The 113,724-nt window shown below is 59.6% G+C and carries 99 protein-coding genes, 2 pseudogenes and 1 riboswitch (2 of these 102 running past the window's edge); of the genes and pseudogenes, 51 read left to right on the forward strand and 50 right to left on the reverse strand.

The window, feature by feature from the left end; all coding sequences use genetic code 11:
- The 3 genes from mdcH to madM all read left to right on the forward strand — a co-directional run.
- Positions 1-519: the 3' portion of a malonate decarboxylase subunit epsilon gene (gene mdcH / locus AACY08_RS12480; RefSeq protein ID WP_339469698.1), read on the forward strand. Its footprint begins 381 nt before the window's first position; 519 of the gene's 900 nt are visible here — the last part of the coding sequence; its start codon lies off the left edge, out of view; the stop codon is at positions 517-519.
- Between the two features lie 67 nt (positions 520-586).
- A complete protein-coding gene (gene madL, locus AACY08_RS12485) occupies positions 587-979 on the forward strand; it encodes a malonate transporter subunit MadL (protein ID WP_339438194.1) in 393 nt (130 codons plus the stop codon).
- A gap of 5 nt (positions 980-984) precedes the next feature.
- Positions 985-1,749, forward strand: coding sequence for a malonate transporter subunit MadM (gene madM / locus AACY08_RS12490; protein ID WP_049713463.1), 765 nt, complete (start codon positions 985-987; stop codon positions 1,747-1,749).
- Here the strand turns inward: madM and AACY08_RS12495 are convergent.
- Positions 1,727-2,659, reverse strand: a complete 933-nt coding sequence (locus AACY08_RS12495) for a LysR family transcriptional regulator (RefSeq protein ID WP_049711133.1) — start codon at positions 2,657-2,659, stop codon at positions 1,727-1,729. The genes madM and AACY08_RS12495 overlap by 23 nt on opposite strands.
- Positions 2,660-2,804: 145 nt before the next feature.
- Between AACY08_RS12495 and trhA the strand changes: the two genes are divergently transcribed.
- Positions 2,805-3,422, forward strand: coding sequence for a PAQR family membrane homeostasis protein TrhA (gene trhA / locus AACY08_RS12500; protein WP_339469699.1), 618 nt, complete (start codon positions 2,805-2,807; stop codon positions 3,420-3,422).
- A 42-nt stretch (positions 3,423-3,464) separates the two neighbouring features.
- On the opposite strand, the gene AACY08_RS12505 is transcribed toward trhA, so the two are convergent.
- Entirely contained in the window at positions 3,465-4,367 is a 903-nt protein-coding gene (locus tag AACY08_RS12505; protein WP_339469701.1) for a LysR family transcriptional regulator, read from the reverse strand.
- Positions 4,368-4,475: 108 nt separating this feature from the next.
- On the opposite strand from AACY08_RS12505, the gene AACY08_RS12510 reads away from it, so the two are divergent.
- Both AACY08_RS12510 and AACY08_RS12515 read left to right on the forward strand, forming a co-directional pair.
- Positions 4,476-5,699: a D-amino acid dehydrogenase gene (locus AACY08_RS12510; protein WP_339469702.1), complete on the forward strand. Its 1,224-nt coding sequence runs from the start codon at positions 4,476-4,478 to the stop codon at positions 5,697-5,699.
- A gap of 34 nt (positions 5,700-5,733) precedes the next feature.
- Complete coding sequence (locus AACY08_RS12515) at positions 5,734-6,636, forward strand: transporter substrate-binding domain-containing protein (RefSeq protein WP_339469703.1); 903 nt, start codon at positions 5,734-5,736, stop codon at positions 6,634-6,636.
- A gap of 75 nt (positions 6,637-6,711) precedes the next feature.
- Here the strand turns inward: AACY08_RS12515 and AACY08_RS12520 are convergent, their stop codons facing one another.
- Together AACY08_RS12520 and AACY08_RS12525 are read right to left on the reverse strand one after the other, a co-directional pair.
- The gene (locus AACY08_RS12520; protein ID WP_339438190.1) at positions 6,712-7,431 is read right to left on the reverse strand and encodes a 16S rRNA (uracil(1498)-N(3))-methyltransferase; all 720 of its coding nucleotides are present in this window, start codon (positions 7,429-7,431) and stop codon (positions 6,712-6,714) included.
- Between the two features lie 30 nt (positions 7,432-7,461).
- The gene (locus AACY08_RS12525) at positions 7,462-8,868 is read right to left on the reverse strand and encodes an adenosylmethionine--8-amino-7-oxononanoate transaminase (RefSeq protein WP_339469704.1); all 1,407 of its coding nucleotides are present in this window, start codon (positions 8,866-8,868) and stop codon (positions 7,462-7,464) included.
- Between the two features lie 272 nt (positions 8,869-9,140).
- On the opposite strand from AACY08_RS12525, the gene AACY08_RS12530 reads away from it, so the two are divergent.
- Both AACY08_RS12530 and AACY08_RS12535 read left to right on the forward strand, forming a co-directional pair.
- Positions 9,141-9,692 carry a cytochrome b gene (locus AACY08_RS12530; protein WP_339415291.1) on the forward strand — a complete coding sequence of 184 codons (552 nt, stop codon included), beginning with the start codon at positions 9,141-9,143 and terminating at the stop codon, positions 9,690-9,692.
- Between the two features lie 32 nt (positions 9,693-9,724).
- Positions 9,725-10,303 (forward strand): YceI family protein, encoded by a 579-nt coding sequence (locus tag AACY08_RS12535; RefSeq protein WP_049711142.1) that lies wholly within the window; start codon positions 9,725-9,727, stop codon positions 10,301-10,303.
- 212 nt (positions 10,304-10,515) lie between these two features.
- Here the strand turns inward: AACY08_RS12535 and AACY08_RS12540 are convergent, their stop codons facing one another.
- From AACY08_RS12540 to ahcY, 5 genes are all read right to left on the reverse strand, one after another.
- Positions 10,516-12,414 carry a DEAD/DEAH box helicase gene (locus AACY08_RS12540; protein WP_339415292.1) on the reverse strand — a complete coding sequence of 633 codons (1,899 nt, stop codon included), beginning with the start codon at positions 12,412-12,414 and terminating at the stop codon, positions 10,516-10,518.
- A gap of 221 nt (positions 12,415-12,635) precedes the next feature.
- Positions 12,636-13,427, reverse strand: a complete 792-nt coding sequence (locus AACY08_RS12545; RefSeq protein ID WP_339427659.1) for a substrate-binding periplasmic protein — start codon at positions 13,425-13,427, stop codon at positions 12,636-12,638.
- Positions 13,428-13,490: 63 nt separating this feature from the next.
- Positions 13,491-14,573 (reverse strand): hypothetical protein, encoded by a 1,083-nt coding sequence (locus tag AACY08_RS12550; protein WP_339469705.1) that lies wholly within the window; start codon positions 14,571-14,573, stop codon positions 13,491-13,493.
- 82 nt (positions 14,574-14,655) lie between these two features.
- Positions 14,656-15,501 (reverse strand): methylenetetrahydrofolate reductase [NAD(P)H], encoded by an 846-nt coding sequence (gene metF, locus AACY08_RS12555; protein WP_339469706.1) that lies wholly within the window; start codon positions 15,499-15,501, stop codon positions 14,656-14,658.
- 169 nt (positions 15,502-15,670) lie between these two features.
- Positions 15,671-17,080 carry an adenosylhomocysteinase gene (gene ahcY / locus AACY08_RS12560; RefSeq protein WP_339469707.1) on the reverse strand — a complete coding sequence of 470 codons (1,410 nt, stop codon included), beginning with the start codon at positions 17,078-17,080 and terminating at the stop codon, positions 15,671-15,673.
- 21 nt (positions 17,081-17,101) lie between these two features.
- Positions 17,102-17,208, reverse strand: a riboswitch (S-adenosyl-L-homocysteine riboswitch).
- Positions 17,209-17,415: 207 nt separating this feature from the next.
- On the opposite strand from ahcY, the gene AACY08_RS12565 reads away from it, so the two are divergent.
- The 3 genes from AACY08_RS12565 to AACY08_RS12575 all read left to right on the forward strand — a co-directional run bounded on the left by AACY08_RS12565 (position 17,416) and on the right by AACY08_RS12575 (position 20,810).
- The gene (locus AACY08_RS12565; protein WP_339469708.1) at positions 17,416-17,820 is read left to right on the forward strand and encodes an acyl-CoA thioesterase; all 405 of its coding nucleotides are present in this window, start codon (positions 17,416-17,418) and stop codon (positions 17,818-17,820) included.
- A 99-nt stretch (positions 17,821-17,919) separates the two neighbouring features.
- On the forward strand, positions 17,920-19,851 hold the full coding sequence (locus AACY08_RS12570; RefSeq protein ID WP_339469709.1) for a patatin-like phospholipase family protein: 1,932 nt from the start codon (positions 17,920-17,922) through the stop codon (positions 19,849-19,851).
- A 71-nt stretch (positions 19,852-19,922) separates the two neighbouring features.
- Positions 19,923-20,810 (forward strand): formate/nitrite transporter family protein, encoded by an 888-nt coding sequence (locus AACY08_RS12575; RefSeq protein WP_339469710.1) that lies wholly within the window; start codon positions 19,923-19,925, stop codon positions 20,808-20,810.
- Here AACY08_RS12575 and AACY08_RS12580 read toward each other — a convergent pair.
- The gene (locus tag AACY08_RS12580) at positions 20,804-22,063 is read right to left on the reverse strand and encodes a cation:proton antiporter (protein WP_339469711.1); all 1,260 of its coding nucleotides are present in this window, start codon (positions 22,061-22,063) and stop codon (positions 20,804-20,806) included. The two genes, AACY08_RS12575 and AACY08_RS12580, sit on opposite strands and share 7 nt — an antisense overlap.
- A 192-nt stretch (positions 22,064-22,255) precedes the next feature.
- On the opposite strand from AACY08_RS12580, the gene AACY08_RS12585 reads away from it, so the two are divergent.
- Positions 22,256-22,642, forward strand: coding sequence for an MAPEG family protein (locus AACY08_RS12585; protein WP_339469712.1), 387 nt, complete (start codon positions 22,256-22,258; stop codon positions 22,640-22,642).
- A gap of 60 nt (positions 22,643-22,702) precedes the next feature.
- On the opposite strand, the gene mltA is transcribed toward AACY08_RS12585, so the two are convergent.
- Complete coding sequence (gene mltA / locus AACY08_RS12590; RefSeq protein WP_339469713.1) at positions 22,703-23,887, reverse strand: murein transglycosylase A; 1,185 nt, start codon at positions 23,885-23,887, stop codon at positions 22,703-22,705.
- Between the two features lie 129 nt (positions 23,888-24,016).
- Here mltA and AACY08_RS12595 point away from each other — a divergent pair, with 129 nt between their 5' ends.
- The gene (locus AACY08_RS12595) at positions 24,017-24,466 is read left to right on the forward strand and encodes a c-type cytochrome (RefSeq protein WP_028618262.1); all 450 of its coding nucleotides are present in this window, start codon (positions 24,017-24,019) and stop codon (positions 24,464-24,466) included.
- A gap of 6 nt (positions 24,467-24,472) precedes the next feature.
- On the opposite strand, the gene AACY08_RS12600 is transcribed toward AACY08_RS12595, so the two are convergent.
- The 5 genes from AACY08_RS12600 to AACY08_RS12620 all read right to left on the reverse strand — a co-directional run bounded on the left by AACY08_RS12600 (position 24,473) and on the right by AACY08_RS12620 (position 29,445).
- Complete coding sequence (locus tag AACY08_RS12600; RefSeq protein ID WP_339469714.1) at positions 24,473-24,868, reverse strand: DUF1090 domain-containing protein; 396 nt, start codon at positions 24,866-24,868, stop codon at positions 24,473-24,475.
- Positions 24,869-24,907: 39 nt separating this feature from the next.
- Positions 24,908-26,572: an NAD-dependent DNA ligase LigB gene (gene ligB / locus AACY08_RS12605; protein WP_339469715.1), complete on the reverse strand. Its 1,665-nt coding sequence runs from the start codon at positions 26,570-26,572 to the stop codon at positions 24,908-24,910.
- Positions 26,573-26,667: 95 nt separating this feature from the next.
- Complete coding sequence (locus tag AACY08_RS12610; RefSeq protein ID WP_049711156.1) at positions 26,668-27,018, reverse strand: DUF1090 family protein; 351 nt, start codon at positions 27,016-27,018, stop codon at positions 26,668-26,670.
- Between the two features lie 222 nt (positions 27,019-27,240).
- Positions 27,241-28,431: a methionine adenosyltransferase gene (gene metK, locus AACY08_RS12615; RefSeq protein WP_049711157.1), complete on the reverse strand. Its 1,191-nt coding sequence runs from the start codon at positions 28,429-28,431 to the stop codon at positions 27,241-27,243.
- Between the two features lie 18 nt (positions 28,432-28,449).
- Positions 28,450-29,445, reverse strand: coding sequence for an ArsR/SmtB family transcription factor (locus AACY08_RS12620; protein ID WP_339415305.1), 996 nt, complete (start codon positions 29,443-29,445; stop codon positions 28,450-28,452).
- 259 nt (positions 29,446-29,704) lie between these two features.
- Here AACY08_RS12620 and tkt point away from each other — a divergent pair, with 259 nt between their 5' ends.
- The 7 genes and pseudogenes from tkt to ltrA all read left to right on the forward strand — a co-directional run bounded on the left by tkt (position 29,705) and on the right by ltrA (position 37,938).
- Positions 29,705-31,702 (forward strand): transketolase, encoded by a 1,998-nt coding sequence (gene tkt / locus AACY08_RS12625; RefSeq protein ID WP_339436136.1) that lies wholly within the window; start codon positions 29,705-29,707, stop codon positions 31,700-31,702.
- Between the two features lie 140 nt (positions 31,703-31,842).
- Entirely contained in the window at positions 31,843-32,898 is a 1,056-nt protein-coding gene (gene epd / locus AACY08_RS12630) for an erythrose-4-phosphate dehydrogenase (protein ID WP_339469716.1), read from the forward strand.
- A 17-nt stretch (positions 32,899-32,915) separates the two neighbouring features.
- On the forward strand, positions 32,916-34,079 hold the full coding sequence (locus AACY08_RS12635; protein WP_339415308.1) for a phosphoglycerate kinase: 1,164 nt from the start codon (positions 32,916-32,918) through the stop codon (positions 34,077-34,079).
- Between the two features lie 29 nt (positions 34,080-34,108).
- A complete protein-coding gene (locus tag AACY08_RS12640) occupies positions 34,109-34,336 on the forward strand; it encodes a hypothetical protein (protein ID WP_339436135.1) in 228 nt (75 codons plus the stop codon).
- A 47-nt stretch (positions 34,337-34,383) separates the two neighbouring features.
- On the forward strand, positions 34,384-34,716 hold the full coding sequence (locus tag AACY08_RS12645) for an MliC family protein (RefSeq protein WP_339469717.1): 333 nt from the start codon (positions 34,384-34,386) through the stop codon (positions 34,714-34,716).
- Positions 34,717-34,967: 251 nt separating this feature from the next.
- The gene (gene fba, locus AACY08_RS12650; protein ID WP_076953202.1) at positions 34,968-36,032 is read left to right on the forward strand and encodes a class II fructose-bisphosphate aldolase; all 1,065 of its coding nucleotides are present in this window, start codon (positions 34,968-34,970) and stop codon (positions 36,030-36,032) included.
- A gap of 482 nt (positions 36,033-36,514) precedes the next feature.
- A pseudogene (ltrA, locus tag AACY08_RS12655) lies at positions 36,515-37,938 on the forward strand (group II intron reverse transcriptase/maturase).
- A gap of 152 nt (positions 37,939-38,090) precedes the next feature.
- On the opposite strand, the gene AACY08_RS12660 reads toward ltrA, so the two are convergent.
- From AACY08_RS12660 to AACY08_RS12670, 3 genes are read right to left on the reverse strand one after another with little or no spacing between them, the layout of a single operon-like run.
- Complete coding sequence (locus AACY08_RS12660) at positions 38,091-39,308, reverse strand: MFS transporter (RefSeq protein ID WP_339469718.1); 1,218 nt, start codon at positions 39,306-39,308, stop codon at positions 38,091-38,093.
- Complete coding sequence (locus AACY08_RS12665) at positions 39,292-40,893, reverse strand: carbamoyltransferase C-terminal domain-containing protein (protein WP_339469719.1); 1,602 nt, start codon at positions 40,891-40,893, stop codon at positions 39,292-39,294. The genes AACY08_RS12660 and AACY08_RS12665 overlap by 17 nt, the downstream gene beginning before the upstream one ends.
- A gap of 14 nt (positions 40,894-40,907) precedes the next feature.
- Entirely contained in the window at positions 40,908-41,939 is a 1,032-nt protein-coding gene (locus AACY08_RS12670) for a SagB family peptide dehydrogenase (protein WP_339469720.1), read from the reverse strand.
- Positions 41,940-42,608: 669 nt separating this feature from the next.
- Between AACY08_RS12670 and AACY08_RS12675 the strand changes: the two are divergent.
- Positions 42,609-42,731: pseudogene (locus AACY08_RS12675) on the forward strand (fructose-1,6-bisphosphate aldolase); the annotation flags it as partial.
- A gap of 56 nt (positions 42,732-42,787) precedes the next feature.
- Here the strand turns inward: AACY08_RS12675 and AACY08_RS12680 are convergent.
- Positions 42,788-43,078: a fructose-bisphosphate aldolase gene (locus AACY08_RS12680; protein ID WP_339469832.1), complete on the reverse strand. Its 291-nt coding sequence runs from the start codon at positions 43,076-43,078 to the stop codon at positions 42,788-42,790.
- A 100-nt stretch (positions 43,079-43,178) separates the two neighbouring features.
- Positions 43,179-43,844 (reverse strand): polysaccharide lyase family 7 protein, encoded by a 666-nt coding sequence (locus AACY08_RS12685; RefSeq protein ID WP_339469721.1) that lies wholly within the window; start codon positions 43,842-43,844, stop codon positions 43,179-43,181.
- Positions 43,845-44,154: 310 nt separating this feature from the next.
- Between AACY08_RS12685 and AACY08_RS12690 the strand changes: the two genes are divergently transcribed.
- Genes AACY08_RS12690 through AACY08_RS12700 form a run of 3 tightly spaced genes read left to right on the forward strand, consistent with a single transcriptional unit; the run spans position 44,155 to position 47,119 of the window.
- Positions 44,155-46,260 carry a putative bifunctional diguanylate cyclase/phosphodiesterase gene (locus AACY08_RS12690; protein WP_339469722.1) on the forward strand — a complete coding sequence of 702 codons (2,106 nt, stop codon included), beginning with the start codon at positions 44,155-44,157 and terminating at the stop codon, positions 46,258-46,260.
- A 42-nt stretch (positions 46,261-46,302) separates the two neighbouring features.
- Positions 46,303-46,803, forward strand: a complete 501-nt coding sequence (locus tag AACY08_RS12695) for a M48 metallopeptidase family protein (RefSeq protein WP_339469723.1) — start codon at positions 46,303-46,305, stop codon at positions 46,801-46,803.
- A gap of 19 nt (positions 46,804-46,822) precedes the next feature.
- Entirely contained in the window at positions 46,823-47,119 is a 297-nt protein-coding gene (locus AACY08_RS12700) for a winged helix-turn-helix domain-containing protein (RefSeq protein WP_339469724.1), read from the forward strand.
- Positions 47,120-47,230: 111 nt separating this feature from the next.
- Here the strand turns inward: AACY08_RS12700 and AACY08_RS12705 are convergent, their stop codons facing one another.
- The gene (locus tag AACY08_RS12705) at positions 47,231-47,683 is read right to left on the reverse strand and encodes a GNAT family N-acetyltransferase (RefSeq protein WP_339415314.1); all 453 of its coding nucleotides are present in this window, start codon (positions 47,681-47,683) and stop codon (positions 47,231-47,233) included.
- A 200-nt stretch (positions 47,684-47,883) separates the two neighbouring features.
- Between AACY08_RS12705 and AACY08_RS12710 the strand changes: the two genes are divergently transcribed.
- On the forward strand, positions 47,884-48,621 hold the full coding sequence (locus tag AACY08_RS12710; protein WP_339469725.1) for a substrate-binding periplasmic protein: 738 nt from the start codon (positions 47,884-47,886) through the stop codon (positions 48,619-48,621).
- A 42-nt stretch (positions 48,622-48,663) separates the two neighbouring features.
- Here the strand turns inward: AACY08_RS12710 and yccS are convergent, their stop codons facing one another.
- The 10 genes from yccS to betI form a co-directional block, all read right to left on the reverse strand.
- Positions 48,664-50,847: a YccS family putative transporter gene (gene yccS, locus AACY08_RS12715; RefSeq protein ID WP_339469726.1), complete on the reverse strand. Its 2,184-nt coding sequence runs from the start codon at positions 50,845-50,847 to the stop codon at positions 48,664-48,666.
- A gap of 123 nt (positions 50,848-50,970) precedes the next feature.
- On the reverse strand, positions 50,971-52,149 hold the full coding sequence (locus AACY08_RS12720; RefSeq protein ID WP_339415317.1) for an NAD(P)/FAD-dependent oxidoreductase: 1,179 nt from the start codon (positions 52,147-52,149) through the stop codon (positions 50,971-50,973).
- A gap of 96 nt (positions 52,150-52,245) precedes the next feature.
- The gene (gene dbpA / locus AACY08_RS12725; protein ID WP_231982804.1) at positions 52,246-53,583 is read right to left on the reverse strand and encodes an ATP-dependent RNA helicase DbpA; all 1,338 of its coding nucleotides are present in this window, start codon (positions 53,581-53,583) and stop codon (positions 52,246-52,248) included.
- 198 nt (positions 53,584-53,781) lie between these two features.
- Positions 53,782-55,209, reverse strand: coding sequence for a multidrug transporter subunit MdtD (gene mdtD / locus AACY08_RS12730; protein WP_339469727.1), 1,428 nt, complete (start codon positions 55,207-55,209; stop codon positions 53,782-53,784).
- Positions 55,210-55,244: 35 nt separating this feature from the next.
- Positions 55,245-56,093, reverse strand: a complete 849-nt coding sequence (locus AACY08_RS12735; protein ID WP_339469728.1) for an alpha/beta fold hydrolase — start codon at positions 56,091-56,093, stop codon at positions 55,245-55,247.
- Positions 56,094-56,316: 223 nt separating this feature from the next.
- On the reverse strand, positions 56,317-57,633 hold the full coding sequence (locus AACY08_RS12740; RefSeq protein WP_339469729.1) for a TldD/PmbA family protein: 1,317 nt from the start codon (positions 57,631-57,633) through the stop codon (positions 56,317-56,319).
- Entirely contained in the window at positions 57,633-59,075 is a 1,443-nt protein-coding gene (locus AACY08_RS12745) for a TldD/PmbA family protein (protein ID WP_339469730.1), read from the reverse strand. Before AACY08_RS12745 ends, AACY08_RS12740 begins: the two co-directional genes overlap by 1 nt.
- Before the next feature lie 175 nt (positions 59,076-59,250).
- On the reverse strand, positions 59,251-60,954 hold the full coding sequence (betA, locus tag AACY08_RS12750; protein ID WP_339469731.1) for a choline dehydrogenase: 1,704 nt from the start codon (positions 60,952-60,954) through the stop codon (positions 59,251-59,253).
- Positions 60,955-61,082: 128 nt separating this feature from the next.
- Positions 61,083-62,555 carry a betaine-aldehyde dehydrogenase gene (betB, locus tag AACY08_RS12755; RefSeq protein ID WP_339415323.1) on the reverse strand — a complete coding sequence of 491 codons (1,473 nt, stop codon included), beginning with the start codon at positions 62,553-62,555 and terminating at the stop codon, positions 61,083-61,085.
- A 110-nt stretch (positions 62,556-62,665) separates the two neighbouring features.
- Entirely contained in the window at positions 62,666-63,259 is a 594-nt protein-coding gene (gene betI / locus AACY08_RS12760; RefSeq protein WP_065871878.1) for a transcriptional regulator BetI, read from the reverse strand.
- Positions 63,260-63,647: 388 nt separating this feature from the next.
- Between betI and AACY08_RS12765 the strand changes: the two genes are divergently transcribed.
- Positions 63,648-65,582, forward strand: coding sequence for a BCCT family transporter (locus AACY08_RS12765; RefSeq protein ID WP_339469833.1), 1,935 nt, complete (start codon positions 63,648-63,650; stop codon positions 65,580-65,582).
- Positions 65,583-65,655: 73 nt separating this feature from the next.
- On the opposite strand, the gene choV is transcribed toward AACY08_RS12765, so the two are convergent.
- From choV to AACY08_RS12780, 3 genes are all read right to left on the reverse strand, one after another.
- Positions 65,656-66,834 (reverse strand): choline ABC transporter ATP-binding protein, encoded by a 1,179-nt coding sequence (gene choV, locus AACY08_RS12770; protein ID WP_339469732.1) that lies wholly within the window; start codon positions 66,832-66,834, stop codon positions 65,656-65,658.
- Positions 66,831-67,676, reverse strand: a complete 846-nt coding sequence (gene choW / locus AACY08_RS12775) for a choline ABC transporter permease subunit (RefSeq protein ID WP_339469733.1) — start codon at positions 67,674-67,676, stop codon at positions 66,831-66,833. Before choW ends, choV begins: the two co-directional genes overlap by 4 nt.
- A 70-nt stretch (positions 67,677-67,746) precedes the next feature.
- Positions 67,747-68,694 carry a choline ABC transporter substrate-binding protein gene (locus tag AACY08_RS12780; RefSeq protein ID WP_339469734.1) on the reverse strand — a complete coding sequence of 316 codons (948 nt, stop codon included), beginning with the start codon at positions 68,692-68,694 and terminating at the stop codon, positions 67,747-67,749.
- Positions 68,695-69,109: 415 nt separating this feature from the next.
- Between AACY08_RS12780 and AACY08_RS12785 the strand changes: the two genes are divergently transcribed.
- Positions 69,110-70,486, forward strand: a complete 1,377-nt coding sequence (locus AACY08_RS12785) for an L-serine ammonia-lyase (RefSeq protein WP_339436132.1) — start codon at positions 69,110-69,112, stop codon at positions 70,484-70,486.
- 504 nt (positions 70,487-70,990) lie between these two features.
- Positions 70,991-72,094: a GlxA family transcriptional regulator gene (locus AACY08_RS12790; RefSeq protein ID WP_339469735.1), complete on the forward strand. Its 1,104-nt coding sequence runs from the start codon at positions 70,991-70,993 to the stop codon at positions 72,092-72,094.
- Between the two features lie 95 nt (positions 72,095-72,189).
- Here AACY08_RS12790 and AACY08_RS12795 read toward each other — a convergent pair whose 3' ends face one another.
- The 5 genes from AACY08_RS12795 to AACY08_RS12815 form a co-directional block, all read right to left on the reverse strand.
- Positions 72,190-72,453, reverse strand: coding sequence for a hypothetical protein (locus AACY08_RS12795; RefSeq protein ID WP_065871872.1), 264 nt, complete (start codon positions 72,451-72,453; stop codon positions 72,190-72,192).
- 256 nt (positions 72,454-72,709) lie between these two features.
- On the reverse strand, positions 72,710-73,186 hold the full coding sequence (locus AACY08_RS12800; RefSeq protein ID WP_339469736.1) for a thioesterase family protein: 477 nt from the start codon (positions 73,184-73,186) through the stop codon (positions 72,710-72,712).
- A 39-nt stretch (positions 73,187-73,225) separates the two neighbouring features.
- A complete protein-coding gene (locus AACY08_RS12805; protein WP_339469737.1) occupies positions 73,226-74,191 on the reverse strand; it encodes an L-carnitine dehydrogenase in 966 nt (321 codons plus the stop codon).
- Positions 74,192-74,333: 142 nt separating this feature from the next.
- The gene (locus AACY08_RS12810) at positions 74,334-75,221 is read right to left on the reverse strand and encodes a 3-keto-5-aminohexanoate cleavage protein (protein ID WP_339469738.1); all 888 of its coding nucleotides are present in this window, start codon (positions 75,219-75,221) and stop codon (positions 74,334-74,336) included.
- 73 nt (positions 75,222-75,294) lie between these two features.
- Positions 75,295-76,239 (reverse strand): choline ABC transporter substrate-binding protein, encoded by a 945-nt coding sequence (locus tag AACY08_RS12815; RefSeq protein ID WP_339469739.1) that lies wholly within the window; start codon positions 76,237-76,239, stop codon positions 75,295-75,297.
- A 208-nt stretch (positions 76,240-76,447) separates the two neighbouring features.
- Here AACY08_RS12815 and AACY08_RS12820 point away from each other — a divergent pair, with 208 nt between their 5' ends.
- On the forward strand, positions 76,448-77,392 hold the full coding sequence (locus AACY08_RS12820; RefSeq protein WP_339415334.1) for a GlxA family transcriptional regulator: 945 nt from the start codon (positions 76,448-76,450) through the stop codon (positions 77,390-77,392).
- A gap of 68 nt (positions 77,393-77,460) precedes the next feature.
- Complete coding sequence (locus AACY08_RS12825; RefSeq protein WP_339415335.1) at positions 77,461-78,639, forward strand: hypothetical protein; 1,179 nt, start codon at positions 77,461-77,463, stop codon at positions 78,637-78,639.
- Positions 78,640-78,701: 62 nt separating this feature from the next.
- Here the strand turns inward: AACY08_RS12825 and AACY08_RS12830 are convergent, their stop codons facing one another.
- A complete protein-coding gene (locus tag AACY08_RS12830; protein ID WP_339415336.1) occupies positions 78,702-79,118 on the reverse strand; it encodes a DUF3010 family protein in 417 nt (138 codons plus the stop codon).
- A gap of 41 nt (positions 79,119-79,159) precedes the next feature.
- Positions 79,160-79,561, reverse strand: a complete 402-nt coding sequence (locus AACY08_RS12835; RefSeq protein WP_339469740.1) for a lysozyme inhibitor LprI family protein — start codon at positions 79,559-79,561, stop codon at positions 79,160-79,162.
- 219 nt (positions 79,562-79,780) lie between these two features.
- On the opposite strand from AACY08_RS12835, the gene AACY08_RS12840 reads away from it, so the two are divergent.
- The 6 genes from AACY08_RS12840 to etfB all read left to right on the forward strand — a co-directional run bounded on the left by AACY08_RS12840 (position 79,781) and on the right by etfB (position 87,468).
- Positions 79,781-80,758 carry a dipeptidase gene (locus AACY08_RS12840; protein WP_015886257.1) on the forward strand — a complete coding sequence of 326 codons (978 nt, stop codon included), beginning with the start codon at positions 79,781-79,783 and terminating at the stop codon, positions 80,756-80,758.
- Between the two features lie 55 nt (positions 80,759-80,813).
- Complete coding sequence (locus tag AACY08_RS12845; protein WP_128874052.1) at positions 80,814-81,344, forward strand: DUF5943 domain-containing protein; 531 nt, start codon at positions 80,814-80,816, stop codon at positions 81,342-81,344.
- A gap of 15 nt (positions 81,345-81,359) precedes the next feature.
- Positions 81,360-83,420, forward strand: coding sequence for a dimethylglycine demethylation protein DgcA (dgcA, locus tag AACY08_RS12850; protein WP_339415338.1), 2,061 nt, complete (start codon positions 81,360-81,362; stop codon positions 83,418-83,420).
- Between the two features lie 103 nt (positions 83,421-83,523).
- Positions 83,524-85,467: a dimethylglycine demethylation protein DgcB gene (dgcB, locus tag AACY08_RS12855; protein WP_339469742.1), complete on the forward strand. Its 1,944-nt coding sequence runs from the start codon at positions 83,524-83,526 to the stop codon at positions 85,465-85,467.
- Positions 85,467-86,687 carry an electron transfer flavoprotein subunit alpha gene (etfA, locus tag AACY08_RS12860; protein WP_339469743.1) on the forward strand — a complete coding sequence of 407 codons (1,221 nt, stop codon included), beginning with the start codon at positions 85,467-85,469 and terminating at the stop codon, positions 86,685-86,687. Before dgcB ends, etfA begins: the two co-directional genes overlap by 1 nt.
- A 10-nt stretch (positions 86,688-86,697) precedes the next feature.
- Positions 86,698-87,468: an electron transfer flavoprotein subunit beta gene (gene etfB / locus AACY08_RS12865; RefSeq protein WP_339469745.1), complete on the forward strand. Its 771-nt coding sequence runs from the start codon at positions 86,698-86,700 to the stop codon at positions 87,466-87,468.
- Between the two features lie 824 nt (positions 87,469-88,292).
- Here the strand turns inward: etfB and gbcA are convergent.
- A complete protein-coding gene (gene gbcA / locus AACY08_RS12870; RefSeq protein ID WP_339415342.1) occupies positions 88,293-89,588 on the reverse strand; it encodes a glycine-betaine demethylase subunit GbcA in 1,296 nt (431 codons plus the stop codon).
- A 282-nt stretch (positions 89,589-89,870) separates the two neighbouring features.
- Here gbcA and gbcB point away from each other — a divergent pair, with 282 nt between their 5' ends.
- Positions 89,871-90,971 carry a glycine-betaine demethylase subunit GbcB gene (gene gbcB, locus AACY08_RS12875; RefSeq protein ID WP_339415343.1) on the forward strand — a complete coding sequence of 367 codons (1,101 nt, stop codon included), beginning with the start codon at positions 89,871-89,873 and terminating at the stop codon, positions 90,969-90,971.
- A 3-nt stretch (positions 90,972-90,974) separates the two neighbouring features.
- Here the strand turns inward: gbcB and AACY08_RS12880 are convergent, their stop codons facing one another.
- Positions 90,975-91,790, reverse strand: coding sequence for a nitrilase-related carbon-nitrogen hydrolase (locus AACY08_RS12880; protein WP_339469747.1), 816 nt, complete (start codon positions 91,788-91,790; stop codon positions 90,975-90,977).
- On the reverse strand, positions 91,787-93,226 hold the full coding sequence (locus AACY08_RS12885) for a purine-cytosine permease family protein (RefSeq protein ID WP_339469834.1): 1,440 nt from the start codon (positions 93,224-93,226) through the stop codon (positions 91,787-91,789). Before AACY08_RS12885 ends, AACY08_RS12880 begins: the two co-directional genes overlap by 4 nt.
- A gap of 284 nt (positions 93,227-93,510) precedes the next feature.
- On the opposite strand from AACY08_RS12885, the gene AACY08_RS12890 reads away from it, so the two are divergent.
- Positions 93,511-95,328: a flavin monoamine oxidase family protein gene (locus tag AACY08_RS12890; RefSeq protein ID WP_339469748.1), complete on the forward strand. Its 1,818-nt coding sequence runs from the start codon at positions 93,511-93,513 to the stop codon at positions 95,326-95,328.
- 58 nt (positions 95,329-95,386) lie between these two features.
- On the opposite strand, the gene AACY08_RS12895 is transcribed toward AACY08_RS12890, so the two are convergent.
- Positions 95,387-95,584 carry a hypothetical protein gene (locus AACY08_RS12895; RefSeq protein WP_339469749.1) on the reverse strand — a complete coding sequence of 66 codons (198 nt, stop codon included), beginning with the start codon at positions 95,582-95,584 and terminating at the stop codon, positions 95,387-95,389.
- A 175-nt stretch (positions 95,585-95,759) separates the two neighbouring features.
- Positions 95,760-96,800 (reverse strand): threonine aldolase family protein, encoded by a 1,041-nt coding sequence (locus AACY08_RS12900; protein WP_339469750.1) that lies wholly within the window; start codon positions 96,798-96,800, stop codon positions 95,760-95,762.
- Between the two features lie 90 nt (positions 96,801-96,890).
- On the opposite strand from AACY08_RS12900, the gene AACY08_RS12905 reads away from it, so the two are divergent.
- From AACY08_RS12905 to fdhA, 8 genes are all read left to right on the forward strand, one after another.
- Entirely contained in the window at positions 96,891-97,619 is a 729-nt protein-coding gene (locus AACY08_RS12905; RefSeq protein WP_339469752.1) for a TraX family protein, read from the forward strand.
- A 265-nt stretch (positions 97,620-97,884) separates the two neighbouring features.
- Positions 97,885-99,138 carry a serine hydroxymethyltransferase gene (gene glyA, locus AACY08_RS12910; RefSeq protein ID WP_065871850.1) on the forward strand — a complete coding sequence of 418 codons (1,254 nt, stop codon included), beginning with the start codon at positions 97,885-97,887 and terminating at the stop codon, positions 99,136-99,138.
- A gap of 22 nt (positions 99,139-99,160) precedes the next feature.
- The gene (locus tag AACY08_RS12915; protein ID WP_339415350.1) at positions 99,161-100,411 is read left to right on the forward strand and encodes a sarcosine oxidase subunit beta; all 1,251 of its coding nucleotides are present in this window, start codon (positions 99,161-99,163) and stop codon (positions 100,409-100,411) included.
- A 15-nt stretch (positions 100,412-100,426) separates the two neighbouring features.
- Positions 100,427-100,729: a sarcosine oxidase subunit delta gene (locus AACY08_RS12920; protein ID WP_065880153.1), complete on the forward strand. Its 303-nt coding sequence runs from the start codon at positions 100,427-100,429 to the stop codon at positions 100,727-100,729.
- Entirely contained in the window at positions 100,726-103,743 is a 3,018-nt protein-coding gene (locus tag AACY08_RS12925; protein WP_339469753.1) for a sarcosine oxidase subunit alpha, read from the forward strand. The genes AACY08_RS12920 and AACY08_RS12925 overlap by 4 nt, the downstream gene beginning before the upstream one ends.
- Before the next feature lie 125 nt (positions 103,744-103,868).
- Positions 103,869-104,501, forward strand: a complete 633-nt coding sequence (locus AACY08_RS12930) for a sarcosine oxidase subunit gamma (protein WP_339469754.1) — start codon at positions 103,869-103,871, stop codon at positions 104,499-104,501.
- A gap of 10 nt (positions 104,502-104,511) precedes the next feature.
- The gene (purU, locus tag AACY08_RS12935) at positions 104,512-105,369 is read left to right on the forward strand and encodes a formyltetrahydrofolate deformylase (RefSeq protein WP_339469755.1); all 858 of its coding nucleotides are present in this window, start codon (positions 104,512-104,514) and stop codon (positions 105,367-105,369) included.
- Positions 105,370-105,503: 134 nt separating this feature from the next.
- Complete coding sequence (fdhA, locus tag AACY08_RS12940) at positions 105,504-106,703, forward strand: formaldehyde dehydrogenase, glutathione-independent (RefSeq protein WP_339469756.1); 1,200 nt, start codon at positions 105,504-105,506, stop codon at positions 106,701-106,703.
- 126 nt (positions 106,704-106,829) lie between these two features.
- On the opposite strand, the gene AACY08_RS12945 is transcribed toward fdhA, so the two are convergent.
- On the reverse strand, positions 106,830-107,288 hold the full coding sequence (locus AACY08_RS12945) for an anti-sigma factor domain-containing protein (RefSeq protein ID WP_339415355.1): 459 nt from the start codon (positions 107,286-107,288) through the stop codon (positions 106,830-106,832).
- Between the two features lie 137 nt (positions 107,289-107,425).
- On the opposite strand from AACY08_RS12945, the gene AACY08_RS12950 reads away from it, so the two are divergent.
- Entirely contained in the window at positions 107,426-107,998 is a 573-nt protein-coding gene (locus AACY08_RS12950; protein WP_339469757.1) for a DUF2780 domain-containing protein, read from the forward strand.
- Here AACY08_RS12950 and AACY08_RS12955 read toward each other — a convergent pair.
- Entirely contained in the window at positions 107,995-108,882 is an 888-nt protein-coding gene (locus AACY08_RS12955) for an acyltransferase (RefSeq protein WP_339469758.1), read from the reverse strand. The genes AACY08_RS12950 and AACY08_RS12955 overlap by 4 nt on opposite strands.
- A gap of 173 nt (positions 108,883-109,055) precedes the next feature.
- Here AACY08_RS12955 and rloA2 point away from each other — a divergent pair, with 173 nt between their 5' ends.
- From rloA2 to creD, 4 genes are read left to right on the forward strand one after another with little or no spacing between them, the layout of a single operon-like run.
- Positions 109,056-109,556, forward strand: a complete 501-nt coding sequence (gene rloA2 / locus AACY08_RS12960) for a retropepsin-like aspartic peptidase RloA2 (protein WP_339469759.1) — start codon at positions 109,056-109,058, stop codon at positions 109,554-109,556.
- A gap of 9 nt (positions 109,557-109,565) precedes the next feature.
- Complete coding sequence (gene creB / locus AACY08_RS12965) at positions 109,566-110,234, forward strand: two-component system response regulator CreB (protein WP_339415359.1); 669 nt, start codon at positions 109,566-109,568, stop codon at positions 110,232-110,234.
- Positions 110,234-111,673: a two-component system sensor histidine kinase CreC gene (gene creC, locus AACY08_RS12970; RefSeq protein ID WP_339469760.1), complete on the forward strand. Its 1,440-nt coding sequence runs from the start codon at positions 110,234-110,236 to the stop codon at positions 111,671-111,673. The genes creB and creC overlap by 1 nt, the downstream gene beginning before the upstream one ends.
- 51 nt (positions 111,674-111,724) lie before the next feature.
- Entirely contained in the window at positions 111,725-113,098 is a 1,374-nt protein-coding gene (gene creD / locus AACY08_RS12975) for a cell envelope integrity protein CreD (protein WP_339469761.1), read from the forward strand.
- Positions 113,099-113,272: 174 nt separating this feature from the next.
- Here creD and AACY08_RS12980 read toward each other — a convergent pair whose 3' ends face one another.
- Positions 113,273-113,724: the 3' portion of a glutathione S-transferase gene (locus tag AACY08_RS12980; RefSeq protein WP_339469762.1), read on the reverse strand. It continues 178 nt past the right edge of the window; 452 of the gene's 630 nt are visible here — the last part of the coding sequence; its start codon lies off the right edge, out of view — the gene reads right to left on this strand; the stop codon is at positions 113,273-113,275.

Below are 113,724 nucleotides of genomic sequence, written 5' to 3' on the forward strand. Positions count from 1 at the left end.
GTCGACCATCTGTTGGCCGATATCCACAGCCCCGAAACCCCGGTGTACCTGGCCAATATCAACGCCGACAACCAAACCGTGATCGCTGGGAGCGACGACGCCATGAAGCAGGTCGCCAGCCGCATTAAAGGCAACGGCATCGCCAAACGCCTGGCCGTCAGTGTGCCGTCGCATTGCGCGTTGCTGGAGCAACCGGCCCGGGTACTGGCCGAGGCATTCGTTACGCTCAAGGCGCCACGCATCACCTACCTGAGCAGCACCCGCGCGCGGCCTATCCACAACCCGGAACAGCTACGCGATGACCTGGCCTTCAATATGTGCCGCGTCGTCGACTGGCGCGGCACCGTGCAAAGCGCCTATGAGCGCGGCGTACGCCTGCAGATCGAACTGCCCCCGGGCGCCGTGCTCACCGGCTTGTCGCGCCGCGTGTTTGAACAAGGCACGGTGATCGCCTATGAAGGCGCCCGCCTGGATACCTTGCAAGCCTTGCTGCAAGAGGAGGAACGCCGCCACCGATAAAGCACCACCCAAGGCTGTCGAAGCACAAAAACAACAATTTCGATCGAGCACTTTGAGGACAACAACAATGATTATTTACGGTGTGGCGTTTTTGGCGCTCTGTACGTTGGCCGGCCTGTTCGTCGGTGAACTGCTGGGCAAATGGATGGGCATTCCGGCCAACGTCGGCGGGGTGGGTATCGCCATGTTGCTGTTGATCGGGCTGGGCAGTTACCTCGCCAAGCGCGGCTTGTTTACCGGTAAATCGGAGCAGGGCGTGAGCTTCTGGGCGGCCATTTATATCCCGATCGTGGTGGCCATGGCTGCCCAGCAAAACGTCTACGGTGCAATCAGTGGCGGCCCAATGGCGATTCTGGCTGGGACATTCGCGGTGGTGCTGGGCTTTGCCCTGGTGCCAGTGCTGATGCGTATCGGCAACCGTGAGCCAAGCGCGGTTGTCCCCACCAAAGAAGCCGGGTGATTGCCATGTACGAATCGATGATGAAAGTGATCACTGGCTACGGCCTGATCAGTGGCTTTGCGGTAATCGGGCTGACCATGTGGGTCTCTTACTGGATCTCCGACACCTTCACCAAAGGCCGCCTGCACGGCTCGGCCATCGCTATTTTGTTGGGGCTGGTGCTGTCTTACGTGGGCGGTGCGTTTACCGGTGGCTCCAAGGGGGTGGTGGATATTCCGTTGTTGTCGGGTATTGGCCTGCTGGGCGGGGCGATGCTGCGCGACTTTGCCATTGTTGCCACGGCGTTTGGCGTGAGTGTCGATGAGCTGAAACGGGCAGGATACGTCGGGGTATTGGCGTTGTTCGTGGGCGTGGGATCATCGTTCATCGCGGGCGTCGGGGTGGCCATGGCGTTTGGCTACACCGATGCCGTGAGCCTGACCACCATCGGCGCCGGCGCCGTGACGTACATTGTCGGCCCGGTGACCGGTGCGGCGATTGGCGCCAGTTCCGAAGTGATGGCGCTGTCGATTGCCGCCGGGTTGATCAAGGCCATTCTGGTGATGGTGATGACGCCGTTCGTTGCCCCGCTTATCGGCCTGAATAATCCGCGCAGCGCGGTGATTTTCGGCGGGCTCATGGGCACCTCCAGTGGTGTGGCTGGCGGCTTGGCGGCAACCGACCCGAAACTGGTGCCTTACGGTTGCCTGACCGCGGCGTTTTATACCGCGTTGGGCTGTTTGTTGGGGCCTTCGCTGTTGTTTCTGATCATGCGCGGGTTGGTGGGTTAGCGCCCCGATTGGCATACATCCGACACTCCGCCAACAGCGCGAGCAAGTTAGGGTCGCGCTCCTTGGCCTTCAAGAACACCACGCCAATCTGCTGCTGCAACCGATACCGTGGTTGCAGCGGTATCAGCTTCACGCGGTTCTCATACACCGCCGCAATCCGCCCCGGCAGCAGCGCATAACCCACCCCTGAACTGACCATGCTCAGCAGCGTAAAGATGTCATTCACTTGCATCGCCACCTTTGGCTCGAACCCCGCCTGCTTGAACACCCGGTTGCCGTCCTGATGGGTGGCAAAGCCCTGGGTGAGGGTGATGAACGTGGCGTCGCGTACGTCGGCCAGGTCAATTTCCTGCTCGCGGTCGAACGGTGATTCGGCGGGAGTGGCGAGGAAAATGTCGTCGGTAAACAGCGCGATCTGTTCGCAGTCGGGGTCGTTGGCGTGCTCATCCAGGGAGATGAGGATCGCGTCCACCTCCATGTTCTTGAGCTTGTAGAGCAGGTCGAAGTTGGAGCCCAGGATCAGGTCGATGTTGAGTTCGCTGCGACGGATTTTCAGGCCCATGATCAGCTGTGGCACGGTCTTCACCGTGAGCGAATACAGCGAGCCGAGCTTGAAGCGTTCGGCGGAGAAACCAGCGGCCTCGCGGGTCAGGCGTACACTGTCGACCACATCGGCCACCAGTTTCTGTGCACGCTCTTCCAGTACGTAGGCGCTTTCCAGCGGGGTGAGGTTGCGCCCTTCGTGTTTGAACAGCGGGCAGCGCAGCGCATTTTCCAGGGAGTGGATGGCGCGGTGCACGCTGACGTTACTGGTTTGCAGCTCGGCGGCGGCGCGGGCCAGGTTGCCGGTGCGCATGAACGCCAGGAAGATTTCGAGCTTTTTGAGGGTGAATTCTTCGTCGATCAGCATGGCCGTGGGCTCTTGTTCGAATGCCGACAATTGTGCCCGCAAAACCGCCCGGCGTCGCCGGAACGTCATAAGCCGCTTGCACTCTGATGCGCAAGGCTGGACGCTTGCCTGCCAGTCGTTAACGCTTACGGGAGGGCAGTGACAGATGTACCACGGGGAACGATTCAACGCCTGGAGCCATTTGCTCGGTGCAGTCGCGGCGTTTGTAGGCGCAGTGTGGATGTTGGTGGTGGCGAGCCTGGATGGCAGCCCCTGGAAGATCGTCAGCGTGGCAATTTATGGTTTTACGCTGCTGGTGTTGTACAGCGCGTCCACCGTGTATCACAGCGTGCAGGGCCGCCGTAAAGAAATCATGCAGAAGGTTGATCACTTTTCGATCTACCTGTTGATCGCCGGCAGTTACACGCCGTTTTGTCTGGTGACCTTGAGAGGGCCGTGGGGCTGGACGTTGTTCGGCATCGTGTGGGGGCTGGCGGTGATCGGCATCCTGCAAGAGATCAAGCCGCGCTCCGAGGCGCGCGTCCTGTCGATCGTGATTTATGCGGTGATGGGCTGGATCGTGCTGGTGGCGGTCAAGCCGCTGATCGCCGCGCTGGGCACGGCAGGGTTTACCTGGCTGGCGGCGGGTGGGGTGCTGTACACCGTCGGCATCATATTTTTTGCCTTGGAGGACCGCCTGCGGCACTCCCATGGGATCTGGCATTTGTTTGTGATTGGCGGCAGCCTGCTGCACTTTGTGGCGATCATGCATTACGTGCTCTAACAGACAACACATTTGATCCTCGTTGTTTTGAAAATCCGATTTTCACAGCCGTTCCAGCAGCTCTCGGGCGCGGTGGCCGAAAATCTCCAGCAGATTAGCCAGCATATGCGGCGGCGGTTCATCGGCGCGGGTCAGGGCGTACAGCGTGATCGGCAGCGGCGGAGTGAGCGTGCGGATGCAGGTGGTGGCGGTCGAAGCACCGAGCGCGGTGAAGGGGTCGATCACCGTGAGGCCGGCGCCGGATTCCACCATCGCACGGGCCAACGAGTAGGTTTGTACGGAGATCGTCACTCTTGGCGGCGGGTCGACGTTTTCCAGGTAGCTGTCGAGTTTTGCCGCCAGCGGGTCGGCGCTGGAAAGACCTATCAGCGGCGTGCCCGCCAGATCAGCCAGGGGCAGCGGGCTGCTCAGCTCGGCATCAGACCAATAGCCTTTGGACGCCAAGGCCACCAACACCCCGTTGGCCAGCACTTGCGTGGTCAGCCCTGGATGGCCAGAGAAGTTGAGCGTCAGCGCCAAGTCAATCTCACGCATCAGCAGCTTCTGCACCAGCTCGCGGCTGTGGTCGCTGGACAACTCGCAGGCCATGTCCGGGTAGTCGCGTTTCCACTCCAGGATTGCTGGCGGCAGCAGTGACAGGGCCAGCGCCGGGATCGCGCCGATGCGCACACTCTGGCCCGGTTCACGGCGCAAACTCTTGGCCAGGCGCCGTACGCCTTGCAGGCTTTCGGTGACTTTCTCCACTTCGCTTTCCAGCGCCAGGGCTTCCGGCGTGGGCTGCAACTTGCCGCGCACGCGCAGAAACAGCGGGAAGCCCAGTTGTAATTCGGCGTGCTGCAACACCTTGGTCACCGCCGGTTGTGACACATGCAGCAGTTGCGCGGCGGCGCTGACGGAGCCGGTCTGGCGGATGGCCTGGAAGATTTCGATATGACGCAGGCGCATGGCAGGTCCATAACCTTTGTTTATAGGTGACCCATCTTTATTCATTGTCGGTGGCCTGTCACCTGCCCCTAGGCTTGAGGCCTCTTGATTAAACGGCGGGCGGCGGGAATGGTGCACATTATTGGGGGTGGGGTGATTGGTCTGGCCAGTGCGTATGCGCTGGTGCGCGCGGGCCACGAGGTGACGGTGATCGACGCGCGCGAGACCCTGGGCAGTGAAACCAGTTTTGCCAATGGCGGGCAATTGTCCTATCGCTACGTGGCGCCGCTGGCCGATGCCGGCGTGCCGCGTCAGGCCATCGGTTGGCTGTTGCGCGGTGACTCGCCGTTAACGCTGCGCCCACGCCTCGACCCTCAGCAATGGCGCTGGATGGCCGCGTTCCTCGGCGCCTGTCGTAGCTCGGTGAACAAACGCAATGCCGCCCACCTGCTGCGACTTGCCTCCCTGAGCCAGGACACGTTGCAGCAGTGGCGCGAGGATGATCACCTGGACGGCTTCCACTGGCGGCGCAACGGCAAACTGCTCACCTTCCGTAAACCCAACTCCTTTGCGCATGCCCGCAGCAAGGTCACCGATATCCTTCAGCAGCAGGTGCTGTCGGCCGCCGATTGCGCACGCCTGGAGCCGGCGCTGGCGGGCGGTGGTTTTGTCGGTGGCATCTACACGCCGAATGAGGAGGTGGCTGATTGTCATGCGTTCTGCCAGCGCTTGGCGGCGCGGCTTGAAGCGTCCGGCCGCTGCCGCTTTTTGCTGGGGCGCAAGGTCACTGGCATTCGCCACGCTGGCGGTGTGGTGCAGGCTATCGAACTGGGCTCAGAGGTGATGCCGGTCGAGCATCTGGTACTCGCGGCCGGGTATCGCAGCGCGGAGTTGGGTGTGCCGCTGCCGCTTTACCCGCTCAAGGGTTACAGCCTTAGTGTGCCGATTGGCGCGCAGCACCAGGCGCCGAAGGTGAGTATCACCGACTACGACCGCAAGATCGTCTATGCGCGCCTCGGCGAACAACTGCGGGTGGCGGCCATGGTGGATATCGTCGGCTTCGACGCCAGCCTTGAACCCAAGCGCCTGGCGCTGATGAAACGCCAGGCGCTGGAGACATTTCCTTTGGCGGGCGATTACGCCGATGCGGTGGAATGGGCTGGTATGCGCCCGGCCACCCCGACGGGCGTGCCGCTGATTGGGGCCAGTGTCTATCCCAACCTGTGGCTGAACCTGGGCCACGGTGCACTTGGCTTTACCCTGGCGTGCGGCAGCGGCCAGCTGCTGGCTGAGTTGATCGGGCAACACGCGCCTTCTATTGATATGCAGGGCCTTGCGCCCCAGGCTGCTTGAATGTTCACAACCCCAAGACCAACGGAGAATAACAATGAAAAAAATCCTGTTGACCGGCTGCACCCTGGCGCTTTTGCTGGGCGCACACGCCCATGCGAACCAAGCGCCGTTGGACGGCACGCTGGGCAAGATTGCTAACGCCAAGTCCATCACGTTGGGCTATCGCGATGCGTCGGTGCCGTTTTCCTACGTCGGGGATAACAGTGGCAAGCCCATGGGCTATTCGGTAGAGCTGGCAAACAAGATCGTCGAGCGCATTCAGCAGAAAACCGGAGTGGCGAAGCTTAATGTGAAGTACAACCTGGTGACTTCGCAGACCCGTGTCCCGCTGGTGCAGAATGGCACAGTCGACCTGGAGTGCGGTTCTACCGGGGTGACGGCCGAACGTCAGAAGCAGGTGGCGTTTTCCTACGGGTTTATCTACGTGAAGGGGCAATTGCTGACGGCCAAGGACAGTGGCATCCAAGGCTTTGCTGATCTTGCGGGCAAGAACGTGGTGACCACCGCGGGTACCACCAACGAGCGTTTCCTCAAAAGCTACAACGCCGACCACAAGGCCAATATGTTCGTGATCAGTGCCAAGGACCATGGCGAAGCCTTCAAGATGCTCGAGACCGGCCGTGCAGCGGCGTTCTATATGGATGACGCGTTGCTTTACGGCGAGCGCGCCAAGGCAAAGGACCCGCATAACTGGGTGGTGGTGGGGAAGGAGCAGTCGCGGGAAATCTACAGCTGCATGGTGCGCAAGGACGACCCGCAGTTTCTTGCGGTGGTTAACGAGACACTGGCTGATCTGTACCGAAGCGCAGAGATCAACGGGATTTACCAGCGCTGGTTTGAATCACCGATTCCGCCCAAGGGCTTGAACCTGGAATTCCCGATGACCAGTGAATTAAGGGCGATTATTGCCAAGCCGGTGAGTGACCCTGTGGAGTAAGGGGTAACCCGATCCAACGGTGGGCGCTGGTAAGCCAGCTCCCACCGTTTTGATTGGGTTTGCAACGGAAGAGGGTTAAAAGTCGCCCCACAGTTGTTGGGCGACGGCCAGAGCCACTACCGGCGCCGTTTCGGTGCGTAGCACCCGCGGGCCGAGGCGGGCGGCGTGGTAACCGGCGGCTTGCGCGGTTTCGACTTCCTGGTCGGTCAGCCCACCCTCAGGCCCGATCAAAAACGCCAGGCTTGATGGTTTGGCATGGCTGATCATCGGTTCAGCCACGGGGTGCAGCACCAGCTTCAAATCCGCCTCGGTCTGCTTCAACCAGTCCGCCAGCAACAGTGGCGGGTGAATCACCGGTACCGTCGAGCGCCCACATTGCTCGCAGGCGCTGATGGCCACCTGGCGCCAGTGCAGCAGGCGTTTGTCGGCGCGTTCATCCTTGAGGCGTACTTCGCAGCGGTCGCTGAAAATCGGCGTAATCGCGTTGACCCCCAGTTCGGTGGCTTTCTGAATCGCCCAATCCATGCGTTCGCCCCGGGACAGGCCCTGGCCCAGGTGGATATGCAGCGGTGATTCGGTCTGGCCAGCAAAGCGCTCCGTGAGTTGCACGGTGACACGTTTCTTACCGACTTCCAGCAAGCTGCCGAGGAACTCCTGGCCGGAGCCGTCGAACAGTTGCACAGCATCGCCTTCGCCCATGCGCAGCACGCGGCTGATGTAATGCGCCTGGGCTTCGGGTAATTCGTGGTCGCCGAGGCTCAGCGGGGTGTCGGTGAAAAAGCGGGACAGTCTCATTTCTGTTCTCTGGAAAAGTTGGTTAGGCAATCAACCTGGATCGCGGAAGCCCGGGTGGAAGTCTTTTGGCACAGCGACACTGACGTTGCTATTGGTGGCGATGTCGATCCCTTCACTGGCGACTTCAGCCAGGAAGTCGATCTGCTCCGGCGTAATCACATACGGCGGCAGGAAATACACCACGCTGCCTAATGGTCGCAACAGCGCGCCACGTTCCAGAGCGTGCTCGAACACCTTCAAGCCACGGCGCTCCTGCCACGGGTAGGCGGTCTTGGTGGCTTTGTCCTGGACCATCTCGATGGCCAGCACCATGCCGGTCTGACGCACTTCCGAAACGTGAGGGTGGTCCACCAGGTGCGCGGTGGCGGTCGCCATGCGCTGGGCCAGGACCTTGTTGTTTTCGATGACGTTGTCTTCTTCGAAAATATCCAACGTCGCCAGCGCCGCCGCGCACGCCAGCGGATTGCCGGTGTAGCTGTGGGAGTGCAGGAACGCGCGCAATGTCGGGTAGTCGTCGTAGAAGGCGTCGTACACGTCATCGGTGGTGACCACGGCGGCCAACGGCAGGTAACCGCCCGTGAGCGCTTTGGACAAACACAGGAAGTCCGGGCTGATACCGGCCTGCTCACAGGCGAACATCGTTCCGGTGCGGCCGAAGCCCACGGCGATTTCATCGTGGATCAGGTGCACGCCGTAGCGGTCGCAGGCTTCGCGCAGCAGCTTGAGGTACACCGGGTGGTACATGCGCATTCCGCCGGCGCCCTGGATCAGCGGTTCTATGATGACGGCGGCGACGGTGTCGTGGTTGTCCGCCAGGGTCTGTTCCATGGCCAGGAACATGTTGCGCGAGTGTTCTTCCCAGCTCATGCCCTCGGGGCGAAGGTAGCAATCCGGGCTGGGCACCTTGATGGTGTCGAGCAGGAGCGCCTTGTAGGTCTCAGTAAACAGCGGCACGTCGCCCACCGACATCGCGGCGATGGTTTCGCCGTGGTAGCTGTTGGTCAGGGTGACGAAACGCTTTTTGTCAGGCAGGCCACGGTTGAGCCAATAGTGGAAGCTCATTTTCAGCGCGACTTCGATACACGACGAACCATTGTCGGCGTAGAAGCAGCGTGTCAGGCCTTCAGGCGTCATCTGCACCAGGCGTTCGGACAACTCGATCACCGGCTGGTGGCTGAAACCGGCGAGGATCACGTGCTCCAACTGATCGACCTGGTCCTTGATGCGCTGGTTGATGCGCGGGTTGGCGTGGCCGAACACATTGACCCACCAGGAACTGACGGCATCCAGGTAGCGCTTGCCTTCGAAGTCTTCCAGCCACACCCCTTCACCGCGCTTGATCGGGATCAGCGGCAATTGCTGGTGGTCTTTCATCTGGGTGCAGGGATGCCACAGCACCGCAAGGTCGCGTTGCATCCACTGGTTGTTCAAGCCCATCGTTATCTCCTCGAAGCGGTCCTGCGGCGTGCGCAGGTAAAACAATCGCGCAAGCCTATGCAATGGGCGGCTGTGTCACAAGACATTACCTGTGAATGGGGTGTAAACGCAGGACGGTCTGTCACGTTTCTTCTGGATAGTCCTTAATCCATTGTTAATTTACTCTTCATACCCTCAAGATCGTATTTCTCGATATTTCAAAGCAGAATTTTCCGCTTTAATTCGATAGGTAAATCGCTAGTCTTGGGCGCAGCTACTACGGGATTAAGTACATGCAGTTACGCAATTCACCGGCCCGCTATGGCTGGGTCAGCATGGTTCTGCACTGGGGCGTGGCCTTGGTGGTATTCGGCCTGTTCGCTCTAGGCTTATGGATGGTCGGCCTCGACTACTACAGCGCCTGGCGCAAAGAGGCACCGGACCTGCACAAGAGCATTGGCATCACGCTGTTCGCCATCATGCTGGTGCGTATCGTCTGGCGCTTGGTCAGCCCGCCACCACCGCCCTTGACCAGTTACAGTCGCATGACCCGCATGGGGGCCGCGTTTGGCCACGCATTCCTGTATCTCGGGTTGTTTGCCGTGATGATCGCTGGTTACCTGATTTCCACCGCAGACGGTGTCGGTATCCCGGTGTTTGGCCTGTTTGAGATTCCTGCCGTGGTTTCCGGACTACCGGACCAGGCAGATAACGCAGGCTTGGTGCATCTGTACCTCGCTTGGGTGTTGGTGGTCTTCGCCGGTTTGCATGGCGTGGCTGCGTTGAAACACCACTTTATCGATCGTGATGTGACCCTCACGCGAATGCTGGGGCGCAAAGCCTGATGTTCAACCTCGACTCACAAGGAATAGAAAGCATGTTGAAAAAGACCCTCGCCGCTCTGGCAATCGGTACTGCCCTGCTGTCCGCAGGTCAGGTGATGGCTGCTGACTACAAGATCGATAAGGAAGGCCAGCACGCCTTCATCGACTGGAAAATCAGCCACCTGGGCTACAGCTACATTCACGGCACCTTCAAGGATTGGGACGGTACGTTCAGCTGGGATGCGGCTAAGCCAGAAGCCAGCAAAATCGCGGTCGACGTGAAAACCGCCAGCCTGTGGTCGAACCACGCAGAGCGTGACAAGCACATCGCCAGCAAAGACTTCCTGGACGTTGCCAAGTTCGCCGACGCCAAGTTCGTCTCCACCGCTGTTAAGTCCACCGGCGCGAAAACCGCTGACGTGACTGGCGACCTGACTTTCCACGGCGTGACCAAACCTGTGACCTTCAAGGCCACGTTCAACGGCGAAGGCAAGGACCCGTGGGGCGGCGAACGTGCTGGCTTCAACGCCACCACCACGCTGAACCTGAACGACTTCGGCATCAAAGGCCCAGGCCCGACTTCCCAGACGGCAGACCTGGAAATTTCGCTGGAAGGTGTTAAGCAAAAGTAATTTCTGCCCGTGCACAAAAAAACCGGATCTCAGGATCCGGTTTTTTTATGCCTGGAATGTCGTCAATAGCGGCAGATCAGTCACTTTAATGTTGGCTGGGATATCGCTATCGCAGGCAAGCCAGCTCCCACAGAAAAGCTCATTGAATGTTGCGAAGTCAAAAAAATGCCCCACATCAAGCGATGCGGGGCATTTTTATGAGGCGTCTAAAATCAGCGGTTGCGAGTCAGCAACGCTGGTTTTTCACCACGAGGGCGGCCTGGCAGTTGATCCAACTGCTCAGGTGTCGGGAAGCGATCCACTTTCGACTCCTTGTGGATGATCTTCGGCGCCGGGCCACCACGCGGGTTCTGCACGGCCGGTTCGGACGAGCGAGGCTGGTCGTCACGGGCTGGGCGGCGGTTGTTGCTACGCGAGTCTTCGCGACGGGCTTGACCGTCACGCGGTGCGCCATTTCGCGGGCCGCTGCGCTTGGCAGGTGGCGTGCCGGTGGTACCGCCGCTGCTGTTACGCGGGCCGTTCTGACGACCGCCCTGAGGCTGGCCGCCACGTGGCGCGCCCGAACCGGTGCCTGCACCTGCACCCGGAGCTTGCCCACCTGGGCGACGGCCACGACCTTGGGCGGGTTTTGCCTGAGGTACGTAGTCAGCGCGGTTACCGAAGTTATCGATATCGTCGTCAAGGAACTCGTCCGGGGCGCGATCAGCAGCGGCGCGTGGCGGCTGGCTCGGCTGGCGCTGTTCGCGGGCCGGGGTACCTTCACGGGGCTTTTGCTCGCGGGCTGGGCGCTCGCCACGGCCGTTGGTTGGCGCTTTTTCCTTGCCGCCTTTGTCTTTGCCCTTGTCGCGACGACCACCGCCACCGCCGCCGCCGTTCGGGCCATCGCCCTTCGGACCGCGTGGGTTGCGTGGGTTACGCACGTCTGGGCGCTCGCGCGCTTCAGGCTTCTCAGCTTCCACGGCGCTGGAATCGAAGCCCATCAGGTCGCCGTCGGCGATTTTCTGCTTGGTCATGCGTTCGATGCTTTTCAGCAGCTTTTCTTCGTCCGGTGCAACCAGGGAAATGGCTTCACCCGAACGACCGGCGCGGCCGGTACGGCCGATACGGTGCACGTAGTCTTCGTCGACGTTTGGCAGTTCGAAGTTGACCACGTGTGGCAACTGGTCGATATCCAGGCCGCGAGCGGCGATATCGGTGGCAACCAGGATGCGTACGCTACCGGCCTTGAAGTCGGCCAGGGCTTTGGTGCGCGCGTTCTGGCTCTTGTTGCCGTGGATGGCGACGGCGGTTAGGCCGTGCTTGTCCAGGTACTCGGCCAGACGGTTAGCGCCGTGCTTGGTTCGGGTGAACACCAGCACCTGTTCCCACGCGCCGGCGGTGATCAGGTGGGCGAGCAGCGAACGCTTGTGGCTGGCGGCCAGGCGGAATACGCGTTGCTCGATACGCTCGACCGTGGTGTTCGGCGGCGTGACTTCGATGCGCTCCGGGTTGTGCAGCAACTTGCCGGCCAGGGCGGTGATGTCCTGGGAGAACGTTGCCGAGAACAGCAGGTTCTGACGTTTGGCCGGCAGGCGGGCAAGGACCTTTTTCACGTCATGGACAAAGCCCATGTCGAGCATGCGGTCGGCTTCGTCCAGCACGAGGATTTCCACGTGGGACAAATCGACGCTGCCTTGGCCGCACAGGTCGAGCAAACGACCCGGGCACGCCACCAGCACGTCTACACCACGGGACATGGCCTGAACCTGTGGGTTCATGCCAACGCCGCCGAAGATGCAGGCACTGACGAACTTCAAGTCGCGGGCATACAGCTTGAAGCTGTCGTGCACTTGGGCGGCGAGTTCGCGGGTTGGGGTCAGGACCAGTACGCGCGGTTGGCGCGGGCCGTGACGCTGGGATTTGTCCGGGTGACCGTTGGGGAACAACCGCTCCAGAATCGGGAGGGCGAAACCGCCGGTTTTACCAGTACCTGTCTGAGCCGCAACCATCAGGTCGCGACCTTGCAACACGGCGGGAATGGCCCGCTGTTGCACCGGAGTAGGCTCGGTATAGCCCGCTGCCTCGATGGCGCGGACTAAAGCCTCGGAGAGACCGAGGGAAGCAAAGGACATGAGTAATCCTGTTTTAGTTAGGGCTTGGCCCAAAGGGATAATCTTGCCGGGCGTGAATGGCGCTTAGGGGAGCGCAATCCCGTCCGGTCCTGCTGCGTCTGGCGGGCACTCCATCGGCTCGCGCGGGCTGAAAGCTGCGCAGTAGCGGGGTTGGGTGCCTTTTTCAAGACCTCAGCGGCCGGGCGTAAGCCTGGCGGAAAGGCCGGAGTATAACAGAGCAATCACCGCGCGCTGCTTTCCTGCTGCTCAACGGTGCGTCCAGCCCCCGTAATCGCTTGGATTCCACCATATTTTGCGCTCAAGGCGGTGTAGGCTGGCTCTTGTTTGAAACGTTTAAGTTCTGCGGCGAAGCGTTGCACCAGCAGGTCCATGCCCGCGCCACGGCGCACGGCGAGGTACTGCTGCTGGCGACTGACCACTGCTGGCGCCTGGCTGACCTTGCCCTCCAGGTCCAGTGCCTTGATCACATGCTGACCCACCCGGCGATCGGTGATCAGCAGATCGATGCGCCCGAGCATCAATTTGCCGAAGTTGGCCTCATGACTGGGGGCAGCTTCGCGGTTGAACAGGGTCGAATCGCTGAATTCTGCGCCGTACAGGTAGCCCGGTGACGTGCCGACGGTAAGGCCGCGAAGCGCTTCGAGGCTTTGGGCGGGATGAGGGCGCTCATTGGCGTAGAACAGCACGAACTCCACCTCCGACAGCGGTTCGCTGGGGTAGAGCAGCAAGGCATCGCGCTCATGGCTGTGGAAAATGTCCAATGCGCCATCGGCCTGTCCCTGGTCGAGCATCGCCAGGCAGCGCTTCCAGGGCAGGAATTGCCATTGCACCTCGACCCCCAGGCGCTGGAACACGATGACTGTGGTTTCGTAGTCCAGCCCCTGCATGCTGCCGTGTTCCTCATACACGTAGGGTGCCCAGGGCTCGGTCACAATGCGCAATTTCTCGCCATAAGCGGCCAGGCTCAGGCAAGTAAAAAGGGCAGCGGTCGCAAGCTTCAAAATGATGCGCATGCCCTGAGATTACGACGCTCCTGCATTAAAGAGAAGCTCTGGCGCACGCATCTGCTAACGATGCTATTTGGCCTCTGAGGTCATCAGGTGTTCGTAGATGGCTGCGCGCCGCTCGCCAAGTATCAGGCGCACCAGGGGGTTGGCGAACCAGTGCTCCAGTTGGTGCGCGTCGACCGGGCATTTCTGGCGTTCTTCCTGATTCTGCCGGGCCTTGTCCCACCAAACCTTGCCACATGCCTGGTCGAATTCGTTTTCGTGCTCGTAGCAGCCGTAGAGAATCTCGCGGATAAATTGCTGCTTGCGCTTGGGCAGGGCCAGGGTGATCAGCTTGTACACCATGCGCTGAAGGCGCGGCGGGCGTGGCAGGTGGGCGGATACCTTGCGGGTATCGGCCAGTGCCACGGCGCTGGTGGGGGCGGCGGCGTGCTTGGCGACCCACGCCAGGACCTTGGCGCGGAACAGCTGTTTGCGGCTCCAGTAGTGGTGGATCAGGTCCGGGCACTGGCGTACGTTGACCTTGCGGTAGGCGGCAACCGACAGGCAGAACTCTTCCAGAGTGTAGGCTCCGTGGGCCATTGGGAACAGTTCGTCCATCAGCTCAATGGAATGATCCAGCAACGGCGCGTCTTGCCGGGTCAGGCCCATGACGCCGGAGTTGAGCAGCCACATATCGTCGTCAGCCACGCCTTTGTCGGCCAGGTAGTTGGCCAGGGCCTTGTACAGCACGCTTTCGCGGTTATCGCCGTACTTGGCCTGGAAGGCATTGCACAACAAGGTGCCGGGGGCGACGCGTTCGAACAGTGCCATGGGCGAGTCGTGGAAAAACGTGTCGGTGTCGATCAACAGCGCCTGTTCCGCCGTTTCCAGCACGTAGCGCAGCAGCACGTGCTTGGTTCGAAAATGGTAGCCGTGGGGCTCGCTCCACTGTTTGCGCGTGGCTTCGTCCAGTGCGTGGACCTGCACCGGCAAACCCACGTAGGGCGCCGGGTTGTCGCTGAACACCTGGATGTCCAGCGGCATGTCCTGGGCACCGCCCAAATGTGACAGCGCGCTGGCGATGCTGAATACGGCTTCCTGATGGTAGGTCTCGGCGCCGAATACCAGGTAAACCAACTGCGGGCGAGGTGTCGGGGACGCTGTATTCATTTACTGCGGGCTTCCATTCCAAGGATTTTTGAACAAAAAAGGCCCCCGTATGAACGAGGGCCTGGATGCTACTCAAACGACCTCAGCGCGGCAGCTTGAGGTTGTTCCAGATCGCAAGGCTCGGCTCAGCCTGGTTAAGGGTATAGAAGTGCAAGCCTGGCGCGCCACCTTGCAACAACTCTTCACACATATTGGTGATGACCTCTTCGCCGAACGCCTGGATGCTCTTGACGTCGTCGCCATAGGCTTCCAGTTGTTTGCGCACCCAGCGCGGAATCTCGGCACCGCAGGCGTCGGAGAAACGCGCCAGCTTGCTGTAGTTGGTGATCGGCATGATGCCCGGCACGATCGGGATGTTCACACCCATGGCCTGTACCCGCTCGACGAAGTAGAAGTAGCTGTCGGCGTTGAAGAAGTACTGGGTGATTGCGCTATTGGCACCGGCGTTCGCTTTACGGACGAAGTTTTGCAGATCGTCTTCGAAATTGCGTGCCTGCGGGTGCATCTCCGGGTAAGCCGCCACTTCGACATGGAAGTGATCGCCGGTTTCTTCACGAATGAAGCTCACCAGGTCATTGGCGTAGCGCAGCTCACCGCTGGCCATGCCCATGCCGGACGGCAGGTCGCCACGCAGGGCAACGATGCGCTTGATGCCGGCTGCCTTGTATTGAGTCAGCAGGCCGCGCAGGTCGCTCCTGCTGTCGCCCACGCACGACAAGTGCGGCGCGGCGGGAACTTTGACTTGGCTTTCCAGCTGCAACACGGTGTTGATCGTGCGATCACGGGTCGAGCCACCGGCGCCGTAGGTGCAGGAAAAGAAGTCGGGGTTGTAGCTGGCCAACTGCATAGCAGTCGCCATCAGTTTTTCATGCCCAGCATCGGTCTTGGTCGGGAAGAACTCGAAGCTGTAGCGACGGTCTTGGGACATGGAGGAGGTCTCCAGCTGCAAGTTGCAAGCTTCAAGCTGCAAGAGGGCGGCGCGCCTGTTCTTGTAGCATGAAGCTCACAGCCCACAACTGCTTAAAGAGCAAGGAAGTAGCAAGCCTTCACACAAACGCTTTTACTTGCCGCTTGTAGCTGAAAGCTTGCCGCTGCTGTCAGTACCTATAAGCGTGCGGCTTGAACGGACCTTCAACGGTCACGCCGATGTAATCGGCCTGGGTCTTGGTCAGTTGAGTCACCACGCCGCCGAAGCCGCGGACCATTTCCAGGGCCACTTCTTCGTCGAGTTTCTTCGGCAGTACTTCCACGGTCAGGCGCTCGGCTTTCTGGGCTGGCGACAGGTCGGCGTACTTCTGGCCGAACAGGAAGATCTGCGCCAGGACCTGGTTGGCGAACGAGCCGTCCATGATGCGGCTTGGGTGGCCGGTGGCGTTACCCAGGTTAACCAGACGGCCTTCGGCCAGCAGGATCAGGTAGTCATCGTTCTGCGGGTCGAAATCACCAGCGCCGGTACGGTGAACCTTGTGCACCTGCGGCTTCACTTCTTCCCATGCCCAGTTCTTGCGCATGAAAGCAGTGTCGATCTCGTTGTCGAAGTGACCGATGTTGCAGACAACGGCGCGCTTCTTAAGGGCTTTGAGCATGTTTGCGTCGCAAACATTCACGTTGCCGGTGGTGGTCACGATCAGGTCGATCTTGCCCAGCAGGGCGTTGTCGATGCTCGCTTCGGTGCCGTCATTGACGCCATCGATGAACGGCGAAACCACTTCGAAGCCGTCCATGCAGGCTTGCATGGCGCAGATCGGGTCAACTTCGGAGACTTTAACGATCATGCCTTCCTGGCGCAGGGACTGGGACGAGCCCTTGCCCACGTCACCGTAGCCGATCACCAGGGCTTGCTTACCCGACAGCAGGTGGTCAGTGCCGCGCTTGATGGCATCGTTCAGGCTGTGACGGCAGCCGTACTTGTTGTCGTTCTTGCTCTTGGTCACCGAGTCGTTGACGTTGATGGCCGGGATTTTCAGCTCGCCCTTGGCCAGCATGTCCAGCAGACGGTGTACGCCGGTGGTGGTTTCTTCGGTTACGCCGTGGACGCGGTCGAGGATCTGCGGGTACTTCTTGTGCAGCAGCTCGGTCAGGTCGCCGCCGTCGTCGAGGATCATGTTGGCATCCCAAGGCGCGCCATCTTTCAGGATGGTTTGCTCCAGGCACCACTCGTACTCTTCTTCGGTCTCGCCTTTCCAGGCGTAAACCGCGATACCGGCAGCAGCGATAGCGGCAGCGGCCTGGTCTTGAGTCGAGAAAATGTTGCAGGACGACCAACGCACTTCCGCACCCAGGGCAACCAGGGTTTCGATCAGCACGGCAGTCTGAATGGTCATGTGGATGCAGCCGAGGATCTTGGCGCCTTTGAGTGGCTGCTCAGCGGCGTACTTGCGACGCAGGCCCATCAGGGCAGGCATTTCGGATTCGGCGATAAAGGTTTCGCGACGGCCCCAGGCGGCGAGGGACATGTCGGCGACTTTGTAGTCGGTGAAATCTGCAGGCGTGTTGACAGCGCTCATGAAGAGCCTCCATTCGTAGTGTGCGAATGGGCGCCGTTGTGCGTTTAGTATCAGGCCGAATAAACCAGGCCTGACAACGCCCCATCCGAGCCTGACAGGTTGAACCTGCTGCAGCGCCCCTCGGACAGGTGGCGGGAGAACGGTGGTGGCCGCTCGAAATCGGTGACGATTATAGCTTTCTTTGTCTGGTGAGTGGCAAGGGGCAGCGACAAGCGACAAGCTACAAGCGGCAAGTAAAAGCGAATCGGCTTTTAACTTGCAGCTTGCAGCTTAAAACTCGAAGCTGGGGGCCATAACCCAATCGTCCAACCACCTCAACCTCGGAGCCCCCCCCCATGAACTTTCACACCCGCAAATGGGTAAAACCCGAAGACCTCAACCCCAACGGCACCCTGTTCGGCGGCAGCTTGCTGCGCTGGATCGACGAAGAAGCGGCGATCTACGCCATTGTGCAATTGGGCAATCAGCGCGTAGTGACCAAGTACATCTCCGAAATCAACTTCGTCAGTGCCTCGCGCCAGGGCGACATCATCGAGCTGGGCATCACCGCCACCGAGTTCGGTCGCACCTCCATCGCCCTGACCTGTGAAGTGCGCAACAAGATCACCCGCAAAAGCATCCTGACGGTCGAGAAAATGGTCTTCGTCAACCTCGGTGAAGATGGGCAGCCTGCACCTCACGGCCGCACCGAGATCAAGTACGTCAAGGATCAGTTTCAGGACGACAGCCTTCCCGAGTAACCACGCCGCGGTTTGATTTGCTTTACCAAATCATTCCGCATGGATCGTTGCGCAGCGCGCTCATCACTCAGGACCACACCCTGTAGAGAGAGCCCGTGGATGAAAGTGTTTAATTCGATTGCGCAGATTCATCCCTCATTGAGTGAGAAGGGTCATTTCCCGACCCATCAAGCTGAGAAGACGCCCCTGGTGGAGGGGGTTGGCGAGCGCAACCTGACGCTCCTGCGTGATAACCAGGGACGGGTGGAGGTGATTTTATCGGCACCGCCCGTCACGAGCTTGGTGCTCAGCGGTGGTGGGGCCAAGGGCATCGCTTTTTCGGGGGTGGTGCAGGCACTTGAGGGCGCCGGACAGCTGCAAGGTATCCAATCGACCTCCGGCTCATCTGCCGGTGCGATTTCAGCGGCGCTGATTGCCAGCGGAATGGGGGCTGCGGCGTTCGACAGGTTGTCGGACAGCATCAATTTGCCAAGCCTGTTGAACAGCAACGATGCCGCGACGGCCTGGATGCAAGAGGCCAGTACGACACTTGGCAAACTCACTGGCCGCTTGCCCGGCTCCGTCGGCGCGGTTTCTCAGTTGTTGATGACCTTGCTGCTGCGCTTGCAGACTGAAGCCTTGCCCCTGGAAGCATTGATCCGCAACGAGTCGCGCCAGTCGATTCTTGGCCACATCGCGCAAACCCCTCGGGAAACCCGGCCCGCCGAAGTCATCGACATTGCTGACAAACTGAGTGCCGGTGGCGCTCCCACGTTTGGTGATCTCGAGGTGTTGAGCCGGCATATTTCTGCGATCAAGCAACTCAATATCACGGGCACCGGCATGTTTGGCGGCCGCCCGCAGTTGGTGGTGTTCAATGCCAGTCTGACCCCGCATATGGACATTGCCAGCGCGGCGCATATTTCGGGTGCGCTGCCGGTGGTGTTCAAAAAACCGGTGGAGCAAGGTCATGGTTTTCAGGCGTCTGCTGAAACCACCGCGTTCAAAGACGGCGGCTTGCTGCTCAATACCCCGGCGCCAGGCGTGGTGGAAAGGTTATTTCCTGATAGCCCCTTGAACAAATCTGAATCGTTGATCGTCAAGTTCGAGGCTGGCATCACTGATGCGCCAGTGCGCAGTGGGAGTTTTTTCAGCCGTGGGGCCGACCGCATTACAGGCGTTGCGCATTCGGCCGCTGGCGCCTTTCAAGATAAAAAGCTCGAAGCGTTTGCCGATCAGATTGTGACATTGCCCCTCAAGACCGGAAAAGGTGACTTTCGTGGCCTGCTCACGGGCACGGTCAACTTCACTATGCTGGATGAGCAGAAGCAACACCTGCAGGCAAAGGCGCGTCAAGCGGTGGAGGCACATTTGGAGCGTCGCACCACGGCACTTGAGCATCACGCGTTCCATTCGCTGGATGAGGCAGTGCTGGCCATGGATGATGAAATGCTCGCCAGTGTGCAACCGACGCTGCACAAGGACCCGGCCGCTGCTGATGTCCTCATGTTTCGAAAGAGCGCGCAGCAGGTGTTGAAAACCCTGGATGATGCGATTGCCGAGGCCAATCAGTCACAGGGCGCGTTGGTGTTCACGCCGAAAATATCAACGGCATTGCGTAATCTGAATGCGCTCGCCACAAGGCCTGAGCAGATCGATTGGTTGGCGCGGCGCCTCAATGTTACAGGCCAGCGCAACTTCCAGCAGTTGCTGCAAGTGGCGGCCAGACAGATCGCAAGCGATGCAGTGCCGATGTCCAACGTCATCGGCGGCGCTGTCGCCGAGATGAAACTGCGTGACATAGCGATGAAGGCTGAGAACTTCACACGGGAAGTCATTTATCCCTCGTTGTTTCGGCTGGGCCAACCCGAGTCCAACGTGGAACTGTTGCACCGCGCAGCTCAAGACCTGGCGTGGGCGAACACGCCCGCCGAGTTCAACCGGGTGCTCGATACCCTCAGTGACAGCTACAAAGCGCGTAACAAACCCTGGGACAAGGCGGCCAGCTCGACCACTGTGGAGAGGGCAAAGGCCTGGCGTGTGCAGGTTTAGTTGCTTGGCCATTGAACAGCCACTGTGGCGGCGTGTCGTAGCTACAAGCACCCCTTGGACTCTGGATAATCATGGCCACTGACGAATCAGGTAAAACCCCTAATCTGTCGCAGGAAGAGCAACAGGACGTCGACAAAAACCAACCGCCCCGTGCGGCGGTGCTGCATGAAATCATCCGCACTCAGGGCGACCAGGAGCTGGAGCGCAATGTGGCTGCGTTGTGGTGGTCGGCGTTGGCTGCTGGCCTGACAATGGGCCTTTCATTGATGGCGATGGGGCTACTCAATTCGCGCCTGCCGGACGGCGAAGGATTCAAGGTTATTGCCAGCTTCGGCTACTGCGCGGGCTTCCTGGCGGTCATTTTGGCGCGCCAGCAACTGTTCACCGAAAACACGCTGACCGCCGTGCTGCCCGTGATGAGCAAGCCCACCCTCGGCAATGCGGGGCGCCTGTTACGGCTATGGACCGTGGTGCTGGTGGGCAACCTGTGTGGCACTTTGCTGGTGGCTTACGTGATGTTGCACCTGCCGATCTTTGACACCAAGACCGACATGGCCTTCCTCGACATTGGGCGCAAGGTCATGGAAAACGATGCCGGCCAGATGTTTGCCAAGGGCATCATCTCCGGCTGGATGATCGCCACCATGGTCTGGATGATCCCCTCCATGGAAAGCGCCAAGATGTTGATCATTATCCTGATCACCTATCTCATGGCGCTGGGGGACTTCACTCACATCGTCGTGGGTTCGGCAGAGGTCTCGTATCTGGTATTTGCAGGCGAGTTGCCGTGGAAGGATTTCTGGTTGGTGTTTGCCGGGCCGACCCTGGCCGGCAACATCATTGGTGGCAGCTTTATCTTTGCGCTGATCAGTCATGCGCAGATTCGCAGCGAAGGCAGCCTGCCGGACAAGAAAGCTGCGGACCCGAGGCATCCGCAGCAGATCAACAAGGATCAGTGAGCGTCAGGCGTAGCCTGGGGCTCGTCCCGGGTTACGCGCTTGACCAGCTTGCCGATGCTCAAACCCTGCAACAGGATTGATGACAGCACCACGATGTAGGTGATGCTCAGCAGGAGGTCGCGCTCCGGGCCCAGCGGCAAGGCCAATGTCAGTGCCACGGAAACTCCGCCGCGCAAACCACCCCAGGTGAGGATGCGGATGGTGCCGCGTGGCACCGTGCGCCAGCGCCGCAGCAACAGGATCGCCGGGGCCACGGTCAACAGGCGTGACAACAGAATTGCCACCGCCAGCAAGCTGGCAGCGAACACGTGCAGCCAGTTGAAGGGCAACAACAGCAGCTCCATGCCGATCAATGCGAAAAGCAGGGCGTTGAGCATGTCATCGAGCAATTCCCAGAAACCGTCGAGGTAGCGACGGGTCATGTCGTTCATCGCCAACTGGCGGCCCAGGTTGCCGATGATCAGGCCAGCTACCACCATCGCAATCGGAGCGGAGACGTGTAGCTCGGTGGCCATCGCCGAGCCGCCGATCACCAGGGCGAGGGTCAGCATTACCTCAATCTGGTGTTGCTCGATGCTCTTGATCATCAGGTACACCAGGTAGCCGATGAGGCCACCGAACATCGCGCCGCCAATGGCTTCATGGGCGAACAGCATGGCGGTGGCGCCCACGGTCGGCGTTTCGCCCAGCTGTGCGATGCCCAATAGCACGGTGAAGACCACCACTGCAGTGCCGTCGTTGAATAATGATTCGCCGACGATGGTGGTTTTCAACGGTTTTGAGGCATTGGCGGTACGCAACACACCAAGCACCGCAATTGGGTCGGTGGGCGAGATCAGCGCGCCGAACAGCAGGCAGTAGAGGAAACTGACGTGCCAGCCGAACAGGGCAAAAATGTAATACGCCAGGCTGCCGATCACCGCGGTGGCGATCAATACGCCAAAGGTCGCCAGCAGGCCGATGGGCCAGCGGTAACTGCGTAGGTCGTTCAGGTTGACGTGCAACGCACCGGCGAACAGCAAGAATGAGAGCATCCAGTTCATCAGCAAATCGCCAAAGTCGATCTGGCCGATCAACTGCTGGATGCGTTCTTCCAGTCCTGGGTAGCCGAGCAGGCTCAAGCCTTGCAAGAACAGTGAAAATATCAGCGCCGTGACCATCACGCCGATGGTGGGCGGTAGGCCGATAAAGCGGAAGTTCACATAGGTGAGTAGGGTGGTGAGGCAAATGAAGGCGGCGACAAGTTCAAGCATCCGGGGTCCTTGGAAGTTGAGGGGGAAACGTGGGTGAGGGGATGGACCGCCGCGACGGCGGGATGTTGCAAGCGCTGGGGTAAAAGGCCGTAGAACCTTTCCAGGCGCTACGGTTCATAGCGGTAGGGTGCGGCCAGATGTTTTTAGTGCTAAAACTCTAATCGCTGTTTAAAACTAAAAAAGGAATGAGTTATGACGGTCGCTTTCTGGTGTGTGTTGATCGCAATTTTTCTGCCTTACCTGTGTACCGGCGTGGCCAAGTTCAGCGGCGGAAAGTTTCGGCCGCGCCACAACCACGACCCGCGTGCATTCCTCGAGACGCTCGAGGGGGTTGCCAAGCGAGCCCACAGTGCACAACTCAACAGCTTTGAAGTCACCCCGGCATTTGCGGCGGCGGTCATTGTCGCGCACCTGGCCGGTACGGCTGAATTGGTGACCATTAACGTGCTGGCCGTGCTGTTTATCACCAGCCGCTTGTTGTACATCATTTGCTACCTGGCGGACTGGGCAATGCTGCGCTCGGTGGTGTGGGCGGTGGGCATGGCGTTGATTGCGAGCTTCTTCTTTGTCTCGATCTAACGTTTGACGCGAATCCTCCTGTGGGAGCGAGCAAATCCGCTCCCACATCTTCAGTGTCTGTCAGCTTCCGACAGGTGCATCCGGCACTTGCGGCAACGCTGCGCCCTTGGGCCACAGCATCCAGATCTGGCCTTGCTGTTTCATATTGCCCGCCAGTTCACCGGCTGCATCGCCGGTGCCCCAGAACAGGTCCGCGCGCACTTCACCGGTGATTGCACCGCCGGTGTCCTGTGCGGCCACGGGTCTCGTGATCGGCGAGCCATCCGGCTTGGTGGTCGACAGCCACAACAGACTGCCCAACGGAATCACCTTGCGATCCACTGCTACGCTGTAGCCAGGGGTCAACGGCACGTTCAAGGAGCCGCGCGGGCCTTCATTGCTATCGGGGCGGGCGCTGAAGAAAACATAGCTTGGGTTACTCGCCAGCAGTTCCGGAATACGCTGCGGATGCGCCTTGGCCCAGGCGCTGATGGCACCCATGGTCACGTCTTCTTTCTTCAGCTCGCCTTGCTCCACCAGCCAGCGACCGATCGGGCGGTAAGGGTAGCCATTCTGGTCGCCATAACCGACACGAAGTTGGCGTCCCCCCGCCAGTTGAATCCGGCCCGAGCCCTGGATCTGCAGGAATTGCAGGTCCATCGGGTCTGTCAGCCAGGCAATCGGTTTGGCGGTTGAACCCTGGCCGTTGATGGCGCTGGCATCGTCATAGGGCTTGAGTACGCGACCTTCCAGGCGACCGCGCAGGCGCTTGCCCTTGAGCTCGGGGTAGATGCTTTCCAGGTTGACGATGATCAGGTCGTCCGGCACGCCGTACACAGGCACGTTGGCTTTGGCGGTCTTGGTCAGGCTGCCGGGGTAGACCGGTTCGTAGTAGCCAGTGATCAAACCGTTCGGGGTGTTGTCGGCCGAGCGCAGGCCGAACACATCCAGGCGCTCTTTTAGAAACCCGCGCACTGCCACTGCGTTGCTCGGGACCGTGGCGGCTGCCGCACAGGTCGCGCCCCATACCGGGTCTGCCTTGAGGCGTTGGCAGGCGCTGCGCCAGGATTCAAAACCGGCCAGCAGGTCGCTGTCGGATACTGTCGGCAAGGCTTCCCACGGCGCACTGACATAGGTGGCGACGGCGTGAGGCTTGGAAGTTTCATCCTTGGCTGTTTCTTTGCCCGCGTCGCAGCCGGTCAGCAGCGCGATCATCGGTAGAGCCCACGCCAGGCGGCGGCTCCAGGGTTTCAAGCTGACATTCATACAAACAATTCCTTAAGCGATTGCCCGCGTCGCAGCGCTTTTGGGCAACCCTTATTAATAATAGGGCTATTGGTCTTTGCGGGCGGGGCGAGGATACTGGCCGCCGTCTCCCGCGACCTCGAAGCCACCATGACTTTTAAAAGACTGACCGTTGTACTGCTGGCCTGCCTGACACTGTCCGCCTGTGGCGGCGTTGATCCGAATTCGCCGCTGGGCCAGCGCAAGGCGATCTTCAAGCAGATGCTCAAGACCGGTGAAGACCTGGGCGGCATGTTGCGTGGGCGCATCCCGTTCGACGGCGCTAAGTTTGCCGAAGGTGCGGTCAAGCTGGATGCATTGTCCCATGAGCCGTGGAAGCATTTCCCGAGCGTGCGCGAAGAAGATCACACCAGCGCCAAGGACGATGTCTGGCAGAAACAGGCGCAATTCCAGCAATTGGCCCGCGACCTTGAGGCGGCCACCGGTGAATTGGTGACCGCCAGCCAAGTGCAGCCTTACAAGGCGAGCAACCTGGGGCCTGCTGTGCAAAAAGTTGAAGATGCCTGCAGCGCCTGCCATAAACAGTTCCGGGACCACTGATCGGTTTTACTGGTCTAGCTCCTCCACGGCATCCTGCAGTTCCTTGCGGGATTCGGCGAGCTTGTCCTTGCGTTTGTTGATCTTGTCCGCGTCGCCTTTTTTCATGGCCTTGTCCAGATCGGCCTGACGGCGGCTGACCTCATGCTTGGCGTCGAGCACCTTGTTTTCCCGCTCCTTTTTCAGGGATGCTTCGGTGCAGTTGGCGGTCACTTCGCTCAGGGCTTTTTCCAGGCCGGCTTGTTGCGCACTGTTGCCGTGGGCCTTGGCCTGTTCGATCTGGGTGCTGATGGCTTGGCGCTTGGCGGCGCACCCGGTGAGCTGCGGTGCTTCCTCCGCAGCCAGCAGCGGAGTAGTCATGAAGCTTGCGACGGTCAACAGGGCAAGCGGTGCTAGAAATTTCATGTGGGACTCCAAGGTCGCAATCTGGTGGCCGGCTGGGGTCTAAAACCCGTCGATGCCGGCCGCGCGTAATGTGTCTGCCAAGGCCTGTACTTGCGGGTCGCGGAAAAAGGCGCTCAATTGCGCTGCGCGGCCCGGGCCGATGCCGTCGATGGCCAGCCAGGCTTGGGTATCTCTGGCGACCAGCGTCTGCCAGTCGCCTTCCAGGTTGTTACGTGCCGCAGGCGGTACGCCCAAGGCTTTGAGCCATTGTGCGAAGGGCCGTTGCCGCGCGCTGTTAAGGCTTTTGAGGACTCGCGCACGGCTGCGATCACCGAAGCCATCAATGTTAGCAAGCTCTGCCGCATCCAGGGTCAACCAATCGAGAAAGCCTGCGATTAGACCGGCCTGGATTAATACGTTCCAGGTCTCGCGGCCGATGTGTGGCAAAGCGAGGCCCTCGTTGCCGCTCAGCCAGGTAAGGCGTGCCAGCAATTGTTCTTCACAACCGGGGTCCAGTTGCCAGCAGCTCAACGCGTGGAATTTTCCTGGGTTGGGCACTGGCAGCTCCGCCCTTGTGGTGTTGCGCAGAATGACCTCATCCAACCGAGGAATGACTTGGCCCGCCAGGCTGATGGAAACCTGGTCACCGGGGCGGATATCCAGCGCTTGCCAGCGCTTCAATGAGCCCGCGCTCACCCGGCTGACCTGCCGGTCATCCAATCGCACCGGTTCCAACTCCAGCATGGGGGTCACGCGCCCGGTGCGGCCGATCTTGAATTGCACCTTACGCACCAGCGCCAAGGCTTTGGCCGCCGGGTACTTCCAGGCAACCGCCCAGTAGGGCGCGCTGACCTGCCAGCGATCGGCGGGTGCGCGCTGCGCCTGGTGCAACACCACCCCATCGCTGGCGAACGGCAGAGGGTGGTTGTACCAATAGGCACGCCAGTGCGTGGCTTCGTTGATGTCGCGGATGGGCTGGCTGTAGCGCCGGCTATCGGTGAAACCCCAGCTTGCCAGCGTGGCCAGGCGCTCGCTGAACCCTGCCGGCCCCTCAGGCCAGGCCCAGACGAACAGACCAATGCCGGCGGCGTCGGTGTCGCTTAATCGTTTGCGGTTCATCAGCCCGGCCACCTTGCTGCGGGCATTAAGCCCTCCGCTTGCCGATTGCACATGGTCGTCGAGGTGCCAATAGAGTTCGCCTTGCAGCACCACGTCGATGGGCGCTGGCAGTTGCTGGACAATGCTGGGGATTTTGCGCGCGGAGGCAGACCAGTCGTGGCCCTTGACGCCATCGCCTCGGCTGATGACTTGACTCAGGCGCCCCTGGCGATACACCACAGTCACTGCAACACCGTCTACCTTGGGTTGAATCCATACATCCTCGCGCGTACCCAGCCAGCTACCGACGGCCTTTTCATCCAGCAGTTTCTCCAGGCCGGTATGGGCAACGGGGTGAGGCAGGGTGCCGCGTGAACTCGCGAGAGGGTTGTCGGGCGTCGCAGTGGGCTCGGGAAAGCACCGACGCCAGTGAGCCAAGCGCTGGCGCGCCTGGTCGTAAAGTTCATCAAAGACCGGGGATTGGCCAAGCCGGTGGTAGCTGTCATCCCACTGGCGGATCTGTTCGGCCAAGGTGTCGACCTGCGAGCGGGCTTCGTCCGGGCAGCCTTCGGCCCACACCCAGAAGGGTAGTGCGCTGAGTAAAAGGGCAAATAATGAACGCATCATGAGCATCCTTGCTCGGAAAGGGTGTCCAGCCTAAATGATCCGCGCGGGCACAAAAAAGCCCCGGCAGTGCGAGGCTTTTTACTGGGTGTTTCTATTTACTTGAACAGCCCGCCCAGGGCTTTCACTGCGTCGGGCTTATCTGCCTTGGCCTCTTGGTTTTGCTGCTTGGCGTCGGCTTTGGCTTGGGCTTCAGAGAGTTTGTTGCAACCTTTGTTGATCTGGTCCTGCGCGGCTTTGAAAGCCTTCACTTTCATCTTGTCCTTTTGGGCTTCGGCGGCATCGATCTTGGTTTGCAGGTCTGCAGATTGCTTCTGGCAGTCGCCGGAATTGCCGCCACCCAGTTGGGAGCCCAGGGCGCCACTCAGTGCGCTCAGGTCGGCGGCGTTTACTGGCAGGGCGAACAGGCTGAGCAGAAGAGCGGCAGGGGCGAGCGTGGAGATGCGCATGAAAAACCTCAATGTTCGATTGCCTGCGCACGTGTCTATCCCGGGCTGGCGCAGGGCAATATCCAAATAAGGTAGAGGGCCCGAGAGGGCGCGGATTCTAGAGCGCCATCATTGTGCCTGCAATATTTGGATCCAAAAAATGTGAAAGTCATGGCGCGAGTTGCCGCGCAATAAAAAGCCCCGCCGGGCGAACCCGGCAGGGCTTTTGTGTACCGGGAGCGATTACAGGCCGGCGGCAGTCCGCAGGTCGTTGGCGCGGTCGGTTTTTTCCCAGGTGAAGGTGGTGAAGGTGTCGTCGCCGACAGTCTTCTGCGCAGGGGTACGACCGAAGTGGCCGTAGGCTGCGGTTTCCTGGTACATCGGGTGCAGCAGGTCGAGCATGGTGGTGATCGCGTAAGGGCGCAGGTCGAAGATCTCGCGCACCAGTTTCACGATCTTGTCATCGCCGATCTTGCCGGTGCCGAAGGTATTCAGCGAGATCGACGTAGGCTGGGCCACGCCGATCGCGTAGGAAACCTGGATCTCGCAACGCTCGGCCAGGCCGGCAGCGACGATGTTCTTGGCCACGTAACGACCGGCGTAGGCCGCCGAACGGTCAACCTTGGAAGGGTCTTTGCCCGAGAACGCGCCACCGCCGTGACGGGCCATGCCGCCGTAGCTGTCGACGATGATCTTGCGACCGGTCAAGCCGCAGTCGCCTACCGGGCCACCGATGATGAACTGGCCAGTCGGGTTGATGTGGAACTGGGTGTCTTTGCTGAGCAGTTCGGCAGGCAGCACGTGCTTGACGATCAGCTCCATCACGCCTTCGCGCAGGTCAGCATAGGACACGTCCGGGTTGTGCTGGGTCGACAGAACCACAGCGTCGATACCGACGACTTTGCCGCCCTCATAACGGCAGGTCACCTGGGACTTGGCATCCGGACGCAACCAAGGCAGCAGGCCGGATTTACGGGCTTCGGCCTGGCGCTGCACCAGTTGGTGCGAGAAGGTGATCGGTGCTGGCATCAGCACGTCGGTTTCGTTGCTGGCGTAACCGAACATCAGGCCCTGGTCGCCGGCGCCCTGGTCTTCCGGCTTGGCACGGTCGACACCCTGGTTGATGTCCGGGGACTGCTTGCCGATGATGTTCATCACGCCGCAGGTCGCGCCGTCGAAGCCGACGTCGGAGCTGTTGTAGCCGATGTCGGTGATCACGTCACGAACGATCTGCTCAAGGTCAACCCAGGCAGTGGTGGTCACTTCGCCAGCGATGATCGCTACACCGGTTTTCACCAGAGTCTCGCACGCCACACGGGCGAACTTGTCTTCAGCAATGATGGCGTCCAGCACCGCGTCAGAAATCTGGTCGGCGATTTTGTCCGGATGCCCTTCAGACACGGACTCGGAGGTGAAAAGGGAGTATTCGCTCATCTCGATGTTTTCCTGATTTTACCGATGGTGAGTGTCGCCAGCCGGCCGCTGAAAATGGCGGACCTGGATCTGGAAACCATTACGTAAACCTACATAGAGGCTTTCCCCGGGAACGAGTCCCGCAGCGGTGGCCCAACGGGCCAGATCGTCCTGTTCAAAACCCAACCAGAGATCACCGCAGGCCTCCCTGGCCCAATTCTGGTTGTGGCTGCATAAATCCGTAACCAATAGGCTACCGCCGGGGTGCAGCAACCCGGCCATTTGTTTGAGCGCGTCGGCGGGGGCGGCGAAATGGTGCAAGACCATGTTCAACACCACGCAGTCGGCTTTAATCGCTGTGCTATTCAATGCATCAGCCAGTTGCAGGCGGACATTGCCCAGTGCCTCGCGCTCGCAGAGCTGGCGCGCCAGTTCGAGCATCGCCGGGCTGTTGTCCAGCGCCGTGACCTGGTGAAAACGCCGCGCCAGTTCCGGCAGGAAACCGCCATCGCCTGGGCCGACTTCGAGTGCCGTGGCCTCATCACTGAAGCTCAGCTTGTCGAGCAGCGCCAGTACGCTGTCGCGGTATTGGGCAAGGCCGGCAATCAGGTCTTGCTGGGCGCGAAACTTGTCGGCAACCCGTGCGAAAAAATCCTGGCTCGCGGCAGCCCGCTGCCCGTGGACCTGACCGATGCGGGACTGCACATCCCCCGGCAGCTCCAGGCTGTCCACTTCTTCAAGCAGGGCGGCGTGCAGCTTGCCACCGAGCAGTTCGGTGTGGGGCAGGGCGCGGCGGTAGAAAATCGCATTGCCTTCGCGGCGGGTGGCTACCAGGTCGGCCTGGGCCAATACCTTCAAGTGGTGACTCATGCCGGACTGGCCAATGGCGAAGATCTGCGCCAGTTCCAGTACGCCAAAGGAATCGTTGGTCAGCGCGCGCAATACGTTCAAACGCAGAGGATCGCCGGCGGCCTTGCACAAGGCTGCCAGTTCATCGCCGTCGTCGGGGCGCAGTGAGGGCATCGGTAGATTCATAAGGCCAGCAGTCTAGTGATGGGTGGATAACCCCGCAAGGCCAATATCAAAAAGTTTTGATATTGGTCGATAAGTGGTGGTTACAAGCAGCCGCTATAACCTTTAGACGAACCGGTTAAAGGTTTATGCAGGGGATTGGCGTCCAAAGCACAGGAAAAACCGCCCAAGTGACTATCTGTCATTGCCCGCAAGCGGTGGCTGAGGGAAAATGCCGGTCCTTTTTTCCGTTTCTTTATATTCAAACCTCAGGAGATCAGCGATGCCCAGCCGTCGTGAGCGTGCCAACGCCATTCGTGCCCTCAGCATGGATGCCGTGCAAAAAGCCAACAGCGGCCATCCCGGTGCCCCGATGGGCATGGCGGATATCGCCGAGGTACTTTGGCGTGATTACCTGAAACACAACCCGAGCAACCCGTCGTTCGCCGACCGTGACCGCTTCGTGCTGTCCAACGGCCATGGCTCGATGCTGATCTACTCGCTGCTGCACCTGACCGGCTACGACGTCACCATCGATGACCTCAAGAGCTTCCGCCAGTTGCATAGCCGCACCCCGGGCCACCCGGAGTTCGGCTACACCCCAGGCGTCGAGACCACCACCGGTCCCCTGGGCCAAGGCCTGGCTAATGCCGTAGGTTTCGCACTGGCTGAAAAAGTCCTGGGCGCGCAATTCAACCGTCCTGGCCACGACATCGTAGATCACCACACCTACGTGTTCCTGGGTGATGGCTGCATGATGGAAGGCATTTCCCACGAAGTCGCTTCCCTGGCCGGTACCCTGGGCCTGGGCAAGCTGATCGCTTTCTACGATGACAACGGCATCTCCATCGACGGCGAAGTCGAAGGCTGGTTCACCGATGACACCCCTAAGCGTTTCGAAGCCTACAACTGGCAGGTGATCCGCAATGTCGACGGCCACGATCCGGAAGAGATCAAGACTGCCATCGACACCGCCCGCAAGAGCGCGCAGCCGACCCTGATCTGCTGCAAGACCACCATCGGCTTCGGTTCGCCGAACAAGCAAGGTAAAGAAGACTGCCACGGCGCCCCACTGGGTGACGCGGAAATCGCCCTGACCCGTGAGGCGCTGAAGTGGAACCACGGCCCGTTCGACATCCCGGCCGACATCTACGCCGAGTGGAGCGCCAAGGAAAAAGGCCTGGCGGCCGAAGCCGAGTGGGATCAGCGTTTTGCTGCCTACTCCGCCGAATTCCCAGAGCTGGCCAATGAGCTGGTTCGCCGCCTCGCTGGCGACCTGCCTGCCGACTTCTCGGAAAAAGCCTCGGCCTACATCGCCGAAGTTGCGGCCAAGGGCGAGACCATCGCCAGCCGTAAAGCCAGCCAGAACACCCTGAACGCCTTTGGCCCGCTGCTGCCTGAGTTCCTCGGCGGTTCGGCTGACCTGGCCGGTTCCAACCTGACCCTGTGGAAAGGCTGCAAAGGTGTCTCGGCTGAAGACGCCAGCGGCAACTACATGTACTACGGCGTGCGCGAGTTCGGCATGAGCGCCATCATGAACGGCGTGTCCCTGCACGGCGGCCTGGTGCCTTACGGCGCAACCTTCCTGATGTTCATGGAATACGCGCGCAATGCCGTACGTATGGCAGCGCTGATGAAGAAGCGTGTGATCCATGTGTACACCCACGACTCCATCGGCCTGGGCGAAGACGGCCCGACGCACCAGCCGGTCGAGCAACTGACCAGCCTGCGCACCACGCCGAACCTGGATTGCTGGCGCCCAGCCGACGCCGTCGAATCCGCCGTGGCCTGGAAGCACGCGATCGAGCGTAAGGACGGCCCTTCGGCGCTGATCTTCTCGCGTCAGAACCTGCAGCACCAAGTGCGTACCGACGCGCAGATCGCCGACATCAGCCGTGGTGGCTACGTGCTCAAGGACTGCATTGGCGAGCCGGAGCTGATCCTGATCTCCACCGGTTCCGAAGTGGGCCTGACCGTTCAGGCCTACGACAAGCTGACCGAGCAAGGCCGCAACGTACGCGTCGTGTCCATGCCGTGCACCAGCGTGTTCGAAGCCCAGGACGCGGGCTACAAGCAGTCGGTATTGCCGTTGCAGGTCAGCGCGCGTATCGCTATCGAAGCGGCGCACGCCGACTACTGGTACAAATACGTGGGCCTGGAAGGCCGCGTGATCGGCATGACCACCTACGGTGAGTCGGCGCCGGCGCCAGCATTGTTCGAAGAGTTTGGCTTTACCTTGGAAAACATCCTGGGTCAGGCTGAAGAGCTGCTGGAAGACTAAGGCTGTAGATTGAGGTGGCTGTACTGACCTCTTCGCGAGCAAGCCCGCTCCCACATTGGAATGCAATCTAATGTGGGAGCGGGCTTGCTCGCGAAGGCGGCGGCACATTCACCCCATTACCCACGGTAATCGAGAACCCCATGCCCCAACCGCGTCCCTACAAAGTTGCACTCAACGGCTACGGCCGCATTGGTCGTTGCGTCTTGCGTGCGCTGTTCGAGCGAGGGGCGGCAGCCGGGTTTGAAATTGTCGCGATCAACGATCTGGCCGACATGGCCAGCATCGAATACCTGACACGCTTTGACTCCACCCACGGCCGGTTCCCCGGCGAAGTGCGGGCTGAGGGCGACTGTCTGCATATTAATGGCAGCTGCGTGCAAGTCTTGCGCAGTGCCACCCCCGAAGGTATCGACTGGAAAGCGCTGGGCGTCGACCTGGTGCTGGAGTGCTCCGGTGTCTATCACACCCGCGCCGACGGCCAGCGTTTTATCGACGCCGGCGCACCGCGTGTACTGTTTTCCCAGCCGATGGCCAGTGAGGCGGACGTGGATGCCACCATCGTCTACGGCATCAACCAGGATTGCTTGACCGGCGCCGAGTTGCTGGTGTCCAACGCCTCCTGCACCACCAACTGCAGCGTGCCGCTGTTGCGCCTGCTGGATCAGGCGATTGGCCTGGATTACGTGTCGATCACCACGATTCACTCGGCGATGAACGACCAGCCTGTGATCGACGCCTATCATCACGAAGACTTGCGCCGCACGCGTTCGGCGTTTCAATCAGTGATTCCGGTGTCTACAGGCCTGGCGCGCGGGATCGAGCGACTGCTGCCGGAACTTGCCGGGCGAATCCAGGCCAAAGCCGTACGGGTGCCGACGGTGAACGTGTCCTGTCTGGATATCACGATGCAGACCGTCAGCGACACCGATGCGACGCAGGTCAACCGAATCCTGCGCGACGCCGCCACCAGCGGTCCGCTCAAAGGTTTGTTGGCCTACACCGAGTTGCCCCACGCCAGTTGTGATTTCAATCATGACCCGCATTCGGCGATTGTCGATGCCAGCCAGACCCGCGTTTCCGGCCCCAGGCTGGTAAACATCCTGGCCTGGTTCGACAACGAATGGGGTTTTGCCAATCGAATGCTCGACGTTGCAGAGCACTATCTGCAAATAGCTTCCAAACAACCTCAACAGTAATTCAGGAACTGCGACCCATGACCGTGTTGAAGATGACCGACCTCGATCTGCAAGGTAAGCGCGTACTGATTCGCGAAGACCTCAACGTCCCAGTCAAGGACGGTGTTGTCACCAGCGATGCGCGAATCCTGGCCTCGCTGCCGACCATCAAGCTGGCCCTGGAAAAAGGCGCGGCCGTGATGGTCTGCTCCCACCTGGGTCGCCCGACCGAAGGTGAGTTCTCCGCCGAAAACAGCCTCAAGCCTGTCGCCGATTACCTGAGCAAGGCCCTGGGCCGCGACGTACCGCTGGTGGCTGACTACCTGGGTGGCATCGACGTTAAAGCCGGCGACATCGTGCTGTTCGAAAACGTGCGCTTCAACAAAGGCGAGAAAAAGAACAGCGACGAACTGGCCCAGCAATACGCTGCGTTGTGCGACGTGTTCGTGATGGACGCGTTCGGCACTGCCCACCGCGCTGAAGGCTCGACCCACGGCGTGGCCAAGTTCGCCAAGGTCGCCGCTGCTGGCCCGTTGCTGGCTGCCGAACTGGATGCACTGGGCAAGGCGCTGGGGGCTCCGGCGCAACCGATGGCCGCCATCGTGGCGGGCTCCAAGGTGTCCACCAAACTGGACGTGCTCAACAGCCTCAGCGCCATCTGCAACCAGTTGATCGTCGGCGGCGGTATTGCCAACACCTTCCTGGCCGCTGCCGGTCACCCGGTGGGCAAGTCCCTGTACGAGCCGGACCTGCTCGACACCGCCCGCGCCATTGCCGCCAAAGTCAGCGTGCCATTGCCGGTCGACGTGGTGGTTGCCAAGGAGTTTGCTGAAAGCGCCGAAGCCACCGTCAAGCTCATCGCCGACGTAGCCGACGACGATATGATCCTGGACATCGGCCCGCAAACTGCAGCCAATTTCGCTGAGTTGCTGAAGGCTTCGCAGACCATCCTGTGGAACGGTCCGGTTGGCGTGTTCGAATTCGACCAGTTCGGCAACGGCACCCAAGTGCTGGCCAAGGCCATCGCCGAAAGCTCGGCATTTTCCATCGCTGGCGGCGGCGACACCCTGGCCGCCATCGATAAATATGGCGTTGCTGATCAGATCTCCTACATTTCTACCGGTGGCGGCGCATTCCTTGAATTCGTCGAAGGCAAAGTGCTGCCTGCCGTTGAAGTGTTGGAAACCCGAGCCAAAGGTTAAGGCGCGTGATCCGGAAAAGGAGTATTCCCATGATCAAGTCATTGGCGTTGGTGATTGCAGCGGGCCTGCTGGTCGGCTGCGGTAGCACGCCAAGCGCGGCGCCTGAGCCTGGAAAGCCTGGAGCGCAGCCGAAAAAAAGCTGCTACCAGGCTGACTGGCAAGCCGAGACCATGCCGGTGATTAACAAGCGCCTTGGCAACGAGCGGCTGGAGCAATACGACTCCGCGCCCAACGGTCAGGAACAGGGTTGCCCTTGACGGGTCTGATCAACTGGCGGCCATCGGTCGCCTCACGAGGATTGGCAATGAAAGTCGTTTTCGCCCTGGCAGCCCTGGCCCTGTTGGCCGGCTGCAGCAGCATGAGCATGTTCAACAAGGCAGAAACTGCCGACAAGTGGACCACCTGGACCTGCGACAGCAAGGCCGAGGTCAACTGGCGTTTTGCCAACCCGGCCAAATCTGAAGTGGACGTGCGCCTAGGCGGCTCCGATCAGGTTTATCGCCTTAAACAGGACGTCGCTGCCTCGGGCGTGCTGTATGCCAACGACCAATTGGCGTTTCACACAAAAGGTGAGGAAGGCCTGGTTTACTGGGTTGCCACCGATGATTTGATTGGGCGTGGCTGCAAGGCCCAATAGTGAGATCAATGAAAATCAAATGTGGGAGCCGGTGGGTCTGTAATGCATGTGTTAGCTGACATACCGCTTTCGCGAGCAAGCCCGCTCCCACAGTAAATCCGGTTCCAAAGTGACATAAGTTGCGAACCTGACACTGCAATAACGATTCAGCAGGACAGGCCTACAAAACCTGGCCGGCAATAACTTGAATAGCAGCCGCCGCTACGGCAGGCTTGCACGATTAACGACCCTCGACCGGGAGAGACAACACAATGGCACTTATCAGCATGCGTCAAATGCTGGACCACGCAGCCGAGTTCGGCTACGGCGTCCCAGCCTTTAACGTCAACAACCTTGAGCAGATGCGCGCCATCATGGAAGCCGCTGACAAGACCGACTCCCCCGTGATCGTCCAGGCTTCCGCCGGTGCGCGCAAATACGCCGGTGCACCGTTCCTGCGTCACCTGATCCTTGCCGCGATCGAAGAATTCCCGCACATCCCGGTGTGCATGCACCAGGACCACGGCACTAGCCCTGACGTGTGCCAGCGCTCCATCCAACTGGGCTTCAGCTCGGTGATGATGGACGGCTCCCTCGGCGAAGACGGCAAGACCCCAACCGACTACGACTACAACGTACGCGTGACCCAACAAACCGTGGCCATGGCCCACGCCTGCGGCGTGTCGGTTGAAGGCGAGTTGGGTTGCCTGGGTTCCCTGGAAACCGGCATGGCCGGCGAAGAAGACGGCATCGGCGCTGAAGGCGTGCTGGATCACAGCCAAATGCTGACCGACCCCGAAGAAGCCGCCGACTTCGTGAAGAAGACCCAAGTTGACGCCCTGGCCATCGCCATCGGCACCAGCCACGGCGCCTACAAGTTCACCAAGCCACCGACCGGCGACGTACTGGCCATCGATCGCATCAAGGAAATCCACAAACGCATCCCCAACACCCACCTGGTGATGCACGGTTCGTCCTCGGTCCCGCAAGAGTGGCTGGCGATCATCAACCAGTACGGTGGCGACATTAAAGAAACCTACGGCGTGCCGGTTGAAGAGATCGTCGAAGGCATCAAGTACGGCGTGCGTAAGGTCAACATCGACACCGACCTGCGCCTGGCCTCCACCGGCGCAATGCGTCGCCTGATGGCCACCAACCCGAGCGAGTTCGACCCACGTAAATTCTTCGGCGCCACCGTGACCGCCATGCGTGATGTGTGTATCGCGCGTTATGAAGCGTTTGGTACCGCCGGTAATGCTTCGAAGATCAAGCCGGTTTCGTTGGAGGCGATGTATCAGCGGTATTTGAAAGGTGAGTTGAACGCTAAGGTGAACTAAGCCTTAAGCATTTAAAAAGAAGCCCGCAGCGATGCGGGCTTTTTTGTGGTGCGCCAGGCATGGCGCGTAGCGCCGTGACTGGCGCTGTTCAGCTCACTGTGGTGGTGAGCCGAACGACTTGGAGGTGAAAGTCCTCTACACACCCGGCAAGGGGAAGTGTTAGCCAGAGGCAAGGGTGTCGCGGGTGACTGCGAATCTGAAGGAAGCCCGAGGCGAAATGCTGGCCTGACGAACAGGAAGCGGATGAGGCGGCACAGCGGGGTAAGACGGCCACAATCGTCAAAGCCCGATACTTGCACGGAGCGCTGTGACGTATATCCGACAGGCATAAGCAGGAAGGTCGCGCGAATTACCCTGGGAGATCTGCAGGTTTGCCATCGTGCTACCGAGCGCCGAGAGGCGACGGGATGAACCTGCAGAAGTCAGCCGAGGCCGTAGTAAGTGGCGGAAAAAAAACCACGCCACCAAGGGCCGAACAGGTTATGCCGCCAGTAGGCGTCAGAGTCTCGTCGAATGTCCGAAAAGCAGAAATCTCTCCACAAGAGGGCTATAACCCCAAGCTCTGGACGGAATCCAGGGTTTGCGGCTGGCAGTGCGCAGGCATCGGCGGCGTCTGTGACGTGGACGAACGCGGAGCCGGACACGCTGATGGAGCGGGTGCTTGCACCGGCCAACCTCAGGCGTGCGTATCAACGTGTGGTCAGCAACAAGGGCGCACCGGGTGCCGATGGCATGACGGTCGATCAACTGGCGGACTACACGAAACAGTATTGGCCGACTCTCAAGGCTCGGTTGCTGGCCGGCGTGTATCACCCGCAAGGTGTGCGCGCCGTTGAAATCCCAAAACCCAAAGGTGGAACACGGCAGTTGGGCATTCCCTGTGTCGTGAATCGCCTGATCCAACAGGCCCTGCTGCAACAGCTCACGCCGATCTTCGACCCTCTGTTCTCGGATTACAGCTACGGTTTTCGTCCGGGTAGAAGCGCTCATCAAGCCATTGAAACTGCCCGCGCCCATGTGGCGGCGGGCCACCGCTGGTGCGTGGAACTTGACCTGGAGAAATTCTTTGATCGGGTCAACACACGATGTATTGATGGCCTACGTCGAGCGTCAAATCGAAGACAGGCGGGTGCTCAGGCTGATCCGTCGTTACCTCGAAGCCGGAATCATGTCGGGCGGGATCGTCAGCCGACGGCAGGAGGGGACGCCGCAAGGCGGCCCGCTCTCGCCGTTGCTGTCGAACATCCTGCTCAACGAACTCGATCGCGAACTGGAGCGGCGGGGGCATCGCTTTGTGCGTTATGCCGACGATGCGAACATCTATGTGCGCAGTCGCCGTGCTGGCGAACGAGTGCTGGCCGGGGTTGAGCGCTTCCTGAATCAGCGTTTGAAACTAACGCTGAATCGGGAAAAGAGCCGCGTGGCACGGCCATGGGTCTGTGATTACTTAGGTTACGGGATGAGCTGGCATAAACAGCCGAAGCTGAAAGTGGCAACGATGAGCCTGAATCGCTTGCGTGATCGGCTCAGAGAGCTGCTGCACGGCGCACAGGGTTGCAAGATGGCTACGATCATCGAGCGAATAAACCCGGTACTACGCGGTTGGGCGGGTTATTTCCAGCTTAGCCGAAGCAGAAGGCCACTTGAAGAACTGGACGGCTGGGTGCGGCGCAAGCTTCGCTGCGTCCTCTGGCGTCAATGGAAGTGGCCCTCCACGAGGGCGCGCAACCTGATGCGCTTGGGACTCAAAGAGGAGCGGGCCTGCAAATCAGCGTTCAACGGCCGCGGCCCATGGTGGAACTCGGGAGCGTCACATATGAATCAGGCGCTGGCGAAGAAACGATGGGACAACCTCGGCCTGGTCTCGATACTGGACACGATAAACCGACTTAACCGTATAACCTGAACCGCCGTATACGGAACCGTACGTACGGTGGTGTGAGAGGACGGCGGATGTGAATCCGCCTCCTACTCGATGGGTTGAAATTTGATTGGGCAAATTTGAATGAGCGGTGGTTCACTGAGAGATAATGGATCTTAGACGCTGCCCGCAGGGCACTAGCCAATAGGGTTGGGCGCCTGTTTTTTCTTAAAATATAAATAGACTGCAATTGACACTGATGCAGTTAAAAATGCCAGGCATGCAGCCACAACAAAAGGCGCTGGGCGGCCACCTGCGATTATTAGCAGTGTTCCTAAAGATGGCCCGGTGATAACACACAGCATTTGGATGCTTCTGAAGGACATGGAGACCCTTCCAATATTGTCAGAAGGGCATAATTGTTGAAGGATTATGTTCGAAGAAATTATCAACGTCTCGTAGCCGAAGCCATTCATAAACCAAACTACCGGATAGAGATAGGCTCTTCCAGGTATTTGGAAAAATACTAAGGCCGCAGTCAGGATTAACGCGGCAGAGAACACAACTAATGCATTCGACCGAAGTAAAATCTCATCAACATTGCTTAATTTTAACTTCATCAGCAGTGCGGCAACTATCGCTCCTGCGGCTGTTGCGCAGACGATTACTGAAAAATTAACCGGAGGTAAACCTTCATGGGCTAGAAAGGATGCCACATGCGGGTCGTAAACTCCTAACGCCAGCGAAGTGAGTAGGGAGTACAAAAAACCAATGCGTAGTTGAAACGGCAATGCGTTAAATATAGCGAATCCCCTGGCTATGTCACGATAGAACGGTAGGGGTTTTATAGAGGAGTCGTTAACGTGCGTTCGGAATACTTGGCAAATGGACCTTAGGAGCGGAAAGGTTAAAAAAACGGCGGCGGCCGATAAAAAGAATAGGTCTTTAGGTGGCAATAGTATTGTTAACATACCTGCCAGTAGCGGTGCGAAAATTTTGGAGGATTGATCATATACACTGATTTGGCTGAAAAATGATTTACGTTCTTCAGTAAGTACCAGTTGCCGAACCATAACGGTTATCGAAGGGAAATAAAATAAATTTGATATCCCTTTCGAAATAACGAAAAACAAGAAAAATTGAAAATCTGGAGATACTGCGAGCGCTACAGTAGATATCGCGCGGAGTAAGGCGCCAAATGCCAGCGTTTTTCTTACGTCATGTCGATCTATAAGCGTTCCTACAATAGGACCCAGCAACAACATTGGGGCGCCCAGGCAAAAAGCCAGAAATGCTATCGAGGAAGGAGAGGCGTGCCATAAATAGACGGGAACCGTGAAGATCAAAAAAAGATCAAGCCATAGTGAAAGACTGGATAGCGCCTGCACATAAATAAGTTTACTTGATGTTTTCATCGTGTCGATCTGAATTTAGAAAAAGGCTGTCTTCAAAGACGAATCCGTCAAGATCATGCTCGCTGGCGAAGCGATGCAGGTCGCTCAATCTATTTATAAAACCGCGTCCGTTAAAATTTAGGGAGGTGTTGCACAGTACGCCAACTCCTGACACGTCACGATAAGCGGTTAGCAACTGATGCATACGAAGATTCTGCGATTTGTTGACTGATTGAGGACGCGCTGAGTTATCAACATGCGTAACCGCCGGAATTTTAGCTGAAATGACTTTGCGGAATTCCAGCATGAAAGGTGAAGGGTTAGACGGGTAGAAGTATTCATCCATGCATTCTTCTAAACAAATTGGCGCAATAGGACGAAAATCCTCGCGCTTCTTGATTTTGTTCAATCTATCGAGATTTTTTCTAGGCCAGGGCGCCGCTAATATTGAGCGATTTCCCAAGGCTCTAGGCCCCATTTCATATCTGCCTTGTACCCAACCTAATATGCAGCCTTCATGAAGCAATTGTGCTACATGTCGCATATCGTAGGGCTCACTAATGAAGGTGCCTGTGTTATCTGTATCAGTCTGTGATAGCTCACCTGCATAGGGTGACCACGTTATCTTGGCAAGTCCTTTAGTATGTAATAGTGCATCAATCGCAGTTCCAATTGCAGATCCGCTGTCGTTTGTGCACGGAGGAATAAATACGTCAGAAAATAGTTGTGTCTCTTTCCATTTGGAGTTCCAGTCACAATTTAATCCGCATCCACCAACAATTAACAGAGGTGCTTTATCAAAGACTAGTTGCTGTGCAAAATCACGAAATAGATTGAAAATTGCGTTTGAAAGGTGGTGTGCAAGTGATGCTAGTCTGGGGTCATCAAATCCAATATTGTAGTATATGTTGTTGTGAAACTGGCGTTTGTGAAACGTTCTAAAGTCCATGTTCTTGTCGAGTAATGTCGCTATTATGTGTCTGGCGTCCTCATCAATATCATCCTTTTCTCCATAAGCAGCCAGTGCCATGAGTTTACCTGCATCACTTAAGCGAATTTGTCCCGCTCCCAGATTAAAAGTCGGATCTGCGAGCGCATACAAAAAAGCAAATCTGTCCCCAGGGTTTTCAAGTGCACTACCTAGTTTGGTAATATTTACGTTTTCATCGATTCGATAGAATGCGCCGAAGTGGCCTTCCCAAAGTAATGCGTAACAGGGTTGTCCTTGTGGAAAGGGTGAAAGTCCGTATCCGCATAAAAGGTGTGAGCGCTCATGGGAGGATGAAAAATAAGTAATGTCGTGACCAAATATGGAACGTTTTTGATAGATGATCTTTTCTAGTCCCGAATAACCTGCACCAATAGTTGCACTTTCTGTGCTTGGTCCTTTACGCCACCCACTCTGAGCTACTATGTCGAGCGGTTTGTTAACCATGTGAAGAATTTTCAAAAGTGCATCTGGTGTCACGCTTGAATAACGAAGACCATTATCCTTTTCTGCCTCTACAGAAAACTCCAAGTGGTCACCAATAATTAGGGCTACCGCCCCGTCATGTCCATCTTTAAAGCCTAGAATGACAATGTCATTATTGTCTACGCTGACCATGCTCAGTCCTCTCATCAGATTCCGTCTAGCAGCGCTCTGACTTCTGTAGTGTATGAACTACCCGTTCCGTGTCCCGCGCCCACCAAAAAAATGACGTGTTCCGAGGGGACGTTGACCTTTAAGAGCTCATTTATCTCTTTGTCATGAAAGTAGCCGGTCAACCAAGGATGTAATCCAAGCGCTGTGATCAATAAATTTGCGGTTTGTGACAGGTGTCCTACGTCCAGCAGCATTGGGCGATAGGCACGAGAGTGTGGGTATTTCCACCAAAGCTTGTCAAAGCGCGAGGTGAAAAATATTGCGAATGCTAAGTTATTTGCCCAGTGTTGGCCGCATAAATAAGTAGATATTACTTCAGGCGGAAGGTCGTTTACCTTCTCAAGAGTATGCTGTTCACTTATATAATGATAAATGCCGGGTGCAAGATCTTCGACATTGCGTACCCATACATAACCCTCCGTCGCCTGTAAACCTCCGGCTGAGGGGGACGTCCTTCTGAAACCAAATTTTTGTGTTCCGACCGGAGCGTCGTAATCGGTCTCTTTTTTATCCGCCAACGTTCCATACAATATGGTTGCCAGTGATGATATAGATACTGAAGTATCAAAAAAATCTCGGCAGGTATGACGTGCTAAAAGAGTTTCCCAAAGGCTAGCTTCTTTAATGGCTGAGATGTTTGGAGCTGGCAATAACGTTCTTTTACCTCCTTTTATTAAAGAGATATTTGGTTCGCTCTTATGAATTGATTTGCAGAAATTTAAGTAACTTTTAGCATATTCGCTGTACATTTCAGGCTTGTCTGGGGTTGGAGGATTGGGGTGAGATGTCCCGGTATGGAATATTTTGGATAGCACGTCCCAACCCCATTCATCAGTTGGTTTTGCTTCATATAGGAGCCCGGATGTGTCTATGGATATGTCATCAGCTGTATCCGATACGAAATCGCCTGCGGAAAAACTTACGAGCCGCTCAAATTCTCTAGTACTTATTTGGTATTGGACGTGATTTTTATAGTCCCACAAGTAAGCCACGCCATCTTTAAGCATAAGAAATATGTCGTTCGAGAGCCATTTTTTTTTTCGCATTGCACATACCCGCGTGACCATCCAGTAGTGAGGTTCATTTTTAGTGGCAGCCTGAGCCGAAGCCCAGGCGGTACATTATTATTTGACTGCTAACTTTCTACTACTAGAGGTCGCGACAATGCGCTCCCCATAGTTGGGAATGAATGTGTACCTGGGTACAGTGATTGTCTTAATTGAAAAGTGAGGGGTTTGGTACGCGTCGTTTGACTGATTGATAAGTGTCGGTTCTATAATTACACGTTTCATATATAGTTCCTCAGCGTTATTGCATTCGCGGATGTGCGATGCGCTTAAACCGTATGAGGGGCCATTGTGATTGTCAACTTCAATTCTTGGAGTGTGATTTTTTTCAGTTGAATTTTTGTGTATTTTTATAGGCGGTTGTCGGATGATTCTGATTGGTAGTTCCTACATCTCGCTCCACCGTTGATTTATAAAAATGCTGATTCATATACAAGTCTGTAATATCCAGTTGCATATTGGCCTGGAGTTTCGTTGTCGTTGTGGTTCAATTTTTTCCTTTCGGGGTGCTCAATCCGACACTTTAGTCGAGGATATCAAATGTCACATGTGTAATTTGAGCGTTGATATACAACTTCAGCTTGTGTTTACCCTTGCCCCTGTAACCGCGTGTGTATCGCGCGTTATGAAGCATTTGGTACCGCCGGTAATGCTTCGAAGATCAAGCCGGTTTCGTTGGAGGCGATGTATCAGCGGTATTTGAAAGGTGAGTTGAACGCTAAGGTGAACTAAGCCTTAAGCATTTAAAAAGAAGCCCGTAGCGATGCGGGCTTTTTTTCGGATGGACTTTATAAAGCGGCGTCAGCTGTATCGAAGCTTCGGTGCTCGATCACCCGGAATACATCACTCACGTCCTGCACCAGAATGCGCGCCGTATTGGCTACGTTGTTCAGGTCGCGTTTGCCAAAGTCCTGCAGGCAGGAGCAGGCCATCAGGTTGAGGTGTTCGAGGACGGCGTTGAGACGTTCTCGCAAGCAGGAATGGCGGTCCCGCAACGGGGCGTCGCTGTCGATTAAGAGCAAGGCTGCCCGCGATGGCGGCGTGTCAGTCTCTGAGGATGTCGGCTGATACACCGCCATCGCGGGCAAGCCCGGCTCCCACACGAATCGTTGGCGTATTCAAGAGTGCGAATGATCTGTGGGCTCGTTAGGACTAGGCCTACAAGACAGGAGTCGATGCTTACTCGTGATCAATATCCAATTTAGCAAACGTCACCCGCGCGCCTTCCTTGGTATTCCCACTGTTGTCTTGCACGTACGCCCCGGCCTTGAAGTACAACGGCTTTGACCCCCACGCCGCACCAATGCGTTCATTCCACTCTCCATCCGCCGCATACACACTTAGCAGCCCGGCTTTGTTGAGGTTGATCACATAGGTAAAGCTCTTCTCCAGCGGCACATTCGACGCGACGGTAATCACCCGACTTTCACCTTCATCCGGGCGCATGCGCACCTTGGCGACGATGTTGCCGGTCTGGGTTTTTTCCTTGAATTGGTACTCCAACTTGATCAGCGGTTTCTGGCTGTCATAGGCATGGATCTGCCCGATCACGATTTTGCCGGTGGACGGTACCTGATTGACGGCCAGGGTGGCGCGCAGAAAGTTGTCCGCTTCCGGATAGGTCCAGTTGCGCAGGCGCCCGTCCGCGTAGGTTTCGCGCAATTCGCTGCGCGGGTAAACGGCGTTTTCGGTGCGGGTACCGGTCACGGGTGTCCAGAATTGCACGCTGCTGCCTTCGGCCTGGAAATATTGGTCCTTGAATCCGCTCATCAGTTTGGAGGTTTCGATGGTCGCAGGCGGGGAGCCGACAGGAATGCTGAGGTTCCAGGTGGAAAGGTCAATCATTGCGTAGGCCTTTTTACGGAGAGGTGTAGGCTATGGCACTTGGGCCAGACAGGTTCTTTATAGGTGGTGTTAACCGTCTTGTTAAATATTTTTGGCGATTTATTGGCGTCAACCAAGCGTCAAAAAGCCATGTCTCCCATGACTCGCGGGCTCCAGACACTGACCGTTAGTCGGCTTCCTGAAAATTGGCGCAATGATGGCACTGCGGTTACTTCTGATTTTTCGGAACCGAGGATAGAGTGAGGCCTCATTGTTTGTCCGGGTTTTTTCCCAGAAGTGACCGGAGCAGCTCCTAAGGAAGATTCGTAGCATGGAATGCGCTCCACACCACGGCGATGGCAGTTCGGTTCTCTTGGTGGTCGATGACTATCCGGAAAACCTGATCAGCATGCGTGCACTTTTGCAGCGTGACGATTGGAAGGTCGTCACTGCGAGCTCCGGCGTAGAGGCGTTGGAGTTGTTGCTGGCGCACGAAGTCGACCTGGTGTTGCTGGATGTGATGATGCCCGGCATGGACGGCTTTGAAGTGGCCCGCTTGATGCGCGGCAGCCAGCGTACGCAGATGACGCCGATCATCTTCCTCAGTGCCAACGCCCAATCTCCCGCCGCAGTGCTGGAGGGCTACGCCAGTGGCGCCATCGATTACCTGTTCAAACCCTTCGACCCGCATATGCTCAAGCCCAAGGTCCAGGCGTTGCTGGAGCATCAGCGCAATCGCCGGGCCTTACAGCGCCTGAGTCATGATTTGGAGTCCGCTCGCGCCTTTAATGCCTCGGTGTTGGATAACGCCGCCGAAGGCATCCTTGTGGTGAGTGAGGAGGGCGTGATCGAGTACGCCAACCCGGCGATATCACGCTTGCTCAATGCCACGATGGACGAACTGCAGGGCCAGGAATTCCTGGGATTCCTGCAAAAACCTCATGTGCCGACCTGGCCGGACTCGCTGATGTATGCCGCGTACCGCCAGAGTGACACCTGGCGCCTGCACGATGCGCTCCTGCGTACCAATCGTGGCCAGCAGGTGCCGGTGGCGTTGTCTTGCGCGCCGTTGCCCGCCGAGCAGAAGGCGATGGTAGTGACGGTGCTGGACATGTCCGAGGTTCGTCACCTGCATCAGCAACTGGAGTTCCAGGCCGTTACGGATCCGTTGACCGGGCTGCTGAACCGGCGCGGCTTCCACCAGGCAGTGGAGAACACCCTGCTGCGCAGCGAGCGAACTGACCAGGCCCTGGTGTTGCTGTACCTGGACCTGGATGGCTTCAAACGGGTCAACGACTCCCTGGGGCATGACGCAGGCGACCGGGTACTGCGTTGGGTGTCGGAGCAATTGCAGGGTTGCCTGCGCTCCTACGACATTCTCGGGCGCATGGGCGGCGATGAATTCACCGCGCTGCTGGAGTTGGAATTCCCAGAACAGGCGGCGAAGATTGCGGAAAAACTGATCGAGCGCGTGTCGATCTGCCATCAGGTGGACGGCCTGGACGTGATGCTCGGCGTCAGTATTGGTATCGCTACTTTCCCGGATTGCGGCTCGGACTTGAATGGCCTGATGCGCGCCGCCGACATCGCCATGTACGAGGCCAAGCGTGCGGGCCGTCAGCAGTATCGCTATTACGACCAGGAAATGAACGGCCGCGCCCGTTCGCGCCTGATGCTGGAAGACAGCGTGCGCACGGCGATACACAACAAGGATTTCATCTTGGTGTATCAGCCTCAGGTGTCCCTGGATGACGGGCGTTTGCGCGGTGTCGAAGCACTGTTGCGCTGGCAGCATCCGAGTGTTGGCGATGTGCCGCCTGGGTTGTTCTTGCCGTTGCTGGAAGAAGCGCGGTTGATCAGCCAACTGAGCGCCTGGATTTACCAGCAGGTCGCCGCCCAGCGTCAGGCATGGCAAGCCAGCTTTGATGATGAGCTGGTGCTGAGCGTGAGCCTGAGCAGTAACCAGTTCAATATGCCCAACCTGGCGACCCAACTGCAGCAGGTACTCGATCGACATGGGTTGCAGGGGCGCCAGCTGGAGGTGGAAATCAGCGAAGAAAGCCTGATGAGTAACCTGGAAGAGTCGACCAAGCAACTGAAGTTGCTGCGCCAGCTTGGTGTGCGCACTGCGCTGGACGATTTTGGTTTAGGCAACTGTTCCCTGGCGCATCTTCGCGATTTAGCGTTCGACACCCTCAAGCTCGACCCGCAATTGGTCGCGCGCTTGCCGGGCTCCGCACGGGATGCGGTGATGGCCCGTAGCATTATCGAGCTATGCGGGCATTTCGATGTGCTGGTGATCGCCGAAGGCGTAGAAACCCAAGAACAGGCTCAATGGCTCAAGGCCAATGGGTGCGCGTTTATCCAGGGCCCATTGGCCGCGCAGCCATTGATGGCCGAGGAAGTCGCCAACTGGTCGCGCGCCCGCGTGCGCTGAATTCGCTACACTGGCGCCCATCCGAACCCTGTTGCAGACCCCATGACCGCGTTGAAGTACCTCCAGGCTTATCCCACAGCTCTCCAAGAGCAAGTGCGCCAGCTGATCGCCAAGGACCAGTTGGGTGCTTACTTGGAGCAACGTTACCCTGAACGCCACGCCGTGCAGAGCGACAAGGCCCTGTACGCCTACGCGTTGGCCTTGAAGCAGGAACACCTGCGTAATGCGCCGGCCATCGACAAAGTGTTGTTCGATAACCGCCTGGACCTGACTCATCGCGCTCTCGGCCTGCACACCACGATCTCGCGGGTGCAGGGCGGCAATTTGAAATCCAAGAAAGAGATCCGCATTGCTGCGCTGTTCAAGGAGGCCGCGCCAGAGTTCCTGCGCATGATCGTGGTACACGAACTGGCCCACTTCAAGGAATCGGAACACAACAAGGCGTTCTACAAACTCTGTGAGTACATGATGCCGGGCTACCACCAGGTGGAATTCGACCTGCGGGTCTACCTCACGTACCGCGACCTGCAGGGCAAACCCTGACCGCACAAGGCGACCGACGATGGATGTGAGCAAGACCAAGAGCAGTTTTTACCGCCGCCTGTATGTGGCCTACCTGATCGACAGTGGGCAGGCGAGCAACGTCCCGGCGCTGACCGACGCCACCGGCATGCCCCGGCGCACGGCGCAGGATACGATTGCGGCGTTGGCCGACCTGGATATCGTGTGTGAGTTCGAGCAGGAGGACGGTGCGCGCAATCATGCGGGGCACTATCGGGTTCGCAACTGGGGGGCGATTGATCGGGTTTGGATCGAGGAGAATCTGGCGGTGATCAAGCAGGTGTTGGGGTATCCCTGAAGGTCGGCGCTGTCTGGGCTGACGCCTTCGCGAGCAAGCCCACACATTCGACCGCATTCCAAAGGTAGTACCCGGTCAAATATGGGAGCGGGCTTGCTCGCGATGAGGCCATCAAGCGCGGCGCATTCCAATATGTGGAATGTCATCTTCCAAATACTCCTCACCCGCCACCACGAACCCATACCGCTCGTAGTACCCCTGCAAATGCGCCTGGGCTGACAGAAACATCGGCGTCTGCGGCCATATATCGGCAATCCGCTCTAGCGTCTCTTCCATCATCCGATGCCCCAGCCCGGTGCCGCGCGCCACGGGCGCCACAATCACTCGGCCGATTACCACATCGCCGCCCTGGGACTCCGGGTCCAGCAGGCGCAGGTACGCCACGAGTTGATCATCCTGCCAGGCCATCAGGTGGTGGGTGTCGCCCGACAAGTCCTGCCCGTCGAGATCCTGGTAAAGGCATTTTTGCTCCACGACAAAGACCTCGTTGCGCAAGCGCAAGATGGCGTAAAGCTGCTCCTTGCCCAAGTCGTCGTGATGTTTGCAGACCCATTCAACTGTCATGACGTGTTCTCTTATAAATGTCTGTTCCGGATAGTAAGCGCGACCGCCGTGTGTGTCTAAATTCGTTATTTTTGTGAGTGAAATCAAATTGCCATCATTGAGTGCGCTCGGCGCCGGTTTCTTTGTGTAATCTGAGCTACTGTTAGAGCCTCAGGCGCTGCCTGAGCTAAGGCCACCGCCTGCCTGCCTAGGACTTGAGCATGCCGCGATTCTCTCGTGCCGTTGCTTTGATTGGAGTGTTGTTGCTGGCCCAGCCGGCCTTTGCACAGCGTTTGCGCCTGGTAGCGGATGCGTGGCCACCTTTTACTGACGCCACGTTGATCAACGGCGGGCTTGCCACCGATATCGTCAGCACCGCGTTGGCCCGTGCGGGGTATGCCAGTGATTTTGAACAGGTGCCATGGGCCCGTGCGTTGTTGGGCGTGGGCGATGGGCGCTACGACGTGCTGGTCAACGCCTGGTACGACGATGCCCGCACTCAACTGGGGCAGTTCTCCGGCGAGTACCTGCTCAACCGCGTGCGTTTCATCAAGCGCCGCGACGACCCTATCGATTTCCAGAACCTTGAGCAGCTGCACGACTATCCCATCGCAGTGGTGCGCGGGTATGTTTATTCGGCGGCGTTCGATGGGGACGCGCAGTTGCACAAAGTCCCTGTGCATAACTTCGCCATGGCCGTGCGCATGCTCGCGGCGCAGCGGGTTCGGATGACCGTGGAGGATGAATATGTGGCACGTTTTTACCTTTCCCGGGAGTCGGCACGGGTGCGCGATGCGGTGGAGTTTTTACCCAAGCCGCTGAGTCAAAACAGCCTGCATATTCTGGTCAGCCTGAAAAACCCTGAGCATGCGCAGATTGTCGCCAGCTTTGATCGGGAAATTGCCAGGATGAAGGCGGATGGGAGTTATGCACGATTGATGAAGCAGCATGGGATGTAGGGCTCTTGCAGCCCTCTTCGCGAGCAAGCCCGCGAAAGCGGTCTAGGCCGCGCTGGTGTCTTTGATCAGATGCGCCGCCAACGTGCGCAGCGGCCCCAACTGCCGACAAATCAACGCCAACTGCGTCTGCACCAACCGCTGCCCTTCATCAATCTCATCCTGCATCTGCTCGAGATCGGCCGCCAACGCTTCCTCGGCATCGCTTTGAATCGCAATCGGCTGTTTGTTCGCCAGCGCTGTAGCGATTTCATCGATGCTCGCCGCCAAGGTATTACCGGCGCCGTCGATCAGGTGTTCGCGCACCTCGGCCGGCAACTGTGTTTCGCGATGCGCGCCCAGCCCTGACAAGTAACTGAGCAAGGTGTGCGATAGCACCAGGAAGCGGAAACCCACGTCCGCCTCCTTCCGGAAGTGCCCCGGCTCCATCAGCATGTTCGCCAAGGTGGTGGACAGCGCCGCATCGGCGTTGTGCGCATTGCGACGGGCCAGGCGGTAGGCCAGGTCGTCGCGCTTGCCGGCGGCGTATTGCTGCATGATCTGGCGCAGGTAGATGCTGTTGCAGGTCAGTGTGTTGGCCAGCACCTTGTTCAGGCGTCGGCCCTGCCAGTCCGGCAGGAACAGGAATACCGCCAGGCCCGCAATCAAGCTGCCGAGCAAGGTATCGAACAGGCGTGGCAGGAATAGCCCGTAACCATCACCCACCTGGTTGAAGCAGAACAGCACCATCAGGGTGATGGCGGCCGTGGCCAGCGTGTAGCGGGTAGTACGGTTGATAAAGAACACCAGGCCGGCGGCGATGGCGAACATCGACTGCACCAGGGGGCTCGGGAACAGGTCGAACAGTGCCCAGGCCACAGTGAGGCCGATGGCGGTGCCGATGATCCGTTGGCCGAGCTTGCGCCGTGTCGCGCCGTAGTTGGGCTGGCACACGAAGAGCGTGGTGAGGATGATCCAGTAGCCTTGGGAGGCGTGGATGGCATGCAGGGTGCCGTACCCAATGGTCAACGCCAGGGACAGGCGCAAGGCATGGCGGAACAGCAGTGATGTCGGCGTGAGTTGGGTGCGCAACCGCGTCCACATTTCCTTGAGGTTGCGCGGCGCACGGTCTAGCAGGTTGCTGTCGGTGGCATCAGCCAGCCTGTCGGGGTTACTGGCGTCGCCCAGCAGGCGGTCGAGTGTGGACAGGTTGGCCGCGAGGGCGCGCAACGACCGCAGCAGGCCGCGCCAGGCCGGGTTGCTCTGGATGCGCAGGTGTTCCAGGGACGCATTCAAGTCGCCCAGCGCTTCGGCGAAGCTGTCGTCATAGATGAACGGTTGGCGCAGTTGGATCGACTCGGCGAGGGCCTGACAGGCCTTGCCCTGTTGGCGCAGCAGGCGCTGGCAACGGAACAGCACATCACTGTGGAAGAAGGCTTCGGCCAGCGCGTTGTAAGGGTAGTGGGATGAGCTGGCGCGTTCGTGGATGTCCTGGGCGAGGAAGTACAGCTTCAGGTAACGGCTGACTTTCGAGCCTGGGCGGCCATTGCCCACGCGGTGCAGGATGATTTCCTTGGCCGCATTGAGCGCCGCCACCACCCGGCCGTTTTGCTGGGCCAGTTCCAGGCGTCGCGCCTCTACATCCAACTGGCGAATCGGTTCAAACAGTGACGACTTGAGCTTGAGGTAACGCCCCAGTTCGCGAAACAGCCGTGCCAGGCTCTGCTGCACCGGCTGGTTGGAAAACAGCGCCTGCCACAGGACTGACAGCACGCCGTACCAGGCGGCCCCGGCCACCAGCAGCAGCGGCTCGTGCCAGAAATCGGAGACGGCGCCACCGCGTTGGTCCACACCGATCATGGTGTACACCGACAAAATCAATGTCGCCGAGGCAATCGCGCCATAACGTTCGCCCAAGGCGCCGAGCATGGTCAGGCAGAAGGTGGCCAGGGCCAGGGAGATCGCGAAAATCCAGGGATAAGGGAACAGCAGTTCCACCGACAGCGCGGCAATGCTGAAACACACCAGCGTCACTGCCAGGGCGTTGAGGCGGCCCTGCCAACTGTCGTCGGTCTCGGCCAGGGCGCTGGCGATAATCCCCAGGAACAGCGGGATAAGCAGCGTCATTTCATCCTGATACCAGCACAACGCCATGCTGCCGGTGAGGGCGATGAACACCCGAATGCTGTAGCTGAATTTATCCAGCGCCCACAGGCGCCGCATGGACTGCTTGAACGAGGTCGATGACATGAAGGCTGGAGTCTTCCGGGACGATGCCGTTAAATTGAGCCAGTAATGACGCCACGGCAAGGGTGGTGATCACATCTGACAGCAAATTATTCACTGGCACACCACATGTTTTACCGCATTGTGTCAGGCATATTGTGCGGCCGCGTAACCTGAGGCCCACGCCCACTGGAAGTTAAAGCCACCCAGGTGACCGGTCACATCCAACACTTCACCAATAAAGTACAAGCCAGGGCTTTTCAGCGACTCCATGGTCTTGGAAGACACTTCCCGCGTGTCCACCCCACCCAACGTCACTTCGGCCGTGCGATAGCCCTCGGTGCCCGCCGGCACCAGTTGCCAACTGCCGAGCTTTTGCGCGATATCGGCAATCTCGGCGTGGGTGTACTGCTTCATCGGCTTGGACACAAACCAGGTCTCTGCCAGCAGGTTGGCCATCTTCTTGGTGAAGATCTCGCCCAGCAGGGTTTTCAGCTCGCTGTTAGGGCGCTCGGTCTGTTGCTGTTGCAGCCAACTGTGGGCGTCGTGGTCAGGCAGCAGGTTGATCTCCACCGTGTCGCCGGACTCCCAGTAAGAGGAAATCTGCAGAATCGCCGGCCCGCTCAGGCCGCGGTGGGTAAACAGGATGTTCTCGCGAAAGCTCTGGTCGTTGCAGCTGACCAGGCAATCCACCGAGGTGCCGGACAGCTCTGCGCACAAGTCCTTGAGCTGGTCGGTGATGGTGAACGGCACAAGCCCGGCGCGGGTCGGTAGCAGCTCATGACCGAATTGCTTGGCGACTTGATAGCCGAAACCGGTCGCGCCGAGGGTTGGAATCGACAAGCCGCCCGTGGCAATCACCAAAGACTCGCAGCGCAGCTCACCCAGCGTGGTCTGCAACTGGTAACCATTGTCGACTTTGGCGATCTCCTGGATCGACGTGTCCAGGTGCATGCTCACACCGGTCTGGATGCACTCGTCCAGCAGCATCCCGAGAATGTCGCTGGACTTGTTATCGCAGAACAGCTGGCCGAGCTTTTTCTCGTGGTACGGCACGCCGTGCTTGGCCACCAGGCCGATAAAATCCCACTGGGTGTAGCGCGCCAGGGCGGACTTGCAGAAGTGCGCGTTGTGCGAAAGGAAATTGGCCGGCTCGGTGTACATATTGGTGAAATTGCAGCGGCCACCGCCGGACATCAGGATCTTTTTGCCGGCCTTGTTCGCATGGTCGATCAGCATCACCTTGCGCCCACGCCCGGCGGCGGTCAGTGCGCACATCAAGCCTGCGGCGCCGGCGCCAATGATCACAACTTCGGTCGAGCGCAAAGCGGTGTCCTCATACATTTTCTGATTTGGAATACAGTCAAATGTGGGAGCGGGCTTGCTCGCTACCACATCGGATCTCCATTGGACGGGAAAGCTTTACAGGATCCGCACGCGCAACGAACGGCCTTTGATCTTGCCATCATTCAAGCGCTGCAATGCCTGCTTGGCGATCCCGCGCTCCACGGCCACGAACGCCTGGAAATCAAAGATCGCGATCTTGCCAACCTGGGCCCCCGGAATGCCGGCATCACCGGTCAGCGCGCCGAGGATGTCGCCTGGGCGAACCTTGTCTTTGCGCCCGGCAGCAATGCACAGGGTGCTCATCACCGGCAGCAACGGACCACCGCTTTGTGGCTTGAGGTTGTCCAGTTGGTCCCAGTTCAACGGCGACTTCTGCAACTGCTCGATCGCCTGGGCGCGGTGCGCTTCTGACGGTGCAACCAGGCTGATCGCGATGCCGGTCTCACCGGCACGACCGGTACGGCCGACGCGGTGGATGTGGATTTCCGAGTCGCGGGCCAGTTCGACGTTGATCACCATGTCCAGCGAGTCAATGTCCAGGCCACGGGCGGCCACGTCGGTCGCTACCAGCACCGAGGTACTGCGGTTGGCGAACATCGCCAACACTTGGTCACGGTCACGCTGTTCCAGGTCGCCATGCAGGCCAACGGCGCTGATGCCCTTGGACGTCAGGTGATCCACGGTTTCCTGCACTTGCTGCTTGGTAAAGCAGAACGCCACGCACGATGCCGGGCGGAAGTGCGCCAGTACCTTGGTCACGGCGTCCATGCGCTCTTCCGGCGAGATCTCGTAGAAACGCTGCTCGATCTGGTCGTCGGAGTGGAAGGCTTCGGCCTTCACTTGTTGCGGCGCCCGCATGAATTTCGAGGCCAACTGCTTGATGCTCACCGGGTAGGTGGCCGAGAACAGTAGGGTCTGGCGGCGCGGCGGGGTCTTGCTGATGATGTCTTCGATGGCGTCGTAGAAGCCCATATCGAGCATGCGGTCGGCTTCGTCGAGGATCAGCGTGTTCAGGCCGTCGAGTACCAGCGAACCCTTGCGCAGGTGCTGCTGGATACGGCCCGGGGTGCCGACGATGACGTGGGCGCCGTGTTCCAGGGACGCGATCTGTGGGCCGAGGGACACGCCGCCGCACAGGGTCAGCACCTTGATGTTGTCTTCGGCACGGGCCAGACGACGGATTTCCTTGGCGACCTGGTCGGCCAGCTCACGGGTCGGGCACATCACCAGGGCCTGGCAGCCGAAGTAGCGCGGGTTGATCGGGTTCAACAGGCCTATGCCGAACGCAGCGGTCTTGCCGCTGCCGGTCTTGGCCTGGGCAATCAGGTCCAGCCCTTTGAGGATCACCGGCAAGCTTTGCGCCTGGATCTGCGTCATCTCGACATAACCCAGCGAGTCGAGGTTAGCCAGCATGGCGGCGGACAGGGGCAAAGTATTAAAAGCGGTGGCGATGGTAGTCACGGGACTGGCTCTGCAAAACAAAATGTCGCGCAGTGTAGCAGGCCCCTTTGAGTTTCTTTATATGTTCTCGACGAGGAGCAGCAGGCCAGCGGCAAGTTACGAGCTGCAAGCGGCAAGCTTGAGGCTTACAGCTTGAAGCTTGCAGCTGCTTCAATGCTCAATATGCTGCTCCGGGCTGGCCACACGTTTGCCGTCTTTTGGCGACAATTGCAGGAAGATCGCCGCCGCCAGCATCGCCATGATGCCCACCGTAAGGAAGGTCAGCTGGAAGGCGCCGAGTACGCTTTCCACACCATCGTTGCCGGTTTCGGCCGTAAACCCACCCAGCAATGCACCGGCGCAGGCCACTCCGAGGCTCAGCGACAGTTGCGCCACCACCGACAGTAAACTGTTGCCGCTGCTGGCCTGGGCGTCATCAAGGTCGATCAACGTAACGGTGTTCATTGCGGTGAATTGCAGGGAGTTGATCGCCCCCAGCACCGCCAGCATCCCCAGCAGCAGCGGGTACGGCGTGTTTTCAGTGACCAGCCCCATGCTCGCCAGCATGATGCCCAGCGCCAGGGTGTTGCCGGTCAGCACGATGCGGTAGCCCAGGCGTTCGATCAGCGGCCGCGCAACGGACTTGGCAAACATCGCCGCCGCCGCCAGAGGCAACATGCTCATCCCGGCTTCCGACGGCGAATAACCCAGCGCCACCTGCAACAGCAGCGGCACCAGGAACGGCAGGGCGCCGCTGCCCAGGCGCGCAAACAGGTTACCGAGAATGCCCACGGCAAAGGTACGGGTCTTGAACAGCACTGGCGAAAACAACGGGTTATCGATATGTCCGGCGCGCAGCCAATAGGCCGCGAGGCAGGCAAGCCCGCCAAACAGCAGCAACATCACGCGCAGGTGCGGCAGGTGCAATTCGCCCAGGCCTTCCATGGCGATGGTGATCAGCACCATCGCGGCGCCAAACAACAGGAAGCCGATCCCATCGAATCGCGTGCGCTCACTGCCGCGCAAGTCGGGGATAAATTTCCACACGGCGTAGCAGCCGATCATGCCCACCGGCAAGTTGATCAAGAAGATCCAGTGCCAGGTCAGGTATTGCACCATCCAGCCGCCCATGGTCGGCCCAAGCAATGGGCCGAGCAGCCCGGGGATGGTAATGAAGCCCATGATGCGTACCAGTTCGGAGCGGGGGTACGCGCGTAACACCACCAACCGTCCAACCGGCAGCATCAGCGCACCGCCCAACCCCTGGATCACCCGCGCACCCACCAGCATGCTCAAGCTGTTGGACAAGGCGCACAGCAGCGAGCCCATGCTGAACAGCATGATTGCGCAAAAGAAGATTTTCTTGGTGCCGAAGCGGTCGGCGATCCAGCCCGAGGCCGGGATCAGCAAGGCCACGGTGAGCATGTAGGCGATCACCACCCCTTGCATGCGCAGCGGGTTTTCCGCGAGGTCCCGTGCCATGGCCGGCAGTGCGGTGTTCAGGATCGTCCCGTCCAGCGACTGCATGAAGAAGGCAATCGCTACCACCCAGGGCAGCCAGCGGGCGGTATTGGCATCAAGCGGGACGCGGTTCGGCATGGAAAACCTTTTGTTAGCAGGCTATGTGTTGGCGATTATGCGCCATCCGTCGATCCTTTTCCCACCAGGAAGTCCAGCAGTTCACGGTGCACCGCCACGGCGGCTTCGCTGGATTCGAGGTCGAGCAAATGCCCCGTATGTTCGGCCACAGCAAAGCTGCTGCGCCCCACGTAGTGCTTGAATAGCTGCGCCTCGGCGGCGGGGGTGTATTCGTCCAGCGCGCCATTGAGAAAGTGCACCGGCGTTTCAATCTGCCGGAGTGCCGGCAAGTAGTTGCCATCGCCCAGAGCCAGCACTTGGTGGATATGAAAACGCGCCTGGCGGTATTCGGTGGTCGCCATGCTCGACAGGTGCCGATGGTTGTTGCGCTTGAGCCGAGGTGACAGGTATTTGCCCACGGTTTCATTGAGCAAGTGGCCGACGGCAGACTTGTCATCCGCCTCGATCAGTACGCGCACACGCTCCACATAGTCGAGCATGGCTTGGTTGAGGTTGGGCGCCAAGGCCATCACCACCGAGCTTTCGATGGACGGTGGGTTGTGCGCCAGGGTCAGCAGCGTGGAGATACCGCCCCAGGAGGCTGACACCAGGTGGTTGACCTGAAAGCGTTCGACCAATGCGCGCAGCATGTGCACCTCGTCGTCCTTGGTCACCAGGTCGAGGTCAGTGTTGTGCTCGCGGGAATAGCCGGAGAATGGCAAGTCGAACAGCAACACATTGAAGTGTTCCGCCAGACATTTGCTGGTGCGCGCAAATGAGCGCGTGGTGGACAGCGCGCCATTGACCATCAGCACGGTTTTTTTCTGCGGATTGTTACCTAACTGCTCGACGTTAACGTTGTAGTGCTTGAACAGCTTTTGTATGACGAAACTTCCATGGTCCATGTCAATGCTCCGGCTTGCCCATACCGGGCAAGTGCATGCAGTACTTCCTGTGGGGTAGCGGTGTGCCACTGACCGTTATAGCGAGGTTTTCTGCGGGCGACAACAGAGCATGCGGGAACACGTGCGGGATGGGATTTGACGGTAGGAAGGGGCAGACCAGACGTGTCTGAAATCAACACAACCCAATGTGGGAGCGGGCAAGTGCGCTCCCACAGGGGGGTGTTTACAGGGTCAACGTCAGGCGTTTTACCAAGGCGCCTGGCAATAAGTTGGAGGCGGTGTTGCGCTGGCTATACGTACTCGCCGACAGCAGTAATTCCCTGTCAACGGTCAGCGCTTCCAACTGCGAACCAAGCAGGCTATAGATGCTGTCATCAAACCGCATGGTACTCACCGGCGCCTTGATCTCGCCGTCTTCCACCCAGAAGGTGGCGAAGCGCGTCATGCCGGTCAGGCGTGCCGCCGGCAGGTCCGAGTAGTTCAGGTACCACAGGTTGCTGATGTACAGCCCGGTGCCCAACTGCTTGAGAATATCGGCCTGGGCCAGGCTACCGGCAGCCATCTGCAAGGCGCTGGGCGATTCATCACTGCTCGCGCCATTGGTACTCAAGCCGTATTCGGCAGCGCTGCGTGAGTTGATCAGTTGGCCATCGGCTTTCCCCGCATTGATCAGCGTGACATCGCCGCGTGGGTAACCTTCGGTGGAAAACGCCTGGCTCAGGGAACCGCTGATCTGTTCAGCCACCGTCACCAGCGGGCTCAGGGACTGTTCGCCGGCATACAGCTTTTGCAGCGAGCTGCCCTTGCTGGCGATGGCCTGGGCGGAAAACCCACCCCAGGTGATGATGCTGATGATTTCTTCAATCGCCGCCGGGGCGAGGTAAGCGCGGTATTGTCCAGGTGCCAGCGTGTGCAGTGGGCGGCCGAGGAACTCAAGCTGTTCGCGGGCCTGCTGGAAGCGCGCGGCAAACTCGGCGCTGTCCCAGGTGTGTCCGGCGTAGCTGGCTTTCACCGCTTCGCCATTGGCGTGGAACAGGCTGAAATCGAAGTTGAAACTATTGGCCTGGTGCCAGCCGAAGGCGCCCGACGAACTGGCGAAGCCTCGGCTGATGGGGCCCGACGCATAGAAACCGACCAGGTCGACGCCTTGCGCAGCCCGGCTGATCTCTTCCAGTACCTGAGCCAGTGCCGGCAGCGGTCGGGTGTGTGCGTTGTTGCTTTGCCAGGCGTTGTGGTTCAGCAACAGGTACGGATCCTGGGGCAGCAACGGCAGGGTTTCACGCAGCTGTTTCAGGCCATCGGCCAAGCGTTGGCGGTCCAACTCCGGCTCGCCTGCCAGGGTGATGCCCAGGTCGGCGTGGCGGCCGTCGTTGATCAGTTTCAGGTTGAGGCTGGCCTGTTGCACCTGGCCGGCCTGGCGCACCTTGGCGTGGTTGAAACGCACGAACTCGGACGCTTCATCCGCATAGCCCAGGTGGAATTGTTCGCGGTCGGTGATGGCGTGCTTGAGCCACTCCACCAATGCCTTGAAGTTGTTCATCAGGCGTCTCCCCCAAATACGTCGACATCACTGAATACGCAGGCGGGCGACGCATGGCCGACGCGGATCACCTGGTTGGGTTCGCCTTTGCCGCAGTTCGGCGTGCCCAGGACCTTGAAGGTGCTGGCATCGCCAACCGCACTGAGATTGCGCCAGAAGTTTGCGGAAATAGCCCGGTAGTTGGGGTTCTTCACCACACCTTTCAGCTCACCGTTTTCGATCAATTGGCCCCATTCACAGCCGAACTGGAATTTATTGCGCGCATCGTCGATGGACCATGAACGGTTGGTCGACATCAGGATGCCGTTTTCTATGCCGCCGATCAGTTGTGCAAGGCTCTTGTCGCCAGCTTCGATGTTGAGGTTGGCCATGCGGTCGATGGGCGCACGGTTCCAACTGCTGGCCCGGCTGTTGGCCACGCCTGGCATGCCGGAGCGGTATTGCGACAGCGCCCCGCCCAGCGGTTTGAGCAACCGCCCTTCGCGGATCAGGAACTGCTTGCTGGCGCGGGTGCCGTCGTCGTCATGGCGGTAGCTGGCGAGTTGCTCGGGGATGTCTGGGTCGAACGTTACGTTGAGCAACTTGGAGCCATATTGCAGATGGCCGAAGTCGCCGGCCTTCACAAAGCTGGTGCCGGCGTAATTGCGCTCGTCCCCCAGAATGCGGTCCAGCTCCAGCGGGTGGCCGATGGATTCGTGTATCTGCAGGATCATCTGATCGGGCATCAGCAGCAGGTCGCGCGGGCCGTTGGGGGTGTTCGGTGCGAGCAGCAGTTGCAGGGCTTCGTCGGCGATGCGTGGCGCGGCACCGATCAGGCCGAAGCGGCTGATCACCTCAACGCCGCCTTGCTGGCCGAAGTTGCTGCCGCCCAGGGTGCGGCTCTGGCTGTCGTTGCCGTCATAGGCCGTGACGTTGACGCCGGGGAACACGAAGCGCTGGGCCTGACGCAGTTCGGCGCCCGCGTTGTTGAGGTAGATCTGCTCGACGTGGGTCAGGCCGAGGCTGACTTCCCAGTTCACCAGGCGCTCGTCCTTGGGCACGGCGGCGGATTCGTCACCCAGCAGTTGGTAGCAGTCGCTCAAGGACGGGAAGGGTTGGTTAAGGTCGGGGGACAGGTAGTCCGCCACATCTCTGGAGACGTGCTGGTCGCGCAGGTCGAGCAGCGCGTGGGGCTTGATCAACCGGGCTTGCTGTTCGGCGCGCGCAAGGGCGGCTTGCAGGCCATGCAGGGAAATGTCGTGGGTCGCGGCGTAGGCTTCCACGCCATTGAGACGCACGGTGAGCATGGCGCCTTCGTCGTGGTTCAGGTGGGGTGGTTCGGCGACGTTCTTGCGTACGGCCAGGTAGTGGCCGGACTCGCGCACGTAACGCAGGGAGAAGAATTCGGCGGAGGTGCGCAGGGCACTGAAATGCTGTTTGAGTGTGGAGTGGTGGTCGAACATGGGACCTTCCTTGTGGGCGGCTCGTCGCGCGCAGGCAAACAGAGTAGCTGATCAAGGAGAGGTTTTGCAGTGAATGGTCGGGCCCCTTCGCGAGCAAACCCGCACACATTTGATCGTGTTCACACGGTCAAATGTGTGCGGGTTTGCTCGCGAAGGGAGCACCGCGGTGTATCAGTTACTGTGCAGTCGGGCCCACTTCACGCATCGGCTTGCCACGCACCGGCGCATCGCCTGCCACGTAGTAGTCGGCGGTGCTGCGCGGCAGCGGCTGGCGACCACGGATCTTGTCGGCGATTTTCTCGGCGATCATGATCGTCGGCGCGTTCAGGTTGCCGGTGGCGATGATCGGCATGATCGACGCATCGACCACACGCAGACCCTGCATGCCATGCACGCGGCCTTCGCCATCCACTACAGCCATCTCGTCGGTGCCCATCTTGCACGAGCAGGACGGGTGGTACGCGGTTTCGGCGTGCTCGCGGATGAACTTGTCCAACTGCTCATCGGTTTGCACTTCAATACCTGGGCTGATTTCGCGGCCACGGAACGGGTCCAGTGCCGGCTGTTGCATGATTTCACGCGTCAGGCGGATGCCGTCGCGGAATTCCTGCCAGTCCTGCTCGGTAGCCATGTAGTTGAAGAGGATGCTCGGGTAGTCCCGTGGGTTCTTCGACTTCAACTGGATGCGGCCACGGCTTGGCGAACGCATGGAACCCATGTGCGCCTGGAAACCGTGCTCTTCTACGCCATTGCTGCCGTTGTAGTTAATCGCGACCGGCAGGAAGTGGTACTGGATGTTCGGCCATTCGAATTCCGGGCGTGAACGGATGAACCCGCCTGCTTCGAACTGGTTGCTGGCGCCGATACCGGTGCCGTTGAACAGCCATTCGGCACCGATGGCCGGCTGGTTGTACCAGAGCAGCGACGGGTACAGCGACACTGGTTGGGTGCACGCGTATTGCAGGTACAGCTCAAGGTGGTCCTGCAGGTTTTCGCCGACGCCCGGTAGGTCGTGGACCACCGGGATGTCGAGGCTTTCCAGCAGTTTGGCCGGGCCAACGCCGGAGCGTTGCAGCAATTGCGGCGAAGCGATTGCGCCGCTGCACACCAGCACTTCCTTGCGAGCGCGGGCTTCAACGCGCTCTTCGGCTGCGCCGATCAGGTAACGCACGCCAACCGCACGCTTGCCTTCAAACAATACTTTGTCGGTGAGGGCGTGGGTGACGATGGTCAGGGTCGAACGCTTTTTAGCCGTGTCCAGGTAACCGCGCGCGGTGCTGGCGCGACGGCCGTTAGGCGTGACAGTACGGTCCATCGGGCCAAAGCCTTCTTGCTGGTAGCCGTTCAAGTCTTCGGTACGCGGATAACCGGCTTGTACGCCAGCCTCAACCATCGCGTGGAACAGCGGGTTGTTGCCGGCTTTAGGCGTGGTCACGCTGACCGGCCCATCGCCGCCGTGCCAGTCGTTCGGGCCGATGTCACGGGTTTCGGCTTTGCGGAAGTACGGCAGACAGTCCAGGTACGTCCAGTCTTCCAGACCGGGCAGTTTCGACCAGTTGTCGTAGTCCATGGCGTTACCACGGATGTAGCACATGCCGTTGATCAGCGAAGAACCACCCAGGCCCTTACCGCGACCACATTCCATGCGACGGCCGTCCATGTGTGGCTCTGGATCGGTCTCGTAGGCCCAGTTGTAGCGGCGGCCTTGCAGCGGGAAGGCCAGGGCTGCCGGCATCTGCGTGCGGAAGTCAAGACGGTAGTCGGGGCCGCCGGCTTCCAGCAGCAAAACGGTGACGCCTTCGTCTTCGGTCAGACGGGTCGCTAAGGTGTTGCCCGCAGAACCTGCGCCAACAATGATGTAGTCGTATTCTTGAGTCATTTGTACTCCGGGGGAGCTGCAAGCTCCTAGCTTCAAGCTGCAAGAAAGAGCAGCGAGCGGTGCATGTGGGAGATGCGGCAAACCAAACTGCTTTTACTTGCAGCTTGAAGCTTGCCGCTCGAGGCTCATCAGAACACTGATGCGTAATCGCCCAGCTCAACCTGTACTGATTTGATGCGGGTGAAGTTGTTCAGCGAGCTGATCCCGTTCTCACGGCCCACACCGGATTGCTTGTAGCCACCCACTGGCATCTTGGCGTCGGACTCGCCCCAGGCGTTGATCCAGCAGATACCCGCTTCCAGTTGATGAATCACGCGGTGGGCGCGGTTCAGGTCCTTGGTCACCAGGCCGGCAGCCAAGCCGAAGTCGGTATCGTTGGCGCGGCGGATCACTTCTTCTTCGGTATCAAAGGTGAGGATGCTCATCACCGGGCCGAAGATTTCTTCACGCACGATGACCATGTCGTCGGTGCAGTCGGTGAACACGGTCGGGGCCACGAAGGCGCCTTTGGCGAAGTCGCCGTCGGTCAGGCGGTCGCCGCCGCACAGCAGGCGGGCGCCTTGCTCTTTACCCTTGGCGATGTAGCCCAGCACGCTTTCCATGTGGGCAAAGCTGACCAGCGGGCCGAAGTTGGTGTTGTCGTCTTCCGGGTTGCCAACGCGGATGCGCGCAACACGTTCAACGATCTTGGCTTCGAACGCCGCTTGCAGGTGTTTGGGTACAAACACGCGAGTGCCGTTGGTGCAGACCTGACCGGAGCTGTAGAAGTTGGCCATCATCGCGATGTCGGCTGCACGATCCAGGTCGGCGTCTTCGAACACGATCAATGGCGACTTGCCGCCCAGTTCCATGGTCACTTCTTTGAGCGACGAGCTCGAAGCGCTGGCCATGACTTTCTTGCCGGTGTCGGTGCCGCCGGTGAACGAGACTTTCTCGATGCGCGGGTGCTCGGTCAGCCAGGTGCCGACTTCACGGCCGCTGCCGGTCAGTACGTTGAACACGCCAGCCGGAACGCCGGCTTCGGTGTAGATCTCGGCCAGTTTCAGGGTGGTCAGCGAGGTGACTTCGCTTGGCTTGAAGATCATCGCGTTACCGGCGGCCAGGGCCGGTGCGGATTTCCACAGGGCGATCTGGATCGGGTAGTTCCATGCACCGATACCCGCGACCACGCCCAACGGCTCGCGGCGGGTGTAGACGAACGAAGTGTCGCGCAGTGGGATCTGCTCGCCTTCGATGGCCGGCACCAAGCCTGCGTAGTACTCCAGTACGTCAGCGCCGGTGACGATGTCGACGTACTTGGTTTCGGAGAAGGATTTGCCGGTGTCCAGGGTTTCCAGGGCGGCCAGTTCATCGTTGCGCTCGCGCAGGATGTCGACGGCACGGCGCAGGATGCGCGAACGCTCCATGGCGGTCATCGCCGCCCAGATTTTCTGGCCTTTCTCGGCGCTGACCACGGCACGCTCAACGTCTTCTTTCGTTGCGCGTTGCACTTGGGCGAGAACTTCACCGTTAGCCGGGTTGATGGCTTCGAAAGTGGCATCGCTGCCAGCGTCGCTGTAGCCGCCGTCAATGTAGAGTTTTTGCAGTTCGAAACGGGCCATAAAGTCCTCGCAAGTGCATAAGTGGTTGGCGTTAACCGCCGAAAAGTGAGCCATAAGGGTGTGGCAACACTGAGCGGCAACGGTTCAGGGGTTGAGCGGTTACGTGTGCTCTAACTCACCTGCTTGGCCAATTGGAAATCCATGTATTCGTAAGCGATCCGTTGCGCCTGCTCCGTGTCGAAAGCGTCTCCCGACAGGGCGCCGCGCAACCACAAACCGTCGATCAGGGCTGCCAGGCCTCTGGCTGCTTTGCGTGCGTGGGGCAGCGGCAGCACTCGGCGGAACTGGCAGCACAGGTTGGAATACAGACGTTGATCGTTGATCCGCTGCAACCTGTGCAATGACGGGTGATGCATGCTGGTGGCCCAGAAGGCCAGCCAGGTTTTCATTGCCGGTCCGTTGACCTGGCTGGCGTCGAAGTTGCCCTCGATAATCACCCGAAGGTGCGCCCGTGGACTGTCGTCCTTCAGCGCAAGCCTTCGTTCGTGGACGTTCTCGATCAGCGCGTTCATCAAATAGCGCATCGTCGCTGCAATAAGGCCGTTCTTGTCCTTGAAGTAGTGACTGATGATGCCGTTCGAGACGCCGGCCAAACGGGCGATCAGCGCAATGCTGGCATCTCCCATTCCGACCTGATCAATCGCCGTCAGCGTGGCTTCGATCAACTGCTGGCGGCGTATGGGTTGCATACCGACCTTGGGCATGTAGCACCTCTCCTTAGGCCTGCGACGGGCGATGAACGTTCGTCGACTTGGTGGCCAGTCTATTTTGTTTTGATTGAACGTTCAATCAACAAAGAATAAGCTCTGCGACAAATGGTCGCTGCCTATAGGCATTTCCTACAAATGGGCGGCGACATCTGACACCTGCGAAAACCCCTGAAACGGGCCATATATGGGCCTGGCACCGCCTCGCGGGGCACAAGGATTTTCGGGGTGTCTTTATAACACCCGTCCGTCGACTGCCGAAAAATCGATGTTCCGGGATAACCGTTGCCTTGTGTTTCTCTCTCGCACTGCCCGGAGCATCTGCGCCATGAGTTCTGCCTCTCTTATAAAGACCCCGCCGGAAAAGGTCAGGGTCAACGGTTGGGTGTTCTACACCTCGACCGCGCTGATTCTGTTGTTGACTGCCATCCTGATCATCGCCCCGCAAGAGGCCGGGCGCATGCTCGGCATCGCCCAAGCCTGGCTGTCGAAAAGCTTCGGCTGGTATTACATGGTGGTCATCGCCGCCTACCTGGTGTTTGTGGTCGGCCTGGCGTTTTCGTCCTTTGGCAAGTTGAAACTGGGCAGCAAGGACGACACCCCGGACTTCAGCTACGGCGCCTGGGCCGGCATGTTGTTCTCGTCGGGTATCGGCATCTCGCTGCTGTATTTCGGCGCTTCGGAGCCGCTCGACCACTACTTCAACCCGCCTGAAGGCGCAGCGGCGAGCAATGGCGCCGCTCGCCAGGCGTTGCAATTGACCTTCTTGCATTGGGGCCTGCATGGCTGGGCAATCTATGCCCTGGTCGGCCTGGCCGTGGCGTACTTTGCCTACCGTCACAACCAGCCGCTGGCCTTGCGCTCGGCGCTGTACCCGCTGGTGGGCGAGCGTTGGGTGAAAGGCGCGGCCGGCCACGCGGTGGACGGTTTCGGTATGTTCGTGACCCTGCTCGGCCTGGTGACCAACCTGGGGATCGGCGCGATGCAGGTGTCGTCCGGGTTGGAAAACCTGTTCGGCATGCAGCACAGCAACACCAACTTGCTGATCGTGATCGTCGTGATGAGCACCGTGGCAACCATTGCTGCTGTGTCGGGTGTGGAGAACGGCATTCGCCGCCTGTCCAACCTCAACATCGTGCTGTTCAGCGGGTTGCTGATCTTCGTGCTGCTGTTCGGTCCGACCCTGCATTTGCTCAACGGCCTGGTGCAGAACACCGGTGATTATCTCAACGGCATCATCCTGAAAACCTTCGACCTCTACGTGTACCAAGGCGACGCCGACAAGACCGAGCGCTGGATGGGCCTGTGGACCCTGTTCTACTGGGCCTGGTGGATTTCCTGGGCGCCATTCGTGGGCATGTTCATCGCGCGTATTTCCCGTGGTCGCACGGTGCGTGAACTGGTCGCCGGCGTGTTGCTGATCCCGCTGGGCTTCACCCTGGCGTGGCTGTCGATCTTCGGCAACTCGGCGCTGGACCTGGTGCTGAACCACGGTGCGGTGGAACTGGGCAAGACGGCGCTGGAACAGCCGTCGATGGCTATCTACCAACTGCTTGAGCATTACCCTGCGTCGAAAATCGTCATCGGAGTGTCGATCTTTGTGGGCTTTGTGCTGTTCCTGACCCCGGCGGATTCTGGCGCGGTGATGATGGCCAACCTTTCCTGCAAAGGCGGCAATGTGGACGAAGACGCGCCGCACTGGTTGCGGATCTTCTGGTCGGCGGTGATCACCCTGGTGACCATCGGCCTGCTGTTTGCCGGCAACTTTGAAGCCATGCAGACCATGGTGGTGCTGGCGGGGCTGCCGTTCTCGGTGGTGCTGATCCTGTTTATGTTCGGTCTTCACAAAGCCATGCGCCAGGACGTGGCGATGGAACAGGAGCAGGCGCAATTGGCCGAGCGTGGCCGCCATGGTTTCAGCGAGCGTTTGACCGCGCTGGACCTGCAACCGAGCCAGGGCACCGTGCAACGTTTTATGGACAAGCGCGTCACGCCTGCGCTGGAAGAAGCGGCGCTTACGTTGCGTAACCAAGGGCTGCAAGTGCAGACCTTGCTTGGCAAGTCCAAACGCTGCATTGGTGTGCGTGTAGAGATGGAAGAAGACAACCCGTTTGTCTATGAGGTGAGCCTGGATGCTTACTCGTCGGCACCCAATGACCTGCCCGAGGAAGAGCGTACCCGCTACTACCGCGCCGAGGTTTACCTGTACAACGGGCCTCAGGAATACGACCTGATGGGCTTCGCCCCAGAACAGATTACCCGAGACGTGCTCGATCAGTTTAAAAGCCATCGGCAGCTCCTTGGCCGGGTCTATAGCTGATGATTGAGCAGGCGGCGCCCTCGATGGCGCCGCTTGGTTAATGCCTAAATACCTCCATTTGGTTACGCCGTGGTTAGCCCAGGTTCTTGCCTAGCAAGGCATGGTAAAGCTCGGTGTCTCCGAGTATTCCCACCACTTGGTTGTTGTCATGCAGCACCAGTTTATTGCCGGTGTGATACCGAATGTGCAACGCATCGCGCATGCCGATATTGGAGTCCACCAGTGTCGGCAGCCGGCCCAGAGCTTCCAATGTCTGCCCAGGTGCCCAGTTCTGCAGGTTCATCCCCACGCCATTCTGGCGCGCGCCCTTGATGATGTTACCTTCGGCCAGGTCCAGCCACGAGTCGTCGCCTGGGTCGAGACACACCGATCCGTTCACGCGCGTGCAGTTGTCCAGGGTACGCATCAGGCTGCGGCCGCACAGCACGTTGAGCGGGTTGGTATGCGCGACGAAGGTGCGCACGTAGTCATCGGCCGGGTTCAGCACGATCTCTTCCGGCACGCTGTACTGGACGATCTTGCCGTCTTTCATGATCGCGATCCGGCTGCCCAGTTTGAGCGCCTCATCGAGGTCGTGGCTCACGAACACAATGGTCTTGTTCAGTTTGCGTTGCAGCTCCAGCAATTCATCTTGCAGGCCTTGACGGATCAGCGGGTCGAGGGCGGAGAAGGGTTCGTCCATCAACAAAATGTCGGCGTCCATCGCCAGCGCGCGGGCCAGGCCGACGCGCTGCTGCATGCCGCCGGACAGCTCGTCGGGCTTCTTGTTGCGCCATTGGGTCAGGCCCACCAGCTCCAGTTTTTCATCCACCAGCTTGCGCCGGTCTTTTTCTGGGCGGCCCTGCATTTCAAGGCCAAAGCTGATGTTCTCGCGTACGGTCAGCCAGGGCATCAGGGCAAACTTCTGGAACACCATGGCGATGCGTTTGGTGCGCATCATCTTCAGTTCGGCGGGTGTGCAGGATGCGATGTCGATCTGGCGACCCTCATGCTCCACGAACAACTGGCCACGGCTCACGGTATTGAGGCCGTTGATGCAACGCAGCAAGCTCGACTTGCCGGAGCCTGACAGGCCCATCAGCACGCAGATTTCGCCTTTCTCTACATCCAGGCTGGCGTTCTCGACGCCAACAATTTGCCCGGTCTTTTTCAGGATCTCGTTACGGCTCATGCCCTGGTCCAGCAGATTGAGCGCTTCGCGTGGGTCTTTGGAGAAAATCACGTCGACATTGTCGAATCGGATAATGCTCATGCATCACCCCCTACTTTAGCTTCGGGTTGTTTGCAGATACGGTCGAGCATGATCGCCAGCAATACGATTGCCAGGCCGGCTTCAAAGCCCAGGGCAATGTCCGCGGTGTTGAGTGCGTTGACCACCGGTTTGCCGAGGCCGTCGGCGCCCACCAGGGCCGCGATCACCACCATCGACAACGACAGCATGATGCATTGGGTAATGCCGGCGGCAATGCTCGGCATGGCATGGGGCAGTTCAATGCGCGAGAGCAACTGACGGCGCGAGCAGCCAAAGGCCTTGCCGGCGTCCATCAACTCTTGCGGTACGTCTCGGATACCCAGGTAGGTCAGGCGGATCGGCGCGGCAATCGCGAACACCACCGTGGAAATAAGCCCAGGCACAACACCCAGCCCGAAGAGGGTCAGGGTAGGGATGAGGTAGACGAAGGTCGGTACGGTCTGCATCAGATCGAGCACCGGCCGCATCAGGGTGTAGAACAGCGGTTTGTGCGCGGCAACAATGCCCAGCGGCACACCGATGACCACGCAGACCAGGGTGGCGAACAGCACTTGCGCCAGGGTCTCCATGGTTTCCTGCCAGTACCCGAGGTTCAGGATCAGCAGGAAGGAGGCAATGACAAATACCGTCAGGCCCCATTTGCGTTGAATAAAGTGAGCGAGTAGCGCAACCAGACCGATCAATGCCAGCGGATTGAACCAGGTCAGCGCAAACGTCACGCCTTGGATCATCGTTTCCAGGGTCGATGCGATTGCGTCGAAGTAGTTGGCACCGTGTTGGGTCAACCAATCGACGAAGGCAGCGATGTACTGGCCTAGTGGGATTTTATGTTCAGTCAGCATGGTAGTGAATGTCCACATGCGAAGAGGGAAAACATCCCGGGGCAGTGCAGCGCCCCGGGGTCAGCGGTTGCTATTTGGCGAGGTAGGCTTTCACGGCGGCGAGACCAGGTTTGCCATCAACGGTGGTGACACCGGCGAGCCAGGTGTCGAGTACTTGAGGGTTTTTCTTCAGCCAGGCTTTCGCGGCGGCGTCGGGTTTCATCTTGTCGTCCAGGACATTACCCATCAGGGTGCTTTCCATGTTCAGGGTGAACGACAGGTTTTTCAGCAACTGGCCAACGTTGCTGCATTCCTGCGTGTAACCCTTGCGCACGTTGGTGTAGATGGTGGCCTGGCCGTAGTTGGGGCCGAACGAATCGTCACCGCCAGTCAGGTACTTCATCTTGAAGCGGGTGTTCATCGGGTGCGGTTCCCAGCCAAGGAACACGATGGCCTGGTCCCGCCTGGTGGCGCGTTCCACTTGCGAGAGCATCCCGGCTTCACTGGACTCAACCACTTTGAAACCGGCGGTTTTCAGGCCGAAGGCGTCTTTGTCGATCAGTGTCTTGATGGTGCGGTTACCGTCGTTGCCCGGCTCGATACCGTAGATCTTGCCGCCCAGTTCATCCTTGAATTTGGCGATGTCGGCGAAGTCTTTAAGGCCCTTGTTGTACAGCGCTTCCGGGACCGCGAGGGTGTATTTGGCGTCCTCCAGGTTGGCGCGCACGGTTTCCACGGTGCCGGCATCACGGTACTGCTTGATGTCGTTTTCCATGGTCGGCATCCAGTTGCCGAGGAAGATGTCCATGTTCTTGCCGTCGGCCAGCGACTTGTAAGTCACCGGTACCGAAATCATCGTGGTGCGCGGCGTGTAGCCCAGGCCCTTGAGGATTTCGCTGGTGGTCGCGGTAGTGACGGTAATGTCGGTCCAGCCGACATCGGAGAAGTTAACGGTATGGCACTGTTCCGGTTCTGCAGCGTTCGCCAAGACTGGCAGACTCAGCATGGCGGCCAACAACAACGAGGGTGAACCTTTCATCGGGGTAGACTCCTGTGTCTTTTCTCTGGCGGCATTCGCCGCGCTTTATAAGTGTTGCGGTTGGGGCGTGCGATGAAGCGCAGGCACGGCGCCTTGCAAACGAGTCGGGACTGATCATGTACCAGTGAAAATCTGACGCCTACAGGGGGCGTCGTATCCAGTACAGGGATGGTCGTATCCAGTGTCGGTAACGTCGCTTACAGATTTTTCCAGTGGCAAAACCGCAGTTTTTACCGATCTGCACCGCTAAAAACGGCCAAAACGCCTGATCGCACGAGAGCGGCGTTGGTGAGCATGGTTACGTCGGTGTGAGACGCCGTGAGGGCGGATAAAAGCTTGATGATGCCGCCATCTGGGCGATCTGAGCGTAGCAGCTTGTTCATGCCTAGCCTGCTCACCGAGGAGTTTCACGGCAATGGCTATCAGCGTTTTCGACCTGTTCAAGATCGGCATCGGGCCTTCGAGTTCTCACACCGTCGGCCCCATGCGCGCCGCGGCGTTGTTCGTCCAAGCATTGCGTGAACGTGAACTGTTGGAACAAGTCAGGCGCGTCGAAGTTCAGTTGTATGGCTCATTGTCGGCCACCGGCATCGGCCACGGCAGCGATACCGCGACCATCATGGGCCTGATGGGCGAGTGGCCGGACGCAATTGACCCGTCGCAAATCGGCAGCCGTATTCACACCCTGCGCGAGACCGACACCCTGTTGCTGGACGGGCGTTTGCCGGTGCCGTTTGTGTGGGCGCGGGACATGCGCCTGCTCGACGAAAACCTGCCGTTCCATCCCAACGCCATGACCCTGGTGGTGCACGGCGATAACGGCGAACTGCACCGTGATACCTACTATTCAGTAGGTGGCGGTTTTGTCGTGGATGAAGCCCAGGCGCACAGCGGCGTGGCCGATATGGATCGTACCGAGTTGCCTTACGAGTTTTCCAGCGCGGCGCAGCTGCTGCAGTTGTGCAAGACCCACAACCTGCGCGTCGCCGAGTTGATGCTGGCTAACGAAAAAGTCTGGCGCTCTGAAGAAGAAATCCGCAGCGGCCTGATGAAACTCTGGCGCGCCATGCAGGATTGCGTGGAGCAGGGCCTCAAGCACGAAGGCATCCTGCCTGGCGGCCTGAACGTGCGCCGACGTGCCGCCAAGTTGCATCGCAGCCTGCAAGAGTTGGGTAAGCCGAACGTGATCGGCTCGACCTTGAGCGCCATGGAGTGGGTGAACCTGTTCGCCCTGGCGGTGAACGAGGAGAACGCCGCTGGTGGGCGCATGGTCACCGCACCCACCAACGGCGCGGCGGGGATCATCCCGGCGGTGCTGCACTACTTTATGAAGTTCAGCGAGGCAGTCACCGAGGCCAACGTGGTCGACTACCTGCTCGGTGCGGCGGCGGTGGGGATCCTGTGCAAGAAGAACGCCTCGATTTCCGGTGCCGAAGTGGGCTGCCAGGGCGAAGTAGGCTCGGCCTGCGCGATGGCCGCCGCCGGGTTGGCCGAGATCCTCGGCGCCACGCCGGAGCAGCTGTGCAACGCGGCCGAAATCGGCCTGGAACATAACCTCGGCCTCACCTGCGACCCGGTGGGCGGGCTGGTACAAGTGCCGTGCATCGAGCGCAATGCGATTGCCGCGGTGAAGGCGATCAACGCCGCGCAGATGGCTTTGCGCGGTGATGGGCAGCACTTTATCTCGCTGGACCGGGTGATCCGCACCATGCGCGACACCGGGGCGGATATGCATGACAAGTACAAAGAGACGTCGCGGGGTGGGTTGGCGGTGAGTGCTGTGGAATGTTGAGTCAGTGACACTGCTATCGCAGGCAAGCCAGCTCCCACCTTTGGAATGCGTTCCCTTGTGGGAGCCGGGCTTGCCCGCGATAGCGGTAGTTCAAGCAACACTGCGCATAAAGTGAACACCCCGAACCAAAAGCGCCACCTTTTAGCGCGTCGCAAATAGATAAGTAGCCTCCGAACGATTTCCCGCATGAGCACCCGTCACCCGCGCTTGCGGTGACAGACTTGTCCCACATCCCTCAAAGCGCCTTCCCACAAGTGCTACCGTTCTGCTCACACTCTTTGAGCAGGCTCGTTCCTACGCGCAATTCTGGCGATATCCCTACGTACGGCGCGGGCTTATTTAGACGCGTCATGAGGTCGTTTTTAGGATTTATTGAATAGCCATTCAAATTCAGGCACGGCAATTGCTCTATCAATTCAAAGCCTCTCTTCTTTATGGATGAAGAGCGCAATAACAAGAGCCTCGCCTGAGGCCATCACCCGCTTTGTGTGAGGAGATACCGCGATGACGTCGTTCAACTCAGGGGCCCAACCCCAGAACCGTGCGCCTCAATCCATCGGCTTTTTGCTGCTGGACAATTTCACGCTGATTTCCCTGGCGTCCGCAGTCGAACCCCTGCGCATGGCCAACCAGCTCTCCGGCCGCGAGCTGTATCGCTGGACGACCCTGAGTGTCGACGGAAACCAGGTGTGGGCCAGCGACGGTCTGCAAATCACGCCCGACGCCTCCATGCATAAAGCCCCGGCCCTGGACACGGTGATCGTGTGCGGCGGCGTGGGTATCCAGCGCACCGTTACCCGTGAACATGTGTCGTGGCTGCAAAGCCAGGCGCGCCAGTCCCGTCGCCTGGGCGCGGTGTGCACTGGCAGTTGGGCCCTGGCCTGCGCCGGTTTGCTCGACGGCTTTGATTGCAGCGTGCACTGGGAATGCCTGGCCTCGATGCAGGAAGCCTTCCCACGCGTGGTCATGAGCACACGCCTGTTCACCCTCGACCGCAACCGTTTCACCAGCTCCGGCGGCACCGCCCCGCTGGACATGATGCTGCACCTGATCAGCCGCGACCACGGCCGTGAACTGTCGGCCGCGATCTCTGAGATGTTTGTGTACGAACGTATCCGCAATGAACAGGATCACCAGCGTGTGCCACTCAAGCACATGCTCGGCACCAACCAGCCGAAGCTGCAGGAAATTGTCGCGCTGATGGAAGCCAACCTGGAAGAGCCGATCGACCTGGATGAACTGGCGGTATACGTCGCCGTGTCCCGTCGCCAGCTGGAGCGGTTGTTCCAGAAGTACCTGCACTGTTCACCGTCGCGCTACTACCTCAAGCTGCGCCTGATCCGTGCACGGCAGTTGCTCAAGCAAACGCCGATGTCGATCATCGAAGTGGCGTCGGTGTGCGGGTTTGTGTCGACGCCGCACTTTTCCAAGTGCTACCGCGAATACTTCGGCATTCCGCCACGGGATGAGCGCGTTGGTTCCAACACCGCCCAACAGGTGGCGATGATGCCGATTCCGCAGGCGCTGGTGTTGTCGCCGTTGTCGGGGCCGATGTCGGCGTTGAGCCAGGCGCGTAACGAGTCGACTTTCGCCAGCGTAACGCTCTAGAACGAGTTGCCTCTATCGCAGGCAAGCCCGCTCCCACATTTTGATTTGTGAACAAGGTCAAATGTGGGAGCGGGCTTGCTCGCAAATGCGGGCTATCAGGTGCCTGAGTTCTGCTTGAACTGAACCAAAGCCGGCAACAACTGCTTGTCGATCGCCTGCCTCACCGCCGGCAAGATCGTGGCGCTACCGGTGTACATCTGCTCAACCATGCCCTTGAGGGCCTTGGCCCGCGCCGGGCTCAATCCACGCACCGCGCACTCGCAGGCCTGCTCGGCGGTGGCGCCGCTGGACACTTCAAAGCCCAATGAGCGCAGTTGGCCCAGCAGGTCATCCTGGTCAATCAAGTCCGCGTGCATCATGACGTTTATCCTGGTGTAGGGAGCGGGATCTGACGTGGATTCTGGTAGGCCATCAGCCGGTCGGCAAGGGCAGAATCAACGAATGCCTCAGATGGCTATGAACAGGTCGTTTTCGAGCCGTTTACCGACAGCAGTAATGGGTACATTGACTGCCAGGCAAGCGACTTGAAGGTTTGGTCACCCTCGGGATGTAAGGCCTACACAAAGCACTCTGCCCCGATCTTGTCACGGCTTGATCGGGGCTTTTTTTGGCTGTTCATTTTGGCGTGGGTAACCCTATGAGGCGGCCGAGGAGGGCGGGGCGGGTCAGGTCGGTCTGCTCGGCGTGGATGGCCGCAAGTTTCCCCAGCGTGGCCTCGGTGAATGGCGCCGAATGCGGGCCGGCGAGGTTCACGTGCAGCAGCATTTGCTCGTTGCCCGCCAGTTCCTTCGCATCACCCACCAAGTGCAGGCTGTGATAAAGATGCAGGCGCTTGGCGTCATGGGCGATCAGTTGGGTATGCACCTCGACCTCGGCCCCCAGTTTCACCTCGTGCAGGTAGTTCAGGTGCAACTCCAGGGTGAACAGTGAGTGACCGCTGGCTTCGCGGCTTTCACGGGTAAGACCCAGGGTGTCCATCAGCGCGTCGGTGGCGTAGCTGAAGATCAGCAGGTAGAACGCGTCGCGCAGGTGGCCGTTGTAATCCACCCAGTCGGGAAGGATGTTTGTGGTGTAGGTCGTCAGCGCAGGCATCACATAAATTCCGAATTTGTACGCGGTCAAAATTGTGGTTTATTCAGTGAAGCTCATACCGTGCTTGGCCTTGGTGGTTTTCACAGCTTCCAGCACGGCCAGCAGGCAATCATCACGATAGCGCTCCAGCGCAGAAATGCTGTGTTTGCCCAGTTGATCGCTGGTGCCATCCACCACATCGTCAATCAGTTTGTCGGTCAGTTCCGGCGCCGGCAGGTAAGTCCACGGCAGTTGCAACGCCGGGCCGAACTGCGCCATGAAGTGCCGCATGCCGGCATCGCCACCCGCTAGGGTGTAGGTCAGGAAGGTGCCCATGAACGACCATCGTAGCCCCGCGCCAAAGCGGATGGCGTCATCGATTTCGCCCGTGGTGGCCACGCCGTCATTGACCAGGTGCAGCGCCTCACGCCACAGCGCTTCCAGCAGACGATCGGCGATAAACCCAGGCACTTCCTTGCGCACATGCAAGGGCCGCATGCCGAGGGATTCATACACCTTGATTGCCGCCTGAATGGCCTCTGGCGCAGTGTTCTTGCCGCCGACGACTTCCACCAGCGGCAACAGGTAAACCGGGTTGAACGGGTGGCCGACCACGCAACGCTCAGGGTGAGTCGAGCGCTCGTAGAACTCGCTTGGTAACAGGCCGGAGGTGCTTGAGCCAATCAACGCATTCGGCTTGGCTGCCGCGCTGATCTTGCTGTGTAACTCCAGCTTCAGCGCCAGGCGTTCCGGGGCGCTTTCCTGGATGAAGTCGGCGTCTTTCACGCACGCTTCGATAGTGTCGACAAAGCGCAGGCGGTCCTGGGACGCGCCCAGTGCCAGGCCTTGTTTCTCAAGGGCGCCCCAGGCGTTGGCGACCCGCTTGCGCAGGGCGGCTTCGGCACCGGGCGCCGGGTCCCAGGCGATTACATCCAGGCCGTGGGCCAGGGCGCGGGACACCCAGCCGCTGCCGATAACACCGCTGCCGAGGGCGGCGAAGGTTTTGATTTCAGTGATAAAGCGCATGGCAAATTCCTAAAGAGTTCGGTGATCACCTGTGGGATCTGGCTTGCCTGCGATAGCTGTGTGTCAGTTGGTGTATTTGGCGGCTGACGTACCGCAATCGCGGGCAAGCCCGGCTCCCACAGGATTTAGTGGTGTTTGGAAGTCAGCCGCGTTTGGTCAGGCCCATCTTGATTCGGCCTTCCGCCGGGGTCATGACCCGAGCACCCAACCGGCTGAGAATTTCACTCGCGCGCTCCACCAGTTGCCCGTTGGTGGCGAGCACGCCTTTGTCCAGCCACAGGTTGTCCTCCAGGCCTACCCTCACGTTGCCGCCCAGCAGCACCGCTTGCGCGGCCATTGGCATTTGCATGCGACCGATGCCGAAACCGGCCCACACCGCGTCGGCGGCCAGGTTGTCGACCATGGCTTTCATGGTGGTGGTGTCGGCCGGCGCGCCCCAGGGAATGCCCAGGCACAGTTGGAACAGGGGATTATCGAGCAGGCCTTCCTTGATCATCTGCTTGGCAAACCACAGGTGACCGGTGTCGAAAATTTCCAGTTCGGGCTTAACGCCCAACGCTTGGATGCGCTTGGCACCAGCCCTTAGTTGCGCCGGGGTGGACACGTAAATGGTGTCGCCATCGCCGAAGTTCAGGGTGCCGCAGTCCAGGGTGCAGATCTCCGGCAGCAGCTCTTCCACATGGGCCAGGCGGGTCAGCGGGCCGACCAGGTCGGTGTTAGGGCCGAACGCCATCGGGTGCTCGCCGCCACCGATCTCCAGGTCGCCGCCCATGCCGGCGGTGAGGTTGACGATGATGTCGATGTCGGCCTCACGGATGCGTTCCATCAATTCGCGGTACAGGGCCACGTCACGGCTGAACTTGCCGGTCTCGGGGTCGCGCACGTGGCAGTGCACCACGGTGGCGCCGGCCTTGGCGGCTTCCACCGCTGCGGCGGCGATTTGCTTGGGGGTGACCGGCACGTGCGGGCTTCTGCTGGTCGTGTCGCCAGCACCGGTGAGTGCGCAGGTGATGATGACGTCGTGGTTCATGGGGCGGTTCCTTACAGGCGTGGTGATGCCGTTCGCAGCCGCTTGTAGCTGCGAAGCGGTGATTGAAAAGGGGTTACTTGCTGGTCAATTGCAGGTTGGCCGCAGCCGGTCTGCCATCGAAGGTGGTCACACCTTCCAGCCAACGAGCCTGGTCTTGCGGGTGATCCTGGAGCCACTGTTTGGCGGACTCGAGGGCGTCCTTGTGATCCAGCAACGGCTGCATCATCCGGCTCTCGTCGGCGGCGGTGAAGGTCAGGTTGGTCAGCAGTTTGTGCACGTTGGGGCACTGCTCGGCGTAGGTTGGCGCGGTCACGGTCCACACGGTCGCCATGCCTTCGTTCGGGCCCAGGGCGTCGTCGCTGCCGGTGAGGTAAGTCATGGCGACGTTGACGTTCATCGGGTGCGGCGCCCAGCCAAAGAACACCACGGCCTCCTTGCGGCGGACCGCCCGGTCGACGGCGGCGAGCATGCCGGCTTCACTCGATTCCACCAGCTGGAACTTGCCCAGGCCGAACTGGTTCTTGGCGATCATCGCCTTGATCTGCGTGTTGGCGCCCGAGCCGGGCTCGATGCCGTAGATCTTGCCGCCCAGTTCTTTTTCGAATTTGGCGATGTCGGCGAAGGTTTTCAGGCCCTTGTCCGCCAGGTAGGTCGGCACGGCGAGGGTGGCGCGCGCGTCTTCCAGGCTTGGTTTGTCGAGGACCTTGACTTGCTTGGCGTCGATGAATGGGGTGATGGTCTGGGTCATCAGTGGGTTCCAGTAGCCCAGGAACATATCCAGGCGTTGGTCGCGGATGCCGGCGAAGATGATTTGCTGCGAGGCACTGGTCTGTTTGGTCTTGTAGCCGAGGCCGTCGAGCAACACTTGGGTCATGGCGCTGGTGGCGATTACATCGGTCCAGTTCACGACACCCATGCGCACGTTCTGGCAGGACGCCGCATCGGCGGCCATTACGTGGGTGCTCAAGATGGCGCTGGCGCTGAGTGCGAGCACGCAGCGGCTGATCAGTCGGTTCATGGTGGATCCCTCGGCAGGTCGTTATTGTGGGGGCCGGCGTCTTTGTGCGCCGTGAGGCTGATGGTGCGGGTTTTACGTTACGTCGCTTTGGGGGCGACAAAACGCACGGCGGCGACCCGCTCTTGCACTGCAGCGACCTGCCCCCTTGAATCCGTCCGTGAACGGGAGTATCACAGTGCCACGCTGCCCGTCCGACGAGAGCGCCACCATGTCCCAGGATTTCTACTTTCTGCTGATGCCGGGCTTTTCGGCCATTGGCTTTATCTCCGCGCTGGAGCCGCTGCGGGTGGCCAACCGCTTTCGTGGCGAGCTGTACCGCTGGCACGTGTTGAGTGCCGATGGCGGCGCGGTGCTGGCGAGCAATGGCATGTCGGTCAACGCCGACGCCGCGTTGGAACCGCTGAAAAAAGGCGCGACATTGTTGGTGGTGGCGGGCTTTGAACCCTTGCAGTTCGCCACTCCCGCGCTGGAACACTGGCTGCGCCGCCTCGACCATGACGGCGTGACCCTCGGCGCCATCGACACCGGCGCCTGCGTGCTGGCTGAAGCAGGCCTGCTCGATGGCCACCGGCTGACCCTGCACTGGGAAGCCATCGACGCTTTCAAGGAATCCTACCCGCAGCTCACAGTGACCCAGGAACTCTTCGAAATCGACCGCCGTCGCATCACCTGCGCGGGCGGCACCGCTTCCATCGACCTGATGCTCGACCTGATCGCCCAGGCTCATGGCTCGGAGCTGGCGATCCAGGTTTCCGAACAATTCGTGCTCGGCCGTATCCGCCCACGCAAAGACCACCAGCGCATGCAGATCGCCACGCGCTACGGCATCAACAACAAAAAACTGGTGCAAGTGATCGGCGAGATGGAGCAACACACCGAGCCGCCCCTGAGCACATTGGCGCTGGCCGACGCTATCAACGTAACGCGGCGTCAGCTGGAGCGCCTGTTTCGCCTGCATTTGAACGACACCCCGAGCAACTTCTACCTCGGCCTGCGCTTGGAAAAAGCCCGGCAGTTGCTGCGCCAGAGCGATCTGAGTGTGCTGGAAGTGAGCATCGCCTGCGGGTTTGAATCACCGTCGTATTTCACGCGGAGTTATCGGGCACGGTTTGCGAAATGCCCAAGGGAGGATCGGCGACGGGAGGTGGTTTGACGGCTGATTATAGTCAATTATACTGGCGACTATAATTTATAGTCCTTTCCATAATTGAGTATAAAAGCATGTCCAAGAACAGCGGCTTTGTGTTCCGCCGCCCCGACCTGGCAAGCAGCATTGCCGATGGCCTTGTGGGGGCCGGTATTCAGGATTTCACCTCCGGCCTGTTTCTCGCGGCGCCGCGTCGCACGGGCAAAAGCACTTTTTTACGTGAGGACCTTGTTCCTGAATGCCAGGCGCGTGGTTGGCTGGCGGTGTATGTCGACCTGTGGGCCGACAAGGAAAAAGACCCCGCCGACCTGATCTCCAGTGCCATCGCCGGTGCCCTGGTGCCCTTTGAAAAGGGCATACGCAAACTGGCCAAAAATATCGGCATCGAAAAGCTCAGCTTCCTGCGCACCTTGTCCTGGGATTTCACCAAGCCGCAATTGCCTGCAGGCGCCACACTGACACAAGCGCTGGAGTTGCTTCACAGCGCTGCCGAGAAAACCGTCGTGCTGGTGATCGACGAAGCCCAGCACGCGCTCACCACCGAAGCAGGTGTTAACGCGATGTTTGCCCTCAAGGCCGCCCGGGACCAGCTCAACCAAGGTCGTGAAGGCGAGGGCAGCGGGTTGCGCCTGGTGTTCACGGGGTCCAATCGCGACAAGCTTGCCCATCTGGTATTAGGTAAAAGCCAGCCGTTCTTCGGGTCCAGCATCACCCCATTTCCACTGCTGGGCAAAGCATTCACACAGGCCTACACCGTGTACCTCAACGGCCTTCTGGCCAAGACCAACCAGTTCAATGCTGCCGACATTGATGAAGCGTTTGAGCTAGTGGGTCGTCGCCCGGAAATGTTGCGCACCATCATTGGTGAAGTGGCATTGGAACTGGGGGAGGCGAGCAATCTCGGCCAACTGCTGCACAGTCGCGCCGAGCTGCTGCGCGCCGGCGTTTGGACCGAATTCGAAAGTGCCTGGAACGCCCTCACCATTCCCCAGCGTGCGGTGCTGGACGTAATGGTGGAGCGCTCACAGAACAACGAACCGTTCGCGCCGTTTACCGACAGCACCCTCACGGCCGTCAGCAAGGCGTTGGAAGGCATGGGCAGCGACGTAGTGCCGGGCACCCAGACCATTCAGGCCTGTATCGATGCCTTGCGCGATAAAGAGCTGGTATGGAAGTCGAGCCGGGGCGGTTATGCGCTGGAAGACAAATCCTTCGGGGATTGGCTGCAGCACCGGCGCCGAGCTCTTAACTGAATCAAACGCTGATCACATGTGGGAGCTGGCAAGCCAGCTCCCACATTGATATAGGGTGTGGCTTATTTCTTGACCAGTGCCGAGCACGCCGCCTTGTACGCCTCATGCTGATACTTGTTCAGCGTCGCCGGCAGGTCAAAGGTGTGCTTCTTGTTCTGCGCATTGAGGGTCTGCGGCGACAACAGCGTCACCTCAACACCCTCCAGCAACTGAAGCACCCCTTCAATCTTGAACGTGGTCGGGCCACCGGCGAATTCGCCTTTCTTGCTGCGCTTCTTGATCGCGATACGTTCGATAGCGTTTGCCTGCACAAACGCCTTCACCTGAGCGGCGAAGGCTTTGACGTTGGCCGCTTCATCGTCGTCTTCCAGGGCGATTTTTTTCGTGGCCAGGGCGACGTGAGTCAGCGCTTGGTTGTCCAGGGAGGCGACGGCGATGATGGCTTCGCTGCCTTTGATTTCGATGCCGCAAGTCTTCATGAATAGCCTTGTTTCAGAAGGAAAGTGACGGGGATTGTCGCTTATTCCTGCCCGATCGATTCCAGAAACTCCGACCGCTCATCACTCATCCGCGCCAGGCAGTCATTCTGTGCAATGGCGTACGCCTTCGTGCCGTTCACCGCCGGGAAGGTGTCCACGGCGCAATCGGCGTCGCGTAACTTTTCCCACTTCTGCTGGGCATCCTTCAGACGAGCGGTAATGTCCGCCAGCTTGGTTTTGTCGCTGCCGTAGGTCGAAGCCATGCGTTCCAACAGGCTCTGATAGTTATCCTTGAGCAACTGATCGGCGGTGGTTTTATTGTAAGTGGCGCATTCCAGGGTTTGCTTGTCGTTTTCGATGCCGTCGCACGGCGTGCTGTCGGTGTATTCGGCCGCGTGAACGCCGGTTGCGATGAGTGCCAAAGCCAGGAAAATCGATTTCATTTCGCCGTCTCATATCAGGTGATACGGGAATTCTGGCTCAAGCGTAAGACAAATAACAGCCGCCAGTCAGACCTCTCTTAACAGCCTTTGTCGCGGATTGACGCTTTCGGCAATTCCCCTGTCGTTTTTGCACCCGGCTCTGTCGGCCCCTGGGCATATGCTGGCCCCAAAGCGCCGGCAGACGATTCGGCGCATGAATCGCCAATAAGGGGACGCCTGATGAGCCCAGCCGAATTGCACGCCGACAGCATCGTTATCGACGGGCTTATTATTGCCAAGTGGAACCGCGACCTGTTCGAGGACATGCGCAAAGGTGGCCTCACCGCTGCGAACTGCACGGTGTCGGTGTGGGAAGGCTTCCAGGCCACCATTAACAACATCGTGGCCAGCCAGACCCTGATCCGTGAGAACAGCGACCTGGTGATCCCGGTGAAAACCACCGCCGATATCCGCAAAGCCAAGGAGCAGGGCAAGACCGGCATCATCTTCGGCTTCCAGAACGCCCATGCCTTCGAAGACCAGCTTGGCTACGTCGAGATCTTCAAGCAGCTCGGCGTTGGGGTGGTGCAGATGTGCTACAACACCCAGAACCTCGTCGGCACCGGCTGCTACGAGCGTGATGGCGGCCTGTCGGGCTTTGGTCGTGAGGTCGTCGGTGAGATGAACCGCGTCGGGATCATGTGCGACCTGTCCCACGTGGGCTCCAAAACCTCCGAAGAAGTTATCCTCGAATCGAAAAAGCCGGTGTGCTACTCCCACTGCCTGCCGTCCGGCCTTAAAGAGCACCCGCGCAACAAGTCCGATGAAGAGCTCAAGTTCATCGCCGACCACGGCGGTTTTGTCGGCGTGACCATGTTCGCGCCGTTCCTGGCCAAGGGCATCGATTCGACCATCGACGACTACGCCGAAGCCATCGAATACACCATGAACATCGTCGGCGAAGACGCTATCGGCATCGGCACCGACTTCACCCAGGGCCATGGCCAGGATTTCTTCGAAATGCTGACCCATGACAAGGGCTACGCCCGCCGCCTGACCAGCTTCGGCAAGATCATCAACCCGCTGGGCATCCGCACCGTGGGCGAGTTCCCCAACCTCACCGAAACCCTGCTCAAGCGCGGTCACCCTGAGCGTGTGGTGCGCAAGATCATGGGTGAGAACTGGGTCAACGTCCTCAAGGACGTCTGGGGCGAATAAGCCACCGCACTGTCGCGGAACATCAACACAACGAATTTTCTGGAGTTAAGTTTCCATGGCCAAGATCGCCCCGCAATTGCCTATCGAAGTCGACAGCGAAACCGGTGTCTGGACCTCCGACGCCCTGCCGATGCTGTACGTGCCACGCCATTTCTTCGTCAACAACCACATGGGTATCGAAGAAGTCCTCGGCGCTGACGCCTACGCCGACATCCTTTACAAAGCCGGCTACAAGTCCGCCTGGCACTGGTGTGAAAAAGAAGCCGAATGTCACGGCCTGGAAGGCGTCGCAGTGTTCGAACACTACATGAAGCGCCTGTCGCAGCGCGGCTGGGGCCTGTTCAAGATCCAGGACATCGACCTCGACAAAGGCACAGCCAGCGTCAAGCTTGAGCACTCGGCGTTTGTCTACGTGTACGGCAAGGTCGGACGCAAGGTCGACTACATGTTCACCGGCTGGTTTGCCGGTGCCATGGACCAGATTCTGCAGGCGCGTGGCAGCCAAATCCGCACCGTCGCCGAACAAGTCTACGGAGGCTCCGAAGAGGGCCACGATGACGGCCTGTTCACCGTCAAGCCGTTGTAAACCGAGGACCGTGCCATGGCTTTCGAAGCAATGTTTGCGCCGATCCAGATCGGCAAACTGACCATCCGCAACCGCGTGCTCAGTACCGCCCACGCCGAGGTGTATGCCACCGACGGCGGGATGACGACTGACCGCTATGTGAAGTATTACGAAGAGAAAGCCAAGGGCGGCATCGGCCTGGCGATCTGCGGTGGCTCCTCAGTGGTGGCCATCGACAGCCCGCAGGAGTGGTGGAGCTCGGTAAACCTGTCCACCGACCGCATCATCCCGCACTTCCAGAACCTGGCTGACGCCATGCACAAGCATGGCGCCAAGATCATGATCCAGATTACCCACATGGGCCGTCGCTCGCGTTGGGACGGCTTCAACTGGCCGACCCTGATGTCGCCGTCCGGCGTGCGGGAGCCGGTGCACCGCGCTACCTGCAAGACCATCGAACCGGAAGAAATCTGGCGCGTGATCGGCAACTACGCCCAGGCCGCGCGTCGTGCCAAGGCCGGTGGCCTAGACGGCGTGGAACTGTCCGCCGTGCACCAGCACATGATCGACCAGTTCTGGAGCCCACGGGTCAACAAACGTACCGACGAATGGGGCGGCACCTTTGAAGGCCGCATGAAGTTCGGCCTGGAAGTCCTGAAAGCCGTGCGTGCCGAGGTCGGTGACGACTTCTGCGTGGGCATGCGCCTGTGCGGTGACGAATTCCACCCGGACGGCTTGTCCCATGAGGACATGAAGCAGATCGCCAAGTATTACGACGACACCGGCATGCTCGATTTCATCGGCGTGGTGGGGTCGGGGTGCGACACCCACAACACCCTGGCCAACGTTATCCCCAACATGAGTTATCCGCCGGAGCCGTTCCTGCACTTGGCAGCCGGGATCAAGGAAGTGGTCAAGGTCCCGGTGCTGCACGCGCAGAACATCAAGGACCCGAACCAGGCCACGCGCATCCTCGAAGGCGGTTATGTGGACATGGTCGGCATGACCCGTGCGCACATCGCCGACCCGCACCTGATCGCCAAGATCAAGATGGGCCAGATCGACCAGATCAAGCAGTGCGTCGGCGCCAACTACTGCATCGACCGCCAGTACCAGGGCCTGGATGTGCTGTGCATCCAGAACGCCGCGACCTCCCGTGAATACATGGGCGTGCCGCACATCATCGAGAAGTCCATCGGGCCCAAGCGCAAAGTCGTGGTCGTGGGTGCCGGCCCTGCGGGGATGGAAGCCGCGCGCGTTGCCGCTGAACGTGGCCACGACGTGACCCTGTTGGAAAAGAAAGAATTTATCGGCGGGCAGATCACCACCGCCTCGAAAGCGCCGCAACGTGACCAGATCGCTGGCATCACCCGCTGGTTCCAGCTGGAATTGGCACGTTTGAAAGTCGATTTGCGCCTGGGCGTGGCCGCTGATGCCGAGACCATCCTCGACCTGCGTCCGGACGTGGTGGTGCTGGCGGTGGGCGGGCATCCGTTTATCGAACAGAACGAACACTGGGGCGCGGCCGAAGGCCTGGTAGTGAGCAGCTGGGACGTGCTCGACGGCAAGGTGGCACCGGGCAAGAACGTGCTGGTGTACGACACCATCTGCGAATTCACCGGCATGTCGGTGGCCGATTTCCTGGCGGACAAAGGCTGCCAGGTCGAGATCGTCACTGACGACATCAAGCCCGGCGTGGCCATCGGCGGTACGTCATTCCCGACCTACTACCGCAGCATGTACCCCAAGGAAGTGATCATGACCGGCGACATGATGCTGGAAAAGGTCTACCGCGAAGGCGACAAGCTGGTAGCGGTGCTAGAGAACGAGTACACCGGCGCCAAAGAGGAGCGGGTGGTGGACCAGGTGGTGGTGGAAAACGGCGTGCGTCCGGATGAAGCCCTTTACTACGGGCTCAAGGAAGGATCGCGTAACAAAGGTCAGATCGATGTTGAAGCCTTGTTCGCGATCCAGCCGCAGCCGTGCCTGAGCGAGGCGGGCGAGGGCTACTTGCTGTTCCGCATTGGTGATTGTGTGGCGCAGCGAAATACCCACGCTGCGATCTACGACGCCCTGCGCCTGTGCAAGGATTTTTAAGAACAGTCGCAAGCCATAAGCTTCAAGCAGCAAGAAAGAGCAGTGGTTGACCGGCTTTGACTTGCCGCTTGTAGCTTGAAACTTGCCGCTTGAGGTCACCTCAATGTTGAACACCTTGCTTCCTATTCTCTTGTTTGCCGCCCTGGGCCTTGCCGTCCTCGGCGCCCTGCGCCGGGTGAACATGTGGCGCCGTGGCCGCGCCTCCAAAGTCGACCTGCTCGGTGGCCTGCTGGCCATGCCCAAGCGCTACATGGTCGACCTGCACCACGTGGTTGCCCGCGACAAATACATCGCCAACACCCACGTCGCCACGGCGTTGGGCTTTGTGCTGTCAGCGCTGTTGGCGATTCTGGTGCACGGTTTCGGCCTGCATAACCGCATCCTCGGCTATGCCCTGCTGTTGGCCTCGGTGCTGATGTTTGTCGGCGCCACGTTTGTCTATCTGCGCCGCCGTAACCCGCCATCACGCCTGTCGAAAGGCCCGTGGATGCGCCTGCCGAAAAGCTTGATGGCGTTTTCGGTGAGCTTTTTCCTGGTAACGCTGCCGGTGGCCGGGATCCTGCCGGCCGACTTCGGCGGCTGGCTGTTGGCTGCGCTGCTCAGCGTGGGCGTGCTGTGGGGCGTGTCGGAAATGTTTTTCGGCATGACTTGGGGCGGCCCGATGAAGCACGCCTTCGCCGGTGCCCTGCACCTGGCCTGGCACCGCCGTGCCGAGCGCTTTGGCGGTGGCCGTTCCACCGGGTTGAAGCCGCTGGACCTCGGCGATAAAACCGCGCCTCTGGGCGTGGAAAAACCCAAGGATTTCACCTGGAACCAACTGCTCGGGTTTGACGCCTGCGTGCAGTGCGGCAAGTGCGAAGCCGCGTGCCCGGCCTTCGCCGCCGGCCAGCCGCTGAACCCGAAAAAGCTGATCCAGGACATGGTGGTCGGCCTGGCTGGCGGCACCGATGCCAAGTTCGCCGGCAGTCCCTATCCAGGCAAACCGGTAGGCGAGCACAGCGGCAACCCGCACCAGCCAATCGTCAACGGCCTGGTGGACGCCGAAACCCTGTGGTCCTGCACCACCTGCCGCGCCTGCGTGGAAGAGTGCCCGATGATGATCGAGCACGTGGATGCCATCGTCGACATGCGCCGCTACCTCACCCTGGAAAAAGGCGCGACCCCGAACAAGGGCGCCGAAGTCCTCGAGAACCTGATCGCCACCGACAACCCGGGCGGCTTTGCACCGGGCGGTCGCTTGAACTGGGCGGCGGATCTGAACCTGCCGCTGCTCAGCGAAAAAAGCAGCGCCGACGTACTGTTCTGGGTTGGCGACGGTGCCTTCGACATGCGTAACCAGCGCACCTTGCGAGCGTTCGTCAAAGTACTCAAAGCGGCCAACGTCGACTTTGCCGTGCTTGGCCTGGAAGAACGCGACAGCGGCGACGTGGCGCGGCGCCTGGGTGATGAAGCGACCTTCCAACTGCTGGCCACGCGCAATATCCAGACCCTGGCCAAGTACAGCTTCAAGCGCATCGTTACCTGCGACCCGCACAGTTTCCATGTGCTGAAAAACGAGTACGGCGCCTTTAACGGCAACTACCTCGTGCAACACCACAGTACCTTCATGGCCGAGTTGATCGGCGAGGGCGCGTTGAACCTGGGCCAACACAAAGGCAACAGCGTGACCTACCACGACCCATGCTACCTGGGCCGCTACAACGGCGAGTATGAGGCGCCGCGCCAAGTGCTGCGGGCGTTGGGCATCGAGGTCAAAGAGATGCAACGTTCGGGCTTCCGCTCACGCTGCTGCGGCGGTGGCGGCGGTGCGCCGATCACCGACATACCCGGCAAGCAACGGATTCCGGACATGCGCATGGAAGACATCCGCGAAACCGGCGCCGAACTGGTGGCTGTGGGCTGCCCGCAGTGCACGGCAATGCTCGAAGGTGTGGTCGAGCCGCGCCCATTGATCAAGGACATCGCCGAACTGGTGGCCGACGCTTTATTGGAAGACGCCGCGCCGGCCAAAGCCCCGAAAAAGCTTGAACCTGCGGAGGTGCATTGATGAGCGACGTTATCCGCCGCGACCCACGGGCCGAATGGATCGCCCGCAACCGTCTGCACCCGCTGCATGCGGCGATGCAGCCGGTGCAACACAGCTGGATGGGGCCTAACGGCGTGATCCGCAAAAACGTGCATGGTGTTGGTTTTATTGGCCCTAACGGCGTCAAGCGTATCGACCGCAGCGGCGCCCAGCAGGGTGGTGCGGCCAAGCGTTCGGCAGCGGTGGAAGTGCAGTTGCCACTGCACCAGGTGCCGGCGCCGGCGTTTTACATCAACGTGGTACCGGACATGGTCGGCGGTCGCCTGAGCAGCCACGACCGCGACCTGCTGGGCCTGGCGCGGCAACTCGCTGGCAGCGATGGCGCGGTGTTGGCGGTGGTGTTTGGCGAGCACAAGGAACATGCGTTTGCCACGGCGGGCGTCGACCGTCTGCTGGTGCTGGAAGGCCACGCATTCGATGGTTATTCACCGGAGCAACGGGTGCAAGGTTTGCGCGCTGTGGATAACCAGTTCAACCCGCGCCACTGGTTGCTGCCGGACAGCCGCAGCGGTGGCGGCGAGCTGGGCCGACGCTTTGCCGCCAGCCTCAAGGAACGCCCGGCCACGCGAGTCTGGCAGATCAAGGACGACGTGTGCATCGGCCGCGCCGGAGCTGGCCAGGAAGACTTGGCCCGGCCTTTGGCGCGCCTGATCCTGGCGGCCGTGGAGTGCGCTGAGCCGGTCAGTGAAACCCGGCACGAAGTGTTGCCCGTGGAGTTATCCACAGCCCTGGCGCGCAGCTTGCCGCGCATTGAAGATCTTGGTGCGGTGGCCGTCGACCCGGCGGCAATTCCCATGGCCGAGGCGGAATTCATTTTCTCCGGCGGCAATGGCGTGAAGGACTGGACGCTCTTCCACCAGACCGCCGCCGCACTGGGTGCCACCGAGGGCGCCTCGCGGGTGGCCGTGGACGACGGCTTTATGGCGCGTGATCGCCAGGTCGGCGCCAGCGGCACCTGGGTCACGGCGCGGGTGTATGTGGCCGTAGGTATTTCCGGTGCCATCCAGCACCTGCAGGGCATCGGTGCCTGCGACAAGGTGGTGGCGATCAACCTTGACCCTGGCTGCGACATGATCAAGCGTGCCGACCTCTCGGTCATCGGCGAAAGTAACGCGATACTGCAAGCCTTGATCGATGCGGTCGAGGCCTACCGCACCGGCGCCAAGCGCGATGCGGCTTAAGGATATGGCCATGACCACGAATGTAATCAGTTTGGTTTCCATCGGCGCCCACCCTACCTCCGGGCGCCCGCGCCGTGCGGAGCAGGACGCCCGCGCTGTCGAACTGGGTTTGCAGATGGCTGGGGATAAGTTGCAGGTGCTGCACGCCGGCAACATCGCCGAACCGACCCTGCGCAGTTACCTGGGCATGGGCTTGCCAGCGTTACATGTACTGGAGCAACCGGCTGGCAGCGATGCGTTGCCGGTACTCAGTGAGTACTTGCGCGATGCCGGTGCCCAGGTGGTGCTCACCGGCAGCCAGGCCGAAACCGGTGAAGGCTCGGGCATGTTGCCGTTCTTGCTCGCCGAGCAATTGGGCTGGCCGCTGATTGTCGGGCTGGCGCAGGTTGAATCGATCGAGGCGGGCGTGGCCCATGTGCTGCAAGCCTTGCCACGCGGCCAGCGGCGCCGGTTGAAGGTGAGTTTGCCGTTTCTGGCGACCGTGGATAACGCCGCGCCCAAGCCTCGGCAAAGCGCTTACGGCCCGGCGCAGCGCGGTGAACTGGCGGCTCACGAAGTTGAAGTCGAGCAGGACGAGTTATACACAGCGGCCGTGCTGCAACCGGCCAAGCCTCGACCCAAGCGGCTCAAGGTGATCAAGGCCAAGAGCGGCGCCGATCGTATGAAAGCCGCCACGGCCAAGGCCAGCGGCGGCGGTGGGCAAGTGCTCAAGGGCCTCAGCCCGGAAGCGGGTGCCGAGGCTATTCTCAAGCTGTTGGTTGAGGAGGGCGTCGTACGCTGATTCCCTGTGGGCGCTGGCGTATCTGCACCCGTATGAGCGGACGGTACGACGATTCGACAAGCCCGCTCACTACTCAGAGCTGTGTGGATTCCAATGGCTATAGCAGGGAAGCCAGCTCCCACATTGTTGAAGTCCCTTGGGCTTACCCACAATCCCTGTTGATCCGTCTGTGGATAACCTGTTCGCGGTTGTCCACAGCCCCTGTGAATCAAGCCCTGCAGCCCTCTGTACGAAAAACAACCAAGCTAACTGGCGGTTTTTCCTTGTTTTTTTTCCTTCACTCAGCCATTTAACAAATCAGACTTGCCCCCATACTCTGTTGGCGCTTCTGTGGATAAGGTGTTCGCTCTCGGCCACAGCCCTTATGGTTAAAGGCTTTCATGCGATTGATCAAAATCTGATCGATTTGAGCTTTTACTTGATTAAAATCCCTGAAAACCCCGATTTATGAAGGTTAGAGGCGGTTTTCCACAGCGCTGCCAAAGTTGCCCCCAAAGTCTGTTGGTGCTTCTGTGGATAAGGTGTTCGCGTACCGCTACAGGGCACGTGGTTCGTGGCTTTCAGTGTGTTGATCAATAAGTGATCAGATATGGGTGAAAACCGCTGGCTTGAATAAGTCACGGATTTTCTTCATTTAATTTCAGGGGGAAGCCGTACTTGCCCACATTTGCTGTGGGTGGCTCTGTGGATAAGTTGTTGGGTAAAGGCTGGAGGGCTGGTAACCAGAGGTGTCAGAGAGACTTGCTCAAATTTTGAACAGTTAAGGAGTTCAACCTGTGAGAGCGTCTCACCGCCGCTCCCACAGTTTGATCTGTGGGTGTCACTTACTCGTGGACGGCGACGCCTTTGAGGTAAGGCGCCGGCGCCGCGCCCAGGTTGCTCAACATGCGCTCGCTGTACCAGTCAACGAAGTTCACCACACCGAACTCGTAGGTTTTGGAGTATGGGCCGGGCTGGTAGGCGGTGGAGTTGATCCCGCGTTGGTTCTCTTCGGCCAGGCGACGGTCCTGGTCGTTGGTGGCGTCCCACACCTGGCGCATGCGGTCCACGTCGTAGTCCACACCTTCCACGGCGTCCTTGTGCACGATCCACTTGGTGGTGACCATGGTTTCCTGGGCGCTGATCGGCCACACGGTGAACACGATGATGTGGTCGCCCATGCAGTGGTTCCACGAATGCGGCAGGTGCAGGATGCGCATCGAGCCCAGGTCCGGGTTCTTGATGCGGCCCATGAGTTTCGCGCAACCCTGTTTGCCATCCAGGGTCATCGATACGGTGCCCTTGAGCAGCGGCATGCGCACGATGCGGTTGCGCAGGCCAAAGCTGGCGTGGGCGTAAGGGATTTTTTCGGCATCCCAGGCGGCAGCGGAGGCGGCCACGTGGTCCTTGAAGGTCTGGTCGGCGCGCGGATCGGTGACGTCGTCCCATTCCAGCAGGGTTTTCAGCAGTTCCGGGTGCGACGCGTTGCAGTGGTAGCACTCGCGGTTGTTTTCCAGCACCAGTTTCCAGTTGGCTTTTTCGAACAAGGTGGTCTGAATGGCCACCTTGGTGTTTTCCATGTCGTAGGGTTCCATGTAATGGCTCAGCGTCGACAGGAAGTCATCGATGGCCGGCGGGTTCTCGGCCAGGCTGATGAAGATGTAGCCGCCGGCGGTCTTTACGTTCACCGGCTTGAGGCCGTATTGCTTCATGTCGAAGTCGGCGCCCATCTCGGTGCCGGCGAACAGCAGGCGGCCGTCCAGTTCGTAGGTCCACTGGTGGTAATGACAGACGAGTTTGGCAACCTTGCCCTTGTCGCTGGTGCACAAGCGTGAGCCACGGTGGCGACACACGTTGTGGAACGCATGCACCACGCCGTTGGCGCCACGGATCACGATGATCGGGTTCTTGCCCACTTGCAGGGTCAGGTAGTTGCCCTTGGTGGGGATCTCGCAGGTCATGCCGGCAATCAACCACTCTTTCTGGAAGATCTCCTGCATATCGATATCAAACAGCCGTTCATCAGAGTAGAACGGCTGTGGCAGCGAAAAGGTGCGCTCGCGCTCTTGCAGCATCTGCGCGGTGGCCTTGCGTGCGGGTTCCAGCGGATCGCCCAAGCTTAAAGTTGCGGTGACGTCCATCGTGTGTGTCCTCAGGGCCATTCTGTGTGGCCGGCGAATAGTGGCTACGGTTGGTACTTTGCAAGGCCTAAAGAAAGCGTCTTTGTTGGAAGCGAGTGTGGGCCCGGCAAAGGCCAGAACCTTGTCCATTAACGACATGGCCCACTCTGATCCCGACGCGCAACACCCATGGTATGGGGGCTGGTCGCGATAAGTATGTGAATGTCGCAGATAGGTAAATGGGTGGTTCTCGCGTTACGCAGAATCGCCACCATAAGGCCGACGTCGGCGGTGGAGAACAACATGTCCAGTAATTTCCTGAATCCGGTAACCACCCAGACCTGGGCCAATGGTCGGCACATCGTCCGTTGCGTCAAAGTCATCCAGGAAACCTGGGACGTGCGCACCTTCTGCTTCATGGCCGACCAGCCGATCCTGTTCTTTTTCAAGCCAGGGCAATTCGTCACCCTGGAGCTGGAAATCGACGGCCAGCCGATCATGCGCTCCTACACCATTTCCAGCTCACCGTCGGTGCCCTACAGCTTTTCGGTGACGATCAAGCGTGTGCCGGGCGGCAAGGTCTCCAACTGGCTGCACGACACGCTGCATGAAGGGCAGGAGTTGGCCGTGCACGGGCCGGTGGGGCTGTTTAATGCGATCGACTTCAGCAATACCAAAGTGCTTTACCTCAGTGGCGGTGTCGGCATCACGCCGGTCATGTCCATGGCGCGTTGGTATTACGATACCAACGCCAATGTCGACATGACGTTTATCCACAGCGCCCGCTCGCCCAAAGACATCATTTATCACCGCGAGCTGGAACACATGGCATCGCGTATCGACAACTTCAGCCTGCACCTGATCTGCGAGAAACACGGATTGGGTGAGCCTTGGGCGGGTTATCGCGGTTACCTGAACCACAAGATGCTCGAACTAATGGTGCCGGACTTCCTCGAGCGTGAAGTGTTCTGCTGCGGCCCCACGCCGTACATGAACGCGGTTAAGCGTCTGCTGGAGGTCGCCGGTTTTGACATGACGCGTTACCACGAGGAATCCTTCGGCGCCACGCCACCGGAAGCCCGTGCGGACGCGGTGGAACAAGCCGAACAAGCCGCCGACGCACCGGAAGTCGATCTGGCGGATCTGCACCAAGTGGAGTTCATCGCGTCGGGCAAGAGCATTCGCGTGGCACCGGGCGAAACCGTGCACGCGGCTGCGGCCAAGCTTGGGCTTTTGATCCCGAAAGCCTGCGGCATGGGCATCTGCGGAACGTGCAAGGTGATGAAGCTGGGTGGCGAGGTCGAGATGGACCACAACGGCGGGATCACCGAAGAAGACGAAGCCGAAGGCTACATCCTGTCGTGCTGCAGTGTGCCGAAGGGGGATGTGCGCATCGAGTTCTGATGCTCAATACAGCCTTGGCCGACGGTCCTGATGAACGTGATTGTGGCCGCTGATTGACTTGTGCCTGGCCTGCGCCAGGGGCAGGTCAGCGACCAACTGTTGTTCCTCCGGGCGGGAGGCTGCGCCGGCCAGCGGGTAGCCGTCAGCGTCGACGATCACCGAACCGCCCACCCAGTTGACCCCATGCTCCTCGCCATAGCGGTCGCACGCGGCAATGAACATGCGGTTGACTGCCGCATTGGCCTGGACCCGCACGATCTCTGCCGGCCTTTCACCGGCGGGGCGTGGGCCGTCAGGCCAGTTCACTGGGGCGCAGAGCAAGTCGGCTTGCGCCAGCGCGGGCAGGCGCACCCACTCGGGCAACTCCAGGTCGTAGCAGATCATTACGGCGATCCGCCCGACGGCGGTGTCGACCACCGGAGGTGGTGCATCGCCGGGGGTAAAGATCAGTTTCTCGCGGTCCCACAGGTGCGCCTTGCGATACACCGTCAGGCGCCCCGTGGGTTCGACCAGCGCTGCACTGTTGGCGACGTTTGGCGCGCTCAGGCGCTCGCAGAACCCCGCTACGATGATGATTCCCAGCTCGTGCGCCAGGTTTTTCCACAGGCTCAAGGTCGGGCCGTCGAGCGTCTCCGAGACAAGGTAGGCTTCGTCTTGATCGAAGAACGCGTAGCCGCTCTGGATCAGCTCCGGCAGGACGACCACCTGGGCGTAGAGGCTGGCCGCACTGCGAATCGCGCGCTCGGTCAGCGCCCGGTTGTAGTCGGCATCGCCGATATGAGGCGCCAGTTGATGGCAAACGACGCGTAGCGGTTTCACGACCAGTCTCCTTCCAATGCGCGCTCGCTGGCCTGCACAGCGCGCGATTCGGCGGCATGGTCGAGCTGGCGGCTCATCACGCAGTAAACCACTGCCGAGACCGCCAGGCCGATGACGAACGCAATATCGGCGCCGTCCAGCATCAGGCTGATCGGGCCTTGATAAAAACCCAGCGACATAAACGGAATCATCGCCGCCAGGCCGAGGAAATACGCGACCAGCCCGGCACTCGACCAGCGACCATAGATGCCAGCGGGATTGAAAATATCGCTGATGGCGTAGCGCCCTTTTCGTACGACGTAGAAGTCTGCGAGGTTGACGGCCGTCCAGGGCACCAGGAAATACAGCATCAAGAGCACGAAGGTGTTGAAGCTGCTCAGGTAGCTCTCAGGGATGCTCAAGGCAATCACGAAAATGATTGCGGCCACCAGGCTGATCCCGACGATGCGGCTCTTGATCCTGGGTTTGATCGGGACAAAACCGTCAATGGCGCTGATCCCGGTGAGCATCGCGCCATAACAGTTGACGGCCATGATGCCGACCAGCGCCGGTACGGCAATCAGTACGGTAAAGGTGCCAAACCCAGGCAACAGTTGGTTGCCCACGGCCTGCACACTGCCAATGGCGTCGGGTGAGGGCAGCGCCGAGGCCAGGAATGCCCCCAACGACATCAACCACAGCGCCGAGCCGGCAGCCCCCAGGTAGGTCCAGAGGATGACACTGCGCGACGGCGTGTTGTGGGGCAGGTAGCGCGAATAATCCGAGACATACACGGCGTAGCTGATCTGATAGCCCGCAGCGGCTGACAATTGGATCAGGAAGGCCGACCAGGAAAAATGTGCGTCGGCCACGGCTGAATCGGCCTGCAGGTGCAGCAAGGCCGTGACGCTCAGGACGGCGAAGACACTGATCATCACGTAGGTCAGCCAGCGTTGCACGGTGTGCAGGAGGTCGTGGCCGATGACGGCGATCACCACCGCAAGGATGATCATCAATGCATACCAGGGTGCACGGTGGCCGGGCAGCACAGTATTGATGGCGTCGGTGGCCAGGATGACGTTGAACACGTTGAAGCCGATGTACACGAAGACCACTGCGATAAACGGCACGACGGCGCCACGCAGGCCGAACTGGGCGCGCGACTGGATCATCTGCGGTAAGCCCATGCGCGGTCCCTGGTTGGCGTGGAACGCCATGGCGAACGTGCCCAGGCACACGCCGATCACGATCGCCAGGATCGCGTACGCCAGGCTCAGCCCCAAGGCTGCGCCGGTAAACCCGGTGACCATGGTGGTGAGCACGAAGTTGCCGGTGAACCAGAACGGCGCCTGATGCCACACCTTGCCGTGGCGTTCATTGCGCGGCACGTAGTCGATGGAGCGGGTTTCGATTTTCAGCGTGCTGGAGGGGGGAGCAGCTGATCGGTCGGAGGGCATGTTCATAGGTATCACGGTCTGTTTTTTATTGAGTGAGTTGCACAGAGTCTTGTAAGCAAAAAAACAATTGAATCGGCATTTTCAAATAATCACTTTATGAAACTCTGAACTGAGTGCGCAAAACCCTCTGGAATAAGGTTTGCCTTACTGATTCACTTTTTTATTTCCAACGGATATAGAGACATTTCCTACGAGTCACTACGCTGAAGAACACATTCGTCGTAGTCACCTTTCGCAGTGAAGCAGTAGGTGGGCGTCCTGTTTGCACACCAAGGATGATTGCCATGTCTGCTATTCCCTCTCGAAGTAAAGGCGCTGCGCGCTTGCTTGCCAACGATGTCACTGCACTGATTCCTGACTTTCCTTTTCATTACCGTCGGTTCCTTGATACCGCCGTGAGTAACGGCACTCCGTTGGCGCAGGTTTCCAGCCTGGCGTATGGCAGCAAGGTGTTGATCGTCGGCGCAGGCGTTGCGGGAATGGTGGCGGCCTATGAAACCATGCGCATGGGTTTACACCCTGTGGTGGTAGAGGCCAGTGATCGTATTGGTGGGCGGCTGTATTCCTACGTGGCGGGTGATCCGCAAGATCCCGCTAACAGTGTGATCTGTGAAATGGGGGCGATGCGTTTTCCTGTGTCAGGCAAGGCGTTGATGCACTATTTCGAGAAGGTCGGAATGACGGCCAACTCGGCGGATTTTCCCAACCCTGGTTCGGCGGCAACCTCCAGTACGGTAGTCGACTACCAGCAAAAACAGACCTATTACGAAGGCAATAACCTGCCGCCGGAATACGCCGAGATTGAGCGGTTGTTGTTTGAGGTGTTCCTTGAGCAGGACCCGATCAAGTTCACCGAGATGGAAGCGGCAATGTCCGAGGGCAGCATTGATCAGGCCAAGATCAAGACCTTGTGGAACGCAATCCTGGATGCGGGTTGGGACAACCTCAGTTTTTTTGCCGCGATGGTCGAGCAGGCGGGGTGGAGTCGCGAAGACATTGATCTGTTCGGCCAGATCGGCTTCGGCACCGGCGGTTGGAACACCGACTATCCCAACTGTTTCTTGGAGGTGCTGCGGGTACTGTATACCGGGCTGGATACCAACCATAAGTTGATGTTCGACGGTTCCAGCGAGCTGCCAACACGGTTATGGAGCCGCGCCCCGGATACCTTTGGTGACGCCATGGCGCATTGGCCTGCGGGCACCACCGTCCAAGGCCTGACGACCCAAGTCATTGCCCAGCCTTTAAAGCAGGAGGTGCGGCAGATTATACGTCGCACGGATGGCGAGTTCGACGTATGGGTGTATGACCATAATCTGGGAGACGATCGTCAATACACTTTTCCTGCCGTGGTCTACACCCCTCACAAGCGGATCCTCGACAAATTTCGCTACATGGATGGGGCCGCCCGCTTCAATCAAATGAATGACCTGTTATCCCCAAAGGAATGGGAAGCGGTGATGTACACGCACTACATGCAATCCGCCAAAATCTTCGCGCAAACCCAACGGCCTTTCTGGACCGATGTGGAAGCAGATTTTCAATTCAAGATGAGCGTGACCCTGTCGGATCGCATCACCCGTGGTACCTACCTGCTGGACTACAGTCAAGGCCTCGGACCTTACAGGGGGAGTGGTATGTTTTTGTCTTATACCTGGAATGACGACAGCCTCAAATTCCTGGGGGATCGCAGTGCGCCGCAGCCGTCCCACGTGCAGGTGTGCACAAGCTTGCTGGACAGCGTGTACGCCCCTCATCAGTTGAACCTGGCGGCTGAGTTCGGCATGACCAACCCCTTTGTCGAAATCAACTGGGAGGAGCAGCCGTTTTTCCTGTGCGCGTTCAAAATGAATCTGCCGGGCCAGTACGAGTACCAGCGCTTGCTGTTTTCTCAGTTCATGAACGGTGTGCAGGGTCCGAAACCCGATGGGTTCATTTTGGCAGGTGACGACGTTTCGTTCACGGGAGGCTGGGCAGAAGGAGCGGTGACGACGGCCTTGAATGCCGTCAATAAGCTGGCGTTGAAATTCAACGGTGGGACCTTTCTCACAAACCGCGGCCCCATTGATGATTGGCAAGCGCTTCAGCCGAAGGCCTTGTGAGCGAAATCACATCAGTCCCGCGTCGCAGGTCATGAGTCTGCGGCGCGGGCCTTAGTGGTTAGCGGACGAAAAGGTTGATGAGGTATCCGCCGGATGCTGTCATTTCGAACTCTTTTCCAATCACGGTAAAGGTTTTGGACGGCTCGATGATGGTGTCGCCGACGTTGGCCAGCTTCCTGAGGTCGTCCAGGCTGACGAGTGTGGCGTCGACGTCGGAGCGCAGCTGAGAGTCAGTGGTGTAGCATTGAATTTCCATGATGTTGCCCTCTATAGGATTTCCATTTCCAGCCGACTGTTCGGCAGGCAGTCAGCCCCGGAAAACGCGTCCGTCTGTTCGGGGTGACAAGATCCTACTCAAGGCAGGGGGTAGATAGATACTGTCAGAAATACGTACAAACAGTCTCTGAAACGCTGCTGAAAGCCGTGTGGTTTCAGGCCTCCATCACTTTCCGAATATCCGCCGCCAATTCTCTTACACGTTCTTCCTCGGTATCCCACGCACACATGAAGCGTGCGCCGCCTTTGCCGATAAAGGTGTAGAAGCGCCAGCCCTTTGCGGTCAATGCGGCAATCGCCGGTTCCGAGAGTTGCAGGAACACGCCATTGGCCTGCACCGGGAACATCAACTCAACGCCAGGAATATCCGCTACCAGGCTGCTCAGCAGTTGTGCGCAGTGGTTGGCGTGACGGGCGTGTTTGAGCCAGGCGTCGTTTTCCAGCAGGCCTACCCAGGGGGCGGAGAGGAAGCGCATTTTCGAGGCCAACTGGCCCGCTTGTTTGCAGCGATAGTCGAAGTCTTCCGCCAGTTTGTGGTTGAAGAACAGGATCGCTTCGCCCACCGCCATGCCGTTTTTGGTACCGCCAAAGCACAGCACATCCACGCCAGCCTTCCAGGTCAGGTCCGCTGGCGAGCAGCCGAGGAAGGCGCAGGCGTTGGAGAAGCGCGCGCCGTCCATGTGCAGGTTCAGGCCCAGTTCCTTGCAGGTCACACTGATAGCGCGAATTTCTTCCGGGGTGTACACGCTGCCCACTTCGGTAGCCTGGGTCAGGGTGACCACGCGCGGCTTGGGGTAGTGGATGTCCTGGCGCTTGAGGGCGATCTCGCGGATCGACTCCGGGGTCAGCTTGCCGTTTTCGGTGCGTGCGGTGAGCAGCTTGGAGCCGTTGGAGAAAAACTCCGGCGCGCCGCATTCGTCGGTCTCGACGTGGGCGGTTTCCGAGCAAATCACGCTATGGTAGCTCTGGCACAGCGAGGACAGCGCCAGGGAGTTGGCCGCTGTACCGTTGAAGGCGAAGAACACTTCGCAGTCGGTTTCGAACAAGTTGCGGAAATCGTCGGCGGCGCGGTGGGTCCATTCATCATCGCCGTAGGCGCGCTGATGGCCTTGGTTGGCTTGTTCCATGGCGGCCCAGGCTTCCGGGCAGATGCCGGAATAGTTGTCACTGGCGAATTGTTGGCTCTTGTCGGTCATGGCCCATTCCTGTGGTCGATGTTGGTGCGCACTGTAACCAAGATTGTCGCGGGTGCGCACGTACTGTAAATGCAAAGTCACTGGGGAATTATGCACGGTACTGAAACGATTTCTGTCGGACCCGTCCGTGATGGCGCTTTGGATTTGCTCAAGTGGCTGGCGCTGTTGAGCATGGTGCTGGACCACCTGCGTTATATCGGTTTGAGCCTGGATGGCCTGTATGTGCCGGGACGCCTGGCATTCCCGTGGTTTTGCCTGGCGATTGCGGCGAACCTGCATCGGGCGAGAAACGCACCGGTCATAAGCCAGTGGCGGTATTTGGGATGGTTGTTGCTGTTCAGTGTGATCAGTGAGGTGCCGTATCGGATGTTCATCGACGATGCCGATACGTTGAATGTGTTGCCGACGTTGGCGCTGGGGTTGCTGATTGCCCGAGGATGGCAGCAAAAGGCGCTTTTTGATCGAGGATTGGCGTTGATTGCTGTCACGGTTGCCGCCGTGTTTCCCACGCACCTGATGTTCGGGTTTTTCGGTGTATTACTGCCACTGACGATGCTGCTGGTGTTCCGACGGCCATGGTATTTAAGCGTGTTGCCGGGGTTGGTGTGTGTGGCCGCCAATCAATGGCAGATTTTGCTTAATAGCGGCACGCCTGTCGCGTTGATGGGGTTGGCCGCCTGCCTGATCGCGCCATTGGCGGGATTAGTCCTGTTGCGACATGCCAAAGATGTCGCGCCCCCGGCCATGCGCCGTTGGGCTTACGCCCTCTACCCCCTGCATTTCCTTCTGCTGCTGCTCGTTCGCAAGATCATCGCGTAACCCTTGTGGGAGCTGGCTTGTCGAATCGTCGAACCGCTGCGATGGCATCACCTCGGTTCTGCTTATAGACCGAGGTGTCTGCATCGCAGGCAAGCCAGCTCCCACACAAGCCCATTCCCACATTTGTTTCGGTGTTGTTCACGCCATGTCGTAAACGCACCTTTGCGTGGCGTCCGTAGGCATTTGATCCAGAGGCGTCAGCCCTACCATCGCATCAAAGGGCTCTGCACGGGCCTCAACAATACGAAAGGCTGGGAGAGACGCGATGTTCAGCAAACAAGACCAGATCCAGGGATATGACGACGCACTGCTGGCGGCGATGAATGCCGAGGAGCAGCGTCAGGAAGATCATATCGAGCTGATCGCGTCGGAGAACTACACCAGCAAACGCGTGATGGAAGCCCAGGGCAGTGGCCTCACCAACAAATACGCCGAAGGCTACCCGGGTAAGCGCTATTACGGCGGTTGCGAGCATGTGGATAAAGTCGAAACCCTGGCCATCGAGCGCGCCAAGCAGCTGTTCGGTGCCGATTACGCCAACGTGCAGCCGCACTCCGGTTCCTCCGCCAACAGCGCGGTGTACCTGGCCCTGCTGAACGCCGGCGACACCATTCTCGGCATGAGCCTGGCCCACGGCGGCCACCTGACCCACGGCGCCAAAGTGTCGTCCTCGGGCAAGCTGTACAACGCGGTGCAATACGGCATCAACACCGACACCGGCTTGATCGACTACGACGAAGTCGAACGCCTGGCCGTGGAACACCAGCCGAAGATGGTGGTGGCCGGTTTCTCCGCCTACTCCAAGACCTTGGATTTCCCACGCTTTCGCGCGATTGCCGACAAGGTCGGCGCGCTGCTGTTCGTCGACATGGCCCACGTCGCTGGCCTGGTTGCCGCAGGCCTGTACCCGAACCCGCTGCCGTACGCCGATGTGGTTACCACCACCACACACAAGACCCTGCGTGGTCCGCGTGGCGGCCTGATCCTGGCCAAGGCCAACGAAGCCATTGAAAAGAAACTCAACGCCGCGGTATTCCCCGGCGCCCAGGGCGGCCCGCTGATGCATGTCATCGCCGGCAAGGCCGTGTGCTTCAAGGAAGCCCAGGAGCCTGGCTTCAAGGTCTACCAGCAACAGGTGATCGACAACGCCCAGGCCATGGCCGAGGTGTTCATCAAGCGCGGCTACGACGTAGTGTCCGGCGGCACCGATAACCACCTGTTCCTGGTCAGCCTCATCCGTCAGGGCCTCACCGGTAAAGAGGCGGACGCTGCTCTCGGTCGCGCCCACATCACCGTCAACAAGAACGCCGTGCCGAATGACCCGCAGTCGCCGTTCGTGACCTCGGGCCTGCGCATCGGCACCCCGGCGGTGACTACGCGCGGTTTTAAAGTGCCGCAGTGCATCGAACTGGCGGGCTGGATCTGCGACATCCTTGACAACCTCGGCGACGCCGATGTCGAGGCCAACGTGGCCAAGCACGTGTCTGCCCTGTGCGCTGATTTCCCGGTTTATCGCTGAGCGCGGTTTTGGAGTAATGACTATGCAACGCTACTCAGGCTTCGGCCTCTTCAAGCACTCACTCAGCCACCACGAAAACTGGCAGAAGATGTGGCGCACGCCGACCCCTAAAAAGGTCTACGACGTGGTCATCGTCGGCGGCGGCGGGCATGGTCTGGCGACCGCTTACTACCTGGCCAAGGAGCACGGCATCACCAACGTGGCCGTGGTCGAGAAAGGCTGGCTGGGCGGCGGTAACACCGCACGCAACACCACCATCGTGCGTTCCAACTACCTGTGGGACGAGTCGGCGCATTTGTATGAACACGCGATGAAGCTGTGGGAAGGCCTGTCCCAGGACCTGAACTACAACGTGATGTTCTCGCAGCGCGGCGTGTACAACCTGTGCCACACCCTGCAAGACATCCGTGATTCCGAGCGCCGCGTCAGCGCCAACCGCCTCAACGGCGTGGACGGCGAACTGCTCAACGCCAAACAGGTAGCGGACGAGATCCCGTACCTCGACTGCTCGAAAAACACCCGCTACCCGGTTCTCGGCGCTACCGTGCAACGTCGCGGCGGCGTGGCCCGCCATGATGCTGTGGCCTGGGGCTTCGCCCGCGCGGCTGACGCACTCGGTGTGGACTTGATCCAGCAGACCGAAGTGATCGGCTTCCGCAAGGAAAACGGCGTGTGCATCGGCGTGGAAACCAACAAGGGCTTCATCGGCGCCAAGCGCGTCGGTGTGGTCACGGCCGGTAACTCCGGGCACATGGCCTCGCTGGCCGGTTTCCGCCTGCCGATCGAATCCCACCCGCTGCAAGCGTTGGTGTCGGAGCCGATCAAGCCGATTATCGACAGCGTGATCATGTCCAACGCCGTGCACGGTTACATCAGCCAGTCCGACAAGGGCGATCTGGTGATCGGCGCCGGGATCGACGGCTATAACGGCTACGGCCAGCGCGGTTCGTACCCGGTGATCGAGCACACTGTCCAGGCCATCGTCGAGATGTTCCCGGTGCTGTCCCGCGTGCGCATGAACCGCCAGTGGGGCGGCATCGTCGACACCACGCCGGATGCGTGCCCGATCATCTCCAAGACGCCGGTTCCGAACATGTTCTTCAACTGCGGTTGGGGCACCGGTGGTTTTAAAGCGACTCCGGGCTCAGGCAACGTGTTTGCCGCCAGCCTCGCCAAGGGTGAAATGCACCCGTTGGCTGCACCTTTTTCCATCGACCGTTTCCACAACGGTGCGTTGATCGACGAACACGGCGCTGCGGCCGTCGCCCACTAACAGGAGAAATTCCCTATGTTGCATATCTTCTGTCCTCACTGTGGCGAACTGCGCTCCGAAGAGGAATTCCACGCGTCCGGCCAAGCGCACATCCCGCGCCCGCTGGACCCGAACGCCTGCACCGATGAAGAGTGGGGCGACTACATGTTCTTTCGTGACAACCCGCGCGGCCTGCACCACGAGCTGTGGATTCACGCCGCCGGTTGCCGCCAGTATTTCAACGCCACGCGCGACACCGTGACCTACGAAATTCTTGAAACCTACAAGATCGGCACCAAGCCGCAATTCACCGCCAAGGCTGCTGGAGAGAAGGTATGAGCCAGACCAATCGCCTGTCCAACGGTGGCCGGATCGACCGTAATAAAGTCCTCACGTTTACCTTCAACGGCCAGAGCTACAAAGGCTTTGAAGGCGACACACTGGCCGCCGCCTTGCTCGCCAACGGCGTCGACATCATTGGCCGCAGCTTCAAGTATTCGCGCCCACGCGGCATCTTTGCTGCGGGCGCCGAAGAGCCGAACGCGGTGCTGCAGATCGGCGCCACCGAAGCCACTCAGATTCCCAACGTGCGCGCCACGCAACAAGCGCTGTACCAAGGTTTGGTCGCCACCAGCACCAACGGCTGGCCAAACGTGAACACCGACGTGATGGGCATTCTCGGCAAGGTCGGCGGCAAGCTGATGCCACCGGGTTTCTACTACAAAACCTTCATGTACCCGCAATCGTTCTGGATGACGTACGAGAAGTACATCCGTAAGGCGGCTGGCCTTGGCCGCTCGCCGACCGAGAACGACCCGGACACCTACGACAACTTCAACCGTCACTGCGACGTGCTGGTGGTCGGCGCAGGCCCTGCGGGTTTGGCCGCTGCGCTGGCTGCTGCGCGCAGCGGTGCACGTGTGATCATCGCCGATGAGCAGGAAGAGTTCGGTGGTTCGCTGCTCGACTCGCGCGAAAGCCTCGATGGCAAACCCGCTACCGATTGGGTTGCCAGCGTGATCGCTGAACTCAAAGCCCTGCCGGACGTGGTGCTGCTGCCCCGCGCTACCGTCAACGGTTATCACGACCATAACTTCCTGACCATCCACGAACGTCTCACCGACCACCTCGGTGACCGTGCGCCGATCGGCGTGGTGCGTCAGCGTATTCACCGTGTGCGTGCCAAGCGTGTCGTCCTCGCGACCGGTGCGTGCGAGCGTCCATTGGTGTACGGCAACAACGACGTGCCGGGCAATATGCTGGCCGGCGCAGTTTCCACCTACGTGCGCCGCTACGGCGTGGCGCCGGGCAAGAAACTGGTGCTGTCGACCAACAACGACCACGCCTATCGCGTTGCGCTGGACTGGCTCGACGCCGGCCTGCATGTGGTGGCAGTGGCCGATGTGCGCCACAACCCACGCGGCGCGCTGGTTGAAGAAGCCCGTGCCAAAGGCATTCGCATCCTCACCGGCAGCGCCGTGATCGAAGCCCGTGGCAGCAAGCATGTGACCGCTGCCCGCGTGGCCGCGATTGATCTGAAAGCACACAAAGTCACCAGCCCAGGCGAATGGCTGGACTGCGACCTGGTGGCCAGCTCCGGCGGCTACAGCCCGGTGGTCCACCTGGCCTCGCACCTGGGCGGCAAGCCGACCTGGCGTGAAGATATCCTCGGTTTTGTACCGGGCGAAGCACCGCAGAAACGCGTGTGCGTCGGTGGTATCAACGGTGTCTACGGCCTTGGCGATTCCCTGGCGGATGGTTTTGAAGGCGGCGTGCGCGCGGCCAGCGAAGCCGGTTTTGCGCCGGTGGAAGGCGCACTGCCAAAAGCGCTGAACCGCCTGGAAGAACCGACGCTGGCTGTTTACCAAGTGCCGCACGACAAACCCACCGCACGGGCGCCAAAGCAATTTGTCGACCTGCAAAACGACGTGACTGCCGCCGCCATCGAACTGGCGACCCGCGAAGGTTTTGAGTCGGTTGAGCACGTCAAACGCTACACCGCGCTGGGCTTCGGCACCGACCAGGGCAAGCTGGGTAACGTGAACGGCCTGGCGATTGCCGCGCGTTCGCTTAACGTGACTATCCCGCAGATGGGCACCACCATGTTCCGTCCGAACTACACGCCGGTGACGTTCGGCGCGGTGGCGGGCCGTCACTGTGGGCACATCTTCGAGCCGGTGCGCTACACCGCGCTGCAAGCCTGGCACGTGAAAAACGGCGCCGAGTTCGAAGACGTCGGCCAGTGGAAACGCCCCTGGTATTTCCCACGCAATGGTGAAGACCTGCACGCCGCGGTAAAACGTGAATGCCTGGCCGTGCGCGACAGCGTTGGTCTGCTCGATGCGTCGACCCTCGGCAAGATCGATATCCAGGGCCCGGATGCCCGAGAGTTCCTCAACCGCATCTACTCCAACGCCTGGACCAAGCTCGATGTGGGCAAGGCGCGCTATGGCCTGATGTGCAAGGAAGACGGCATGGTCTTCGACGACGGCGTAACTGCTTGCCTCGCCGACAACCACTTCCTGATGACCACCACCACTGGCGGCGCCGCCCGTGTGCTGCAGTGGCTGGAAATCTACCAACAGACCGAGTGGCCAGACCTCAAGGTGTACTTCACTTCGGTCACCGACCACTGGGCGACCATGACCCTGTCCGGGCCCAACAGCCGCAAGCTGCTGGCCGAAGTGACCGACATCGACCTGGACAAGGACGGCTTCCCGTTCATGACCTGGAAGGAAGGTCTGGTCGGTGGCGTACCGGCTCGCGTGTTCCGGATTTCGTTTACCGGTGAGCTGTCGTACGAAGTCAACGTGCAGGCCGACTACGCCATGGGCGTGCTGGAAAAAATCGTCGAGGCCGGCAAGCAGTACAACCTGACCCCGTATGGCACCGAAACCATGCACGTACTGCGGGCGGAGAAGGGCTTCATCATCGTCGGGCAAGACACCGACGGCTCGATGACCCCGGACGACCTGAACATGGGCTGGTGCGTAGGTCGCACCAAACCGTTCTCGTGGATCGGCTGGCGCGGCATGAACCGTGAAGACTGCGTGCGTGAAGAGCGTAAGCAGCTGGTTGGGCTCAAACCGATCGATCCAACCGTGTGGCTGCCGGAAGGCGCGCAGTTGGTGTTCGATCCGAAGCAGTCGATTCCGATGAAGATGGTGGGTCACGTCACATCAAGTTATGCGCACAACTCCCTGGGTTATTCGTTTGCCATGGGCGTGGTGAAGGGCGGCTTGAAGCGCATCGGCGAGCGGGTGTTCTCACCGCAGGCGGATGGCAGTGTGATCGAGGCAGAGATTGTGTCTTCGGTGTTCTTTGACCCGAAAGGCGAACGCCAGAACATCTGATAGACCGAGTCGCGGCCTTCGCGAGCAAGCCCGCTCCCACAGGGGGAGCGCATTCCAAAATGTGCGAGCGGGCTTGCTCGCGAAGACGCCAGTAGCCGCACAACAGAATTCAGGAAAGGTGCTTTATGACAGCAGCCAATGTATACCAACAACGCCCAACCACCGGGGCCAAGGCCGAGTCGTCGCTGCACCATGCCGACCTCGCCAGCCTGGTCGGCAAGGGGCGCAAGAACGCCGGTGTGACCGTGCGTGAGAAGAAACTCCTGGGCCACCTGACTCTGCGCGGCGACGGCCATGACCCTGCCTTTGCCGCCGGCGTGCACAAGGCCCTCGGTATTGAGCTGCCAGCTGCTTTGACGGTGATCGTCAAAGGTGAAACCAGCCTGCAATGGCTCGGTCCGGATGAGTGGCTTTTGATCGTGCCAAGCGGTGAAGAATTCGCCGCCGAGCAAAACCTGCGTGCCGCCCTAGGCGACCTGCATATTCAGATCGTCAACGTCAGCGGCGGCCAGCAGATCCTCGAACTCAGCGGCCCGAATGTGCGTGACGTGCTGATGAAGTCCACCAGCTATGACGTGCACCCCAACAACTTCCCGGTGGGCAAGGCGGTGGGCACGGTGTTCGCCAAGTCGCAACTGGTGATCCGTCACACCGCTGAAGACACCTGGGAGCTACTGATTCGTCGCAGCTTCTCGGATTACTGGTGGTTGTGGTTGCAGGATGCCTCGGCTGAATTCGGTTTGAGCGTCCAAGCCTGAGGAGTGACCCATGAGCCGCGCACCTGATACATGGATTTTGACCGCCGACTGCCCCAGCGTGCTCGGCACGGTGGACGCGGTCACCCGCTACCTGTTCGAGCAGGGCTGCTACGTTACCGAGCACCACTCGTTCGATGATCGGCTTTCCGGGCGATTTTTTATTCGCGTCGAATTTCGCCAGCCCGACGGTTTCGACGAGCAAGCTTTCCGCGATGGCCTGGCCTCTCGCGGTGAAGCCTTTGGCATGATCTTCGAGCTGACGGCGCCGAACTACCGACCAAAAGTGGTGATCATGGTCTCAAAGGCCGATCACTGCCTGAACGATCTGCTGTACCGCCAGCGCATCGGCCAACTGTCGATGGACGTGGTTGCGGTGGTGTCCAACCACCCGGATCTCAAACCTTTGTCCGACTGGCACCAGATTCCCTACTACCATTTCCCCCTCGACCCCAACGACAAACCGTCCCAGGAGCGCCAGGTGTGGCAGGTGGTGGAAGACACCGGCGCCGAATTGGTGATTCTTGCGCGCTACATGCAAGTGCTGTCGCCGGAGCTGTGCCGCAAGCTGGATGGCAAGGCCATCAATATCCATCACTCGTTGTTGCCGGGATTCAAGGGCGCCAAGCCGTATCACCAGGCGTACAACAAGGGCGTGAAATTGGTTGGCGCCACGGCGCATTACATCAACAACGACCTGGATGAAGGCCCGATCATTGCCCAGGGCGTGGAGGTGGTGGACCACAGCCACTACCCCGAGGACTTGATTGCCAAGGGGCGCGATATTGAAGGGCTGACACTGGCCCGGGCGGTGGGGTATCACATTGAGCGGCGGGTGTTTCTCAACGCCAATAGAACTGTGGTGCTCTGACTGACGCCTTCGCGAGCAAGCCCGCGAAGAGGCCCCAACTAACAACGCAAAAACAGCATCTGTACCCGAGCACTTAACGCGCTGCCCACCCAACGGGCAACGCGGTTCCATAAAAACAACAGCGAGGTGAAAGCATGTCTGGTAATCGTGGTGTCGTGTATCTCGGCAACGGCAAGGTCGAAGTACAGAAAATCGACTATCCCAAAATGCAGGACCCCCGTGGCAGAAAGATTGAGCACGGCGTCATTCTGCGCGTGGTCTCCACCAATATCTGCGGCTCCGACCAACACATGGTGCGCGGCCGTACCACTGCCCAGACCGGCCTGGTGCTGGGTCATGAAATTACCGGTGAAGTGATCGAGAAGGGCAGCGACGTCGAGAACCTGAAGATCGGCGACTTGGTTTCCGTACCCTTCAACGTGGCTTGCGGTCGCTGCCGCTCCTGCAAAGAACAACACACTGGCGTATGCCTGACCGTCAACCCAGCCCGTGCCGGTGGCGCCTATGGCTATGTCGACATGGGCGACTGGACCGGCGGCCAGGCCGAATACGTACTGGTGCCATACGCCGACTTCAACCTGCTGAAACTGCCGGACCGCGACAAGGCCATGGAGAAAATCCGCGACCTGACGTGCCTCTCCGACATCCTGCCGACTGGCTATCACGGCGCCGTCACCGCCGGTGTTGGCCCTGGTAGCACCGTCTACATCGCCGGCGCTGGCCCGGTCGGCCTGGCCGCTGCCGCTTCTGCGCGCCTGTTGGGCGCTGCGGTGGTGATCATCGGCGACGTCAACCCCATCCGCCTGGCCCACGCCAAGGCACAAGGGTTCGAGATTGCCGACCTGTCCACGGACACCCCGCTGCACGAACAAATCGCTGCGCTGCTGGGTGAGCCGGAAGTGGATTGCGCCGTCGACGCCGTAGGCTTCGAAGCGCGCGGCCATGGCCATGAAGGCGTCAAGGCGGAAGCCCCGGCCACCGTACTTAACTCGCTGATGGGCGTAGTGCGCGTGGCGGGCAAGATCGGTATCCCAGGCCTCTACGTGACTGAAGACCCGGGCGCCGTGGATGCCGCCGCGAAAATGGGCAGCCTGAGCATTCGCTTTGGTCTGGGCTGGGCCAAATCCCACAGCTTCCACACCGGCCAGACCCCGGTGATGAAGTACAACCGCGCACTGATGCAGGCGATCATGTGGGACCGTATCAACATTGCTGAAATCGTGGGCGTGCAGGTGATCAGCCTGGATGACGCGCCACGCGGGTATGGCGAGTTCGATGCGGGTGTGCCGAAGAAGTTTGTGATTGACCCGCATAAGATGTTCAGCGCGGCGTAAATCCCAGACACACAGCGATCCAAATGTGGGAGCGGGCGTGCGCGCGAAGGCGGTGGTTAAGTCAGAGCCTCTTTGACTGACCTAATGCCTTCGCGAGCAAGCCCGCTCCCACAGGGTTTTGGCGTATCAGCGGTAGGCCAGTGCGCCCTGGTACACCGTCGGGCCGGTTGGCTGCTTGCTCAACGACCCCCCCTTGGTCTCCGAGCTCACCAGCAACTCCACTGGCTTGCGAATGCTGGCCTGCTGGCGTGGGTTCAATCCAATGATGCCCTTGCCATCTTCCGGCAACAGCCCCAACGAAACAGGTTTTCCACCCTCGGGCATGGCCCACAGCTCCAGGCTGCGGTCGGGCTCAGGTGCCGCCGTGGCGATCGGTTCAACTTCGAGGTAATCCTTGTGCGCCATGACCTGCGCTGCCGGCTGTTGGGTGGTGGTCACCAGCGTAGCGGCGGATTTGACGGTGTCCTGAGTGTAGAGCGCGCCGCCGAGGCCGGCGACGATGGCCACGCACACGCCGATAAACACGCGAGGACGGCTCCAGAACGGGGGTTTTTGCTCGATCACTTGGGGGCGGGTCGCGCTCATACGGCTGTTCCTGGCATTTTTTTGAATTCATTCCATGGACTGCCACCCTGCGATTGGGTTCCTTGGACTGCCCGGAACAATGGGCCGGATGCCCAGTCAAACGCCTGCTTTCACCCCTACACCCAGAGGTTGTTTCGATGAAGATTTCACGCGGTTTCGCCCTTTCCTGCCTGATGACCCTGGCAGCCGGCCCGGTGTTCGCCGCAGGCTTCAGCCTTGGCGACGCGGCCAATGCCATTTCCGGTATGCAGGGTGGCAACAACAAGGCTGCCGCTGCCGCACCGTCTTCCGAGACGGCCGGTTTGCTGAGCGCACTGACCTCTCAACTCAACATCACCCCCGAACAAGCGGTCGGCGGCACTGGCGCCATGCTGGGCCTGGCCAAGAACAAGCTGAGCGGGAACGAGTACTCGCAATTGGGCAACAGCGTGCCGGGCCTCGACCAGTTGTCGGGCAACAACGCATTGGGCAGCCTCGGGGCCTTGAGCGGGATGCTCGGCCAGGCCGGTGGCAGCAAGACCAGTGGCCTCGACGGCCTGCTGGGTAACGTGAAGAACACCAATGACCTGAACACCGCGTTCAGCGCACTGGGCATGGACAGCGGCATGGTTAGCCAGTTCGCGCCGGTAATCCTGCAATACCTCGGCGGGCAGGGTGCCAACAGCTCCTTGCTGGGCAAGTTGGCCCAGGCCTGGGGCACTGGCAGCTAACGACTTTGCGCGCGCAGTTGCTCGATGCGCGCATCCTTCTCCTTCCAGAGCTGGTTTACCCAGTTCTGGACGGTCTGGCGAAAGGCCGGATCGTTCTCGTAATCCCCTTGCCACAATGCCGGGTCCAGCTCACGGGTACGGATATCGATGATCACCTTTGGCACTGCGCCACTGATCAAATCCCAGAACCCCGGAATCTTTTGCTGCGGATAGACAACCGTCACGTCGAGTACCGCATCCAGCTGTTCCCCCAGCGCCGCCAGCACAAACGCCACGCCACCCGCCTTGGGTTTGAGTAGCCGGGTAAACGGCGAATCCTGTTGCCTGCGCTTGGCCTCGGTGAACCGCGTGCCTTCCAGATAATTGACCACCGTCACCGGCTGGCGCTTGAACAGCTCGCAGGCCTCTTTGGTGATCTTTAAATCCTGCCCGGCCAGTTCCGGGTGCTTGGCGAGGAATGCCTTGGTGTAGCGCTTCATGAACGGGTAATCCAGCGCCCACCAGGCCAGGCCGAGGAAGGGCACCCAGATCAGCTCTTTTTTCAGGAAGAATTTGAAGAACGGCGTTCGACGGTTGAGGGCCTGGATCAGCGCTGGAATATCCACCCAGGATTGGTGGTTGCTGATGACCAGGTAGGAGGTATCACCGCGTAGGTCTGCGCCACCGCGAATGTCCCATTGGGTCGGGATGCACAGCGCGAAGATCAGCTTGTCGATCTCGGCCCAGGTTTCGGCGATCCACATGACCGCCCACGACATGGCGTCACGAGTGCGACCAGGTGCCGCCGCCTTGAGTAGGGCAAACACCATCAGCGGGCCGATCAGGACCAGGGTGTTGAGCAATAAAAGCAGTGAGACAAAACAGCCGGTGAGCAGGCGGCGCATAAGCAACTCTTGCAATCCTGTGGGCGGGTCATGATAAGCAGCTTGAGTCTAGAGGCCAAATCGCAAATTACCGGACGAATGTTTCACAATGTGCCGGGTATGCTGGGGCGAGCTAACTAAGTGCTGCCTTTGCGGTCTAGAATTCGCCTACTTCTTTCCGAGGAAATCACTTCGTGAAACTGCTCCTTGCCTCGCTCGCCCTGGTTGCCCTGCCTGTCATGGCTGCCGAACCGACCCTTTACGGTCGCTACGAATACATCCAATTGCCGGAGATCGGCGAAACCTTCAAGGCCAAGATGGACACCGGCGCGTTGACCGCCTCGCTGTCGGCGCGTGATATCGAAACCTTCACCCGTGATGGCGACGACTGGGTGCGCTTCCGCCTCGGCGGCAAGGATGCCTCCAACAAAGTCTACGAACACAAAGTCTCGCGCATCAGCAAGATCAAGAGCCGCGCCGACGAAGACGATGACAAAGACGAAGCGACAGTGGCCAAGCGCCCGGTAATCGATCTGGAAATGTGCCTGGGCAACGTCAAGCGCACCGTCGAGGTCAACCTCACCGACCGCAGCAGCTTCAACTACCCGTTGCTGATCGGCGCCAAGGCCCTGCGTGAATTCGGCGCTGCGGTAAACCCGGCTCGTCGTTACACTGCTGACAAACCGGACTGCTGACGGAACACCATGGCGCATATCCTGATTGTCGAAGACGAAGCGGCGATAGCCGACACGCTGATATTCGCCCTGCAAGGCGAGGGGTTTACCACCACCTGGCTGAGCCTTGGCCAGGAGGCGCTGGCCCACCAGCGCCAGACGCCGGCTGACCTGATCATCCTCGACATCGGCCTGCCCGACATCACGGGGTTTGAAACCTGCAAGCAACTGCGCCGCTTCAGTGAAGTACCGGTGATGTTCCTCAGCGCGCGGGATGGCGAGATCGACCGTGTGGTGGGGTTGGAGATCGGTGCCGACGATTATGTGGTCAAGCCCTTCAGCCCGCGGGAGGTGACCGCACGGGTCAGGGCGATCCTCAAGCGAATCGGCCCTGGTGCTGCGCCCACAGTGTTCCAGGTTGATCTGGAACGTATGCAGATCGCTTATCGCGGCCAGCCCTTGAGCCTGACGCGCCATGAATTCCGCCTGCTGCAAAGCCTGCTGGAACAACCCGAGCGTGTCTTCAGCCGTGAGCAATTATTGGACGCGGTCGGCGTGGCGGCAGATGCCGGCTACGAGCGCAATATCGACAGCCATATCAAAAGCCTGCGCAGCAAATTACGCAGCGTGGCTGCCGATGCCGAGCCGATCCAGACCCATCGCGGCCTCGGCTACAGCTACAGCCCGAGCAATAGCTGATGCGCTTGGGGCTGCGGATTTTCCTGGTGTATGCGCTGTTTATCGGCCTCACCGGCTACTTCGTGCTCAACACTGTCATGAAGGAAATCCGCCCCGGTGTGCGCCAGTCCACCGAAGAAACCCTGGTGGACACCGCCAATCTGCTGGCCGAGATCCTGCGCGATGACGTCAAGAACGGCACCCTCGGCCAAAGCCACTGGCCGGCATTGCTCAAGGCCTACGGCAATCGCCAGCCGGGCGCGACCATTTGGGGCCTGCCGAAAAACCAGGTCAACCACCGCATCTATGTGACCGACGCCAAGGGCACCGTGTTGCTCGACTCCACGGGCGAAGCGGTGGGCCAGGACTATTCCAAGTGGAACGACGTCTACCTGACCCTGCGCGGTGAATACGGCGCCCGGTCCACTCGCAGCGCAGCGGATGACGCCACCTCGTCGGTGATGCACGTGGGCGCGCCGATCCGTGACAATGGCCAGATCATCGGGGTGGTCACCGTGGCCAAACCGAACAGCTCATTGCAGCCCTATGTCGACCGCACCGAGCGGCGCCTGCTGTGGTACGGCGCGGGCCTGGTGATTCTGGGTCTGCTGCTGGGCGCACTGCTGTCGTGGTGGCTGAGCGCCGCGCTGCGCCGGTTGACGGCTTATGCCGAAGCGGTCAGCGAAGGCCGGCGTGCCGAGTTGCCGCATTATAGGGGCGGCGAACTCAAGCAGTTATCCACCGCCGTGGAACACATGCGTACGCAGTTGGAAGGTAAGGCCTATGTCGAACATTACGTGCATACCCTGACCCACGAATTGAAAAGCCCGTTGGCGGCGATACGCGGCGCGGCGGAGTTGTTGCAGGGCGATATGACCCGCGAACAACAGCAGCGTTTTGTCGGCAACATCGACAGCGAAAGTGCGCGCCTGCAGCAGTTGATCGAGCGCTTGCTGAACCTGGCGCAAGTCGAGCAACGCCAAGGCCTGGAAGAGCAGGCGAGTATCCCGTTGGCCGCGATGGTCGATGAGGTCATCAAGGCCCAGTGCGCGCGCATTGAAGGCGCCGGATTGTGCGTTGAACAGACGATTGCGGCGGATGTGCAGGTGTATGGCGAGCCCTTCCTGCTGCGTCAGGCGCTGGGCAATCTGCTGGACAACGCCCTGGATTTCACACCGCCCGGTGGCCAGTTGAAATTCAGCGCGCAGGCGCGTTACAACGACGTGCAAGTGAGCCTGTTCAACCAGGCCGCGCCGATTCCTGACTACGCTCTGCCACGCCTGAGCGAGCGTTTCTATTCATTGCCACGCCCGGCCAGCGGGCGCAAAAGCACCGGGCTGGGCCTCAACTTTGTTGAGGAAGTGATGAAGCTGCACGGCGGTGCGTTGCAGATCGGCAACGTGCAAGGCGGCGTGCAAGTGGTACTGCATCTCCACACAGTCTCCACATTGCCCACATAAATCCCCCACACAGTCTGCTCAGACTCTCCCCATCAAAACAGGGAGAGACCCATGAACCGCAGCCTGCTTTTCAAACTTGGCGCGATTGCGCTGCTGATCCTGCTGTTGCTGATTCCGTTGCTGATGATCAACGGCATCATCAGTGACCGCCAGCAACTGCGCGATGGCGTACTGATGGACATCGCCCGCAGCTCCAGCTATGCCCAGCGTCTCACCGGCCCGGTGATGGTGGTGCCGTATCGCAAGACCGTGCGCGAGTGGAAGCTCAATGAAAAGCTCAACAAACGCTACGAAGTCACCCGCGAAGAGCGTGGTCGTCTGTATTTCCTGCCGGATCGTTTTGAGCTCGACGGCAAAGTGCAGACCGAACTGCGTGCGCGGGGCATCTACCAGGCGCGGCTGTTCCATGCCGATAACCGCATCAGCGGGCGTTTCGAGCTACCTGCGCAGTTGGGCATCACCGAGAATTTTGCCGATTACCGTTTTGAGCCGGCATTTCTGGCGGTGGGTATCAGCGATATTCGCGGCATTGAAAACGCATTGAAGCTTGAGCTGGGCAGCCAGCCGCTGGAGTTCGAACCGGGCTCCCAGGTCGACTGGCTCGGTGAGGGCGTGCACGTGGCGCTGCCGGAGCAGGACACTAAAAAGCCCTACGTGGTGGATTTCGCCTTTGACCTACGCCTGCAAGGCACCGAGCAACTGCAAGTGGTGCCGGTGGGCAAGACCAGCCAAGTGTCACTCGCGTCCAACTGGCCGCACCCAAGCTTTATCGGCAACTTCCTGCCGGCGCAACGCGAGATCACCGACAAAGGCTTCAGCGCCAACTGGCAGACTTCATTCTTCTCCACCAACCTTGAGCAAGCCCTGCAGACCTGCCTGGACGGGCAAGGCTGTGACGACTTCAACAACCGCAGCTTCGGCGTCAACTTCATCGACCCGGTGGACCAATACCTCAAGAGCGACCGCGCGATCAAATACGCGTTGCTGTTTATCGCCCTGACCTTTGCCGGTTTCTTCCTGTTCGAAGTGCTCAAGAGCCTGGCGGTGCACCCGATCCAGTACGCCTTGGTGGGCGTGGCGCTGGCGTTTTTCTACCTGCTGCTGTTGTCGTTGTCCGAGCATATAGGCTTCGCCATGGCCTACCTTATCTCCGCCAGTGCCTGCGTGTTGTTGATTGGTTTCTACGTGTGCCATGTGCTGCGCAGCGTGGCCCATGGGTTGGGCTTCTCGGCGGGGTTGGCGGCGTTGTATGGCTTGTTGTACGGGCTGTTGAGTGCCGAGGATTACGCGTTGCTGATGGGCTCGCTGTTGTTGTTCGGCCTGCTGGGCACGGTGATGGTGCTGACGCGCAAACTGGACTGGTATGGCGTGGGCAAGCGCAAAGCGGCCGAGCCACTGCAGTTTGACCTGGAGGCAGTGCAATGATCGGGTTGCGCGAGGATCAGCAAATGAAGGCGAGGATGGTCGACTTCCTTAATAACGCCGCCGCCCACTGTGGGAGCGGACTTGCTCGCGAAGGCGGTATGTCAGCCACAGATGTTTCAACTGAGCCACCGCATTCGCGAGCAAGCCCGCTCCCCAGGGGAATGACGGTGAATCTTAGATGGGCGGCTGGGTGTCCAGCATCGAAGGCCGCTGGCTGACCTCGGCATACCATGCGGCAAGCTGCGGGTTATCCGAGCGCCATTGCATATCCGGATGACGGAAATCCAGGTAACCCAAGGCGCAGGCCACGCTGATAGCGGCGATGTCGAAGTGGCTGGTCAGTTCGGCGATTGCATCCGCTTCTAACTCAGCGAGGCTGCGACGGATCTTGTTGCGCTGCTCGTCGAGCCATTGGTCCCAGTGTTTTTCCGCCGGTCGCAGGGCGGTCTCGTAACGCACCAGCACGGCGGCATCCATGATGCCGTCGGCCATCGAGGCCAGGGTCAGGCGGCGCCAGCGCGCCGAGCCGTCGCGAGGGATCAGCGGGTTGCCGACGTGCTGGTGGTCGAAGTAATCAAGGATCACCCGGCTGTCGTGCAGCACCGTGCCGTCCGCCAGGCGCAGGG

It is taken from the genome of Pseudomonas sp. EL_65y_Pfl1_R83, assembly GCF_963970695.1.
GTDB classification, from domain to species: Bacteria; Pseudomonadota; Gammaproteobacteria; order Pseudomonadales; family Pseudomonadaceae; genus Aquipseudomonas; species Aquipseudomonas tritici.

What these genes read in the sequence shown, in the direction of transcription:
- madL (WP_339438194.1), top strand. Translation starts at nt 587, where the DNA reads ATGATTATTTACGGTGTGGCGTTTTTGGCGCTCTGTACGTTGGCCGGC.
- madM (WP_049713463.1), top strand. Translation starts at nt 985, where the DNA reads ATGTACGAATCGATGATGAAAGTGATCACTGGCTACGGCCTGATCAGT.
- AACY08_RS12495 (WP_049711133.1), bottom strand. Translation starts at nt 2,659, where the DNA reads ATGCTGATCGACGAAGAATTCACCCTCAAAAAGCTCGAAATCTTCCTG.
- trhA (WP_339469699.1), top strand. Translation starts at nt 2,805, where the DNA reads ATGTACCACGGGGAACGATTCAACGCCTGGAGCCATTTGCTCGGTGCA.
- AACY08_RS12505 (WP_339469701.1), bottom strand. Translation starts at nt 4,367, where the DNA reads ATGCGCCTGCGTCATATCGAAATCTTCCAGGCCATCCGCCAGACCGGC.
- AACY08_RS12510 (WP_339469702.1), top strand. Translation starts at nt 4,476, where the DNA reads ATGGTGCACATTATTGGGGGTGGGGTGATTGGTCTGGCCAGTGCGTAT.
- AACY08_RS12515 (WP_339469703.1), top strand. Translation starts at nt 5,734, where the DNA reads ATGAAAAAAATCCTGTTGACCGGCTGCACCCTGGCGCTTTTGCTGGGC.
- AACY08_RS12520 (WP_339438190.1), bottom strand. Translation starts at nt 7,431, where the DNA reads ATGAGACTGTCCCGCTTTTTCACCGACACCCCGCTGAGCCTCGGCGAC.
- AACY08_RS12525 (WP_339469704.1), bottom strand. Translation starts at nt 8,868, where the DNA reads ATGGGCTTGAACAACCAGTGGATGCAACGCGACCTTGCGGTGCTGTGG.
- AACY08_RS12530 (WP_339415291.1), top strand. Translation starts at nt 9,141, where the DNA reads ATGCAGTTACGCAATTCACCGGCCCGCTATGGCTGGGTCAGCATGGTT.
- AACY08_RS12535 (WP_049711142.1), top strand. Translation starts at nt 9,725, where the DNA reads ATGTTGAAAAAGACCCTCGCCGCTCTGGCAATCGGTACTGCCCTGCTG.
- AACY08_RS12540 (WP_339415292.1), bottom strand. Translation starts at nt 12,414, where the DNA reads ATGTCCTTTGCTTCCCTCGGTCTCTCCGAGGCTTTAGTCCGCGCCATC.
- AACY08_RS12545 (WP_339427659.1), bottom strand. Translation starts at nt 13,427, where the DNA reads ATGCGCATCATTTTGAAGCTTGCGACCGCTGCCCTTTTTACTTGCCTG.
- AACY08_RS12550 (WP_339469705.1), bottom strand. Translation starts at nt 14,573, where the DNA reads ATGAATACAGCGTCCCCGACACCTCGCCCGCAGTTGGTTTACCTGGTA.
- metF (WP_339469706.1), bottom strand. Translation starts at nt 15,501, where the DNA reads ATGTCCCAAGACCGTCGCTACAGCTTCGAGTTCTTCCCGACCAAGACC.
- ahcY (WP_339469707.1), bottom strand. Translation starts at nt 17,080, where the DNA reads ATGAGCGCTGTCAACACGCCTGCAGATTTCACCGACTACAAAGTCGCC.
- AACY08_RS12565 (WP_339469708.1), top strand. Translation starts at nt 17,416, where the DNA reads ATGAACTTTCACACCCGCAAATGGGTAAAACCCGAAGACCTCAACCCC.
- AACY08_RS12570 (WP_339469709.1), top strand. Translation starts at nt 17,920, where the DNA reads ATGAAAGTGTTTAATTCGATTGCGCAGATTCATCCCTCATTGAGTGAG.
- AACY08_RS12575 (WP_339469710.1), top strand. Translation starts at nt 19,923, where the DNA reads ATGGCCACTGACGAATCAGGTAAAACCCCTAATCTGTCGCAGGAAGAG.
- AACY08_RS12580 (WP_339469711.1), bottom strand. Translation starts at nt 22,063, where the DNA reads ATGCTTGAACTTGTCGCCGCCTTCATTTGCCTCACCACCCTACTCACC.
- AACY08_RS12585 (WP_339469712.1), top strand. Translation starts at nt 22,256, where the DNA reads ATGACGGTCGCTTTCTGGTGTGTGTTGATCGCAATTTTTCTGCCTTAC.
- mltA (WP_339469713.1), bottom strand. Translation starts at nt 23,887, where the DNA reads ATGAATGTCAGCTTGAAACCCTGGAGCCGCCGCCTGGCGTGGGCTCTA.
- AACY08_RS12595 (WP_028618262.1), top strand. Translation starts at nt 24,017, where the DNA reads ATGACTTTTAAAAGACTGACCGTTGTACTGCTGGCCTGCCTGACACTG.
- AACY08_RS12600 (WP_339469714.1), bottom strand. Translation starts at nt 24,868, where the DNA reads ATGAAATTTCTAGCACCGCTTGCCCTGTTGACCGTCGCAAGCTTCATG.
- ligB (WP_339469715.1), bottom strand. Translation starts at nt 26,572, where the DNA reads ATGATGCGTTCATTATTTGCCCTTTTACTCAGCGCACTACCCTTCTGG.
- AACY08_RS12610 (WP_049711156.1), bottom strand. Translation starts at nt 27,018, where the DNA reads ATGCGCATCTCCACGCTCGCCCCTGCCGCTCTTCTGCTCAGCCTGTTC.
- metK (WP_049711157.1), bottom strand. Translation starts at nt 28,431, where the DNA reads ATGAGCGAATACTCCCTTTTCACCTCCGAGTCCGTGTCTGAAGGGCAT.
- AACY08_RS12620 (WP_339415305.1), bottom strand. Translation starts at nt 29,445, where the DNA reads ATGAATCTACCGATGCCCTCACTGCGCCCCGACGACGGCGATGAACTG.
- tkt (WP_339436136.1), top strand. Translation starts at nt 29,705, where the DNA reads ATGCCCAGCCGTCGTGAGCGTGCCAACGCCATTCGTGCCCTCAGCATG.
- epd (WP_339469716.1), top strand. Translation starts at nt 31,843, where the DNA reads ATGCCCCAACCGCGTCCCTACAAAGTTGCACTCAACGGCTACGGCCGC.
- AACY08_RS12635 (WP_339415308.1), top strand. Translation starts at nt 32,916, where the DNA reads ATGACCGTGTTGAAGATGACCGACCTCGATCTGCAAGGTAAGCGCGTA.
- AACY08_RS12640 (WP_339436135.1), top strand. Translation starts at nt 34,109, where the DNA reads ATGATCAAGTCATTGGCGTTGGTGATTGCAGCGGGCCTGCTGGTCGGC.
- AACY08_RS12645 (WP_339469717.1), top strand. Translation starts at nt 34,384, where the DNA reads ATGAAAGTCGTTTTCGCCCTGGCAGCCCTGGCCCTGTTGGCCGGCTGC.
- fba (WP_076953202.1), top strand. Translation starts at nt 34,968, where the DNA reads ATGGCACTTATCAGCATGCGTCAAATGCTGGACCACGCAGCCGAGTTC.
- AACY08_RS12660 (WP_339469718.1), bottom strand. Translation starts at nt 39,308, where the DNA reads ATGAAAACATCAAGTAAACTTATTTATGTGCAGGCGCTATCCAGTCTT.
- AACY08_RS12665 (WP_339469719.1), bottom strand. Translation starts at nt 40,893, where the DNA reads ATGGTCAGCGTAGACAATAATGACATTGTCATTCTAGGCTTTAAAGAT.
- AACY08_RS12670 (WP_339469720.1), bottom strand. Translation starts at nt 41,939, where the DNA reads ATGCTTAAAGATGGCGTGGCTTACTTGTGGGACTATAAAAATCACGTC.
- AACY08_RS12680 (WP_339469832.1), bottom strand. Translation starts at nt 43,078, where the DNA reads ATGGCGGTGTATCAGCCGACATCCTCAGAGACTGACACGCCGCCATCG.
- AACY08_RS12685 (WP_339469721.1), bottom strand. Translation starts at nt 43,844, where the DNA reads ATGATTGACCTTTCCACCTGGAACCTCAGCATTCCTGTCGGCTCCCCG.
- AACY08_RS12690 (WP_339469722.1), top strand. Translation starts at nt 44,155, where the DNA reads ATGGAATGCGCTCCACACCACGGCGATGGCAGTTCGGTTCTCTTGGTG.
- AACY08_RS12695 (WP_339469723.1), top strand. Translation starts at nt 46,303, where the DNA reads ATGACCGCGTTGAAGTACCTCCAGGCTTATCCCACAGCTCTCCAAGAG.
- AACY08_RS12700 (WP_339469724.1), top strand. Translation starts at nt 46,823, where the DNA reads ATGGATGTGAGCAAGACCAAGAGCAGTTTTTACCGCCGCCTGTATGTG.
- AACY08_RS12705 (WP_339415314.1), bottom strand. Translation starts at nt 47,683, where the DNA reads ATGACAGTTGAATGGGTCTGCAAACATCACGACGACTTGGGCAAGGAG.
- AACY08_RS12710 (WP_339469725.1), top strand. Translation starts at nt 47,884, where the DNA reads ATGCCGCGATTCTCTCGTGCCGTTGCTTTGATTGGAGTGTTGTTGCTG.
- yccS (WP_339469726.1), bottom strand. Translation starts at nt 50,847, where the DNA reads ATGTCATCGACCTCGTTCAAGCAGTCCATGCGGCGCCTGTGGGCGCTG.
- dbpA (WP_231982804.1), bottom strand. Translation starts at nt 53,583, where the DNA reads ATGCTGGCTAACCTCGACTCGCTGGGTTATGTCGAGATGACGCAGATC.
- mdtD (WP_339469727.1), bottom strand. Translation starts at nt 55,209, where the DNA reads ATGCCGAACCGCGTCCCGCTTGATGCCAATACCGCCCGCTGGCTGCCC.
- AACY08_RS12735 (WP_339469728.1), bottom strand. Translation starts at nt 56,093, where the DNA reads ATGGACCATGGAAGTTTCGTCATACAAAAGCTGTTCAAGCACTACAAC.
- AACY08_RS12740 (WP_339469729.1), bottom strand. Translation starts at nt 57,633, where the DNA reads ATGAACAACTTCAAGGCATTGGTGGAGTGGCTCAAGCACGCCATCACC.
- AACY08_RS12745 (WP_339469730.1), bottom strand. Translation starts at nt 59,075, where the DNA reads ATGTTCGACCACCACTCCACACTCAAACAGCATTTCAGTGCCCTGCGC.
- betA (WP_339469731.1), bottom strand. Translation starts at nt 60,954, where the DNA reads ATGACTCAAGAATACGACTACATCATTGTTGGCGCAGGTTCTGCGGGC.
- betB (WP_339415323.1), bottom strand. Translation starts at nt 62,555, where the DNA reads ATGGCCCGTTTCGAACTGCAAAAACTCTACATTGACGGCGGCTACAGC.
- betI (WP_065871878.1), bottom strand. Translation starts at nt 63,259, where the DNA reads ATGCCCAAGGTCGGTATGCAACCCATACGCCGCCAGCAGTTGATCGAA.
- choV (WP_339469732.1), bottom strand. Translation starts at nt 66,834, where the DNA reads ATGAGCATTATCCGATTCGACAATGTCGACGTGATTTTCTCCAAAGAC.
- choW (WP_339469733.1), bottom strand. Translation starts at nt 67,676, where the DNA reads ATGCTGACTGAACATAAAATCCCACTAGGCCAGTACATCGCTGCCTTC.
- AACY08_RS12780 (WP_339469734.1), bottom strand. Translation starts at nt 68,694, where the DNA reads ATGAAAGGTTCACCCTCGTTGTTGTTGGCCGCCATGCTGAGTCTGCCA.
- AACY08_RS12785 (WP_339436132.1), top strand. Translation starts at nt 69,110, where the DNA reads ATGGCTATCAGCGTTTTCGACCTGTTCAAGATCGGCATCGGGCCTTCG.
- AACY08_RS12790 (WP_339469735.1), top strand. Translation starts at nt 70,991, where the DNA reads ATGACGTCGTTCAACTCAGGGGCCCAACCCCAGAACCGTGCGCCTCAA.
- AACY08_RS12795 (WP_065871872.1), bottom strand. Translation starts at nt 72,453, where the DNA reads ATGATGCACGCGGACTTGATTGACCAGGATGACCTGCTGGGCCAACTG.
- AACY08_RS12800 (WP_339469736.1), bottom strand. Translation starts at nt 73,186, where the DNA reads ATGCCTGCGCTGACGACCTACACCACAAACATCCTTCCCGACTGGGTG.
- AACY08_RS12805 (WP_339469737.1), bottom strand. Translation starts at nt 74,191, where the DNA reads ATGCGCTTTATCACTGAAATCAAAACCTTCGCCGCCCTCGGCAGCGGT.
- AACY08_RS12810 (WP_339469738.1), bottom strand. Translation starts at nt 75,221, where the DNA reads ATGAACCACGACGTCATCATCACCTGCGCACTCACCGGTGCTGGCGAC.
- AACY08_RS12815 (WP_339469739.1), bottom strand. Translation starts at nt 76,239, where the DNA reads ATGAACCGACTGATCAGCCGCTGCGTGCTCGCACTCAGCGCCAGCGCC.
- AACY08_RS12820 (WP_339415334.1), top strand. Translation starts at nt 76,448, where the DNA reads ATGTCCCAGGATTTCTACTTTCTGCTGATGCCGGGCTTTTCGGCCATT.
- AACY08_RS12825 (WP_339415335.1), top strand. Translation starts at nt 77,461, where the DNA reads ATGTCCAAGAACAGCGGCTTTGTGTTCCGCCGCCCCGACCTGGCAAGC.
- AACY08_RS12830 (WP_339415336.1), bottom strand. Translation starts at nt 79,118, where the DNA reads ATGAAGACTTGCGGCATCGAAATCAAAGGCAGCGAAGCCATCATCGCC.
- AACY08_RS12835 (WP_339469740.1), bottom strand. Translation starts at nt 79,561, where the DNA reads ATGAAATCGATTTTCCTGGCTTTGGCACTCATCGCAACCGGCGTTCAC.
- AACY08_RS12840 (WP_015886257.1), top strand. Translation starts at nt 79,781, where the DNA reads ATGAGCCCAGCCGAATTGCACGCCGACAGCATCGTTATCGACGGGCTT.
- AACY08_RS12845 (WP_128874052.1), top strand. Translation starts at nt 80,814, where the DNA reads ATGGCCAAGATCGCCCCGCAATTGCCTATCGAAGTCGACAGCGAAACC.
- dgcA (WP_339415338.1), top strand. Translation starts at nt 81,360, where the DNA reads ATGGCTTTCGAAGCAATGTTTGCGCCGATCCAGATCGGCAAACTGACC.
- dgcB (WP_339469742.1), top strand. Translation starts at nt 83,524, where the DNA reads ATGTTGAACACCTTGCTTCCTATTCTCTTGTTTGCCGCCCTGGGCCTT.
- etfA (WP_339469743.1), top strand. Translation starts at nt 85,467, where the DNA reads ATGAGCGACGTTATCCGCCGCGACCCACGGGCCGAATGGATCGCCCGC.
- etfB (WP_339469745.1), top strand. Translation starts at nt 86,698, where the DNA reads ATGACCACGAATGTAATCAGTTTGGTTTCCATCGGCGCCCACCCTACC.
- gbcA (WP_339415342.1), bottom strand. Translation starts at nt 89,588, where the DNA reads ATGGACGTCACCGCAACTTTAAGCTTGGGCGATCCGCTGGAACCCGCA.
- gbcB (WP_339415343.1), top strand. Translation starts at nt 89,871, where the DNA reads ATGTCCAGTAATTTCCTGAATCCGGTAACCACCCAGACCTGGGCCAAT.
- AACY08_RS12885 (WP_339469834.1), bottom strand. Translation starts at nt 93,226, where the DNA reads ATGCCCTCCGACCGATCAGCTGCTCCCCCCTCCAGCACGCTGAAAATC.
- AACY08_RS12890 (WP_339469748.1), top strand. Translation starts at nt 93,511, where the DNA reads ATGTCTGCTATTCCCTCTCGAAGTAAAGGCGCTGCGCGCTTGCTTGCC.
- AACY08_RS12895 (WP_339469749.1), bottom strand. Translation starts at nt 95,584, where the DNA reads ATGGAAATTCAATGCTACACCACTGACTCTCAGCTGCGCTCCGACGTC.
- AACY08_RS12900 (WP_339469750.1), bottom strand. Translation starts at nt 96,800, where the DNA reads ATGACCGACAAGAGCCAACAATTCGCCAGTGACAACTATTCCGGCATC.
- AACY08_RS12905 (WP_339469752.1), top strand. Translation starts at nt 96,891, where the DNA reads ATGCACGGTACTGAAACGATTTCTGTCGGACCCGTCCGTGATGGCGCT.
- glyA (WP_065871850.1), top strand. Translation starts at nt 97,885, where the DNA reads ATGTTCAGCAAACAAGACCAGATCCAGGGATATGACGACGCACTGCTG.
- AACY08_RS12915 (WP_339415350.1), top strand. Translation starts at nt 99,161, where the DNA reads ATGCAACGCTACTCAGGCTTCGGCCTCTTCAAGCACTCACTCAGCCAC.
- AACY08_RS12920 (WP_065880153.1), top strand. Translation starts at nt 100,427, where the DNA reads ATGTTGCATATCTTCTGTCCTCACTGTGGCGAACTGCGCTCCGAAGAG.
- AACY08_RS12925 (WP_339469753.1), top strand. Translation starts at nt 100,726, where the DNA reads ATGAGCCAGACCAATCGCCTGTCCAACGGTGGCCGGATCGACCGTAAT.
- AACY08_RS12930 (WP_339469754.1), top strand. Translation starts at nt 103,869, where the DNA reads ATGACAGCAGCCAATGTATACCAACAACGCCCAACCACCGGGGCCAAG.
- purU (WP_339469755.1), top strand. Translation starts at nt 104,512, where the DNA reads ATGAGCCGCGCACCTGATACATGGATTTTGACCGCCGACTGCCCCAGC.
- fdhA (WP_339469756.1), top strand. Translation starts at nt 105,504, where the DNA reads ATGTCTGGTAATCGTGGTGTCGTGTATCTCGGCAACGGCAAGGTCGAA.
- AACY08_RS12945 (WP_339415355.1), bottom strand. Translation starts at nt 107,288, where the DNA reads ATGAGCGCGACCCGCCCCCAAGTGATCGAGCAAAAACCCCCGTTCTGG.
- AACY08_RS12950 (WP_339469757.1), top strand. Translation starts at nt 107,426, where the DNA reads ATGAAGATTTCACGCGGTTTCGCCCTTTCCTGCCTGATGACCCTGGCA.
- AACY08_RS12955 (WP_339469758.1), bottom strand. Translation starts at nt 108,882, where the DNA reads ATGCGCCGCCTGCTCACCGGCTGTTTTGTCTCACTGCTTTTATTGCTC.
- creB (WP_339415359.1), top strand. Translation starts at nt 109,566, where the DNA reads ATGGCGCATATCCTGATTGTCGAAGACGAAGCGGCGATAGCCGACACG.
- creC (WP_339469760.1), top strand. Translation starts at nt 110,234, where the DNA reads ATGCGCTTGGGGCTGCGGATTTTCCTGGTGTATGCGCTGTTTATCGGC.
- creD (WP_339469761.1), top strand. Translation starts at nt 111,725, where the DNA reads ATGAACCGCAGCCTGCTTTTCAAACTTGGCGCGATTGCGCTGCTGATC.